General features: G+C 64.7%; 107 protein-coding genes, 1 tRNA gene and 1 pseudogene (2 of these 109 cut by a window edge). 49 read left to right on the top strand and 60 right to left on the bottom strand.

Annotated elements, in window-relative coordinates; genetic code table 11:
* A protein-coding gene (locus HU230_RS13575) for an SRPBCC family protein (RefSeq protein WP_176531230.1) crosses the window boundary here: on the top strand, window positions 1-396 show its 3' portion. 144 nt of this gene lie to the left of the window's left edge; the window shows 396 of its 540 coding nt (coding positions 145-540); its start codon lies beyond the left edge, outside the window; the stop codon is at window positions 394-396.
* 2 nt (window positions 397-398) lie between these two features.
* Window positions 399-1,337 (top strand): YVTN family beta-propeller repeat protein, encoded by a 939-nt coding sequence (locus HU230_RS13570; RefSeq protein ID WP_176531231.1) that lies wholly within the window; start codon window positions 399-401, stop codon window positions 1,335-1,337.
* A gap of 67 nt (window positions 1,338-1,404) precedes the next feature.
* On the opposite strand, the gene HU230_RS13565 is transcribed toward HU230_RS13570, so the two are convergent.
* Together HU230_RS13565 and HU230_RS13560 are read right to left on the bottom strand one after the other, a co-directional pair.
* On the bottom strand, window positions 1,405-1,800 hold the full coding sequence (locus HU230_RS13565) for a c-type cytochrome (RefSeq protein ID WP_176531232.1): 396 nt from the start codon (window positions 1,798-1,800) through the stop codon (window positions 1,405-1,407).
* Between the two features lie 85 nt (window positions 1,801-1,885).
* A complete protein-coding gene (locus HU230_RS13560) occupies window positions 1,886-2,449 on the bottom strand; it encodes a hemerythrin domain-containing protein (RefSeq protein ID WP_176531233.1) in 564 nt (187 codons plus the stop codon).
* A 275-nt stretch (window positions 2,450-2,724) separates the two neighbouring features.
* Between HU230_RS13560 and HU230_RS13555 the strand changes: the two genes are divergently transcribed.
* Together HU230_RS13555 and HU230_RS13550 are read left to right on the top strand one after the other, a co-directional pair.
* Window positions 2,725-3,057: a PRC-barrel domain-containing protein gene (locus HU230_RS13555; protein ID WP_176531234.1), complete on the top strand. Its 333-nt coding sequence runs from the start codon at window positions 2,725-2,727 to the stop codon at window positions 3,055-3,057.
* 181 nt (window positions 3,058-3,238) lie between these two features.
* Window positions 3,239-3,607 carry a VOC family protein gene (locus HU230_RS13550; protein ID WP_176531235.1) on the top strand — a complete coding sequence of 123 codons (369 nt, stop codon included), beginning with the start codon at window positions 3,239-3,241 and terminating at the stop codon, window positions 3,605-3,607.
* 153 nt (window positions 3,608-3,760) lie between these two features.
* Here HU230_RS13550 and HU230_RS13545 read toward each other — a convergent pair whose 3' ends face one another.
* From HU230_RS13545 to HU230_RS13525, 5 genes are all read right to left on the bottom strand, one after another.
* Window positions 3,761-3,979, bottom strand: a complete 219-nt coding sequence (locus tag HU230_RS13545) for a hypothetical protein (RefSeq protein ID WP_176531236.1) — start codon at window positions 3,977-3,979, stop codon at window positions 3,761-3,763.
* A gap of 53 nt (window positions 3,980-4,032) precedes the next feature.
* Window positions 4,033-7,008, bottom strand: a complete 2,976-nt coding sequence (gene uvrA / locus HU230_RS13540; RefSeq protein ID WP_176531237.1) for an excinuclease ABC subunit UvrA — start codon at window positions 7,006-7,008, stop codon at window positions 4,033-4,035.
* A 359-nt stretch (window positions 7,009-7,367) separates the two neighbouring features.
* Window positions 7,368-8,027 (bottom strand): outer membrane protein, encoded by a 660-nt coding sequence (locus tag HU230_RS13535; protein ID WP_176535031.1) that lies wholly within the window; start codon window positions 8,025-8,027, stop codon window positions 7,368-7,370.
* A gap of 54 nt (window positions 8,028-8,081) precedes the next feature.
* A complete protein-coding gene (locus tag HU230_RS43835; protein WP_338077412.1) occupies window positions 8,082-8,657 on the bottom strand; it encodes an outer membrane protein in 576 nt (191 codons plus the stop codon).
* A 304-nt stretch (window positions 8,658-8,961) separates the two neighbouring features.
* Window positions 8,962-9,708 carry an outer membrane protein gene (locus HU230_RS13525; RefSeq protein WP_176531238.1) on the bottom strand — a complete coding sequence of 249 codons (747 nt, stop codon included), beginning with the start codon at window positions 9,706-9,708 and terminating at the stop codon, window positions 8,962-8,964.
* A gap of 444 nt (window positions 9,709-10,152) precedes the next feature.
* Between HU230_RS13525 and HU230_RS13520 the strand changes: the two genes are divergently transcribed.
* From HU230_RS13520 to gyrA, 3 genes are all read left to right on the top strand, one after another.
* Window positions 10,153-10,647, top strand: a complete 495-nt coding sequence (locus HU230_RS13520) for a single-stranded DNA-binding protein (protein ID WP_097672149.1) — start codon at window positions 10,153-10,155, stop codon at window positions 10,645-10,647.
* A gap of 256 nt (window positions 10,648-10,903) precedes the next feature.
* Window positions 10,904-11,302, top strand: a complete 399-nt coding sequence (locus HU230_RS13515; protein WP_176531239.1) for a DUF2306 domain-containing protein — start codon at window positions 10,904-10,906, stop codon at window positions 11,300-11,302.
* A 214-nt stretch (window positions 11,303-11,516) separates the two neighbouring features.
* A complete protein-coding gene (gene gyrA, locus HU230_RS13510) occupies window positions 11,517-14,246 on the top strand; it encodes a DNA gyrase subunit A (protein ID WP_176531240.1) in 2,730 nt (909 codons plus the stop codon).
* Window positions 14,247-14,657: 411 nt separating this feature from the next.
* On the opposite strand, the gene HU230_RS13505 is transcribed toward gyrA, so the two are convergent.
* Complete coding sequence (locus HU230_RS13505; protein ID WP_092114072.1) at window positions 14,658-14,837, bottom strand: hypothetical protein; 180 nt, start codon at window positions 14,835-14,837, stop codon at window positions 14,658-14,660.
* 261 nt (window positions 14,838-15,098) lie between these two features.
* Here HU230_RS13505 and HU230_RS13500 point away from each other — a divergent pair, with 261 nt between their 5' ends.
* The 3 genes from HU230_RS13500 (at window position 15,099) to HU230_RS13490 (ending at window position 16,467) form a co-directional block, all read left to right on the top strand.
* The gene (locus HU230_RS13500) at window positions 15,099-15,908 is read left to right on the top strand and encodes a transglutaminase-like domain-containing protein (protein WP_176531241.1); all 810 of its coding nucleotides are present in this window, start codon (window positions 15,099-15,101) and stop codon (window positions 15,906-15,908) included.
* Window positions 15,905-16,096, top strand: coding sequence for a hypothetical protein (locus tag HU230_RS13495; RefSeq protein ID WP_106326168.1), 192 nt, complete (start codon window positions 15,905-15,907; stop codon window positions 16,094-16,096). Before HU230_RS13500 ends, HU230_RS13495 begins: the two co-directional genes overlap by 4 nt.
* A gap of 161 nt (window positions 16,097-16,257) precedes the next feature.
* Window positions 16,258-16,467, top strand: coding sequence for a hypothetical protein (locus HU230_RS13490; RefSeq protein WP_176531242.1), 210 nt, complete (start codon window positions 16,258-16,260; stop codon window positions 16,465-16,467).
* A 273-nt stretch (window positions 16,468-16,740) separates the two neighbouring features.
* On the opposite strand, the gene HU230_RS13485 is transcribed toward HU230_RS13490, so the two are convergent.
* Window positions 16,741-18,639 carry a potassium transporter Kup gene (locus tag HU230_RS13485; RefSeq protein ID WP_176535032.1) on the bottom strand — a complete coding sequence of 633 codons (1,899 nt, stop codon included), beginning with the start codon at window positions 18,637-18,639 and terminating at the stop codon, window positions 16,741-16,743.
* 236 nt (window positions 18,640-18,875) lie between these two features.
* Window positions 18,876-19,133, bottom strand: coding sequence for a hypothetical protein (locus HU230_RS13480; protein ID WP_176531243.1), 258 nt, complete (start codon window positions 19,131-19,133; stop codon window positions 18,876-18,878).
* 267 nt (window positions 19,134-19,400) lie between these two features.
* Between HU230_RS13480 and coaD the strand changes: the two genes are divergently transcribed.
* From coaD to queA, 5 genes are all read left to right on the top strand, one after another.
* A complete protein-coding gene (gene coaD / locus HU230_RS13475; protein WP_176531244.1) occupies window positions 19,401-19,898 on the top strand; it encodes a pantetheine-phosphate adenylyltransferase in 498 nt (165 codons plus the stop codon).
* Between the two features lie 46 nt (window positions 19,899-19,944).
* Window positions 19,945-20,508: a peptidylprolyl isomerase gene (locus tag HU230_RS13470; protein WP_176531245.1), complete on the top strand. Its 564-nt coding sequence runs from the start codon at window positions 19,945-19,947 to the stop codon at window positions 20,506-20,508.
* Window positions 20,509-20,514: 6 nt separating this feature from the next.
* Window positions 20,515-20,955: a hypothetical protein gene (locus HU230_RS13465; protein ID WP_176531246.1), complete on the top strand. Its 441-nt coding sequence runs from the start codon at window positions 20,515-20,517 to the stop codon at window positions 20,953-20,955.
* Window positions 20,931-21,395, top strand: a complete 465-nt coding sequence (locus tag HU230_RS13460) for a peptidylprolyl isomerase (protein ID WP_176531247.1) — start codon at window positions 20,931-20,933, stop codon at window positions 21,393-21,395. The genes HU230_RS13465 and HU230_RS13460 overlap by 25 nt, the downstream gene beginning before the upstream one ends.
* A 76-nt stretch (window positions 21,396-21,471) precedes the next feature.
* Complete coding sequence (queA, locus tag HU230_RS13455; protein ID WP_176531248.1) at window positions 21,472-22,548, top strand: tRNA preQ1(34) S-adenosylmethionine ribosyltransferase-isomerase QueA; 1,077 nt, start codon at window positions 21,472-21,474, stop codon at window positions 22,546-22,548.
* 172 nt (window positions 22,549-22,720) lie between these two features.
* Here the strand turns inward: queA and HU230_RS13450 are convergent, their stop codons facing one another.
* The 4 genes from HU230_RS13450 to HU230_RS13435 all read right to left on the bottom strand — a co-directional run bounded on the left by HU230_RS13450 (window position 22,721) and on the right by HU230_RS13435 (window position 26,882).
* Complete coding sequence (locus HU230_RS13450) at window positions 22,721-23,758, bottom strand: aspartate-semialdehyde dehydrogenase (RefSeq protein ID WP_176531249.1); 1,038 nt, start codon at window positions 23,756-23,758, stop codon at window positions 22,721-22,723.
* 249 nt (window positions 23,759-24,007) lie between these two features.
* On the bottom strand, window positions 24,008-24,610 hold the full coding sequence (locus tag HU230_RS13445; RefSeq protein ID WP_224924417.1) for a PepSY domain-containing protein: 603 nt from the start codon (window positions 24,608-24,610) through the stop codon (window positions 24,008-24,010).
* 305 nt (window positions 24,611-24,915) lie between these two features.
* The gene (locus HU230_RS13440; protein WP_176531251.1) at window positions 24,916-25,653 is read right to left on the bottom strand and encodes a TetR/AcrR family transcriptional regulator; all 738 of its coding nucleotides are present in this window, start codon (window positions 25,651-25,653) and stop codon (window positions 24,916-24,918) included.
* A gap of 95 nt (window positions 25,654-25,748) precedes the next feature.
* The gene (locus HU230_RS13435) at window positions 25,749-26,882 is read right to left on the bottom strand and encodes a patatin-like phospholipase family protein (RefSeq protein ID WP_176531252.1); all 1,134 of its coding nucleotides are present in this window, start codon (window positions 26,880-26,882) and stop codon (window positions 25,749-25,751) included.
* 254 nt (window positions 26,883-27,136) lie between these two features.
* Between HU230_RS13435 and tgt the strand changes: the two genes are divergently transcribed.
* Window positions 27,137-28,270: a tRNA guanosine(34) transglycosylase Tgt gene (tgt, locus tag HU230_RS13430; RefSeq protein WP_176531253.1), complete on the top strand. Its 1,134-nt coding sequence runs from the start codon at window positions 27,137-27,139 to the stop codon at window positions 28,268-28,270.
* Window positions 28,271-28,279: 9 nt separating this feature from the next.
* Here the strand turns inward: tgt and HU230_RS13425 are convergent, their stop codons facing one another.
* A complete protein-coding gene (locus HU230_RS13425) occupies window positions 28,280-28,495 on the bottom strand; it encodes a hypothetical protein (RefSeq protein ID WP_176531254.1) in 216 nt (71 codons plus the stop codon).
* 228 nt (window positions 28,496-28,723) lie between these two features.
* Here HU230_RS13425 and cysK point away from each other — a divergent pair, with 228 nt between their 5' ends.
* The gene (gene cysK / locus HU230_RS13420; RefSeq protein ID WP_176531255.1) at window positions 28,724-29,698 is read left to right on the top strand and encodes a cysteine synthase A; all 975 of its coding nucleotides are present in this window, start codon (window positions 28,724-28,726) and stop codon (window positions 29,696-29,698) included.
* 3 nt (window positions 29,699-29,701) lie between these two features.
* A complete protein-coding gene (locus HU230_RS13415) occupies window positions 29,702-29,947 on the top strand; it encodes a BrnA antitoxin family protein (protein ID WP_092114100.1) in 246 nt (81 codons plus the stop codon).
* 79 nt (window positions 29,948-30,026) lie between these two features.
* On the opposite strand, the gene HU230_RS13410 is transcribed toward HU230_RS13415, so the two are convergent.
* Complete coding sequence (locus HU230_RS13410; protein ID WP_176531256.1) at window positions 30,027-30,902, bottom strand: DMT family transporter; 876 nt, start codon at window positions 30,900-30,902, stop codon at window positions 30,027-30,029.
* A 143-nt stretch (window positions 30,903-31,045) separates the two neighbouring features.
* Here HU230_RS13410 and HU230_RS13405 point away from each other — a divergent pair, with 143 nt between their 5' ends.
* On the top strand, window positions 31,046-31,444 hold the full coding sequence (locus tag HU230_RS13405) for a RidA family protein (protein WP_176531257.1): 399 nt from the start codon (window positions 31,046-31,048) through the stop codon (window positions 31,442-31,444).
* Between the two features lie 92 nt (window positions 31,445-31,536).
* Here the strand turns inward: HU230_RS13405 and HU230_RS13400 are convergent, their stop codons facing one another.
* From HU230_RS13400 to HU230_RS13375, 6 genes are all read right to left on the bottom strand, one after another.
* A complete protein-coding gene (locus tag HU230_RS13400) occupies window positions 31,537-32,091 on the bottom strand; it encodes a hypothetical protein (RefSeq protein ID WP_176531258.1) in 555 nt (184 codons plus the stop codon).
* Window positions 32,036-32,395 (bottom strand): hypothetical protein, encoded by a 360-nt coding sequence (locus HU230_RS13395; RefSeq protein WP_224924418.1) that lies wholly within the window; start codon window positions 32,393-32,395, stop codon window positions 32,036-32,038. Before HU230_RS13395 ends, HU230_RS13400 begins: the two co-directional genes overlap by 56 nt.
* 203 nt (window positions 32,396-32,598) lie before the next feature.
* On the bottom strand, window positions 32,599-33,198 hold the full coding sequence (locus HU230_RS13390) for a formyltransferase family protein (protein ID WP_176531259.1): 600 nt from the start codon (window positions 33,196-33,198) through the stop codon (window positions 32,599-32,601).
* Window positions 33,199-33,317: 119 nt separating this feature from the next.
* Window positions 33,318-34,607, bottom strand: coding sequence for a hemolysin family protein (locus HU230_RS13385; protein WP_176531260.1), 1,290 nt, complete (start codon window positions 34,605-34,607; stop codon window positions 33,318-33,320).
* A gap of 202 nt (window positions 34,608-34,809) precedes the next feature.
* Complete coding sequence (locus HU230_RS13380) at window positions 34,810-35,067, bottom strand: hypothetical protein (RefSeq protein ID WP_176531261.1); 258 nt, start codon at window positions 35,065-35,067, stop codon at window positions 34,810-34,812.
* 128 nt (window positions 35,068-35,195) lie between these two features.
* On the bottom strand, window positions 35,196-35,411 hold the full coding sequence (locus tag HU230_RS13375; protein ID WP_176531262.1) for a hypothetical protein: 216 nt from the start codon (window positions 35,409-35,411) through the stop codon (window positions 35,196-35,198).
* 530 nt (window positions 35,412-35,941) lie between these two features.
* Between HU230_RS13375 and HU230_RS13370 the strand changes: the two genes are divergently transcribed.
* From HU230_RS13370 to HU230_RS13330, 9 genes are all read left to right on the top strand, one after another.
* Window positions 35,942-36,133, top strand: a complete 192-nt coding sequence (locus HU230_RS13370; RefSeq protein WP_176531263.1) for a hypothetical protein — start codon at window positions 35,942-35,944, stop codon at window positions 36,131-36,133.
* A gap of 142 nt (window positions 36,134-36,275) precedes the next feature.
* Window positions 36,276-37,127 carry a 3-hydroxybutyryl-CoA dehydrogenase gene (locus HU230_RS13365; protein WP_176531264.1) on the top strand — a complete coding sequence of 284 codons (852 nt, stop codon included), beginning with the start codon at window positions 36,276-36,278 and terminating at the stop codon, window positions 37,125-37,127.
* Between the two features lie 296 nt (window positions 37,128-37,423).
* Complete coding sequence (locus tag HU230_RS13360) at window positions 37,424-37,684, top strand: DUF3551 domain-containing protein (RefSeq protein WP_176531265.1); 261 nt, start codon at window positions 37,424-37,426, stop codon at window positions 37,682-37,684.
* Between the two features lie 87 nt (window positions 37,685-37,771).
* Window positions 37,772-37,936: a hypothetical protein gene (locus HU230_RS13355; protein WP_176531266.1), complete on the top strand. Its 165-nt coding sequence runs from the start codon at window positions 37,772-37,774 to the stop codon at window positions 37,934-37,936.
* Between the two features lie 36 nt (window positions 37,937-37,972).
* Window positions 37,973-38,467, top strand: a complete 495-nt coding sequence (locus HU230_RS13350; protein ID WP_224943260.1) for a hypothetical protein — start codon at window positions 37,973-37,975, stop codon at window positions 38,465-38,467.
* Between the two features lie 606 nt (window positions 38,468-39,073).
* Window positions 39,074-39,268, top strand: a complete 195-nt coding sequence (locus HU230_RS13345) for a hypothetical protein (RefSeq protein WP_092114120.1) — start codon at window positions 39,074-39,076, stop codon at window positions 39,266-39,268.
* Window positions 39,269-39,486: 218 nt separating this feature from the next.
* Window positions 39,487-40,392: an MBL fold metallo-hydrolase gene (locus HU230_RS13340; RefSeq protein WP_176531267.1), complete on the top strand. Its 906-nt coding sequence runs from the start codon at window positions 39,487-39,489 to the stop codon at window positions 40,390-40,392.
* A gap of 178 nt (window positions 40,393-40,570) precedes the next feature.
* On the top strand, window positions 40,571-40,816 hold the full coding sequence (locus tag HU230_RS13335; RefSeq protein WP_176531268.1) for a hypothetical protein: 246 nt from the start codon (window positions 40,571-40,573) through the stop codon (window positions 40,814-40,816).
* Between the two features lie 234 nt (window positions 40,817-41,050).
* Window positions 41,051-41,296, top strand: coding sequence for a hypothetical protein (locus HU230_RS13330; RefSeq protein ID WP_176531269.1), 246 nt, complete (start codon window positions 41,051-41,053; stop codon window positions 41,294-41,296).
* A gap of 924 nt (window positions 41,297-42,220) precedes the next feature.
* Here the strand turns inward: HU230_RS13330 and HU230_RS13325 are convergent.
* The 3 genes from HU230_RS13325 to HU230_RS13315 form a co-directional block, all read right to left on the bottom strand.
* Window positions 42,221-42,296 (bottom strand) — tRNA-Lys (locus HU230_RS13325).
* Window positions 42,297-42,474: 178 nt separating this feature from the next.
* Window positions 42,475-45,303 carry a glycosyltransferase gene (locus HU230_RS13320; RefSeq protein WP_176531270.1) on the bottom strand — a complete coding sequence of 943 codons (2,829 nt, stop codon included), beginning with the start codon at window positions 45,301-45,303 and terminating at the stop codon, window positions 42,475-42,477.
* A 192-nt stretch (window positions 45,304-45,495) separates the two neighbouring features.
* Complete coding sequence (locus tag HU230_RS13315; RefSeq protein ID WP_176531271.1) at window positions 45,496-46,104, bottom strand: beta-1-3, beta-1-6-glucan biosynthesis protein; 609 nt, start codon at window positions 46,102-46,104, stop codon at window positions 45,496-45,498.
* A gap of 244 nt (window positions 46,105-46,348) precedes the next feature.
* On the opposite strand from HU230_RS13315, the gene HU230_RS13310 reads away from it, so the two are divergent.
* The gene (locus HU230_RS13310; RefSeq protein WP_176531272.1) at window positions 46,349-47,977 is read left to right on the top strand and encodes a glycoside hydrolase family 17 protein; all 1,629 of its coding nucleotides are present in this window, start codon (window positions 46,349-46,351) and stop codon (window positions 47,975-47,977) included.
* Here the strand turns inward: HU230_RS13310 and HU230_RS13305 are convergent.
* Window positions 47,937-48,317 carry a hypothetical protein gene (locus HU230_RS13305; RefSeq protein ID WP_018271584.1) on the bottom strand — a complete coding sequence of 127 codons (381 nt, stop codon included), beginning with the start codon at window positions 48,315-48,317 and terminating at the stop codon, window positions 47,937-47,939. The two genes, HU230_RS13310 and HU230_RS13305, sit on opposite strands and share 41 nt — an antisense overlap.
* Window positions 48,318-48,412: 95 nt before the next feature.
* Window positions 48,413-49,792, bottom strand: a complete 1,380-nt coding sequence (locus HU230_RS13300; protein ID WP_176531273.1) for a hypothetical protein — start codon at window positions 49,790-49,792, stop codon at window positions 48,413-48,415.
* Between the two features lie 183 nt (window positions 49,793-49,975).
* Between HU230_RS13300 and glmU the strand changes: the two genes are divergently transcribed.
* Window positions 49,976-51,334, top strand: a complete 1,359-nt coding sequence (gene glmU / locus HU230_RS13295; protein ID WP_176531274.1) for a bifunctional UDP-N-acetylglucosamine diphosphorylase/glucosamine-1-phosphate N-acetyltransferase GlmU — start codon at window positions 49,976-49,978, stop codon at window positions 51,332-51,334.
* 443 nt (window positions 51,335-51,777) lie between these two features.
* Here the strand turns inward: glmU and HU230_RS13290 are convergent, their stop codons facing one another.
* The 7 genes and pseudogenes from HU230_RS13290 to HU230_RS13260 form a co-directional block, all read right to left on the bottom strand.
* Window positions 51,778-51,960 carry a hypothetical protein gene (locus HU230_RS13290; RefSeq protein ID WP_176531275.1) on the bottom strand — a complete coding sequence of 61 codons (183 nt, stop codon included), beginning with the start codon at window positions 51,958-51,960 and terminating at the stop codon, window positions 51,778-51,780.
* Entirely contained in the window at window positions 51,957-52,277 is a 321-nt protein-coding gene (locus HU230_RS13285; RefSeq protein WP_224943258.1) for a hypothetical protein, read from the bottom strand. The genes HU230_RS13290 and HU230_RS13285 overlap by 4 nt, the downstream gene beginning before the upstream one ends.
* A gap of 12 nt (window positions 52,278-52,289) precedes the next feature.
* Complete coding sequence (locus HU230_RS13280) at window positions 52,290-52,613, bottom strand: hypothetical protein (RefSeq protein WP_173643519.1); 324 nt, start codon at window positions 52,611-52,613, stop codon at window positions 52,290-52,292.
* A 72-nt stretch (window positions 52,614-52,685) separates the two neighbouring features.
* Window positions 52,686-53,141 (bottom strand): Hsp20 family protein, encoded by a 456-nt coding sequence (locus tag HU230_RS13275; protein WP_176531276.1) that lies wholly within the window; start codon window positions 53,139-53,141, stop codon window positions 52,686-52,688.
* Window positions 53,142-53,476: 335 nt separating this feature from the next.
* The gene (locus HU230_RS13270) at window positions 53,477-55,060 is read right to left on the bottom strand and encodes a solute symporter family protein (RefSeq protein ID WP_210284231.1); all 1,584 of its coding nucleotides are present in this window, start codon (window positions 55,058-55,060) and stop codon (window positions 53,477-53,479) included.
* 14 nt (window positions 55,061-55,074) lie between these two features.
* A complete protein-coding gene (locus HU230_RS13265; RefSeq protein ID WP_176531277.1) occupies window positions 55,075-55,365 on the bottom strand; it encodes a DUF485 domain-containing protein in 291 nt (96 codons plus the stop codon).
* 78 nt (window positions 55,366-55,443) lie between these two features.
* Window positions 55,444-56,393 (bottom strand): annotated as a pseudogene (locus tag HU230_RS13260) (LysR family transcriptional regulator).
* 161 nt (window positions 56,394-56,554) lie between these two features.
* Here HU230_RS13260 and HU230_RS13255 point away from each other — a divergent pair.
* Window positions 56,555-57,619, top strand: coding sequence for a carbon-nitrogen hydrolase family protein (locus HU230_RS13255; protein WP_176531278.1), 1,065 nt, complete (start codon window positions 56,555-56,557; stop codon window positions 57,617-57,619).
* Window positions 57,620-57,776: 157 nt separating this feature from the next.
* Window positions 57,777-58,571 carry an adenylate/guanylate cyclase domain-containing protein gene (locus HU230_RS13250; RefSeq protein WP_176531279.1) on the top strand — a complete coding sequence of 265 codons (795 nt, stop codon included), beginning with the start codon at window positions 57,777-57,779 and terminating at the stop codon, window positions 58,569-58,571.
* Window positions 58,572-58,640: 69 nt separating this feature from the next.
* On the opposite strand, the gene HU230_RS13245 is transcribed toward HU230_RS13250, so the two are convergent.
* The 4 genes from HU230_RS13245 to HU230_RS13230 form a co-directional block, all read right to left on the bottom strand.
* Window positions 58,641-60,608, bottom strand: coding sequence for an oleate hydratase (locus HU230_RS13245; RefSeq protein WP_176531280.1), 1,968 nt, complete (start codon window positions 60,606-60,608; stop codon window positions 58,641-58,643).
* Window positions 60,609-60,805: 197 nt separating this feature from the next.
* Window positions 60,806-61,060, bottom strand: coding sequence for a hypothetical protein (locus HU230_RS13240; protein ID WP_176531281.1), 255 nt, complete (start codon window positions 61,058-61,060; stop codon window positions 60,806-60,808).
* Window positions 61,061-61,103: 43 nt separating this feature from the next.
* Window positions 61,104-62,321: a GGDEF domain-containing protein gene (locus HU230_RS13235; protein WP_176531282.1), complete on the bottom strand. Its 1,218-nt coding sequence runs from the start codon at window positions 62,319-62,321 to the stop codon at window positions 61,104-61,106.
* 140 nt (window positions 62,322-62,461) lie between these two features.
* Entirely contained in the window at window positions 62,462-63,574 is a 1,113-nt protein-coding gene (locus HU230_RS13230; protein WP_176531283.1) for an acyltransferase family protein, read from the bottom strand.
* A 329-nt stretch (window positions 63,575-63,903) separates the two neighbouring features.
* On the opposite strand from HU230_RS13230, the gene glmS reads away from it, so the two are divergent.
* Window positions 63,904-65,730 carry a glutamine--fructose-6-phosphate transaminase (isomerizing) gene (gene glmS, locus HU230_RS13225; protein ID WP_176531284.1) on the top strand — a complete coding sequence of 609 codons (1,827 nt, stop codon included), beginning with the start codon at window positions 63,904-63,906 and terminating at the stop codon, window positions 65,728-65,730.
* Window positions 65,731-65,927: 197 nt separating this feature from the next.
* Entirely contained in the window at window positions 65,928-66,713 is a 786-nt protein-coding gene (locus HU230_RS13220; RefSeq protein ID WP_176531285.1) for a DUF502 domain-containing protein, read from the top strand.
* 6 nt (window positions 66,714-66,719) lie between these two features.
* On the opposite strand, the gene recG is transcribed toward HU230_RS13220, so the two are convergent.
* Entirely contained in the window at window positions 66,720-68,828 is a 2,109-nt protein-coding gene (gene recG / locus HU230_RS13215; RefSeq protein ID WP_176531286.1) for an ATP-dependent DNA helicase RecG, read from the bottom strand.
* Between the two features lie 220 nt (window positions 68,829-69,048).
* Here recG and HU230_RS13210 point away from each other — a divergent pair, with 220 nt between their 5' ends.
* The 3 genes from HU230_RS13210 (at window position 69,049) to HU230_RS13200 (ending at window position 79,564) form a co-directional block, all read left to right on the top strand.
* Window positions 69,049-69,339 (top strand): FAD assembly factor SdhE, encoded by a 291-nt coding sequence (locus HU230_RS13210; RefSeq protein WP_176531287.1) that lies wholly within the window; start codon window positions 69,049-69,051, stop codon window positions 69,337-69,339.
* On the top strand, window positions 69,336-72,854 hold the full coding sequence (gene mfd / locus HU230_RS13205) for a transcription-repair coupling factor (protein ID WP_176531288.1): 3,519 nt from the start codon (window positions 69,336-69,338) through the stop codon (window positions 72,852-72,854). Before HU230_RS13210 ends, mfd begins: the two co-directional genes overlap by 4 nt.
* Before the next feature lie 476 nt (window positions 72,855-73,330).
* Window positions 73,331-79,564, top strand: a complete 6,234-nt coding sequence (locus tag HU230_RS13200; RefSeq protein ID WP_176531289.1) for an AIDA repeat-containing protein — start codon at window positions 73,331-73,333, stop codon at window positions 79,562-79,564.
* A 111-nt stretch (window positions 79,565-79,675) separates the two neighbouring features.
* Here the strand turns inward: HU230_RS13200 and HU230_RS13195 are convergent, their stop codons facing one another.
* The 3 genes from HU230_RS13195 to HU230_RS13185 form a co-directional block, all read right to left on the bottom strand.
* The gene (locus tag HU230_RS13195) at window positions 79,676-80,902 is read right to left on the bottom strand and encodes a GGDEF domain-containing protein (protein ID WP_176531290.1); all 1,227 of its coding nucleotides are present in this window, start codon (window positions 80,900-80,902) and stop codon (window positions 79,676-79,678) included.
* A gap of 107 nt (window positions 80,903-81,009) precedes the next feature.
* Entirely contained in the window at window positions 81,010-82,518 is a 1,509-nt protein-coding gene (locus HU230_RS13190) for an AMP-binding protein (protein ID WP_176531291.1), read from the bottom strand.
* Window positions 82,519-82,590: 72 nt separating this feature from the next.
* Window positions 82,591-84,327, bottom strand: coding sequence for an extracellular solute-binding protein (locus HU230_RS13185; protein WP_176535037.1), 1,737 nt, complete (start codon window positions 84,325-84,327; stop codon window positions 82,591-82,593).
* Between the two features lie 384 nt (window positions 84,328-84,711).
* Between HU230_RS13185 and HU230_RS13180 the strand changes: the two genes are divergently transcribed.
* A complete protein-coding gene (locus HU230_RS13180) occupies window positions 84,712-85,545 on the top strand; it encodes an invasion associated locus B family protein (RefSeq protein WP_176531292.1) in 834 nt (277 codons plus the stop codon).
* 392 nt (window positions 85,546-85,937) lie between these two features.
* Window positions 85,938-87,212: an MFS transporter gene (locus HU230_RS13175; protein ID WP_176531293.1), complete on the top strand. Its 1,275-nt coding sequence runs from the start codon at window positions 85,938-85,940 to the stop codon at window positions 87,210-87,212.
* 46 nt (window positions 87,213-87,258) lie between these two features.
* On the opposite strand, the gene hspQ is transcribed toward HU230_RS13175, so the two are convergent.
* Window positions 87,259-87,591, bottom strand: a complete 333-nt coding sequence (gene hspQ / locus HU230_RS13170; protein WP_024584048.1) for a heat shock protein HspQ — start codon at window positions 87,589-87,591, stop codon at window positions 87,259-87,261.
* Window positions 87,592-87,711: 120 nt separating this feature from the next.
* Here hspQ and HU230_RS13165 point away from each other — a divergent pair, with 120 nt between their 5' ends.
* The gene (locus HU230_RS13165; protein WP_176531294.1) at window positions 87,712-88,665 is read left to right on the top strand and encodes an AEC family transporter; all 954 of its coding nucleotides are present in this window, start codon (window positions 87,712-87,714) and stop codon (window positions 88,663-88,665) included.
* A 108-nt stretch (window positions 88,666-88,773) separates the two neighbouring features.
* On the opposite strand, the gene HU230_RS13160 is transcribed toward HU230_RS13165, so the two are convergent.
* Window positions 88,774-89,958 (bottom strand): UbiH/UbiF family hydroxylase, encoded by a 1,185-nt coding sequence (locus tag HU230_RS13160; RefSeq protein WP_176531295.1) that lies wholly within the window; start codon window positions 89,956-89,958, stop codon window positions 88,774-88,776.
* A 133-nt stretch (window positions 89,959-90,091) separates the two neighbouring features.
* On the opposite strand from HU230_RS13160, the gene pcsA reads away from it, so the two are divergent.
* The 3 genes from pcsA to HU230_RS13145 all read left to right on the top strand — a co-directional run bounded on the left by pcsA (window position 90,092) and on the right by HU230_RS13145 (window position 92,599).
* Window positions 90,092-90,820 carry a phosphatidylcholine synthase gene (gene pcsA, locus HU230_RS13155; RefSeq protein WP_176531296.1) on the top strand — a complete coding sequence of 243 codons (729 nt, stop codon included), beginning with the start codon at window positions 90,092-90,094 and terminating at the stop codon, window positions 90,818-90,820.
* Entirely contained in the window at window positions 90,817-91,542 is a 726-nt protein-coding gene (locus tag HU230_RS13150) for a TerC family protein (protein WP_176531297.1), read from the top strand. The genes pcsA and HU230_RS13150 overlap by 4 nt, the downstream gene beginning before the upstream one ends.
* 82 nt (window positions 91,543-91,624) lie before the next feature.
* Window positions 91,625-92,599 (top strand): quinone oxidoreductase family protein, encoded by a 975-nt coding sequence (locus HU230_RS13145; protein WP_092114426.1) that lies wholly within the window; start codon window positions 91,625-91,627, stop codon window positions 92,597-92,599.
* Window positions 92,600-92,767: 168 nt separating this feature from the next.
* Here the strand turns inward: HU230_RS13145 and HU230_RS13140 are convergent, their stop codons facing one another.
* Both HU230_RS13140 and rimO read right to left on the bottom strand, forming a co-directional pair.
* The gene (locus HU230_RS13140; RefSeq protein ID WP_176531298.1) at window positions 92,768-93,964 is read right to left on the bottom strand and encodes an acetylornithine transaminase; all 1,197 of its coding nucleotides are present in this window, start codon (window positions 93,962-93,964) and stop codon (window positions 92,768-92,770) included.
* Between the two features lie 237 nt (window positions 93,965-94,201).
* Window positions 94,202-95,527: a 30S ribosomal protein S12 methylthiotransferase RimO gene (gene rimO, locus HU230_RS13135; protein WP_176531299.1), complete on the bottom strand. Its 1,326-nt coding sequence runs from the start codon at window positions 95,525-95,527 to the stop codon at window positions 94,202-94,204.
* Between the two features lie 118 nt (window positions 95,528-95,645).
* On the opposite strand from rimO, the gene HU230_RS13130 reads away from it, so the two are divergent.
* From HU230_RS13130 to HU230_RS13120, 3 genes are all read left to right on the top strand, one after another.
* Complete coding sequence (locus tag HU230_RS13130; protein ID WP_028332037.1) at window positions 95,646-96,236, top strand: ANTAR domain-containing response regulator; 591 nt, start codon at window positions 95,646-95,648, stop codon at window positions 96,234-96,236.
* Window positions 96,233-97,390: a CmpA/NrtA family ABC transporter substrate-binding protein gene (locus HU230_RS13125; RefSeq protein ID WP_176531300.1), complete on the top strand. Its 1,158-nt coding sequence runs from the start codon at window positions 96,233-96,235 to the stop codon at window positions 97,388-97,390. The genes HU230_RS13130 and HU230_RS13125 overlap by 4 nt, the downstream gene beginning before the upstream one ends.
* Window positions 97,391-97,641: 251 nt before the next feature.
* Window positions 97,642-97,794: a hypothetical protein gene (locus HU230_RS13120; RefSeq protein WP_176531301.1), complete on the top strand. Its 153-nt coding sequence runs from the start codon at window positions 97,642-97,644 to the stop codon at window positions 97,792-97,794.
* A 74-nt stretch (window positions 97,795-97,868) separates the two neighbouring features.
* On the opposite strand, the gene HU230_RS13115 is transcribed toward HU230_RS13120, so the two are convergent.
* From HU230_RS13115 to pxpB, 4 genes are all read right to left on the bottom strand, one after another.
* Complete coding sequence (locus tag HU230_RS13115; RefSeq protein WP_176531302.1) at window positions 97,869-98,291, bottom strand: hypothetical protein; 423 nt, start codon at window positions 98,289-98,291, stop codon at window positions 97,869-97,871.
* A gap of 151 nt (window positions 98,292-98,442) precedes the next feature.
* Window positions 98,443-99,216, bottom strand: coding sequence for a LamB/YcsF family protein (locus HU230_RS13110; RefSeq protein WP_176531303.1), 774 nt, complete (start codon window positions 99,214-99,216; stop codon window positions 98,443-98,445).
* A 32-nt stretch (window positions 99,217-99,248) separates the two neighbouring features.
* A complete protein-coding gene (locus HU230_RS13105; RefSeq protein ID WP_176531304.1) occupies window positions 99,249-100,283 on the bottom strand; it encodes a 5-oxoprolinase subunit C family protein in 1,035 nt (344 codons plus the stop codon).
* Window positions 100,280-101,011, bottom strand: coding sequence for a 5-oxoprolinase subunit PxpB (pxpB, locus tag HU230_RS13100; protein WP_176531305.1), 732 nt, complete (start codon window positions 101,009-101,011; stop codon window positions 100,280-100,282). Before pxpB ends, HU230_RS13105 begins: the two co-directional genes overlap by 4 nt.
* A gap of 213 nt (window positions 101,012-101,224) precedes the next feature.
* On the opposite strand from pxpB, the gene HU230_RS13095 reads away from it, so the two are divergent.
* Window positions 101,225-101,923 (top strand): ribonuclease activity regulator RraA, encoded by a 699-nt coding sequence (locus HU230_RS13095; RefSeq protein ID WP_176531306.1) that lies wholly within the window; start codon window positions 101,225-101,227, stop codon window positions 101,921-101,923.
* A 23-nt stretch (window positions 101,924-101,946) separates the two neighbouring features.
* Complete coding sequence (locus tag HU230_RS13090; RefSeq protein ID WP_146985948.1) at window positions 101,947-102,351, top strand: (R)-mandelonitrile lyase; 405 nt, start codon at window positions 101,947-101,949, stop codon at window positions 102,349-102,351.
* 81 nt (window positions 102,352-102,432) lie between these two features.
* Here the strand turns inward: HU230_RS13090 and HU230_RS13085 are convergent, their stop codons facing one another.
* From HU230_RS13085 to HU230_RS13045, 9 genes are all read right to left on the bottom strand, one after another.
* Window positions 102,433-103,236 carry a DUF2147 domain-containing protein gene (locus HU230_RS13085; RefSeq protein ID WP_176531307.1) on the bottom strand — a complete coding sequence of 268 codons (804 nt, stop codon included), beginning with the start codon at window positions 103,234-103,236 and terminating at the stop codon, window positions 102,433-102,435.
* Window positions 103,237-103,421: 185 nt separating this feature from the next.
* Entirely contained in the window at window positions 103,422-104,195 is a 774-nt protein-coding gene (locus tag HU230_RS13080) for a transporter substrate-binding domain-containing protein (protein WP_420840863.1), read from the bottom strand.
* A 51-nt stretch (window positions 104,196-104,246) separates the two neighbouring features.
* Window positions 104,247-104,906, bottom strand: a complete 660-nt coding sequence (locus HU230_RS13075; RefSeq protein ID WP_176531309.1) for a hypothetical protein — start codon at window positions 104,904-104,906, stop codon at window positions 104,247-104,249.
* A gap of 91 nt (window positions 104,907-104,997) precedes the next feature.
* Window positions 104,998-106,422: an amidase gene (locus HU230_RS13070; protein ID WP_176531310.1), complete on the bottom strand. Its 1,425-nt coding sequence runs from the start codon at window positions 106,420-106,422 to the stop codon at window positions 104,998-105,000.
* Between the two features lie 69 nt (window positions 106,423-106,491).
* On the bottom strand, window positions 106,492-107,481 hold the full coding sequence (locus HU230_RS13065; RefSeq protein WP_176531311.1) for a hydroxyacid dehydrogenase: 990 nt from the start codon (window positions 107,479-107,481) through the stop codon (window positions 106,492-106,494).
* A 28-nt stretch (window positions 107,482-107,509) separates the two neighbouring features.
* Window positions 107,510-108,610, bottom strand: a complete 1,101-nt coding sequence (locus tag HU230_RS13060) for an ABC transporter ATP-binding protein (protein ID WP_176531312.1) — start codon at window positions 108,608-108,610, stop codon at window positions 107,510-107,512.
* 20 nt (window positions 108,611-108,630) lie between these two features.
* Window positions 108,631-109,542: a carbohydrate ABC transporter permease gene (locus HU230_RS13055; RefSeq protein WP_176531313.1), complete on the bottom strand. Its 912-nt coding sequence runs from the start codon at window positions 109,540-109,542 to the stop codon at window positions 108,631-108,633.
* Window positions 109,542-110,480 (bottom strand): carbohydrate ABC transporter permease, encoded by a 939-nt coding sequence (locus HU230_RS13050; RefSeq protein ID WP_176531314.1) that lies wholly within the window; start codon window positions 110,478-110,480, stop codon window positions 109,542-109,544. Before HU230_RS13050 ends, HU230_RS13055 begins: the two co-directional genes overlap by 1 nt.
* 117 nt (window positions 110,481-110,597) lie before the next feature.
* Window positions 110,598-111,938, bottom strand: a complete 1,341-nt coding sequence (locus HU230_RS13045) for an ABC transporter substrate-binding protein (protein ID WP_176531315.1) — start codon at window positions 111,936-111,938, stop codon at window positions 110,598-110,600.
* A gap of 454 nt (window positions 111,939-112,392) precedes the next feature.
* On the opposite strand from HU230_RS13045, the gene HU230_RS13040 reads away from it, so the two are divergent.
* Window positions 112,393-113,145: a Spy/CpxP family protein refolding chaperone gene (locus tag HU230_RS13040; protein WP_420840862.1), complete on the top strand. Its 753-nt coding sequence runs from the start codon at window positions 112,393-112,395 to the stop codon at window positions 113,143-113,145.
* 262 nt (window positions 113,146-113,407) lie between these two features.
* On the opposite strand, the gene HU230_RS13035 is transcribed toward HU230_RS13040, so the two are convergent.
* A protein-coding gene (locus HU230_RS13035; protein WP_176531316.1) for a VOC family protein crosses the window boundary here: on the bottom strand, window positions 113,408-113,534 show its end. 275 nt of this gene lie beyond the right edge of the window; only the last 127 of its 402 coding nucleotides appear in the window; its start codon lies beyond the right edge, outside the window — the gene reads right to left on this strand; its stop codon occupies window positions 113,408-113,410.

The following is a 113,534-nucleotide window of genomic DNA, read 5'->3' as shown; positions in this document are numbered from 1 at the left end:
GGCAATTTCCAGGACATGAGCTGGCTTGCCGGTGTCGCCAAGACCGAGGGCGAGAAGGGCAACGAGATCGGCGCCACGCGGCGGCTGACCCTGGCGCCCGGCATTACCATCGACGAGGAGCTCTACAAATACGAGCCCGAGATGATGAGCTATTCGTACCGGATCACGGCTGTCGACGTGAAGGTGCTGCCCGTCACCAATTACTCCTCGACGCTGTCGGTGTCGCCGGCGCCGGGCGGCAAAGCGAAGCTGGAATGGGCCGGCGCGTTCTATCGCGGCTTTCCGAACAACGATCCGCCGCCGGAGCTGAACGACGAGGCCGCGGTGAAGGCGGTGAGCGAGCTCTACAGAGGCGGGCTGGCGGCGCTGAAGAAGAAGATCGAGAGCGGAAGCTGAGCATGCGCGCGATCGCGCTGCTGGCGCTGCTCGCCGGCTTCAGTGGCGCCCGCGCCGAGGAGGCGTTCGTCACCAACCAGCTCAGCGACGATCTCACGGTGGTCGATCTTGCGACCTCGAAGCCGGTTGCGACGATCCCGATCGGCGGCAAGCCCGCGGGCGTTGCCGTCAGCCATGACGGCCGCTTTGCCTATGTGACGAGCCCCGATGCCAAGGCGGTCACGATGGTCGATGCGTCGGCGCGCAAGGTGGTCGGCCGGATCGAGGTCGGCGGCGGGCCGCTCGGCATCGCGGTGGCACCCGACGGCGCGACCGTCTATGTCGCCGACTGGTTCGCCGCCGCGGTGCGGGTGATCGATGCCGGGGAGCGGCGGGTCGTCGCCAGTCTTGCGGTCGGCGCTTCGCCGTCCGGGCTTGCCGTGACGCCGGACGGGCGGCTGCTGCTCTCGGCCGATCGCGACGACGACAGCGTGTCGATAACAGACATTTCCGCGCACGAGCGGCGAGGGATCGTGAAGGTCGGGACCCGTCCGTTCGGCGTCATCATCGATGCCGAAGGCAAGCGCGCCTACACTGCCAATGTCGGCTCCAACGACGTCTCCGTGATCGACATCGCGACCGCGTGCGAGATCGGCCGCGTCCATGTCGGCCTGCGCCCCTATGCCGTGGCGCTGGCGCAGGGCCGCGGTTTCGTCACCGACCAGTATGACGGTAAGGTCAGCGTGTTCGACCTCGCGACCTTGCAGCCGGTGAAGCGGATCACGGTCGGCGACTATCCCGAGGGCATCGAGGCGACGGCCGACGGCAAGCGCATCGTGGTCGCGAACTGGGAGAGCAACACGCTGAGTGTGATCGATGCCGCCGAGATGAAGGTGATCGGCGAGGTGAAGGTCGGCGACGGCCCAAGGGCGTTCGGGGCGTTTCTCAGGCGGACGGAGTAGCTGCGGCCGGTAGCCCGCCTGAGCGAAGCGACATGCGGGCTCCTTCATCGCACACGCGCTGCGAGTTTCAGCGCGCTGTCTTCAGATAGGCAATGACGTCGGCGCGATCATGGGCGTCGGGCAGCCCCTTGAAGAACATCTTCGCACCGTGAACGTCCCCGCGGGGATCGGCGAGGTAGGTATCCAGCGCCGCCACGTCCCAGGGCGTCTTGGTGCCGCGCATGGCGTCCGAATAGTCGAAGCCCTGGACCGACGCCGGCTGGCGGCCAACGACGTGCCACAGGCTCGGGCCGACCTTGTTCACGCCGACATCGAGCGAATGGCAGTTCACACAAGTGCGCTGGAAGATGGCCTGGCCCGCGATCGGGTCACCGTCCATCGCCCGGACCGGCGCCGGAGATGTCGCGAGCAAGGCGGCGGCGAGCGCGACGCTGCCGACAGACCAGGCGGCGCCGAATTTCATTCCCATCATGAGAGTCTCCGGAAATGGATTGGCTTGTAATCGGTGAGATGTGGGTCGATGTGCCGGCAGCCGCCCGGCATGGTGGCTAATGCCGCTCGGCTTCCGCCTCCTTCTCCAGCTCCATGATGTGGTCGCGCAGGACGTCGAATCGCGCTTCGGTCACATCGCTGAACAACGGGTCTTTGTGCGGGGACAGGGCGGACGCGATTTCGGCCCAGTCCTGCGCCGTCAATGCCTTGACCGCGGTCGGGAAGAAATCGCGGTCTTCCATCATGATGTGCCGCCGCTCGTGCGCCAGGAAATCGCGGATGATGGCGTCGACATTCTCGCGCGGAATTTCGGCCCCGGCGCGCACATTGGCGACGGCATGCGCGACGCGGTGCAGGCGATCGGAGCCCTTTTGATGCTCGCGAGCAAGATCGCCGATTTTCGCGGCAGCGACCGGATCGCGGAGCTGGAGCTTGGCGAATATCAGATCTTCCTGGCGGTGATGATAGAGTTCTGTGTAGACCTCGAAATAGGCGATGACGCTGCCGATCACCTCGTAGTCCGGCCGGCCAGCGTGATCGAAGATGTCCAGCTCGTGCTCAAGAACGGTAAGTAGCCGCTCGATATTGCGGTGCTCCCGGGACAGAATGTCGATGACCATGGCAGTGATCCACGCAAAAGGTTCAAGGAATCAGTAGACGAAAAGACCGTCCCGGACTTTGCGCTGGATCAAGGCGCCGCCGAATTTGCTTGACGGCCCAAGGTCGGGAGTCGCCGCGAAGGCATCGGGGCGGCCGCTAACGGATTGGCTGCGGTGGGTGAAGTCGCGGCGGTGAGCAGGCGGGTTTGGCGCGCCGCGATGGATGCGATCTCTGCACATCCGGCGTGCTCTGGTGCTATAATGTCAGCTGAACCAGGGAAAATAGGGAGGATGCCATGCATCATACCTTGGTACCCAGCGACCGCGTCGAGCATGTCTGCGTGTTCGGGCGCGACGGCACGAAGCTCGGTTCGATCGAGCGGCTGATGCTCGACAAGGTGAGCGGAACGGTGGCCTACGCCGTGATCAAGACCGGTGGCGTGCTCAGCAGCCACCACCATTATCCGGTCAGGTGGACGGCCTTGAAATTCGATCCCGAGCGCCAGGCCTTCGAGGCCGAGGTGACGCTGGACGATCTGCGGACCGGCCCGTCCGAGTTCGACGGTGACGCGTTCGACTGGGGCGACCGCTCACACGCATACACGCACCCGAATTATTGGGCGGTGTAAGGCGCAGGCGTGACCGGTCGCGCACAGATTGGAGCTCCGTAGTCCGCGTGAGCGAAGCGATATGTGGGACGGTCGTCGACGACTACCGACGGTCCCGCATATCGCTTAGCTCATCCGGGCAACTTGCTTCCCGGTATCTTAGATCGACGATGCATCGTCGTTGTTTAGTCAAGGCTGACCCATGTCCCCATTCAAGCCCGTCGGCTGGCCTTCCGTCATACCGCGTATTGTCACGAGCGACCTCAGCGGCTTGACCGGATTCCTGAGAGACGTTTTCGGCGCGGATGGCGACGTCCGGTCCGGAGCGCCAACGGAAATGCGGATCGGAGACTCGATTATCCTGATCAGCGACGGTGGAGGCGTCCGCGAGGCCATGCCGGCCTTTCTCTATGTCTACGTTGAGAACGCGGACGAGACTTATCGGCGGGCGATTGCGGCGGGCGCTGAATCGATCGAGACGCCTGCGGATACGCCTTATGGCGACAGACGAGCGACAGTCCGGGATTCCTGGGCAAACGTCTGGCAGATGGCTACGTACCGTGGGAATTGAGATAGCGCGTAGGGCCGGTTAGTAGCCTTAGGCGTAACCCGCCGCAATTTCGCAAAGGGATCGGTGGATTACGCTTCGCTAATCCACCCTACGAACTCATCCGGGCTACTTGCTAACAATTCTCGTTGGGCGGAAGATAGGACGTGAGCTGGGCTAGGATTTAGTTTCGACCGCGTACACGATCATCTCGTGATCGCCCACCTTAAAGCTGATCCGCCACACCCGCGATAATTCCGGCACCTGCTCCCATTCGCCCCAAGCTTTGGCCAGGTCTTTTCGTATGGCTGGGGTTAGCCCTGGAAGCGCACCATCCGGAATCTGCGCAAGCGCCTGTGGTGCAAAGCCCTTGTAGTTGCTGTAGCTGCCCTGCACGGCACACGTCGCCCCTCTGTAGCTCGCGAAATATGTGTACAGAGGCACTCCTGCTACTCCGCCGCCTCGCTCGCTGAGCTCTTCCTCGGCTTGCTGTTCGCCTTCTTCAGCACCGGCGCCAGAAACTTGCCGGTGTAGCTGCGCGGCGCCTTGACAATGTCCTCGGGCGGACCCCAGGCGACGATCTCGCCGCCACCGTCGCCGCCTTCGGGGCCGAGGTCGATGACCCAGTCGGCGGTCTTGATGACTTCGAGATTGTGCTCGATCACCACCACCGTGTTGCCCTGGGCGACCAACTCGTGCAGCACCTCGAGCAGTTTTGCGACGTCGTGGAAGTGCAGGCCGGTGGTCGGCTCGTCCAGGATGTAGAGCGTGCGGCCGGTGGCGCGCTTTGACAGCTCCTTGGCCAGCTTGACGCGCTGGGCTTCGCCGCCGGACAGCGTGGTGGCCTGCTGGCCGACATGGATGTAGTCGAGGCCGACGCGGTGCAGGGTCTGGAACGTCTCGCGCACCCGCGGCACCGCCTTGAAGAACTCGGCGGCTTCCTCGACCGTCATGTCGAGCACGTCGGCGATGCTCTTGCCCTTGAACAGCACCTCCAGCGTCTCGCGGTTGTAGCGCTTGCCCTTGCAGGTGTCGCAGGTGACGTAGACGTCGGGCAGGAAGTGCATCTCGATCTTGATGACGCCGTCGCCCTGGCAGGCCTCGCAGCGGCCGCCCTTGACGTTGAAGGAGAAGCGCCCGGGCTCGTAGCCGCGCGCCTTGGCCTCGGGGAGGCCGGCGAACCATTCGCGGATCGGCGTGAAGGCGCCGGTATAGGTCGCCGGATTGGAGCGCGGGGTGCGGCCGATCGGCGACTGGTCGATGTCGATGATCTTGTCGATGTGCTCGAGGCCCTCGATGCGGTCGTGCGGGGCCGCGCCTTCGCTGGCATTGTTCAGCTTGCGCGCGATCGATTTGTAGAGCGTGTCGATCAGCAGGGTCGACTTGCCGCCGCCGGAGACGCCGGTGACGCAGGTGAACAGGCCGAGCGGGATCTCGGCCGAGACGTTCTTCAGATTGTTGCCGCGGGCGTTGATGACCTTGATGGTGCGCCGGTGGTTCGGCGGCCGCCGGTCGGGCACGGGGACCGATAGCTCGCCGGTGAGGTACTTGCCGGTCAGCGATTTCGGGTTGCGCATGATCTGGTCGGGCGTGCCCTCAGCGACGATGTGGCCGCCATGCATGCCGGCGCCGGGCCCGATATCGAGCACATAGTCGGCGAGCCGGATGGCGTCCTCGTCATGCTCGACCACGACCACGGTATTGCCCAGGTCGCGGAGCCGCTTCAGCGTGTCGAGCAGGCGGGCATTGTCGCGCTGGTGCAGGCCGATCGACGGCTCGTCCAGCACGTAGAGCACGCCGGTCAGTCCCGAGCCGATCTGCGAGGCCAGGCGGATGCGCTGGCTCTCGCCGCCGGACAGCGTGCCTGACGAGCGCGACAGCGTCAGATAGTTCAGGCCGACGTCGAGCAGGAAGGTCAGGCGCTCGCGGATCTCCTTCAGGATGCGCGTCGCGATCTCGTTCTGCTGCGCGTTGAGCGCTTCCGGCACCGTCTCGAACCATTCGCCGGCGCGCCTCACCGAGAGCTCCGAGATCTCGCCGATATGCTTGCCGCCGATCTTGACGCACAGCGCCTCCGGCTTCAGCCGGTAGCCGTTGCAGCCGGCGCAGGGCACGTCGGAGAAATACTTGCCGAGCTCCTCGCGCGCCCATTCGCTTTCGGTCTCGCGGTAGCGGCGGTTGATGTTGGTGACGACGCCCTCGAACGGCTTCTTGGTGTCGTAGGAGCGGACGCCGTCCTCATAGGAGAACTTGATCTCGTCGTCGCCCGAGCCGTGCAGCAGCGCGGCCTGCACCTTCTTGGTCAGGTCCTTCCACTTGGTGTCGAGCGTGAACTTGTAGTGCTTGCCGAGCGCGGTGAGGGTCTGGATGTAATAGGGCGAGGACGACTTCGCCCACGGCGCGATCGCGCCCTTGCGCAGGGTCAGCTCCTTGTCGGGGATGACCAGATCCTCGTCGATGTGCTGCTCGACGCCGAGGCCGCCGCAAGCCGGGCAGGCGCCGTAGGGGTTGTTGAACGAGAACAGCCGCGGCTCGATCTCGGGGATGGTGAAGCCGGAGACCGGGCAGGCGAATTTTTCCGAGAACAGGATGCGCTCGGGGCCGCTCTTATCGTGGATCTTTGCGGTTTTCTTCTTGTCCTCGGCCGGTGCCGCCGCCGGCGCATCGGCATACTCGATCACGGCGAGGCCCTCGGCGAGCTTCAGGGCGGTCTCGAAGCTTTCCGCGAGGCGCTGGGAGAGGTCGGGGCGCACCACGATGCGGTCGACCACGACGTCGATGTCGTGAGGGAATTTCTTGTCGAGCGCGGGCGCCTCCGACAACTCATGGAAGGTGCCGTCGATCTTGACACGCTGAAAGCCCTTCTTGAGGTACTCGGCGAGTTCCTTCTTGTACTCGCCCTTGCGGCCGCGCACGACCGGCGCCAGCAGATAGAGACGGGTGCCTTCCGGCAGCGCCAGCACGCGGTCGACCATCTGCGAGACGATCTGGCTCTCGATCGGTAGCCCCGTGGCCGGCGAATAGGGCACGCCGACGCGCGCCCAGAGCAGGCGCATGTAGTCGTAGATTTCGGTGACGGTGCCGACGGTGGAGCGCGGGTTCTTTGACGTGGTCTTCTGCTCGATCGAGATTGCCGGCGACAGGCCGTCGATCTGGTCGACATCCGGCTTCTGCATCATCTCGAGGAACTGGCGCGCGTAGGCCGACAGCGACTCGACGTAGCGGCGCTGGCCCTCGGCATAGATGGTGTCGAATGCGAGCGACGACTTGCCGGAGCCGGACAGGCCGGTGAACACCACGAGCTTGTCGCGCGGAATCTCGACGTCGATGTTCTTCAGATTGTGTTCGCGCGCGCCGCGGATCGTGATGGCGCGCGATGAGGAGCCGGCGTTCTGTTGGCGCTTCGCCTTGAGCACTTCATCCATAGCGACATTTCCGGGCGCATGATCGGGCGCCTTTTGGGCGCGCATCGCCGGTGCTGCCGGGACCTTGCGCCGATGGGTGAGAAGACTGGAACGTAGGAAGAACGGCCGACAATTTCCAGTGCTGAGTCGCGTCCATCAACGGATAGTTTGCCTGATGGCAGCAGCCGTCAGCAGGGCCCGGTTCCGCTAGAGCCTTTTCCCATTCCGATGGAATCGGAACGGGGCTCTGGATTTCTGTTTTGACGCGTTTTCCTGACGCGAACCGGGATCCACTTCGCTCGAACGCTCTGACGCAAAAAGGCCGGCGTGAGGCCGGCCTTTCCGTGCGATCTGATCGCAGATCGATCTCAGTGCTTGGCTTAGTACTTGGCGACGATCGGGCCGCCGAAGTGATAGTTCACGCCGAACTGGACGCTGTGCAGGTTGAGGTCGGGGGAGGGAACGCCGAAGTAGGTCTCGCTGCCGAGGCTGCGATACAGGTACTCGCCCTTGACCGACCACTGCGGCGCGATGAACGCCTCGATGCCGGCGCCGACGGTCCAGCCGGAGTGGAAGTTGCTCTGCGAAGCGGTCACGCCGAGCGCGCTGACGCTGATCTTGTTGTCGACCCAGGCGTAGCCGCCGGTGCCATAGAACAGCACCTTGTCGACGGCGAAGCCGATGCGGCCGCGCGCGGTGCCGAGCGCGTCGACCTTGCTCTTCACGGTGACGCCGAGCGTGCTCACCGAAGCGTCGACGTCAGCCCAGGCGCCGTCGGCCTCGAGGCCGTACACGATGTTACCGGCCTGCCAGTTGTAGCCGATGGTGCCGCCGGCGAAGCCGCCTTCCATCTTCGGGTTGCCGGATTCCTCGCTGGCATAGCCACCGAATCCGCCGATGTAGAAGCCGGTCCAGTTGTAGATCGCGGCCGGCGGCGGCGCCTTCACGTAAGGCGCGCGGGCCGCCATATCGGCGGCCATTGCCGGTGCAATTGCGCTGAGGGCAAACATGCCGGCCGATGCCAGCAAAACATTCCTGATTTTCAAAGTCCCAGTCCCATTTTCTTGTTGTCCCTTCAAATATTGAAGGGAACGTCACAGCAGTGTCGTGTGACGATCAGGTGTTTCTACATAGAAATCTTGGAAGTTGTGTATCCGTGAAACCACAATGCACGGAAAACGGCCCGCGCGAGGCGCGCCTTGCTCGCAACGAAAAAGCCGGCGCAGTGCCGGCTCTTGTGTTCGCTGTGCAGGTGCGGCGCGCGACTGCGGGTAGCTCAGCATTTTCGCTGATATGACCGGGCTCGTCGTGTTGAAGTGGTAATTGATGCCGAGCTTGACGGTGTGGAACGTGTCCTTCCACTCCGAGCGATCGTTGATCGCGGGCGTGTACTGGATCGGCGCGACCTTGCCGAGATCGATGTAGTTGTACTCGAGCTTGGCCGACCAGTTGGCGGCGAACATGTATTCGACACCGTCGCCGGCGGTCCAACCCCAGCGCGTGTCGCTGGCCAAGACCGAGGGCGGCGCGAGCCCGGCGTTGTAGCGGTGCAGGATGTCGCCGACCGCGGCGCCGCCGTTGACGAACCACAGCGTGGCGCCGTCGGCGTAGCCGAGCCGGCCCTTGATGTCGCCGAAGCTGCGCAACTCGGTGTAGTAGCTGTCGAGCACGCTCGGCGCTCCGACAAGCGGCCGGTGACGGCGGACCAATGATAGTCGCCCTCGACGCCGAACACGACGGGGCCGGTCTGGACATTGTAGCCGATCACGCCGCCGACAAAGCCGCCGCTGGTGTTGGAGGTTTGGGTGCCGATGAATGCCGCATCGTTCGGTGCGCCGAGATAGGTCTCGTTGCTGGTGCCCCAGCCGCCGCCGCCCTGGGAAGCGCACCGACCACGCAAACGAGCCGACCAGGCAAACAAAAAGGCCGGCGCGAGGCCGGCCCTTACGTTTGGATCAAATCAGTGTCGCTCGATCAGTAGCGCGGAACCACCGGGCCGCCCCACTTGTAGTTCACGCGGACGGTGACGAGGTCGACGTCCTGGCGATCGCGGATGCTGCTGAACAGCGCGCCGGTCGGGGTGGTGAGGTTGTAGGTCTTGTCCTGCATGAACAGGTGGTCGTATTCGACACCGGCGGTCCAGTTCGGCGCGAAGCCGACTTCGATGCCGGCGCCGATGGTGCCGCCCCAGCGGGTGTCGCTGGTGCTGCCGGCGAGGACGCCGGTCGGCGTGAAGTAGGTGCTGAAGCGGTTGTCGGTCAGCGCCGCACCGCCCTTGGCGTAGAGCAGCACGTTGTTGACGGCGTAGCCGATCTGGCCGGTGAACAGGCCGAACGCGTCGATCTTGCTCTGGTTGGTGAAGAGACCCGGGAAGATCGCGCTGTTGTTGCTGCCCTTCAGGTCAGCCCAGTCGCCCTGCGCTTCGAGGCCGAACACCCAGGCGCCGGCCTGCCAGCGATAGCCGATCTGGCCACCGGCAACGCCGCCAGTCGCATCATGGCAACCATCCGAGCCGAGCAGGATGCCGCCCGGGACCTGGTCCCAGCAATTGTGGCTCGAGCCCCAGCCGCCGTTGGCGCCGATGTAGAAGCCGCTCCAGTCATAGACGGCGGCAATCATCGGCGGCGGCGCCTTGGTGTAGGGGCGCGCAGCGAGGTCGGCGGCCGCGGCCGGCGCAGCGAACGCAATCAGGGCAACCGTAGCGAGCAAAAACTTCTTCATTATCAAACCCCCAGCTTCCCGATCGGCTTCCAAAGGTCCCGAAGCGCGATCTCAGACGCGAGCGCCCGTCTGATAACTGGTAGCTATACGCTGATTCAACCGGAAACGCCGTCTCCCAAATGCAACACTCGCGGAAGAAGTGTCGACAATGCAAGGCATTGATTTAACTTACATTTTCGTGAGGCGCCGGAGCCCGCCGGTGACCGGGACCGAAATCGGCGGCCGCGTCGTCGCCATCGGTCGCTTCTACGGCTGGTTGCGGCGAACAAAACTGGAACGGTGTCGGCTGCGGTGCTATATCTCGATAATCGTGGATAACCGCGCGACGGCGAAGGCGTCGAGCCGGCACCCGCCGTATAGGTCATTCGCGGCGCCTGCAAGTAAGTGGCGATGGTTGAGAGTGGCGGCCGATGCCCGGCGCCCGGTTTGAGTGGAGATGATGCGATGGCAGGAAGCGTGAACAAGGTGATCCTGGTTGGAAACCTCGGCAAGGATCCGGAGATCCGGCGGACGCAGGACGGTCGTCCGATCGCCAATCTTTCCATCGCCACCTCGGAAACCTGGCGCGACAAGGGCACCGGCGAGCGCAAGGAAAAGACCGAGTGGCACCGCGTCGTGATCTTCAACGAGGGCCTCTGCAAGGTCGCCGAGCAGTACCTGAAGAAGGGCGCCAAGGTGTACATCGAGGGTCAGTTGCAGACCCGCAAATGGACCGACCAGAGCGGCGTCGAGAAGTACTCGACCGAGGTCGTGCTGCAGGGCTTCAACTCCAACCTCACCATGCTCGACGGGCGGGGCGGCGGAGGCGGCAGCTTCGCCGATGATGGCGGCGGCAGCGATTTCGGTTCGTCCGGTCCGGTCAGCTCGGCGCCGCGCCGTGCGGTCGCCGCCGGCGGCGGCAGCCGCAACAGCGACATGGACGACGACATCCCGTTCTGACCGCATGTCGCGGTTTCCGCGATCTCGTCAGACGCCGTTCCGTGAAGATTCATTTCCCGGAGCGGCGGTATGACGCGCGAGGATAGGTCCTTGTGTGGATTATGAGGATAACTTCATATCCATCTGATCATATTCAACTAACATCCAGTGGATCGTGCAAGTTCCCTCGACTTTGACACAGGCTAATGTGAATGATATTTACATTGGCCTGCGGCGAGCGACGTCTGGCCGTGAGCTTCACTCGAGGGCTGCCATCATGAGCCTCGCGCCACTACTCGACGCTGCGCCTGCGATCCCGCTCCATGCCTTTGCCGCGATGGCTGCCTTCGTGCTCGGCTCCATCCAACTCGCCGCACCGAAGGGCACGCTGCCGCACCGGACGCTGGGCTGGATCTGGGTGATCCTGATGCTGGTGGTCGCCGGGAGCTCGTTCTGGATCCATCAGATCCAGATGGTGGGCCCGTGGAGCCCGATCCACCTGCTGTCGATCTTCTCGCTAGTCATGCTGGTGCTCGGCGTGACGGCCGCGCGGAGCCACAACGTCCGCCGCCACAAGTTCACGATGATCGGCATTTTCTTCGGCGCGCTGGTGATTGCCGGCCTGTTCACCTTCATGCCCGGGCGGATCATGCACGCAGTGGTGTTCGGGCACTGAGGGAAGCGAAATCGCGAAGGGGGAACCCGCGTTCCATTCGCAATTCGCCGCTCACAATTCGCTTCCCGGACCGGGCCGCGACCGAAGCCGCAAACAAACCCGTAAGTGCATGAAAAAACGAAGGGAAAAACGGCTTGCCGGAGCCGCGCAAGGGTGGTTATCAGGCCTCCGATGGTCTATATGATTCCCCAGCAGAACTGACCGGATTTCCCCTTTGTCCGAACCCGAAGACGACAAGCCCGGCGAGCCGCCGGTGCCCTCAGATATTCGTCCCGTTTCCATTCTCGACGAGATGAAGAAGTCCTACCTCGATTACGCGATGAGCGTGATCGTGTCGCGTGCGTTGCCCGACGCGCGCGACGGGCTCAAGCCGGTGCACCGGCGCATCCTCTATTCGATGCATGAGCAGGGACACACGCCGGACAAGAAATACGTCAAGTCCGCCCGCGTCGTCGGCGACGTGATCGGTAAATATCATCCGCATGGCGACCAGTCGATTTACGACGCGATGGTCCGCATGGCGCAAGACTTCTCGCTGCGGGTGCCGCTGATCGACGGCCAGGGCAATTTCGGCTCGGTCGACGGCGATCCGCCAGCGGCCTATCGATATACCGAGGCACGGCTGACGAAGGCGGCGCTTGCCGTTCTGGCCGACATCGACATGGACACCGTCGATTTCCAGCCGAACTACGACAACTCGGAGAAGGAGCCGTCGGTTCTGCCGGCCCGGTTCCCGAACCTCCTGGTCAATGGCGCCGGCGGCATCGCCGTCGGCATGGCGACCAACATCCCGCCGCACAATCTCGGCGAGGTCGTCGACGCCTGCGTGGCGCTGATCGATAATCCGGCGCTCACGATCGACGAGTTGATCGACATCATTCCCGGACCGGACTTCCCGACCGGCGGCGTCATCCTGGGCCGCCAGGGCATTCGCAGCGCCTACCATCTCGGCCGCGGCTCGATCGTGATGCGCGGCAAGGTGGCGATCGACACGATCAGGAAAGATCGCGAAGCGATCATCATCACCGAGATTCCCTATCAGGTGAACAAGGCGACGATGGTCGAGCGCATCGCCGATCTCGTGAAAGAGAAGAAGATCGAGGGCATCGGCGACCTGCGCGACGAGTCCGACCGTGACGGCTATCGCGTCGTCATCGAGCTGAAGCGCGAAGCGGTGCCCGACGTGGTGCTGAACCAGCTCTACCGGTTCACGCCGCTGCAGACGAATTTCCCGGCCAACATCCTGGCGCTGGATTCCGGCCGTCCGCAGACGATGAATCTGAAGGACCTGCTCACCATCTTCGTCGCGTTCCGCGAGCAGGTGGTGACCCGGCGGACCAAGTTCCTGCTCGGCAAGGCCCGTGATCGCGCCCACATTTTGGTCGGTCTTGCGATCGCGGTCGCCAACATCGATGAGATGATCCGTGTCATCCGAACCTCGCCTGATCCGAACACCGCGCGCGAGGCTCTAATGTCGCGCGACTGGCCGGCGCGCGACGTCGAGGCGATGATCACGCTGATCGACGATCCCCGCCATCGCATCAACGATGACGGCACGCTCCGGCTGTCGATGGAGCAGGCCAGGGCCATCCTCGATCTCCGGCTGCAGCGCCTGACCGCACTGGGGCGGGACGAGATATCCGAGGAGCTCGACAAGCTCGCGGCCGAGATTGCCGATTATCTCGACATCCTGCGCTCGCGTGCCCGCGTGCAGGGCATCGTCAAGACCGAGCTCGCCGAGGTGAAGCAGCAGTTCGCCACCCCGCGCAAGACCGTGATCATCGAGCAGGAAGGCGAGGTCGAGGACGAGGACCTGATCCAGCGCGAGGACATGGTCGTCACCGTATCGCATGCGGGCTACGTCAAGCGCGTGCCGCTGTCGACGTACCGGGCGCAGCGCCGCGGCGGCAAGGGCCGCGCCGGCATGCAGACCCGCGACGAAGATTTCGTCTCGCGCCTGTTCGTGGCCTCGACCCACACGCCGGTGCTGTTCTTCTCGTCGCGCGGCCAGGTCTACAAGGAGAAGGTCTGGCGGCTGCCGATGGCAGCTCCAAACGCGCGCGGCAAGGCGCTGATCAACATCCTGCCGCTGGAGCAGGGCGAGCGCATCACCACGATCATGCCGCTGCCGGAGGATGAATCCTCCTGGGGCAATCTCGACGTGATGTTCGCGACCACCAGCGGCACCGTTCGCCGCAACAAGCTGTCCGATTTCGTCGACGTCCGCCGTTCCGGCATCATCGCCATGAAGCTCGGAGAAGGTGAGGCGATCGTCGACGTGCAGATCTGCACCGAGCGCGACGACGTGCTGCTGACCGCCGCCGGCGGGCAATGCATCCGCTTCCCGGTCACCGATGTGCGCGTTTTCACCGGCCGTACCTCGATGGGCGTGCGCGGTATCGCGCTGGCCGAGGCCGACAAGCTGATCTCGCTCGCGATCCTGCGCCATGTCGAGACCACCTCGGACGAACGCTCAGCCTACCTGAAGATGCGCCGTGCGGTGGCCGGCGAGGCCGCAAGCGAAGAGCCGGCGGATGCCGAGGGCGAGGAGACGACGACGAACGCGATCCAGCTGTCGCAGGAGCGCTACGCCGAGCTGTCGGCGGCCGAGCAGGTGGTGCTCACCGTCTCCGTCAACGGCTTCGGCAAGCGGACCTCGTCCTACGAGTACCGCACCACCGGCCGCGGCGGCAAAGGCATCGTCGCGATGAGCGTCAACAACCGCAACGGCAACCTGGTGGCGTCGTTCCCGGTCGAGGACGCCGACCAGATCATGCTGGTCACCGACAAGGGGCAGCTGATCCGTTGCCCGGTGGCCGACATCCGCGTCGCCGGCCGCTCGACCCAGGGCGTGATCGTGTTCGATACCGCCGAGGAGGAGCATGTCGTCTCGGTCGAGCACATTCCGGAGGAAGAGAACGGCGCGAACGGGAACGGCGAGTAGAGCCGTTCCCGAACGTGGTTCGTTGCATGCGGCTCGAGGTTGGGCGCCACGCCCCGCCAGGTTGACTGGTGCCGGATTGCTCGGGCATGCAGGGCTGCGCCCCGGGGTCGTTTCGGCGGGCTTCGAGACCTTGCGTCGATGTTCGAAGGGCGACCCGTTCAGGGCGCCTGGGGGACAGACAGCATTGCGAACAGAACGCTATCGCCGTCCCGTTGCGCTGTTTCGCGTGACGTCGCGTAGCCGTGCACGAGCTCCAAACCGCCTTCGGAAACATGCCATTTCCAGCGAGTGGGCTCTTTCTGCGCACTCACGATAACCTCCAGGAGGCGAACGCGGGTTTGTTTGGCCATCTTGCCGATATGCGTCTTGGTTGGCCCGCTTGCGAGCGCGCCCAATCTGGTCGCGCAGGAGTTACTTCTTCTTCCTGGGCGGGGGAGGATTGATCTCGGCGATCTTGCGCAGGCAATCGGCTTCGGTGTCATGCGGGCCGGTCACGAATGTTCCGCTGACTTTTGTGGAATACCAACCGGAAGTCACGCCGAGGCGCACGGACTCTTCGGTCTTGACGTGACGAGGCGAGAGATTTTGCATGAAGGTCTTTCGGTGAGTGCGTTCGAAGCTGTCCTGAACGCACGGAGGAGGCATTCAACCATCCGACCGGAACATTGGTCGGGTTCGCTTCGCGCTGGCAAGCCGCGCCAGCCGGCAAGCGTCGTCGTTCCTGCGCGCGATTGCAGCGAATAGCCAGCACTTTCTCGCGCGATGCGGGTATTTGTCCGATCAGGCCGATCGTACCTTGTATTCGACCGCATCGTCGCCATGTCGGTAGCACAAACAGGGAATGTATTTCGAATGAAGCTTCGCGTCGGATTCGAAATGCACTACGAGTTCCCCCAGCCGACGCCCATGATCATGGTGCTCGGCACGCATTTCACGCGCGCGTCCGATATCATCGTCCCTGACCACCTGACCACCACCCCCGCGGTGCCGATCACGCCGTACCGTGACGGATTCGGCAATTGGTGCAGCCGTATCGTCGCGCCGGCCGGTCCGATGCGGCTGGCGGCCGATGGCGTCGTGCGCGACAGCGGCGAGCCTGATCCGGTGTTTGCTTCGGCCGGCCAGCACGCGGTCGAGGACTTGCCGGCGGACACGCTGGTCTATCTGCTGGGCAGCCGCTATTGCGAGACCGACCGGCTTTCAGAAATCGCATGGAAGCTGTTCGAGGGCACACCGCCGGGCTGGCCGCGGGTCCAGGCCATTTGCGACTTCGTCCATCGCCACATCGCTTTCGGCTACGAGCACGCCCGCGCCACCAAGACGGCGTGGGAGGTCTTCGACGAAGGCAAGGGCGTGTGCCGCGACTACGCGCATCTGGCTATTGCCTTCTGCCGCTGCATGAACATTCCGGCGCGCTATTGCACCGGCTATCTCAGCGACATCGGCACCCCGCTGCCTTGGGCGGCTGGTGATTTCGCCGGCTGGTTCGAGGCCTATATCGGCGGCCGCTGGCATATGTTCGATCCGCGCAACAACGTGCCAAGGATCGGCCGGGTTCTGATCGCACAGGGACGGGATGCCTCCGACGTTCCGATCACCCAGACGTTTGGGCCAAACACGCTGATTTCGTTCAAGGTCTGGACCGACGAGGCCGCGTCATGACGGATGATCCCCAAGCCCTCAGTTCGGACGAGTTCGCCTCCCTGGTCGAGGTCGGCAAGGGCGAAGCGCAACGGGAGATTCCCCAGTTGCACGGGGAGCGCTTGGTCGGTCTCGGCTACGCGGTCAGACGGCTCGGTGAACTCGGTCTGACCGCATCCGGCGTTCGTCGTCTCGCGGCGGGCGAATAGACTGTCCGAATCCCCGAGGTCTCTGGTGAGACCGCCAGCGCATCCGTTTTGCGGTGTCTTGCCGTAAGGGTGTCGCCTATCCCGGATTGCGCTTCGGTCCATCCGGGCTACAAGACTTGGGTCCGCATGCGCTCCGCCCGCTGTTGCCATGTTTGGTCCGAATGACCGTCGATGATTTGCGTTCGCACCTCCGACAGTTGATCGACACCTACGTGTCGGATCAAGCCGCGAAGGCTCACCTGTTTTCACTGGTTGCTACGAACAGTGTACCGGCCAAAGGCATCTTGGCTAAGCTGGAGGCCGCGCGGTCTCGATCGATGAGCGAGGTCGATACAAAAATCGTCAAAGAGATAGCGCGTTACTTTTGCTGAGTTTTCGTACTGAAGCATTGCGTGGAGAACCCGTCACCGTGCACGTGTTTGCGCGTGCCCGTTGGCATCATCCAGGCTAGACGCGGCTAACGATCGCCTGCGCCTGGTCGATCGAGACCGACAGCCCTGGCTTCAACTGGAGGGGCGGATCGTCTGACATTGTCGGATATCGTAGCCCGGATGCAGCGAAGCGAAATCCGGGGTTCTTGCGATATGGGGTTTCGTTTGTCCCGGATTACGCTTCGCTGCATCCGAGCTACGCAGATGGTGAGATCAAATCTCGATCTCGGTGCCGAACTCCACGACCTGACCGGTCGGCACGCCGAAGAACGCCGCCGACCGCTCGGCGTTGCGCTGCAGGAAGGCGAACAGCGATTCACGCCACACCCACATGCCCGGGACGTCCTCGCGCGGGATGATGGTTTCACGGCCGATGTAGTAGGTCACGTCGGAGAGATCGATGCCGGGCAGCTTGCCCTGCCGGCAGGCGAGCTGCAGCCCTTCGTAGATCGTCGGGTACTGCATGAAGCCGTAGTGCAGGATGATCCGGGTGATGCCCGGGCTGATCTCGTTGACGTCGGCGCGTTCCTCTTCGGGAATCCGCGGCCGCTCCTCGATCTGCACGGTGACCAACAGCACGCGCTGATGCAGCACGTGATTGTGCTTGACGAACTGGGTCAGCGCGAGCGGCACCCCGTTGGGGGCCGAGGCCAGGAACACGGCGGTGCCGGGCAGGCGGGCGCTGCACTTGTTGACCGCGGTCTCGATCAGATCCTCCTCGGGCTGGCGCAGCTTGCCGCGCGCCCTTTCGACCAGCTTGACGCCGCCGCGCCAGGTCATCATCAGGAACGCCACCGCGGCCGCAAGCAGCAGCGGGAACCAGCCGCCCTCGAGCAGTTTCTCGGTGTTCGCCGCAAAGAAGATCGCGTCGATGATGAAGAAGAAGCCGTTCACCGCGATCACGATGATCGGCGAATAGCCCCACTGGATCGCGACCAGCGCAGCGAGCAGCGTGGTGATCGCCATCAACAGCGACACGGCGATGCCGTAGGCGCCGGCGAGTGCGTCCGAGGTGCCGAAGGCGAGCACGGCGCCGAGCGTTGCGGCCGCGAGCAGCCAGTTCACCAGCGGCACATAGATCTGTCCGATCGCATCGCTCGTGGTGTGGTGGATATGCATCCGCGGCAGGAAGCCGAGCTGGATCGACTGCTGGGTCAGCGAGAACACACCGGAGATGATGGCCTGTGAGGCGATCACGGTCGCTACCGTCGCGAGCAGGACGAGCGGGTAATGCGCCCAGCCGGGGGCGAGCTGGAAGAACGGGTTGTCGATCGAGCTCGGGTCGTTGATCAGCTCGCCGGCCTGGCCGAAATAGTTCAGCACCAGCGCGGGCAGGCAGATGGCGAACCAGGCGAGCCTGATCGGAAAGCGGCCGAAATGCCCCATGTCGGCATACATCGCCTCACCGCCGGTGACGGCGAGGAACGCGGCACCGAGGATCGCGAAGCTGACGTGAAAATCCTGATGGATCAGGAAATCGAACGCATAGAACGGGCTCAGTGCGACCAGCACGCCGGGCGCCTTGACGATGCCGTGAATGCCCAGCGCCGCGAGCACGGCGAACCAGAACAGCATCACCGGGCCGAAGATCTTGCCGATGAAGCCGGTGCCCTGCTTCTGCATGAAGAACAGGCCGATCAGGATCACGACGGTGAGCGGCACCACCGCCGGCGCCAGCGAGGGCGCGTCGACCTTCAGGCCTTCGATCGCCGACAGCACGGAAATGGCCGGCGTGATCGCGCCGTCGCCATAGAGCAGGGCGGCGCCGACCAGGCCGACAACCAACAGATGCGCGCGCCAGGTGCCGGGCGCCGCGTTGCGTGCCGAGAGCAGCGCCAGCAGCGCGACGATGCCGCCTTCGCCGCGGTTGTCCGCGCGCAGGATCAGCATGGCGTATTTGACTGAAATGATGAGGATCAGCGCCCACAGGATCAGCGAGACCGTGCCCAGCACGGCAGTTTGGCTAAGTGGCCCGCCATGGGCGGCGGCCTTGGCGGCTTCCTTCAGGGCGTAGAGCGGGCTGGTGCCGATGTCGCCATAGACGACACCCAGGGCACCGAGCGTGACGGCAAACGGAATCGGGCTGGTTGGAGGATGGCCAGAAGAAACGATGGCGGGCGTACTGGTCACGGCAATCCCCCGATGGCTTGCGCCCGCCGGGTCATCCGGTCGGGCGCCTTAGACGATAGTCTGCGACGGGACGTCGCAAATTACCATTGGGTTTTGTGTGACGGCCCGAGCTTACACCGGGCTGACGAGGCATTTTCCGTTCGGATCGCGTCGGAGCGGCAAAGGTCTGGGGACGCGTGGTCCTCACATGGACGGGCGTCGAGGTGGCTTGAAAGCGCCTACGGCGTGCGGTCCGCGGTAACGAGGCGGGCTTCGCGAACCACCGTCTTGTTGCCGGCGCTGCGCAGGCACGAGGCCTCGAAATTCGGCCAGGCTTGCTGCGAGCAGTCCTTGCCGGCCGGGTGGATGTCGAGACGGTCGCTCTTGGCCAGCGGCTGCGGGGTGGAGGCCGCGACCTGCGGCGCAAAGCCCGGCAGAACGGTGAGCGCGGCGGCAATGAACGCGGCAACGGTGATAGCGGAAAGTGCCTTGATCATGACGGTCCCCATAGGATCGGGCCCCCCGGGCCCGTCGTTTCGTTGTCCAATGTCTACCGGCCGCACGTTTCCTGGTGTCTTCGCCAGGGTGGAAAATGGTTTCATCGCCGGCCGGCTTTGTTTCGTCCGCCAACGGCCGACGAAACATTCACCCACGTAGACGCTGGCATCCCAGGACTCGTTCACTGGACGAGGAGAGATATATTTCACGCGACGGGCGGAACCCGGGCGGCTTGCCGGGGAGAGCCGGGCGGGTTAGGAGGGACCATGTCCCGTATCGCGCTCTATCCCGGCTCCTTCGATCCCGTCACCAACGGCCATCTGGACGTGGTGAGACAGGCCGTCTTCCTCTGTGACCGCCTGATCGTCGCCATCGGCGTCCATCCCGGCAAGAAGCCGCTGTTCTCCACCGAGGAACGGCTGGCCATGGTCCATGAGGTGTTCGGCCCGATCGCCCAGAAGGCGGGCTGCGCCTTCGAAAGCGCGACCTATGACAACCTCACGGTCGCGGCGGCGCGCTCGGCCAAGGCCACGCTGATGATTCGAGGCCTCCGCGACGGCACCGATCTCGACTACGAGATGCAGCTGGCCGGCATGAACGAGGCGATGGCGCCCGAGGTGCATACCGTGTTCGTTCCGGCGTCGGTCGCGGTCCGCCCGATCACCGCCACACTGGTGCGCCAAATCGCCCAGATGGGCGGCGACTTCTCTGCATTCGTGCCGTCATCAGTCGCCGCTAGCCTGAAGGCCAAGTTCGCCGGCTGATGCCGGCGGCCTGCCACACCCAGAACATCAAAGGTCCGGAGTTTCCATGATCCGCATTCTTGCATTCGTTGCCGCGCTGCTCTGCGTCGTGCCTGCGGTCGCGCAGCCGCTGCCTGCCAATCTCGACAAGGCCAATGCGATCGTGATCGACACCACCAAGGGCCGCATCGTCATCAAGCTGCGCACCGACATCGCGCCCCAGCATGCCGAGCGCATCAAGCAGCTGGCGCGCGAGGGCTTCTACAACAACGTGCCATTCCATCGCGTGATGGATGGCTTCATGGCGCAGACTGGCGACGGCCAGAACTTCAACGGCACCGGTGGCTCGAAATATCCGAACCTGAGGCAGGAATTCTCGCAGGTCCCGTTCAAGCGCGGCATCGTCGGCATGGCCCGGCGCGGCGACAGCGTCGACAGCGCCAATTCGCAGTTCTTCATCATGTTCGCCGACGGATCGAGCCTCAACGGCCAGTACACCGTGGTCGGCGAGGTGGTGTCGGGCATGGACGTGGTCGACAAGCTGAAGAAGGCTCCCGCGGGCTCTCCCGGCGGCGCCGTCACCGATCCCGACAAGATGGTGAAGGTGCAGGTCGCATCCGACATCAAGTGATCGGCGATGGCGGCGCGCAGCAGACCACTTGTCTGGTTCGCCGCGCCGCTGGTGGCGTGGCTCGGGCTGACCGGACCGGTGGCGGCCGAGCCGGAGCAACTCAATACGATCAGGGACGTTGTTCTTGCCATCCATCGCTGCTGGCGGCCGCCGCCGGCGGACAAGGCCGGCCCGATCGACATTACCGTCATTGTCAGCTTCAACCGAGAGGGCGCGATCCTCGGGCATCCCAGGATCAGCTATGAATCGCAGGAGGCGACCGACAACGACCGGATCGCATACCGGGTCGCCGTGATGGATGCGCTGCAACGCTGCACGCCGATGCCATTTACCGAGAGCCTGGGCGGCGCGGTTGCGGGCCGTCCATTCGCGATCCCGTTCAGGAACAAGAAATATCCACCCCGAAGCCAGGAGAAGCGAGCATGGCTGCTACCGAAAATACTCTGATCCTCGAAACCACCCAGGGCCCGGTCACGATCGAGATGCGCCCGGATCTCGCTCCCGGTCACGTCGCGCGGATCAAGGAGCTGGTGCGCGAAGGCTTCTACGACGGCATCGCGTTCCATCGCGTGATCGACGGTTTCATGGCGCAGACCGGCTGCCCGCAGGGCACCGGCATGGGCGGCTCCGGCAAGAAGCTGAAGGCCGAGTTCAACAAGGAGCCGCATGTCCGCGGCACCGCCTCGATGGCCCGCGCCGCCAATCCGGATTCCGGCGACAGCCAGTTCTTCATCTGCTTCGACGACGCCTCCTTCCTCAACGGCCAGTACACGGTCTGGGGCAAGGTCACCGAGGGCATGGAGAACGTCGACAAGATCAAGCGCGGCGAGCCGGTGAAGGATCCGGACAAGATCGTCAAGGCGCGCATGGCCGCCGACGCGGCTTGAGCTGAACACTTTGTCATTCCGGGGCGTGGCGAAAGCGACGTACCCGGAATGACAACGTTGAAGTTACAATCGCGCCATGCGCACCGATCTCTTTGATTTCGAACTGCCGCCCGAGAGCATCGCACTTCGCCCCGCGAGCCCGCGCGATTCCGCGCGGATGCTGGTGGTGCATCCGGACGGCGTGCTGCGCGACGCCACGATCGCGGACCTGCCGCATTGGCTGGAGCCCGGCGATCAGATCGTCGTCAACGACACCAAGGTGATCGCAGCCCAGCTCAAGGGCCGCCGCATCGGGCGTGAGACCGAGCCGAAGATCGAGGCGACCTTGATCAAGCGGCTCGACGGCTCGCGCTGGCAGGCGCTGGTGAAGCCGGCGAAGAAGCTTGCGCCCGGCGACACCATCCGCTTCGGCAATGAGGGCAAGGTCTGCCTGCTCGGCAATCTCGATGCAGAGGTCGAGGCCAAGGGGCAGGAAGGCGAGGTGACGCTGTCATTCTCGTTCCATGGTCCGGTGCTCGACCAGGCCATCGCCGATGTCGGCGCCACGCCGCTGCCGCCCTACATCGCCTCCAAGCGCACGCCCGACGACCAGGACGTCAGCGACTACCAGACCATGTTCGCCGCCAATGAAGGCGCGGTCGCCGCGCCGACGGCGGGATTGCATTTCACGCCGGCGCTCGAGGCCACGCTGAAGAGCCGCGGCGTCGATCTGCATCGCCTGACGCTGCATGTCGGGGCAGGGACGTTCCTGCCGGTCAAAGTGGACGAAACCTCCGAGCATAGAATGCATGCCGAATGGGGATGCATCACCGCCGAGACTGCTGCTGCCTTGAACGCCGCGCGTGCAAAGGGCGGCCGGATCGTCGCGATCGGCACCACGTCGCTGCGGCTGCTGGAGAGCGCTGCCAATGCCGACGGCACCATCCAGCCGTTCGCGGCGGAAACCTCGATCTTCATCACGCCGGGCTATCGCTTCCGCGCGGTCGATATCCTGCTGACGAACTTCCACCTGCCGCGTTCAACGCTGTTCATGCTGGTCTCGGCCTTCTCCGGCCTCGAGACGATGCAGAACGCCTACGCGCACGCGATCAGCGACGGCTACCGGTTCTATTCATACGGCGATGCCTGTTTGCTGTTCCGCGCGGGCGGGTAGTTCAGCAAACTCAACTTTATCACCGTCACCCTGAGGTGGCCGCTCTTCAGCGGCCCTCGAAGGGCGACGGCCCGACTGGGGCCGTACATCCTTCGAGACTCGCTCCGCTCGCACCTCCACGACAATGGCTACGCCATTGTGCGGGGATGACGGGTTTGGTATCGCCGCGACCTCACGCCATTGCGCGTTCGGGCAACAGCTCGGCGATCTGCACCGCGTTCAGCGCGGCGCCCTTGAGCAGCTGATCGGCCGCGACGAACATCGAGATCGAGTGCCCGCTGGGGTCGCTGAGATCCTTGCGGATGCGGCCGACCAGCACGTCATCCTGACCGGACGCATCGATCGGCATCGGGAAATAGTTCTTCGCGCGGTCGTCGACGATCTTGACGCCCGGCGCCTGCGCCATGATCGCGCGCACTTGGTCCTCGGTGATCGGCTTCTCGCATTCGAAGGTGATCGTCTCGCAATGCGCGCGCAGCACCGGCACCCGCACGCAGGTGACGCCGACGGCGATCTTCTCGTCCTCGAAGATCTTGTGGGTCTCCTTGATGACCTTGGTCTCTTCGTCGTTGTAGCCGGTCTCCGGATCGATGGCCGTGTTGTGGTTGAACAGGTTGAAGGCGTAGGGGTGTGGCATCACCTTCGGGGTGTAGACCTGTCCATTGAGATTGGCGCGGGTGGATTCGACGAGCTCCTCCATTGCGGCTGCTCCCGCGCCGCTCGCGGCCTGGTAAGTCGAGATGATCACGCGCTTGATGCGGTTCTTCCGGTGGATCGGCCACAGCGGCACCAGCGCGGTGATGGCGGCGCAGTTCGGGTTGGCGATGATGCCCTTGTGGTCGCGGATGCGGTTGGCGTTGATCTCGGGGATCACCAGCGGCACGTTCGGATCCATCCGGAACGCCGACGAATTGTCGACCACGACGGCGCCGGACTTCACGGCAACAGGCGCGAACTTCTTCGAGATGCCGCTGCCGGCCGAGAACAGCGCGATGTCGACGCCCTCGAAGGCGCGCTCGGTCAACTCCTCGATCACGACCGGCTTGCCGCGGAAGCTGACGGTCTTGCCGGCCGAGCGGGCGCTCGCCAGCGCCTTCAGCTTGCCGACGCGGAAGCCGCGCTTGTCCATGGTGGCGATGAATTCGGCGCCGACTGCGCCGGTGACGCCGACAATCGCGACGACGGGATCGTTACTCACTTTGTCCTCCATTCGAATTTGAGCATGACGCGGGCAACAAAAAAGCCCCGGACCTTCATCAGGCGGGGCTTCGGGTAGAGATGATGCTGTACGACCGACTACGCGCGCACGCCTCCCGAGGCCCCAGAGGGCTTGGTGGTTTTGGTCGTGCGTTTGGTCGCGGTGATCATGGTGCGGACTTATGCGGCAGAGATCGGCGTCCGTCAACGGCTTTTGGGCGAAAACTTGGCAAGGGAGAACCTGGCAGAGCTTGCGCCGCTCTCAGCGCCGGCGCGCGCCGGGCGGCTCGAGGATCACTTCTTTCAGGTCGCTGCCCGTCAGCACCACGATGACGAAATTGAGCTTGCCGCGTTCGCGCATCAAGCCGCCGCTGATCGCCTTGCCCGAGGTCGTGTGCTCGGCGACGCGCACCGCATCGGCGAGCCGATGCCGCAGCGCCCTGAGCACGACGAGATTGTCGCGGTCTTCGGCGCCGAGGGAGGCCAGCGGCGAAGGCGGCTCGCCGCCGACCACCTGGCCGGTCGAGGCGTCGATCGCATGCTGCCAGATGCGGTTCTGCTGCATGGTCTTGACCCGGTAGACTGCGGGATCCGACGCGCCGTCGAAGCTGATGTCGGCGGTGATCGAGCCTGAGTGCAGCGCCTCCGCAATCGCCATCGCCTTGCGCAGCGAGATCTGGGCGGACTGGAAGCTGTCGAGCTCGCGGCGAACCGCATGTACGTCGAGCGCGCTGTCACTGTCCTGCGGGGTGAGCGCGGCGGCAGCCGAGCTCGTGATCGCATGGGCCGGCGACGCGAAGGGCAGCGCCAGCAGAGCGGTTGCAAGCAGCCGCGCTCCCAATGCCCAATGCCTCAGTGCGCGCAATCGTCCTGTCCTCATCGTCGAACCTGTATTGAACATGTGCACGCGCATGACCCGCGTTCGCAGAGCGAGGGGCGGGCCGAGAAAGGTGCGGCCGACCTCTGTTAGTCAGAGGTCGGCCGCCGAACGTTCAGGCGGAGCGATGGCGGCAGCTCCGTCGTGACGATCGAAGTTACAAGGTGACGCAGAACCCTTGGGGGGCGATCCGGGCTGAGCGTCTCTTTGCAACTAAACAATACGGTTTCGTTCTGTTTATTCAAGACTCATCACGGCAACGTGTAAGACGACGAAACGATCCTATAAAACGGTCAGCGCGCCGGCCGGCGACGGGCCTTGGCGGCGTCACGCAGCCGGTCCCGCGGTCCCACGGCACCGGCGAGGAACAGCCGGATCGAGACTTCCATCCGCGTCACCGCGGCCTTCATGTCGATCAGAATCCCGAATGTCGCCATCCGGTGGGTGTGGCCGACCACCATGTTGAGGAAGGTCTCGGCCGCGATCGTCGTGTCCTCGAGGTCGAGGGCGCCATTGTCGACCAGATGGTCGAAGAAATCCGCCGTCGTCGACACCGCCTTCGACCAGCCTTCGTCGACGGCAAGCTTGGCGACCTCGGGGAAATTGATCGCCTGCGCGGTCAGGATCCGGCTGAAGGCGATGGAGTCGGCGCTGCAGTTCAGCACCAGCAGCTGGCGCCCGAGCTCGATCAGCCGTTCCTCGACCGAACCATCGCAGCTACCGCCGGCCTGCGCTTCGGCCGCCGCGGCGGCGAGCGGGGCAAGCCAGCGGGCAATTTCGCGCCTGAGCACCGCGGTGAACAGGCCGCGCTTGTCGCCGTACTGTCCGTAGACGGTGGGCTTGCTGACGCGGGCGGCCTCGGCCACGGCGTCGATCGACGTCGCATCGAAGCCGCGCTCGAGGAACAGGCGCGTGGCGACCTCGATCAGCCGCTGGTCGCGCTCGATCGCAGCATCCCGGGTCGGCCGGCCGCCACGTGACTTGATCACGCCGCGCTTGGCCACCTTGGCCTTGGTTGCCGTCAATCCCATTGCCCATTCATCTCGTTTGCGTTCGGACGGGTCTGTCCGGTCTATAACCCGCGCGGTGCGGATTCGTCCATTCGGTGGTACCGGGGCTGGCACGCTCAGGGCGGCGTCGCGGTCCAGGCCTGCCCCGCGGCGGCCTTCTCGTAGCCGTGCTGGTAGAGCGCGCGCATATAGGCGGTGTCGAAGCCCTGGGTTTCCGGCGCCGGATAGTCGCGCTCGATGTAGGACAGATGGAAGCCCAGCCGGTTGCGCCGGGCGAAATCATAGGTCGAGAGAATGACCGAGCGCGTCTGCGCCTGGGTGATTGCGGAAATGCTGCGTGAAGCGACGTCGATCGTCGAGTTCGACACCAGCTCGAAGTTGCCCTCGAGCTTCTTGTTGACGAGGATGTAGATGTTCATGCGGCCATCGGCGGGCCAGGCACGGTCGCGAAACAGCAGTGCGTCTGGCAGCGTCAGGACCGGCGCAGTCACGCCGCCGTCGACATGCATCTCCTGGAAGCGGCGGCCCTGACCCTCGGCGTCGATCATGATCGGCGGAAATACCAGCGGGATGCTGGCGGAGGCCGCCATCACATCGCGAAACAGCTGTAGCGCCTCGGGCGTTCCGACGGCGGCGATCCGTCCCATGTCCCAGATCACCGTGCGCTGGGTGTCGAGATCGGTGGTGACGATCAGGAGCTTTCGGCCCTTGGCGTTTTCGCGCGCCACCTCGCTCAGGACGTCCTGGCCGACGTAACGCGCCACCAGCTCGCGGAGCCGCTTGTTGCCGAACAGGCCGGAGCCGAACAGCACCCGCATCAGGCTCGGGTCCTGCAGCAGGCTTTCGGCGATCCCTGACGTGTAGACCTCCCTCAGCGTATCGTCGTAGCGCGGGCCGAGGAATGCAAAGGGCGCGATCAGTCCGCCAGTGCTGACACCGGAGACGACCGAGAAGCTCGGGCGGTTGCCGGCCGCGGTCCAGCCGTTGAGGACGCCGACGCCATAGGCGCCGTCGGCGCCGCCGCCGGAGAGGGCGAGATAGGTCTTGATCGGGGCGCGGTCGCTCTTCTCGAGCCGGAATTTGGACGCCGGCTCGTCGGCGTAGCGGCGCAGCCCGTCGAGATCGAGCACCCGCGAATTGGCGGCGTCGGCAGCCGCGTAAGGCATCCGCGGCAGCGAGCTGCAGGCCGCCAGCGCGAAGGCGAGCCCGCACAGCAGCACCGCTTGCCGGATCGCATGAGCGGTAGTCATCCGATGACGGACGCCGTCAGGCCGGGCGCTGCAGGGTGGGAACATCTCGGCCAGTCAGGTTTCACGCGGATTGCAGTCGCGGCGGGAACGATCCGCCGCCTTATTCTCGACATAAAACGATACGGTTTCGTTTTGTTTAACGGAACGACCGTTCCGGGGCAAGCATCCGCCCGGCCGCTGCCGTTCACGAAGTCGCGTGGAGGCCGTTACCCGACGGGTTGATCGGGCACCGGCGACACGCAATAAGCAGCCGCATGAATCTTCCCAATCATTTCGAACTGCTGGCCACTGATGGCGCCGCCCGCACCGGGCGCCTGATCACGCCGCATGGCGTCGTCCGGACGCCCGCATTCATGCCGGTCGGTACCGCCGGGGCGATGAAGGGCATGCATTGGCGCGAGGTGCGCGATGCCGGTGCCGATATCGTGCTTGGCAACACCTATCACCTGATGCTGCGGCCGGGCGCCGAGCGGATCGCGGGGCTTGGCGGCCTGCAGCGCTTTACCGGCTGGGGCGGGCCGATGCTGACGGATTCCGGCGGCTTCCAGGTGATGTCGCTCTCGGAGCTGCGCAAGGTGACCGAGAAGGCCGTGACCTTCCGCTCGCATATCGACGGCGCCAAGGTCGAGCTGTCGCCGGAGCGCTCGATCGAGGTGCAGCGGCTGCTCGGCTCCGATATCGCGATGCAGATGGACGAGTGCGTGCGGCTGCCGGCCGAGCGCGCCGACATCGAGCGCGCGATGCAGCTGTCGCTGCGCTGGGCCGAGCGCTCCAAGCGTGCCTTCGAGAGCGCACCGGATGGTTACATGCTGTTCGGCATCGTCCAGGGCGGCGACATCCCCGATCTCCGCCACGTCAGCGCGCGCGGCCTGACGGGGATCGGCTTTCACGGCTACGCGATCGGCGGGCTGGCGGTCGGCGAGCCGCAGGCAGTGATGCTGTCGATGATCGAAGAGACCGCGCCGGCGCTGCCGTCCGATCGGCCGCGCTATCTGATGGGCGTCGGCACGCCGGAGGACATTCTGGAGGCGGTGGCGCGTGGCGTCGACATGTTCGACTGTGTGATGCCGACACGGAACGGGCGGCATGGCATGGCGTTCACCCGGTTCGGGCAGATCAACCTGCGCAACGCCCGGCACATCGAAGATCCGCGTCCGCTCGATGAAGAGAGCACGTGGCCGGGAGCGCGCAACACTTCGCGCGCCTATCTGCACCATCTGGTGCGTGCCGGCGAAACCCTTGGGGCAATGCTGCTGTCCGAAATCAACGTCACCTATTACCAGGAGCTGATGCAGGGCATCCGCGACGCGGTGGCAAACGGCACCTTCGAGGATTTTAAAACGAAAACGCGCGCCGGTTGGGCGCGCGGTGACATCGCTCCGAGGTGAGCTGTGTGATCAGTTGCACACGATCGGTTTCACCGTGTGCTTGGTCACGAACCCGTAACCGCAATTGTCGCAGGTCCAGAGATAGCTGATCAAATTGTCGAACAGGTAGGCGGACGCTTCGGCCGCCACCATGGAGTCAGCACACACCGGACAGGTCGGCAAATCGCTGCCGCGCGGATCGGGCCTGGACGTTACGGTCGACAGAGCTTCAGCAAGTGCCGGCATGCGCGCCTCCCTTTGCGTTCTGAGCTGCACCTGACGAAAGTATATAGACGCACTTGTTTGACCTTGTCGCAACACAAATGCGTAGGTTTTACGTTATTTGCGTAGGTTCTTATTTTGCGATGCAACGAATTGGCGCCTCGGCGGTTTCTCACTTGCGCGTCATGATGCGCTGCTTCTAATGAAAGAAGACCGCATATTTCCAGCATATCCCGCAACAGGAGCCGCTTGATGGACGCGCCGTCGACAACCAGTGCAGTGCAACCCGGACGCGGCCGCGTCTTTGACTCCATCGTCGATGCGATCGGCTCGACGCCGATCGTGCGGCTGCGCAGACTGCCGCAGGCAAGCGGCGTCAACGCGACGATCCTCGCCAAGCTGGAATACTTCAATCCGGCGGCCAGCGTGAAGGACCGCATCGGTGCGGCGATGATCGTGGCGATGGAGAAGGCCGGCATCATCAACGCCGACACCGTGCTGATCGAGCCGACCTCGGGCAATACCGGGATTGCGCTGGCCTACGTCGCGGCGTCGCGCGGCTATCGGCTGAAGCTCGTGATGCCGGAGTCGATGTCGATCGAGCGGCGGCGGATGCTCGCCTTTCTCGGTGCAGAGATCGTGCTGACCCCGGCGGCGCAGGGCATGAAGGGCTCGATCGCGACCGCGGAAGAACTCGTGCGCACGACCCCCAACGCCGTCATGCCGCAGCAGTTCAAGAACCTCGCCAACCCCCAAATCCATCGCCGCACCACGGCGGAGGAGATCTGGAACGACACCGGCGGCAACATCGATTATTTCGTCGCCGGCGTCGGCACCGGCGGCACCATCACCGGCGTCGGGCAGGTGCTGAAGCCGCGCAAGCCGTCATTGCGGATTGTCGCGGTGGAGCCGGAGGAGAGCCCGGTGCTGTCGGGCGGCCAACATACGCCGCACAAGATCCAGGGCATCGGCGCAGGCTTCATCCCTGACATCCTCGACCGCTCGGTGATCGACGAGATCGTCAAGGTCAACAGCGCGACCGCGATCGAGACCGCGCGCGCGCTGGCGCGCAACGAAGGCATCCCCGGCGGTATTTCGTCGGGGGCAGCGATCGCGGCCGCCTTGCAGATCGGCAAGCGGCCGGAGGCTGCGGGCAAGACCATCCTGGCGATTGTGCCGTCATTCTCAGAGCGCTATCTCTCGACGGTGCTGTTTGAAGGAATCTAGGACATGGCCGACCAGCCGAGACGACCGCGAACCCTGAACGATGCCCGCAGCGAAGCCGAGGCGGCGTTCAAACGGGCCACCACCAAGGTCGCGGATGCGCTGCCAAAGACTGCGGCCGTCCCGGTCCCCGGCGTCCGGGAGCAGGTCACGCTGCGGATCGATCAGGACGTGCTGGCATATTTCCAGGAGGGCGGCCCTGGCTGGCAGGACCGCATCAACGCGGCGCTGCGCAAGGCCGCCGGGAAGTAGCACGCTTTCGAAGCAGGGAAGCCCGGCATGATCCCCGGGCTTCGCGGTCGAGCCGCAGCAGTGTAGCGCTGCGCGGCCGTCATCTTGCGCGCGCGGACACCTTTGCAGCGGGCTTCAGGTTCAGGAGGTTGCCAGCCAGGATCATGGCGGCGCCGAGCACCGTATAGGCGTCGAGGTGCTCGGCATAAATCAGCCACCCGACGATCGCGGTCAGCGGGACCCGGACGAAATCCATCGGGATCACGACGGTCGCGTCGGCGTGGAGCAGGGCGCGCGCCATGCAGTAATGCGAGAAGGTGCCGCAGAATGCGATCACGGCAAGCCAGCCCCAGGTGGAGAGCGGCGGCCAGGTCCAGACATAGAGCGCAGGCCCGATGCTGGCGAGCGACTGCACCACCAGCATCCAGAAGATGATCGTCAGCGCCTGCTCGGTCCGCGTCAGCGATTTGACCACGGCGATCGAGATCCCGAAGCCCATGGCCGCGGCGAGCGCGATCAGCTGGCCCGGATTGATCGCACCGGTCGCCGGCCGCACGATCACGATGACGCCGATGAGGCCAAGCACGATCGCGACGATCTTCCAGGATGTCATCCGTTCGCCCAGGAAGCCCGCCGCGAGGATCGCGGTCCAGATCGGCATGGTGAACTCGATCGCGACCACTTGGCCGATCGGGATCAGTGTCAGCGCATAGAACCAGCCAAGCTGCGCGCAGAAATGGATCAGGTTGCGCGCGATGTGCAGGTGCACGCGAGCGGTTTTCACGATCGCAAACCCGCCATTGATGTGGACCAGCGGATACAGCATCACGAAGCCGAGCACGCCGCGCACGGCCATCAGCTGGAAGACGTTGACCTCGCGCGTCGCCTCGCGGCCGGCCACCGCCACGATCAGCATCAGCGCGAGCCAACCGGACATCCATAGTGCTGCGCGGGTCTTTGAGGGCGTGCGATCCATGATGGGAATGAGATGAGGAGGGCTTCCCGGTATCGGCGAGCTGGTATGAATTTGCAACGCGCAATTCTGCCGACGCGGTGGTGCGCCGACCACGCGATCTCTGCTAAGCAGAGCGCGAATAATCACATCAGGAGGATCTGCTCATGCGTGTCTTGCAACCGGCCGAATGGTCGAAACCCCGCGGCTTCTCGCACGGTGTCGCGTTCGATGCGCCCGGCAAATGGATCGTGCTGGCGGGGCAGACCGGCGGCGATGAGAAGGGCGAGTACGCGCCCGAGATGGCTGCCCAGGTCGGCATGGCTCTGAAGCGCATCATCAAGCTGTTGAACGAAGCCGGCGCCGGTCCCGAGCACATCGTCCGCCTGACCTGGTATCTGACCAGCCGCAGCGAATACGAGGCCGCGGGCGTTGGTATCGGCGCGGCGTGGAAGGAGACGCTCGGACGCAATTTCCCGCCGTCCACGCTGCTCTATATCGACGGGCTGGTCGATCAGCGCGCCAAGGTCGAGATCGAGGTCACCGCGTTCGTGCCTGCCGCATAGAACCGTCGAGACGCGCGCGCGGTGGTTGCCGCGCAGCCAGCAAAAAGCCCTCGGGATGACCCGAGGGCTTTTCTCGTCGGCGTATCGATTGGTTACTTCGACAGCGTGATATTGGCGCCGCGGAACTGGCTGTCGGCCCTGATCGTGACGGACTGCTTGTTGCCGGCGGTGCGCATCGCGATGTCGGCATTGAAGCCGGGCGCGCTGGCAACGATCTGGAAGTTGCCGCCGCCGCCGCGACCTCGCAGATCGCCGTTGACATTGCGGCTGGACTCGCTCCAGGAGCCCATGACCGCATTACCCTCGGCCTGCACATCCGCCGCTAGGTTGAACTTGTAGGCGTCGCTGGCGCAGGTGAGGCTCATGGTCATCCGGGGCCCGCCGACGCGGTAGGTCGCACGGCACCGGATGCGCTCGCTGGAACCGTCATCGAGGGTGACCGTGCCGGCGCCCGACCAGGTGCCCGCCATGCCGGCGAACGGGCTGGACTGGGCATGGCTCGCGGTGCTTGCCAATGCGGTCACGAAAAACGCGGCGGCTGCAAATGCTGGCCGCCGCGCGATGGCGAAGAAACTCGATACGCTGGTGATCTTACTGACGGGATGCTTCCCATCGGCCGCTGCACGGTACGCCAGCTGATGCCCCATTCCACTTCCCCGATCCGGAGTTGCCACTGAGTTGTCCGTTCGCATATGCACCATTGATCGAGACTCGCACAAGGCCCCCGCTGCCCACGGTTCCGGAGATCCCCGCACCCTGTGCTGAGATCTTTCCGTCGACGACATTCACCGTTGAACTGGACGACGGCTCGCAGCTGCCGGTCTTGGTGACCACAGTGACGCTCCAGAGGCCGTCATAGGGCTGCTGGGCGGACACCGGAGCAGCGGTGAGGGCAACGGCCGACGCGACCGAGGTGACCAAAATCAGGTCGCGAATGCGGATCGAACGCATGAATCAAATCCCTGTAATTTCGTGTGATGACGCGGCTTATCCTGTCACAATGTGTTCAAAATTTGCTGCGTCGCGGGAGCCCCTGAATGTTCCTGTGAACTCAAACACATCATAGTGAATCTGGTTCCGGGGCAGGAACGAAGGATTTGTTCCGTCGCTTGATTGCGTCAGGTATTTAGATACCGAGGTTGCGGATTTGCGGATTAGTGTTTGCCGGGGCTGAGGTTAGGCGCCTTGGTCGCAAACTGCTCGTCCTGGGGCTTGGCCGGCAGCGTCTTGAAGGCCTTCGCGTAGTCGATGACCTCCCCGAGCAGGCGCAGGCCGAGCGGTGCCAGCGCACGCTCCCACAATTCGCGTGCGGTCTCGCCCTTTTTGACGAACACCCAGTCCTGGGCGGCGATGGCGCCGGCGTCCATGCGGTCGGCGAGGTGATAGATGCTGCCGCCGGCGATCGGATCGCCTTCCTTGATGGTCCATTCCACCGCCGCGATGCCGCGGTGGCGGGGCAGCAGCGACGGGTGGTAGCCGACGCCACCAAACTTGGCCGCGGCGAGGGCCTCCTTGCTGACCCGGGCGTGGCTGTGGGCCGTGACGATCAGGTCGGTGCCCGGAGCGATCTCGGCGGCCGTCACCAGCTTGGGATCGGCCTGGACCACGACCTCGATGCCGGCTGCGCGGGCGGCGGCCGCCAGCCGGTCCTCGCCGTCATGGACGATCACCCGGGCGATCTCGACGGCGTGCTCGCGCAGCATGTTCAAGGTCGTCACGCCGAAATGGCGGGAACCGACGAGGGTAAGGCGCATGGGATCAATTCCGTGGGGGTTACGCGGGATTTGCTTGGGCGGCCGCCATGCCGATAGCACACCGCGGCCGCCTGTTTCGTTGTCCTGCCCGTTATCAACAGGTCGGCCGGCTGGCAACCTCAGGCCGCCGGCTGCTTGCTCGCCAGCACCTTGTCGATACGCCGGCCGTCCAGATCGACGATCTCGAAATCCCAGCCCTGCGCATTGGTTTTCGCACCGACATCGGGGATCGCGCCGAACGCATGCAGCAGGAAGCCGGCGGCGGTCTGGTAGGGCCGCGGCGAGGGCAGTGCGATGCCGAGCAGTTCGCTGAATTCTAGCGCCGGCATCCAGCCCGAGATCAAATAGGAGCCGTCGTCGCGCCTGACATAGGCGGACTCGGCCGGGCCTTCCTCGGTATGGAAGGCGCCGACGATGGCCTCGAGGATGTCGGCGCTGGTCACGACGCCCTGGAAAGTGCCGTATTCGTCGTGCACGAGGCCGATATGCACCGCGGAGTCGCGCAGGATCGCGACCACGTCGCGGGCGTCGACGGTCTCCGGAATGATCGGCGCATCGCGCGTCAGCGCGCGGATGTCGGGTGTCTGGCCGGCGAGGTAGACGTCGAGCACGTCCTTGGCCTGCACGATGCCGAGCGCATGATCGCGGTTGCCGTCGAACACCACGCAGCGCGAATGACTGCTCTTTTGCAGCGCCGCCAGGATCTCGGCCGTGGGGGCGGCGAGGTCGATCAGGCTGACCTCGTGGCGCGGCGTCATGACGGCGCCGACCGGCAGATCGCCAAGCCGCATCACGCCGGCGATCATCTCCTTTTCGCCGGGCTCCAGCACACCGGCGTTTTCGGCTTCCACCACCAGCGTCTTGATCTCGTCCTCGCTGACGCGGTCCTGCGCATCCTCGCGATGGCCCAATAGCCACAGCAGCGACTTGCCGGAGCGGTCGAGCAGCCACACCACCGGCAGCGACAATCTTGCCATCACCGTCATCGCAGGCGCGGCCCGCACCGCGATCGCCTCGGGATCGCGCAGCGCGATCTGCTTCGGCACAAGCTCGCCGACGATCAGCGAGGCATAGGTGATCCCGCCGACCACGATGCCGACACCGGCAGCGTCGGCGACGTTGGCCGGCACGCCAAGCTCGAACAGCCATTGCGAGAGGCGCTGGCCCAGCGTCGCGCCCGAGAAGGCGCCCGACAGCACACCGATCAGCGTGATGCCGATCTGCACCGTGGAGAGGAATTTGCCGGGATCGGAGGCCAGCGCGAGCGCGCGGCGCGAGCCGCTGACGCCGCGTTCGACCAGCGCGGCGAGGCGCGCCGGACGGGAGGAGACGATCGCGAGCTCCGACATCGACAACAGACCGTTGACGACGATCAAGACCGCCACGATCGCAAGTTCCAGATATAACACGGGAGTCCCTGAGGTTTGGCGGCATGGGCCGCTTTGCGACGCCCTATATAGGTATACCGGGGCCGTTTTGCTGTGCCTTGTCGGGCGCCTCTGCACAAGCAGAGGGTGCGTATGGCGCGCATGCAGCAGGAGATCGCGGCATTTTGGCGCGCTGGCGCTCGTGACACCGGCGCGTTTTCTTCACGCGAGCTGGAAACCGCTCCTAGGCGAGTATCCGCAGCTCAGGTCTGACGAACGTCTTGCCCGATGCAGAGGGCTGACTCAGCATTTGTTTGGAAGCGGCTTGCAGCTGCACGCGCAAATCGGCGTTGCATTGCTTCATCTGGTTGCGCAGTTCGCGTCGGGAGAAGGCGGTGAGCGAGGGGTCCGCAAGCTGTTGCCAGGCGGTGCGGAGCCATTCCTGCAGCTCGCGAATGTTCTGATCCAAAATCTTCTGATCCAGGACGCTGGGCTGGGTCATGCAGCCAAATCCCACGAAGTGATCAGTTGCAAAGTAACGCTGATTCGCGTCGCTTCACCTAGCGCTATGTTGCGCAGGCGTGTGTTCGGTAGGGGAGATCGGATGCGGTGGGCGCGCCGTTGCTCGGCTCAGCGCGCCTTGCCGGGACCGGTGCGCAGCAAATCCAGCGCGATCGGCAGCGCGAGGAACAGCGCGGCCATCATCGAAAGATGACGCGTTTGCGTGGCGGTCAGGCCGAGATCGTTTTGGGCCAGATAGGCGAGCATGATCGCTGTGTAGGCGGCGACGCAGATCGCGACGGCGATGCTCCCGAAATCGGTCTTGCTGTCGGTCTCATAGTTCAAGGCGGCACCACTTCGTTGCGGGAGTGGTGTAGCGCGGCTCACCTGCACCGACTATGAGCTGGATCACGGGCGCGAGACGGACGATCGGCTTCGCTCGTCGCGGCGATCGATCAGGCTGGCTCGCGGCACGAAGCCTAGCGGGGGGTCCTGCGTTCCGGCTGGCTTTCCTGCGGAAGCTTGACCGGGATGTGGGGCGATGTGCTCACCACACGCGGACTGCCGTCGGAATGGGTCTGGCCGTTGAGCAATGTCTCGAGAACCAAAAAGAACTTTTCAGAAAGCATGGGCGTAGCCCTCGTCGTCTAATGTCCTTATGTCGCGGCGCCCGGCGGAAAATTCGATCAACTAATAGGGAGGCGCGCCGCAATGGCGATGCTGCAGCGCGGGGGCTTCCCTGTGCAATCCGGGAGATTACCGGCGCCGAAGCCTTCAGACTGCGCGCCGATGGTTGCCAAATTCCTAACGGCGGCCGGCGCAGCCCGTGATTGCGTCACACCGTTCCTTCAAGGATCGGCGTTAACAAGAGCGGCATGGATCGGGACCAAGACATCGACGAGGGATTTGGGTCGGCGCTGCGCCGCAGCTACGGCCGGTTCGCCTGGTGGATCGTACGGCTCAACCGCGTGCTCGAGCCGTCGCGCGCGGGCGAGCCGCCGCGCACCCAATTGCCACCGCGCCCCGCCGTCCCGCCACGGCGATCTATCCCGCCGCGCCCGGAATAGACCTCACCAGAATACCGCCGTGTCCTATATCGGCCGTTCGGCCGGACTGCTATGCATGCGCTATCCGCGGACCCTAAGGGGGTTCGCCGTTTTTGACGATGCGGCCGCGCGGCGGCGCAAGCGACGAGAAGGGACGGACACAATGATCGAGACGGTTGGCATCATCGGCGCCGGAACCATGGGCAACGGTATCGCGCAAATCTGCGCGGCGGCAGGGCTTGCCGTAACCATGGTGGATATCTCGGACGCGGCGGTGCAACGCGGCCTGAAGACGGTCGGGTCCAGTCTCGATCGCCTGGTCGCGAAGGAGAAGATGTCGGCGGCCGATCGCGACGCGACCCTCGCGCGGATCAACGCGACCACCGACAAGTCCAAGCTTGCCGCCTGCGATCTCGTGATCGAAGCGGCCACCGAGAACGAGGAGCTGAAGGTCAAGATCCTCAGGGATCTCTGCGCCGGGCTGAAGCCGAGCGCGCTGGTCGCGACCAACACCTCGTCGATCTCGATCACCCGCCTTGCGGCCTCGACCGATCGTCCCGACCGCTTCATCGGGATGCACTTCTTCAATCCGGTCCCGGTGATGGCGCTGCTCGAACTGATCCGCGGCCTGCAGACCTCGGACGACACGGTCGCCAAGGCCGAAGCGTTTGCCAAGCGTGTCGGCAAGGTCGCGATCACCGCGAAGAACAGCCCGGGCTTTGCGGTGAACCGCATCCTGTGCCCGATGATCAACGAGGCGATCTTCGCGCTGCAGGAAGGCATTGCGACCGCGGAAGAGATCGATGCCGGCATGAAGCTCGGCTGCAACCATCCGATCGGCCCGCTCGCGCTTGCCGACCTGATCGGGCTCGACACCATGCTGTCGGTGATGGAGGTGTTCTACACCGGCTTCAACGATCCCAAATACCGGCCGGCGCCGCTGCTGAAGGAGATGGTCGATGCCGGCCATCTCGGCCGCAAGACCGGGCAGGGGTTCTACAGCTACAGCAAATGAAATCTGCGCGCCTGACCCCCGTAGTCATCCGGGATGGATCGCGCGGGCAAGCTCGCGTAACCACAACGCCTGATCCGCCACTGAGGCGGGGGACATCAGACACGAGGCCCGGGCTCCTAGGCACACCGGGCCTCGTGTTTTTTGTGTGGTCCCGCGCCCATCCGGAGCGCCCTGGCTTCCGATGCGCTCCCTCGCGCTCGGGTCACACCTTCTTGAGACGGTGAGCGGAAACCTCGCAGATCTTCCCGGCGTACCTAAATCAACGGCTGGGTGCCGATCGAGAAGGAAGCAGGATCATGCGCAGGTCGAATTGGGCAATTCTGGCGTTCGCGGCGCTCGGAACGAGCTGGATTGTCGGCTCCGCACAGCCGGCGGCGGCCGATCCCTACGATTATCCCTGGTGCATCCAGGGCAGGGATGAGGGATACCCCGGTTATTGCGGCTATCAGACCTACGAGCAGTGCCAGGCGTCGGCGTCAGGCCGCGATGCCTATTGCGGCATCAATCCCCGTGTTGCGTTCAGCCAGCAGCGGATATCGCCGCGGCGGATACGATAAACGCCGCGAGCATGTCGGCCGGGCGGCCATCAGGCATGATGGTTGCATTGCCGATGGTCGGAGAATTCCCCCTGCGTTGGAGAGCACATGGGCGAGATCATCAGGTTCATCTCGAAATCGGAACGCGAGCGTGCGCGTCTGATTCGCGAGGCCCGGGCCAACTACGAGCGCATCTTTCCATCGGCCGATTCGGCTGACGTGCAAGGCGCCGCGGTCGAGGGCAACGGCAGCGAGGCGTCGTCGAAGCCGTAGCGCCGATATTGCGCTCGAGAGGATGCGGACGCTGCGATGTGGAAACGGAACTGGCGGCAGCTGTGGCAGCCGTTGTGGCGGACCTTTTGGCAGACTTGGACGATCGACAAGCCGGCCGCGCTTGGCGACTGGCTCTGGCAGGTCCTGGTCGTTGAGCTCGCGGCCTTGCTGGATCGGCTGACGTTACGGAAGCTGATTGCCCTGATCCCGGTCGTCATCGTGATCGGTGCCTATCTGCACCGGATTCCGCTTCCTCCCGAATTGATGCTGGTCGGCGATGTGCTGGCCTATATCGACGTGTTCTCGATGATCTTCCTGATCGGCCTGTTCACGCGCGTGGCGACCGTGATGGCCGTCGTGAGACAGGCCATCGAGCTCGCTCAAAGCCTCGCGCGGCGTGTGCCGATGGCGCTACGCCGGTTTGAGACGCGTCATCGTCGCGCCAAGGACAGCCCGCGCCGCAGGCGTCTCACCGGTGCAAGGACCGACGATGATGATCCCGCTGTCGTCGCGGTGCTGGCGTGGGCTTAGATCGAGGCGATGCGGCGGTGAAGAACGCAATTGCGCCAGCTATCGCGGCTGTCGGGCCTGTTGGTCGCTGTCGTCGGCCGCGGGCCGGGCAGGGCTACTCGCGGAAGAGCCGTCCTGAGAGCCGGCCTGGCCACGCCGGTGCGAGCTGGAGAGATCGGTTGCACCCTGCCGGGAGCGATGAAACGCGATCCCCATCTGGAAACTCCAGACACCGAACAACATCGCGCCGGCCACACAGGCGGCCACAAAGGCCCAATCGCGTTTCTTCATCGGGTTCAACAATGCCAACTCAGGGACACGCCGGCCACGGGCCTGCGCCAACCACGCCACCAAATGCCTCGCCACCGCAATCCGCGCGAAGATGCCCCAACACCGCGGTCAAGACGTTGCTGCGTCCCAAACAAGACTCACGCATACTGAAACGATCGGGCGTGCTTGTCGATCCGCGCAGCGCGCACCGCACTGGTCACGGAGCAGTGATTATCAAATCGCGCATCCAGCAACACTCCGACCAGATCATCCCGCGTCCGCAACAATCTTGCCAAACTTTCACTAGGCCGTTGGCGCACTGAGTTCGAAGATGCAGATGAAATCGGACGAATCGCAATGACCGAACTTGAGGAGCTTCGCTACTTCGAGCACCAGTGCCTAGAGATGGCCAAGCAGTCCACGCTGCCGGATGCTCGACGCGCGCTCCAGATCCTGGCACGCAACTACGCCACGGCGGCCGAAATCCTCGAACGGCGCGCACAATCCGCCAACACGGCGCTGGCCCAACTGTTTCGATGCTTGAGGCTGTGATCCGATTGAGAGGCTGACAAGGGCGTGGTGCGACCGCCCATGCGAAGCAGCCGGCTTGCTCGGCCACGGCGGCGGTGAGATTGGTAAGGGCGCCGGCTTCGGGATGACCGTGGTCCCGCCGTTGTCGCCAACATCGAGCGCTTGAACACGCAGGACGAGGCTGCCATCAGAAGCTCCGTCTAGGGCATGGAGCCGTCGGCAGTCCAAGAGGTGTTGCGATGTTCGCGCTGACTTTTCTGGGAACGTCGGCAAGCGTGCCGTCGCCCGAACGCAACCACCCTGGCATTCTCGTCGAGGCAGTCGGCAGTCGTATCTTGGTCGATTGCGGCGAGGGAACGCAGCGTCAGCTGCTGCGGAGTGGCGCCGGCTTTCGAAGGCTTGATCACCTCCTGCTGACGCATGGGCATTTCGATCATGTGCTCGGCATTCCCGGGCTGTTTTCGACCCTGCGGTTGCGGCAAAGTTCGGATGCGATGACAATTCATGGCGGGCCCGGCACGCTCGATGTCGTCGTCCGCATGCTGGCAGGGCTTTGGGGCGAAGGCCGAGCGCCGATCCCACTTGACCTCGCGCCATTGTCCGAGGGACGAGTCCTCGACGCAGGCGAATTCACCATCGACTGTTTTCCGGTCCGGCACCAGGACACGGACAGTTTCGCCTTCTCGTTTCAAAGCGCGATCCGCCGGCATCTGCTCCCAGACCGGCTGCTAGCGCTGCGCGTTCCTGATGGGCCCGTTCGCAGGGAGCTCGCGGAGGGAAGGCAGGTGAGGTTGGACGACGGCCGGACCATCGATCCGGAGCAGGTGCTTGGTCCCGCCCATGGACGAAGGAAGCTCGTCATTGTCGGCGATACCGAAACCACCGAGGGGCTGGACGACCACGTTAGAGACGCCGACGTGTTGGTGATCGAAGCGACGTTTCTCGTGCGCGACGCGGCCACCGCGCACGACTACGGGCATTTGACGGCCACCGAAGCTGCCGCGCTTGCGGCGCGGAGCGCGGTCAAGCAGCTCGTCCTCACGCACATCTCGGGCCGCTACCCGGACGAGGACATTCTGGTGGAGGCGACGGGGACCTTCCCGAATAGCCGGCTAGCCAACGACTTCGACCGCATCACGATCTGAGCGCTGCCAGCCTCTACGGTCTCGGTGATTGGAACGCGTCGAGGTTCCCTCGACTTCGCACCGCGGATCACATCGAACTCACCATGATGTTGAACACGCGTTCAGGAAAGTTCCGAACGTGTTCCTGCAACATGTGCGGACGCCGGCCGTTAGCCCTGGTACTGGAAAGGAGGATGTCATGACGAAGCTTACTTACGCTCTTGCCGCAGCGGCGGCCCTCTCGATAGCGGCACCGACCATTGCCAGCGCGCAGGGTGTCGGCGTCTATTTCGGTAGCAGCCCCGGCTATTACGGCTATCGGTATGACGGTCCGCGCGTATACCGGGAGCACGATCGCGGCTGGCACCACGGCTGGTACCATCACCGCGATTACTACCGCGACCGTGGTATCGTGATCCGTGGTCGTGACTGGGACGACGACTAAACGGGAGCGGGACGCACCACGCGTAACCAAAGAGGACCTCGCTTCGGCGGGGCCCTTCTTTGCCGGCTTTGTCGGCGAGCTCCACGGAGGGATGCCGCCGCACGAACAACGTTTCATTAACGCGACTCATCCACGCTCATGTTGGGCCGTCTGGATGGGCCGCTACGCCGAAGGCCGCCACGACAAGCTCCGTGGCGGCCTTTTGCGTTCCGAGAGTGCTGAGGGAGACGACCGATGGACTACGGCGCCTTCACCGACGCCAGCTTGAGGATGATGTACGAAGCCGTCCGCGGCGCGCTCAAGGCCGACGATGATTTCGAGGCACACGGCGAAGAGCCAAAATTCCGGGTCCGCGCGACGCCCGAGTGGAAACGCCACGCCGGCAGCCTCGAGGCCGAGATGCTGAAGCGAGGGCTGCAGCTCGACATCATCGACTGGACGAACGGCCAGGGCGAGCTGCCGCTGACGGTGGGACCGTGAGCGGGTAGCGGTGACGGTATCTGTGATCGGCTTGGGAAGTGAGGGCACGGCTGCAACTTCGGCTCCGTCATCTTGAACAGCGTGAAATTCGGTCGACACTGAGCTAGTCGCAGCTGCGGGAGCATCCAGACTGTTGCGGGTCGCGGGGGCACTGAGAAATCAATCCCCAGACTATCCCTTGGGAATGGGTTTCCCTCCCGCAGGGCCTATTGGCTTGGGACCGGCCAAGGGCGGAGGGCTTATGGATGGAAATGGGATCTGATCTGCTTCGTTGGTTGATTTTTCCGGTCGCTTCTTGGGTCGAATCTCATCGTCCAATGATGGGCAAATCTTCTCCCAGCCTGGACCATATGCAGTTTCTAGAAAATCGATCTGGTCTGTCTCGAAGGTCTGAACAATCCGCTGCCTACTGCAAGCGGGGACGACTGCGCTTTTTGCATCTTTGCCCTGGGGACCTTTCAGCGAATAGCGCACTGTTACCGGTGCGCCGCAGTGATTGACGACAGTCCACGTCTGCAGCGAGCCATCCTTCGTTTTGATGGGGCCCGTGAGGCAGCTCTGTGCGTTGGCAGTTGCGGCAAGTACGCAGGGCACGACCCAAACTGCGACTGCCCTGGCAAGTTTCATGTGCTAGCTCCTGGTATCGCATTCTGCACATGGAAAGAGGGATGGCCAAGGTCAGCGACCGAAGCGCTGCTTGAACGGATGCTCGACAAGATTGGCGGCCTCTGTGCTCAGCGCGACCAACTCAAGCTGCCTAAGCCTAACGGGAAAGTTTCTCGGGGACCGTAGTTGATGAAACGCTACTTCCAGGATGAGTCCGAGCTATCGCCATCCCTCGCCGCGCCTAATGACGTGCGGCACCAACGGCAAATGGATATTGCTTCGGGGAGCCTCTGAAACAGCTCGGAGAGTCTGGGGAATTGGTGAGCGCGGAGGGACTCGAACCCTCGACCCCATGATTAAAAGTCACGTGCTCTACCGCCTGAGCTACGCGCTCACTCACCTTAACATCGGATCCGGACGCAGGCCTTGAGCCGCTCCGGATCATGCTCCAGCCCGCGCTGTGTAGGGGGCAGGGCCCATCGGGTCAATAGCCGAAGGGCGGTCAATTGTGCACCGTGGCGGCGGATTTGCCGTTCCGGCGCCTCGGGTTAGGCCGGTTTCTTGAAGTTGGCTCAGCTGTCGTGGCGGATTTCCGAGCCGACCGGCTGCGACGGGGCGGCGACCGAGGGCAGGCTGACCGGGCGGAGCCCGATCAGTTCCGCCGTCCGGATCGCGCTGTTGCGCCAGAACGCGAACTCGTTGATCCGCGAATTCTCCAGGATCGCGATGGCGACGGCGGAGAGGAACGGCAGGCTTTCAAGCACCAGCACCGCGGCGAAGATGTAGATCTCGCGCACCTGCTTGTAGCCGTTGGTGACGACAAGCACGATGGCGCCGACCAGCAGCAGCACGCCGATCACGGCTTCCCAGAACGCCTGGAATTCGATCGACATCCGCGACAGGCCGCCTTTCGAGGTGCGGGCGAAGGCGAGATGCTCGGTGATCAGGCCCTGCGCCACCGCGCGCGACACTGTCCACTGCACGCTCATCGCCGCGATCATGGCGCCCAGCATCTGGCCGGCCTTGATATTCACCCGCAGCCGGTAGAGCGCGACGAAATGCACCAGCGAGACGATGAAGGAGGCGACGATCGGCAGGGTCAGGATCTTGTCGGGGATCGCGATGTCGGCGAAGGCGACGATCGGCACCCAGATCAGATTGAGGATCGCGACCACGACGCCGAGGCTTTCGGCCCCTAACCAATTGAGCCAGCCGAGCGAGAACTCGCGGCGCTGGTCCGGCGTCAGCCGGCTCGCGCCGGGCAGGAAGCGCCGCCAATGCTTCTTGACGATCTGGAAGCCGCCATAGGCCCAGCGATGGCGCTGCTTCTTGAAGGCCTCATAGGTGTCGGGCAGCAGGCCTTCGCCGTAACGCACATTGGTGTAGTGCGTGAGCCAACCCTGTTGCTGGATCGAGAGACCGAGATCGGTGTCCTCGCAGATCGTGTCGCTGGACCAGCCGCCGGCCTTGTCCATCGCGGCGCGGCGGATCAGGCACATCGTGCCGTGCACGATGATGGCGTTGAACTCGTTGCGCTGGACCATGCCGATATCGAAGAACCCGGCATATTCGCCGTTCATGATGTAGTGCATCAGCGAGCGGTCGCCGTCGCGATGCTCCTGCGGCGCCTGCACCAGGCCGACGCGCGGATCGGCAAACGCCGGCACCAGATCCTTGAGCCAGTCCGGATGCACGACATAGTCGGCGTCGATGATGCCGATGATCTCGGCGTCCGCCGCCGTCCGCTCCATCGCGATGCGCAGCGCGCCGGCCTTGAAGCCCTGCACCTTCTCGGCATTGATGAACTTGAAGCGCTCGCCGAGCATCCGGCAGTGATCCTGGATCGGCCGCCAGAAGTCGGGATCGGGCGTGTTGTTGATGATGCAGACGCACTCGAAATTCGGATAATCGAGCCGCGACACCGCATCGAGCGTCTGCTTCAGCATCTCGACCGGTTCGAAATAGGCCGGAATGTGGATCGAGACTTTCGGGAACGTCACATTCTCGCCCATCGTGGCCGGTGCGAGGGTCGCGCTCCTGCCGATCAGCCGGCGCGGGCCGCGGCCGAATGCGACCGCTGCGATCTCCTCGATCCGCGCCATCGCGATCAGGACCAGCGGAACCAGCAGCACGAGGCCAAGGCTGAGCGCGAAGGCCGAACCCCAGACGAAGTAGTGCGTGGTCCAGTACGAGAACACGGTCGCAACCCAAGCGCCGACACCGTTGGCTGCGGCCGACAGCAGCAGCGCCTGCATCACGGTCGGCTGGTCCAGCCGCAGGATCGGCAGCGACATGAAGAGGCCGACCAGCACGGCGACCAGCGCGATCTTCCAGTAGTTCAGATCGGTGACCGGGCCGGTCCAGGCGAACTTCGCCTCGCGGTCGGCATTGAGGATGCCCCAGTAGGGACCGACGCCGCCTTCGAAGAACTTCCAGGGCTGATCGATGGCTTCGACGATGTTGTAGTCCATGCCGATGGCCTCAGCCCGCGCGACGAAGTTGCGCAGAACGGTGGCCTGCTGGAACGGACCGGGCTCGGCGCTGCGCAGATTGTAGCCCTGGCTCGGCCAGCCGAATTCGGCGATCAGGATGCGCTTGCCGGGGAACGAGTCGCGCAGGAGGTTGTAGCGGTCGACCGCTTGGTCCACCGCCTGCTTGTCGGTGAAGTTTTCCCAGTAAGGCAGCACGTGCGCGGCGATGAAGTCGGACGAATTGGCGAGCTGCGGATGGTCGCGCCAGATGTTCCAGATTTCACCGGTCGTCACGGGAACGCTGACCGACTTCTTGACCCGCTGGATCACCTTGATCAGCCGGTGCACGTTGCTTTCGGCGATCGCCCATTTGACGGCTTCGGCCCGCTTGTCCTCGGGCTGCGTTTCCGCGTCGTGCAGGCGCTGCGCCTCCTCGCGGAGGATCCGCTCGGACTCCTCCGGAGGCACTCCGGTCTCCGGAACCGAGCCGAGGTTTTCGAGCGGGACCTGCTCGCCGCGGAACACGGTTTCGTTGCCGACCACGATGCCGATGACGTTGCTGTTGCGCTTGGCAAGGTTGATCGCGGCTTCGATCTCGCGATTGTTGCGGTTGGCATCCTTGTCGATCCAGGCGCCGACCGTGACCTTCATGCCGAACTCGGCGGCGACCGGCGGCACCAGCTCGTTGCCTTCGGTCGACGAATAGAGGCGGACCGCTTTGGTGAGGGTCGAGAGCTTTCGCAGGTCGGTGCGCACCTTCTCGCTGTCGGCGGCAACGTCCGCGACGGAGTGGCCGGACTCGAACGGGGCGTAGGACAGGCTCGGCAACGTGCCACGGAAATCGGGCGCCGACTGTTTCTCCTGGAAGAGACCCCACAGGGCGGCGTGGGCGGCGGTGACAAGCAACAGGACGGCGACGACGGCGCGCATCGCGGTTAAACCATACGGGGCCTGAGATTGAGGACTAAGCGAACCCGTCCCCTGGGTTCGACCAACATAGCGGCGGAGGGAAAGATATCTCCGCCATCCGATTTAACAACTGGTGTGCCGCGATGGCGTTTTAAGGGCGCAAGCCGTTCCAGCCGCGAAAAAATCGCGGCCGGATCCGATCGCGCCATGCGGCTATTTCGATGCCGGCGCCGGTGTCGCCGATGGGGTCGGCGCAGGCGAGGGCGAAGCGGCTGGCGCAGGGGCGGCATTGCCGGCCGTCGACGGCGCCGGGGTGGGCGCGGCGGCTGCCGCGGCCTGCGGCTGGGCACCCGGGTTGATCCAGCAGGCGTGGATGCGGCCGTCGAGGCTGCCGCGCACCTTGTCGTCGATCTGGGCGCCGAACCGGGTCAGGCAGCGGAAGGCGGCCTGGACGTGACCGCCGGGGCAGCCGAACCGGTCGTAGAGGTCGAGATGGCGGAACGCGGTGTCGAGGTCGTCGTTCCACATCAGGCGGACCACGCGGCGGCCGAGCCAGACGCATTCGGGGTTGCCGGCCGGACCGTTGATGGCCTGCTGGGCCTCGACGAACTCCTCGACCTTGCGCTGGTTGGCTTCCCGCACGGCGTTGGCATTGGCGTCGGGCTGTCCAGGCTGCTGTTTGGCCTGATCAGGCGGATTCGGCGTGCCGCTCTGGGCGAACGCGCCGCCGGCTCCGTTCAAGAGCGCGAGCGCTGTGACGAGGCCCGTGACGGCAAGATGGCGCAAAGCAGTGTTCTTCAACTCAAGCAGCCGTCGACGCATGCATTCCCCGATATGTTCCAGCCCCTGCGGGATCATCCTAACGGCTCGCGTGATGCCGTCCAAATAGGTCTCCAGTGCGGCGGAGACTCTGGCGGAATCCCATGACTGGAATTTGGTATTTTGTCCAGCAAACTCACAACTTTATCGACCCAGCGCAAAACTGTCGCAGGACAACCATGGTATTGACCGATTCCTGGACTTGGCAGACGGGTCGTGACCGGCTAAGTCGACGGTCCCCCGGAGGATGGAACCGATTTCGCTTCGTACGCCGCTGGCGCTTCTCCTGATCTCGCTCGCCGTGATTGCATCTGTGTGGTGGTGGCTCGCCACGCCGATTACGCTCGCGCGCGCGCCGATCGATCCTGCCGCAAAGCTGCAATGCGTGTCGTACACGCCGTTCCGCGGCGCCCAGACGCCGCTCGATCCCACCACGCAGATTCCGGTCGAACAGATCGAGCAGGACCTCGCCGATCTCGCCAAGGTTACCGATTGCGTGCGGACCTATTCGATCGAGAACGGCCTCGACCAGGTGCCCGGCGTGGCGGCCAAGGTCGGGCTGAAGGTGATGCAGGGCATCTGGCTCAGCAGCAACCGCTTCAAGAATTTGCAGCAGATCGCGATCGCGGTCCGGCTCGCCAAGGAATATCCCGGCGTCGTCACCTCGCTGATCGTCGGCAACGAGGTGCTGCTGCGCGGCGAGATGACCGCCGCCGATCTTGCCGGCAACATCCGCGCGGTGAAGGCGGCGGCGGGCAATCTACCCGTCACCTATGCCGACGTCTGGGAATACTGGGTGAAGAACCGCGAGATCTATGACGCGGTCGATTTCGTCACCATTCACATCCTGCCATATTGGGAGGACATCCCGGTCAAGGCGAAGTACGCCGCGGCGCATGTCGACGATATCCGCAAGCGGATGGCGGTGACGTTCCCGGGCAAGGAAATCCTGATCGGCGAGACCGGCTGGCCGAGCGCGGGACGGATGCGGGAGGGCGCACTGCCGTCGCGCACCAACCAGGCGCGGGTGGTGTCCGAGATCCTCGACCTCGCCAAGCGCGAGGGCTTTCGGGTCAACCTGATCGAGGCCTATGACCAGCCCTGGAAGCGCAAGCTCGAGGGCACAGTCGGCGGCAATTGGGGCCTGTTCGATGCCGCCAAGCGGCAGGTGAAGTACCCGCCCGGCGTTGCGATCAGCAATTACCCCACCTGGAAGCTGCAGATGGCGGGTGGCATGGCGCTGTCCATCGCCACCTTCCTCGCGGCCTGGCTGACGCTGCGCCGCCGGCCCTGGACGCCGCGGCCATCGGCCTGGATCGCGGTCGCGATTTCGGCGACGACGGCGGGGACGCTGCTCGGGATCGCCGGCGACAAGATGTATTACGAGAGCTACGGCATCGGCGGCTGGCTGCATTGGGGCGTGCTGCTCGCGGCCGCCATTGCCTCGCCCCTGCTGACCGCGCATGCGCTGATCGCCGGGCGCTCGCTGCCGACCTTCCTGGAACTGGTCGGGCCGCGCGACTATCGCGGCAAGGGTGCGATCGGCGCATTGCTCGCGATCGTGCTGGTCATCACCACGGTGATCGCGGCCGAAACCGCGCTCGGCTTCGCCTTCGATCCGCGCTACCGCGATTTCCCCTACGCCTCGCTCACCATGGCGGTGGTGCCGTTCGCGCTGCTCACCATGTTCAATCGTCCGAAGGAGGGCATCCGGCCGCTCGCGGAATCCGTGTTCGCCGGCCTTCTGGCGATCGCCGCCCTCTTCACGATCTACAACGAGGGCACGATCAACTGGCAGTCGGACTGGACCTGCGTGATGTACCTCTTGCTCGCCGCTACGCTGTGGCGGGCGCGGGCCGCGCAAAACCCAGGATAAACAAGCCGATCGCGAGCCCCGACAGCACGACGTTGTAGAGCACGATCCCGAGCCCGGCTGCGATCAAGCCGACGGTGAGCAGCACGATCGACGGCCGTGTCAGGTTCAGCACCGCAATCACCAGCGCCGTGATCCCGAACACCGAGTTCTTGAACAGCACGGTCGACAGTGCGCGGGCCTTGCACAGCATGGTCTGCGTGCCGGCGTCGCAGGCCAGTGCAACCGGCGAGAATTCGATGGCGAGATAGCGCACATACAGCGCGTAGCCGACGGTGACGAAGCCCACGACCATCAGGAACTGGACCTGATAGGGGGAAAGGCGGAACGGAGGTTTTGTCATCGCGGCACTATGGTCGGGAACGGGGTTTCGGACAAGGCTCGGTCAGAGCAGCGAAATCGGTTGAGAATTTGGCCGCAATCCTTTACCGGACATGATTATTGGCTGTTCCGTCGGAACATCGAGGAGATTGTCGTCGGCTCCGGCTTCTTTTCCTCGGCAACCGGCTGCGGCGGTGCGACCGTGCGCCTCGGCGCGGCCCGCCGGTGCGGCAACGCCGGCTTGGCTCCGGCAGGCGGCTCGTTCAGGGCCAACCGCTGGCCGTCATAGATCGCCGTCTCGCAGGTCCGCTGGACCAGGCTGAGGCCGGCGCAAATCCTGGCGGCGGTCCCGGCGTCGTTCAGCGGCCCGGCAACCAGGCGCAACTGCATGCCGAGCCCGTTGCCGTTCTCCTTGATGACGATGATCGGCCGCAGCGCAGCCAGTGGCGCGTTGGCCTTCGACTTCAAGAGGCCGCGCCAGAGCGCGCGCAGTCCGTTGACCGAATTTGCCGTGCCGAGATCGACGCCGAACTCGGTGCGCTGGATCTGCGCCTTCGGCGCCTCGTCTTCGACGTCGGAGTCCGGATCCCGGGTGATCATCAGCGGCGGGATCGGCGCGGCGTTGACATCGCTCGAGGTCGGCGGTTTGGCCGCTTCGGTTGCCTTGCTCGGCGCAGGATCGCGCGATGCCATCAGCGGCTTGTCCGCAGCCGGCGTGGCCGCGGGCGCGGCCGCCTTTACTTCGTCGGTGCTGGCCGCGGCAGCCGCGGCGCTCATCGGACTGGCAACTGCTGGGGCGGAGGCAGAAACCGGCGGCAAGCTCTCGGGGGCCGACGGCTTCTCCGCAGCAACCTGCGGCCTGCTCGCGGCGGCCGCCGGCTTCTTGTCGGCCGCCATGGGTTTCTCGGCCGCAGCAACTGGCTTCTCGGCCGGTGCCGGCGCCTTGCTGTCGATGGACGCCACCACCTTGTCGGTCGCGACCGGCTTGTCTGATGCGGCAGGCGGTGTCGTTGCGACGGCGGCAACGGTTGGTGCCGCCACTGCCGGCGCCGAATTGGCTGATGCGGGCGGCGTAGCAGGCGACGCTGCCGGAGTTGGTGGTGCCGGTACGGCCGCCACCGGCTGTTTCGCGATCGTGCCGGTCACGGAGTCGAGTCCCTGTTCCAGCGTGGTGACGCGCGAATACAGCCGGTCGCGGTCGCTGTTGAGCGTATCGATCGCGGATGCCAGCCGGCGCGTCTCGTTGTGGCTCTCCTTCGCCAGCGTCTGCAGCTGCTGGGCCTGGCGCGCGATATCAGATGCGGCGACCTGGTCGCGCCGCAGCGTCAGCGCCGACTGGTTGGCCATCACGGCGACGGTGACGGCACCGACCGCAGCCACGCCCCACGAGCCGAGCCGCCACAGCATGCGGCGATCGAAAGCATCCTCCTCGGCCAAAAAGCCGGTGGTGCTTTCGGTGTCGAAATCCGCCGCCAGATTGTCGGGATCTTTGGCCAAAGCCCGCTTGGCCCTCCTCAAGGCCCGCCGAATCACGAGGCAAAGATTAACAGGAAATGGACCGGGAACTTGAATCTGAGGGGCCACGGAGGCGAATCGGTTTCTTCTGCCGGGGAAAACAATTAAAGACGGCCTCGAAGAAAGCGATGCGCAGCTGGCTGCGCGAACCGTCGAGGATGCTGAATGACTGCGCGTACGAGCCTGACAGTGGTGCTTGCGGCCGGCGAGGGCACGCGGATGCGCTCGTCGCTGCCGAAGGTGTTGCACCCGGTGGCCGGGCAGTCACTGCTGGCGCATGTGCTCGATGCCGCCGGCTCCGGCGAGGGATCGCAGCTCGCGGTCGTGATCGGTCCCGACCACGAGGCGGTCGCCGCCGAGGCGCGCCGGGTGCGGCCCGACGCGCACACCTTCGTGCAGCGTGAGCGGCTCGGCACGGCGCATGCGGTGCTGGCGGCACGCGAGGCGATTGCGCGCGGCGCCGATGACCTGCTGATCGCGTTCGGCGACACGCCGCTGATCTCGGCCGAGACCTTTGCGCGGATGCGCGCGCCGTTGCGCGACGGCGCTGCGCTTGCGGTGCTCGGCTTCCAGGCCGCTGACCCGACCGGCTACGGCCGCCTGGTGGTCGAGAACGGCAAGCTGGTTGCGATCCGCGAGCAGGCCGACGCCAGTCCCGAAGAGCGCAGGATCACGCTGTGCAATGCCGGCGTGATGGCGTTCGACGGCAGGAGGGCGCTCGCGATCATCGAGAAGATCGGCAACGCCAACGCCAAGGGCGAATATTATCTGACCGATGCCGTCGGCATCGTCAGGGAATTGGGACTGGAGGCCGTCGTGATCGAAACCAGCGAAGACGAAGTTCGCGGCATCAACACCAAGGCGCAGCTCGCCGAGGCGGAGGCCGTGATGCAGGCGCGGCTGCGCAAGCAGGCGCTCGAAGCCGGCGTGACCCTGATCGCGCCAGACACCGTCTATCTCGCCGCCGACACCAAATTCGGCAAGGACGTGGTGATCGAGCCGTTCGTCGTGATCGGACCGGGCGTTTCGATCGACGACGGCGCCGTGATCCATTCGTTCTCGCATATCGTCGAGGCCCGCATCGGCAAGAAGGTATCGGTCGGTCCCTATGCCCGGCTGCGGCCCGGCACCTCGCTCGGCGATGGCGCGCGGATCGGCAATTTCGTCGAGACCAAGGCCGCAACGCTCGAGGCCGGCGTCAAGGTCAACCATCTCTCCTATATCGGCGACGCCCATGTCGGCGCCAATTCCAACCTCGGCGCCGGCACCATCACCTGCAACTATGACGGTTTCCTCAAGCACAAGACGCTGATCGGCGAGGGCGCCTTCGTCGGTACCAACACGTCGCTGGTCGCACCGGTGACGATCGGCAAGGGCGCCTATATCGGCTCGGGCTCGGTGATCACCAAGGACGTCCCCGACGACGCGATGGCGCTCGAGCGCAGTGAACAATCGATCCGCGAAGGCGGCGCCGCCCGCTATCGCGCGGCGAAGCTGAAGGCGAAGGCCGCGAAGGGGAAGTGAGGCCGTTGCGTCGCTGGCATGCGCCTGCCTGACGATGTCGTTGCTACGCATCCCAATCCAAGGTGTCATCACCCGCGTCAGTGATCTGTCCGGTCTAAACAGCATGCGGGTGATCCAGTATTCCAGAGACGCCAGTGCCTGAGCCGAGAGGCCGCGGCGCACTGGATCGCCCGGTCCCGTCTCCGCCAAGGCTTCGACGAGGCAACGCGTCATAGGCGCGCCGAAGCTTTAACGGAGGCCGCGAGCCGGGTGATGACAGTGTGGGTGGGGACGCAACTGCGGATCTCGCGACATGATCCGCCCGAGCTTTGCTGTTCGTTTCGCCGCTCTGAGACACACCCGTGACAATGCGCAGCGCCCCTCGATCGGGTGAGACGGGACAATTCACGGCACTTGACAGGTTTTGGCTGAGTTGCCCGTCGGGTCAGTTTGTCGCAGATGCGTCAGGCGGCACGCGCAGACTGGTTCGAGCCTTGAAGCAGATTGTTCAGCATCTGACGTTCTTCCTTGATTCTTCGCTTGAATAGCTCCCGCTCGTGCTCCGACTTCGCAGTATCGAGCAGGAATTGATAATGGCCTATGATTTTTTCACTGCCACGTACGAGCAGACGCTGCAGTTCTGTCATGGCTGCGCCTCGCCAGATCGGCTGATAATTTCATCGTCCGGTGGTCGGTCAATGGCGAGAGGCGGTATGTCGGCCACCAATATCTGCATCGCCATCTTCTCTTCAGAAAGACGTCGTTCAATGAACTTGCGTTCCAAGTCGGAAAGCTCGGTATTGAGCAGCCGCCTATACCGGCCGATATTGTTCCGATGCGTGCGCAGCCGTTCGAGGCGCTCGTCAATCAATTCTGAAGTTCGCTGCTTCTCTTTGCTGAATCGTGCCCACCAACGCTCTTCAATCCTCTCGATGACTTGCTTCGGCAGTCTGATGCCGGTCATGGATCAGCACTCCTATGCAGCAGCGACGTTGCGCAGCGTGGAGCGCAGCCGAGCCGGCCTTCCTCCGGGTGGTTCACGCGGATCATCAAGGGCGCGCAGCGCGTCCAGGATATCGCTGACTGGAACGGGCGATCTGAGTTCTGCAGGAGCACGCAGCGCAGGATTGGACGCAACGGCGCAGGCATCCGAAGCCCAGGATGCCAGAATGGCTCTCTTCGTCGCCTTCGTCAGGTAGGGGTCGCGAACCAGATCGCGAGGATGCTCGTACTTTTGCCTGCCTCTCGTTGGCAGGCGAAATGCAAGGACGTTGTCAACAGGCGCGGTCGTCGGCCGCATGGGTGCCTCCATTCTCAGGACGAAATCGGAAATGAGGAGCCGCGCCCCAGCGGAGCGCGGCTATGCGGGTCGTCAGGCTGCAACACCTTCCAACTGGCGCGTTGCCTTGTTTGGAAGCGCATTGATCGCAATTCGCCTCGGCTTCATGGCCTCGGGGACTTCACGGGCGAGCTCGACCTTGAGCAGGCCGTTGTCAAAGGCAGCGCTCTTAACCTCGACATGATCGGCCAGACTGAATTGTCGCTTGAAGCGACGGGTCGAGATGCCCTGATAGATATATTCACGTTCGGCCTTTTCGACCTTCGTGCCCTCGATGGTCAGAACGTTCTGCTCTGCCGTTACCGAGATCTCGTCAGGTGCAAAGCCGGCAACCGCGAGCGCGATCTGGTACCGATCTTCCGCAAGCCGCTCGATGTTATAGGGGGGATAATTGTCCTCGCCGGCACGCTGGACGGTTTCAGCGAGGTCAAAGAGCCGGTCAAAGCCGATGGCTGACCGGAACAGGGGAGAGAAGTCGTATGTGCGCATAGCCAAATCCTCCATAGAGCAAGATGGATATGAACGGCACCGGACACGACCGGTGCCCGTCTCGCCTGAACCCGATTGGCGCTCAGGAGCTAAGCCCGTGGGGGCCTAGCGAGAAAAAAATTAGAAAACGGGTTTTCAAAGTCAAGAAGTGCGGCGAAAAAAATCTTGGCCTTGGCCGGCTGCTTTCGGCCGCGCCTGTTGGGGGTCCCGGGCGGGTTGGCGGCCGCTCGGGGAACCAGCCAGGTGCGCGGGCCGGGCCATAGCCGTCCCCGAACGAAGTTGAGGGAACCGATGCCCGCAAGAACGCGATTGTGTCGTCGATCGGTCGAGGCTGTTCAGGCCGCATTCCTCGTCTGGCCCTGCGCGTCGGTGCTCGGCTGAACCGGTCCGAGCAGGATGCGCCGCTGCATCTCGTCGAAGGCGAGATTGGCGTTCTTCTCCGTCGTGACCAGCGATAGCAGGATCGCGACCGCGAAGGACAACGGCATGCTGATAATCGCCGGATTGCGCAGCGACACGAACCACCATTGATGCTCGACCGCGGCCAGCGGCTTGCCGAGAATGTCGACTTGGATGGTCGGCGACAGATAGATCAGCACCAGCGAGCTCAGCGTGCCGACGAGGATGCTCGCCACGGCTGCAGGCGTCGTGAAGCGGCGCCAGGTGATGGCGAGCACCAGCGAGGGAAAGTTGGCGGCGCAGGCGATCGAGAACGCAAGGCCCGCCATGAAGGCGACGTTCTGGCCCTCGAACGCGATGCCGAGAAAGATGGCGAAGATCGAGATCATGACGGTCGCGACACGCGCGACCTTGAGCTGCTCGGCCTCCGAAGCGCTGCCGTTACGGATCACGTTGGTCCAGACGTCGTGGCAGAGCGTGGCGACGCCCGACAGTGTCAGCCCGGCGACGACGGCGAGCATGGTCGCGAATGCGACCGCACAGATGAAGCCGAAGAAGGCATTGCCGCCGACCGTAAGCGCCAGCAGCGGCGCTGCCATGTTGCCGCCGCCTCCGGCCTTTGCCACCGCGTCGGCGTCGACCAGCACCATGGCGCCGAAGCCGATGATGAACACCATGAGATGAAAGACGCCGATCAGGCCGGTGGCATACAGGATCGACAGCCGCGCGGCCTTGGCATCCTTCACCGTATAGGCCCGCATCAGCACATGCGGCATCGCGGCGGTCCCGAACATCAGGCCGAGCCCGAGCGAGATGGCATCCCACTGGCCCGAGACCACCTTGGATCCCGGCTGCAGGACCTTGGTGCCGTATTTCTCGGACGCCGCGGCGAACAGCTTGAGCGGGTTCATATCGAAATGGGTCAACACCAGAAAGGCGAGCAGGATGCCGCCGCCCATCAGCAGCGCAGCCTTCACCACCTGCACCCAGGTCGTCGCCAGCATGCCGCCGAACAGCACATAGACCAGCATGACGCTGCCGACCACGACGACCGACCAGGTGTAGGGCAGGCCGAACAGCAGCTTGATCAGCGATCCCGTCGCGACCATCTGGGCGATCAGGTAGAACAGGATGACGGCAAGCGTCCCGACGGCGCCGGCGAGGCGCACCGGGCGCTGGCGCAGCCGATAGGCCACGACGTCGGCAAAGGTAAAGCGGCCGACATTGCGCAGCGGTTCGACGATCAGGAACAGGATGATCGGCCAGCCGACCAGCCACCCGATCGAATAGATCATGCCGTCGAAGCCGTTTGAGGTGACGATGCCGGCAATGCCGAGCAGGGCGGCGGCGCTCAGGAAGTCACCTGCGAGTGCCCAGCCGTTCTGCCACGGCGTGACCTGGCCGCCGGCGGCGAAGAAGTGTTCGGTGGTGCGCGTGCGCCGTGCGGCCCAATAGGTGATCGCCAGCGTCAACGCCATGAAGGCGAAGAAGAACCCGATCGAAAGCGTGCTGCTGCCCATCTTGATCTGGCCCCTTAGCGAAGATTGCGGATGCCGGCATCGAACACCCGGTTCGCCCACAGCACGTAGACCAGGCAGAGCGCGAAGGAGGAGATGATGACGAGCGGGCCGAGCACAATGCAGAGCGACAGGCCGGGCACCAGGATGGTGCCGAGCAGCGGCTTGTCGAACGCGAACAGCCCCATGAAGCCGAAATAGATCACGATCATCGCGGCACTGAGCACGAGCGCGACGATCAGCCGCTTCTTGGCCAAGGCGCTGACGCTCGGCGCCGGATCGGTATTGCCGGGAATAACCACGTTCATGTTTGCCCCCTCAAAACTTCAGCGCGCGCTACCTTGCGCCAATCGGACGAGCTTCAGCCGGGCTCCGATGGAAGGGAACTATGGATTTTTGCAATCTGCCGTGCGCGGCTGCGGCAGGGCATCGGCTAGCGTGACCTGCATGTCGGGGTCCTGCTTCAGGGTATTTTTCAGAAACGCGCGGACGGCGCGGATGCGCGGGGCAAATTGCAGGTCGCTGTGGACGTTGAGCCAGACCTCGCGAACGGTGCCGGCGAGGGTGGGCAGCACGGGGATCAGGTCGGGCCGGTCGTTGGTGGCAAAGCTCGGCAGCATGACGATGCCGAGGCCGCCCGCCGCGGCGTTCATCTGTGCGATCATGCTGTTGGAGTGGAAGGCGATCTTCGGCTCCTCGATGACGTCGGCGAGCCAGCGCACCGAATCGACCTGGATCAGGTCCTCGATATAGGAGACGAACCAATGATCCCCGAGGTCGCGAGGCTTGCAGGCATGCCGTGATCGTCGAGATAGCTCTGGCTGGCGAATAGCCCGAGCCGAAACTTGCCGATGCGCTCGGAGATCAGGCCCGGACCGGGTGGCCGGAAGAACGACACGAACAGATCTGCTTCGCGCTTGTGCACATAGACCGTCTGCGCGGACGTGACGAGTTCGACGGAGAGTTGCGGCGCGGTGCGACGCAGTTTCGCGAAGCGTTGCGCCAGATAGAGCGAGGCGATCCCCTCCATGGTGGCGAGCCGCACGGTCCCGACGAGTTCCTGGGTGTCGCTGGCGCTGGCTTCCTCGCGAATGGCGATCACCGCGCTCTCGACCCGCTCGGCATGACGCAGCAACCGCTCGCCGACTTCGTTGAGCTTGAGCCCGGTGCGGTGGCGTTCGAACACCGCAATCCCGAGGGAAGCTTCCATCTGGGCGATCCGCCGGCTCACGGTGGAATGATCCAGCCGCAGCCGCTTTGCCGTCTGACTCAAATTTCCGGCACGCGCGGCGCAGAGAAAGACCCGCAAATCGTCCCAGTTGATCGTATCGAACATGACCTGCCTCCGGATTGCGGACCTTGCCAGCAAAGCAATTCCCGTTCCAACGCGCGGTCGGCTCCGATCCTTCGCAACCGACCTTGCGACAATTCCCATGCATGCCGCGAAGGCAGGGATGATACCGCTTCGCCTCCCTAGTCCTAGCCGGGATTTTCGTCATGCTCCCTCGTTTCAAGGCTGCTGCCGTCCACGCCGCGCCCGTCTTCCTCGACAGCCGGGCGACCATCGAAAAGGCGATCGCCATCATGCGCGAGGCAGCCAGGGCCGGCGCCGAGCTGATCGCATTTCCCGAAACCTACATTCCCGCTTTTCCGGTCTGGGCCGCGCTGTGGCCGCCGATCGACAATCACGATCTGTTCGTGCGGATGGCGGAGCAGTCCGTGCTGGTGGACGGACCGGAAGTGGCGCGGCTGTGCGCCGAGGTGCGCGGCCTCGGCGTCACCGTCTCGATCGGCATCAGCGAGCGCTCGGCCGTCAGCGTTGGGGGGCTGTGGAACTCGAACCTGTTGATCGGCGAGACCGGCGAAATTCTGGTTCATCACCGCAAGCTGGTTCCGACCTTTTATGAGAAGCTGGTGTGGTCGTCGGGGGACGGTGCGGGCCTCAAGGTCGCCGAGACACGGCAGGGCCGGATCGGTGGGTTGATCTGTGGCGAGAACACCAATCCATTGGCCCGCTTCGCACTGATGGCGCAGGGTGAACAGGTGCACATCTCGAGCTGGCCGCCGATGTGGCCGACGCGGCGCCCGGCAGGCGGCGGCAATTTCGACAACGTCGCCGCCAACCGCATCCGGGCCAGCGCCCATTGCTTCGAAGCCAAGGTATTCGGGATCGTCACCGCCGGCTACATGGACCAGCCGATGCGGGCCTTCCTGGTTGAACGCGACAGAACCATCGCCGACGTGATCGACCAGACGCCACGTGCGGCTAGCTTCTTCGTCGATCCGACGGGCGGGGTCTTTGGCGATGAATTGCAGGACCAGGAAGGGATCGCCTACGCGGAGATCGATCTCAATCGCTGCGTCGAGCCGAAGCAGTTTCACGACGTCGTCGGCTACTACAACCGATTCGACATCTTTGGCATCACGGTCGACCGCAGCCGGCTGACCCCGGCACGATTTCGCGACGAAGAACAGCCGATGGCAAAAGCGCAGGACGAAGCAATTCTGTCCATCGATGCTGACGCCGTATCGAATGGGCAGAGGCGCGATGCCAGGAGTTGACTAAAAGGCCAGATCTCATTTGGGTCGCATGCGGACATCGCAGAGCCCGGCGCTTTTGATCAGTGCGGAAACGAGCACCGTTGCCAATGCGGAAATGTATGGCTACGCTTTACCCTAGGTTAGCCCCCAAAGCGCTCGTTCGATCGGCCGGACGCTCATGCCCAAATTCCTTCGCATCGGAGTGCATCAGTCGAACGTGTCCGGATACACGTCAAAGGCATGGTGCATCCGACGGGCTGGCTCGACGGTCTTCCTTAAATGGGGCGCCGTTGAGGTTCAGGGCGCCGGAGCCGGGCGAAAGGTCTACTGGACGTTTCCACCGCAGGAAAAAACCATTCGCTGCCGCACGGTGCAGCGTGCCCAGGACTATGCCAAGGCCGCAATCGCGCGGCGGCGCAGCCATCGCTATGAACCGCTGACGGGAAATATAGCGAACCGGCGTCGCACCGCCGATCGAGGCTCGGAGCTCAAACAGGCGCTCGCCACCATCCTGTTCGTCGATATCGTCCGATCCACCGAAAAAGCCGCGCGGCTCGGCGACTCGCGCTGGGCAACGGTGATGAATCACTACTACGCCGCCGTTCGCCGGGAACTAAAGGCCTTGCGCGGCAAGGAGGTCGTGACGACGGGAGACGGTGTGCTGGCGACGTTCCGCGCGCCCGCTGCCGGGATCGGTTGCGCGACCGCGATCGTCAAGGCCGTGCGCACGCTGGGGCTCGAGATCAGGGTGGGATTACATGCCGGCGAATACAAGGTGAGCGGCGCGGAGGTCATCGGTCTCGCGTTTCACATCGGTGCGCGTGTCGCTGCCAAGGCACGGGCCGGCGAGGTGCTGGTCTCGAGCGCGGTCAAGGACCTGATGCGCGAGTCCGATATCCGTTTCAAGGATCGCGGCGCGCACCAGCTCAAAGGCGTGCCGGAGCGATGGCGGCTCTACCGGGTTGAACCTTAAGGCGTCCGGCAGGAACTGGACGCCGGTGTTGCGATCAACGCGGACGTGACACGCTTGTGACTGCATGCGCTAACCCTTGCGGGTCGAGATGCTCTCTCGAATTCGTTCCAGCCAGCCGATGACGGCGCCGAGCGCCTGATCGCCCTTGCCGAGAAGTCCCGCCAGTTCGCGCTCCGCACTGCCGCGTCGCGTGGAGTCGGGTTCGGGCAATGGCGGAAGAATGTGGGCGTAGTACGTCTTGTCGAGCAGCCGGTGCAGCAGGCGTTCACCCGGGAATGGTTCGTTGTTGTTCAGGGCACGCGCCCCTTTCAGGATGGTGCGGATATCATATTGCGTGGGGCTGATGTCGGGCACCTGCTTGGGGAGTTTGAGCAGCGTGTACACCGCGACCCGCGCGGTGCGGACCGAGCTGTCCATTGTGAAGATGATGTCGTTCGACGTTTCCACGAACTGGCCCATCAGCCCCAAATTGGTGCAGCCCGCGGGGACCGGATGCGGCCGGTCGCCCGCCGCGCGGGGCATGAACATCGCGGTGATGTAGGGCATCAAGGCGAGGCGGGCCTTGGTGTTCGCCACCACGGCGTCCAGCTTGTCCTCGATGCCGAGGTGATAGCAAAGCTCCGCCAGGATTTCGCGGCCGGTGCAGGCCGGCATCGGCTTCTTGACGTAGTTGCCCTCCTTGTCCATCAGCAACGCATAGACCCAGACGACCAGGACGTCCTTGGGCTGGGTCGGAAAGTGCGGCTGCCGGTTGCAGGTGAAGCTGAGCACCCAATTGGAGTCGGTGAAGGTGACGATCCCGCCGGTCACTGTCTTGCCGGAATAGGGATCGTTGACCGAAAGCTCCTTCAGCCGGTCGACGAAGGGCGACGGCTTGCAGGTGAGGGTGACCGACTCCCACATCGACTTGTCGACATTGCCGTAGAATTTTTCGGGCTTGCCAAAGATCGGCGATTTCTTCGCCAGGTTCGTCCACAGCGTCCAGTCGCTGGCTTCGCCCGGATCATGCTTGCCGCGCGCAAGAACCGGGGCGTGGTCCATATCGCCATAGGCGGTGCCCTCGGTCATCGATCCCGTGAGTGCAAAGACCAGGTCTTTCGGACCAATCGGAATCCTTGTGTCGGCGCCGCCCACCTTGGCGTGGATCGCGGTCACCGTGCGGGCATCGCCCTCGACCTTGATGTCGAGATCGTGGACGCGCGCATCGAACTGCACCTTGACGCCGCGTTGGCGCAGATGGGTCACCAGCGGACGGACGAAGCTGTCGAACTGGTTGTACTTCGGAAAGATCAGCGCCGACATGTCGGTCAGCCCGTCGATCGCATCGAGGAAGCGATGCATGTAGAGCTTCATTTCGAGTAGGCTCTGCCAGTTCTCGAAGGCAAACATCGAGCGCCAGAGGAACCAGAAATTGGTCTCGAGGAAGCCCGGGCTGAAATATTGCTCGATGGTGATGTCGTCGAGATCCTCCTTGCGCTTCAGAAGCAGGCGGATCAGTTCCCATTGCTGCGGCTTCGACAAGCCGAGCGTTGAGGAGTCGCGGATCTGGCCGCGCTTGTGCATCAGCCGCGCCTTGGAGAAGTTCGGATCGTTGTCGTTGACGAGCCGGTATTCGTCGAGAACGCTGTATCCTTCGGGCAATTCGAGCGCCTGCACGTCCTGGAACATGTCCCAGAGATTGTCGTAGTTCCAGTTCATCTCGCGGCCGCCGCGGATGATGTAACCGTTCTCGGGATCGCCGGCGCCGTCGAGCGAACCGCCCTCGATGTGCATCGTGTCGAGGATGGTGATGTCCTCGCCCTTCATGCCGCCGTCGCGGATCATGTAGAAGGCCGCAGCCAGTCCCGCGATGCCGCTGCCGATGATCCAGGCCTTGCGGGCTTCGACCGGCCCCCGTGGCACCGGACGGTTGCGCATGTAGGCGCCCATCATGTCCGGCGGCGGCAGCGTGTTGTGGCTGCTGTTGTGCCAGTAGCGCCTGGACGCGTCGGTTTCGACCTCGAAGGTGGGCGTGCCGGAAGCTGCGACATCAGTCATTGGCGACCTTTCTGGGTGATTGGCTTTCGCGATCTCCGTGGACCTGATGCTGGCAGGTCGCCGTGTCATTTTCTGGCCCAAGCCCGGTTACGGCGAAGATGTCGCGCCACGACCGGCGATGCTCCGTTAAGGGAGCGTGCCGCGGAGCCGGCAAATTTTCTTTGATTTGGGGACGTCGGCCGCAATGCGGTGCAACGCTACCGCGCGCCGAGGATACGCTGCCACAGCGTGCCGCCGACCACCTTCCAGCCGAGATAGAAATACAGCACGATCAGCGCGAACAGCAGCAGCGCGGGGCCGCCAGTCAGGTTGAAGCCGTCCTTCGTGGTCTGGCCGGTGGCGGCGCCGATGGCGTAGCCGCCGCCGAAGAACACGGTGATGAAATCGAGGACGCCGGCGAGGCCGCGGCGCCAGAACGGTTTTGCGAGGGGCGGCGGCTGTTCGCTCGACATGGAGGTTTCTCATTATCCGCGACAGGCTATCTCGCTTGGCCGGTCAGGTGAAGGCGACCTCGATCCGGTTGTCGGCCTTCGCGGTGATGCGGCAGGCCCGCGACAGCGCGTCGGCGGCAATCGCGAGCTTGAACTGATCGGGGATGCCCGAGGTGGACAGCACCTCAATCGTCGCGGTGTCGCGCGACAGGCCGCGCACCGTGCAGTCGATCGCGGAATGGCCGGCATTGAAGCTGATCGTGCCGGCCTTGAACACGCGCCGCGCGGTCGGCGCAATCGACGGCGCCCGGTCGACCCAGGCCAGCGCCTGGTTGCGGCCGGCCTGCTTGGCGCCGTACATCGCGAGGTCGGCGTTGCGCAGCATGTCGTCGAAGCAGTTGCCGGGCGAGAGCGCAGCGCCGCCAAGGCTGCAGGTGACCCCGATCGTACCGGCCGGTGTCTCGATCCGGGTTGCCGCGACGGCGGCGCGCACTTTCTCGAGCACGCCCATCGCCTGGTCGAGCCTGGTGTGCGGCAGCAGGATGCCGAATTCTTCGCCGCCGAGCCGGCCGATCACGTCGGAGCCGCGCAGCGCGCAGCGCGCGGAGTCCGCGACCGCCGCCAGCACCATGTCGCCCACGGCGTGCCCATAGGTGTCATTGACCTGCTTGAAGTGATCGACATCGAGCACGGCGCAGGCAAGCGGACTGAGATGCCGCGCGGCCAGCGCGGTCAGCCGTTCGCCTTCGCCGCGGAAGGCGCGCCGCGACGAGCAGCCGGTGAGGCCGTCCTGCATCGACAGGTTCCGCAGCATCAGTTCGTCGACGGCGATGGCGGCAAGATCGACCAGCATGCTGGTCGCCTCGGCGTCGAAGTCAGACCGAGGGCGAGTGTCGATGGCGCACAGGCTGCCGATCACGACGCCGGACACCTTGAGCTGTGCGCCTGCATAGAAACGCACGAACGGCGCCCCGCGCACGAAGAGGTTGTCGGCAAAGCGCGCGTCGTGGAGCATGTCGGGGACGACCAGAGGCTCGTCCTGCGCGATCGTCAAATTGCACGGCGCCGGCCGCCGATCGGTTTCGCGCAAGTCCAGCCCGTCGGAGGCCTTGAACCATTGCCGATGGCCGTCGATGAAGGTCAGCGTCGACATCGGGACGCGGAACATCTTGCGGCACAGCGAGGTCAAGCGGTCAAAGGCGAGTTCACGCGGCGTGTCGAGGATGTCGAGTTCCGCGAGCGTATCGAGGCGACGTGCCTCGCGATCATGCGCAGTGTGCATCGGGCCACCTCCGGCGCCGGCAGCCTCGCCGAAAGGCGTTAACGGTGCGTTGATGTTTGGCACACGTGGTGGTTGCCGGACATGCCAGCTTCACCCGCCTGGACGCGTGCCGCATCGGTTCCCGCGCGGCCGGCAGGCGATCAGCCGGCGCGGCACGCCGGGCTTTCCAATCCGTCGGCGCGGCCGTCTTCGGCGGAGTTCGAAGGCCTGCGGGCCGGACGGATCTTGAAGCGCAGCGCCGGTCGCTCGATGACGCGCCAGGTCGCGGCCGCCGCGATGGTCGTCGCAACGATCAGGAGGACTGCGGCCGGGAAGCCTTGCCATCCGAAGGCGTGCAGCAGCATCACGATCGGCACGTGATGCAGATAGATGCCGTATGACAGGTCGGTGCCCGCGAGCAGCTTTGACAGATTGGTCCAGCTGAAGGCTGCCGACATCACGCAGCAGGCAAGAAGGATCGTCAGCACGGTCGATCGCAGTGTCGGGTGGTCATACACGATGCCGTGCTGGTCGCCGAAGAAGGCAATCGCCTCGGCATAGAGCAGGGCCCACAGGATGAACTTGTCGCGGAACAGCCGGTCGATTCGGCTCCAAAGCAGCGAAAAAAGCGAGCCGATGCCGAAGACCCAGAAATAGAACAGCGGATTTATGCCTCGAGTGACCTCGTCGGTCGCGGTCACGCTGGTCAGACGATGCGAATAGATGGTGAGGGCGAGAACCACGGCCACTGAGGCCCATCGGTAGCGCAGGACCGGCGGCAGGAAAATCACCGGAACGATCAGATAGAATCCCAATTCGAGCGCAATGGTCCACAGCGCGACAACGGGCAGGAATGGCAGCGCGTCATTCCAGGCGAAGGGGTATGGCGGCAGCAGCCAGTTGGCGAGCGCGTCGGACCCGGTCGCAAGGATCACCGTCCAGTATCGAAGGAAGTCCGGGTTGAGCAGTGCGCCGAGCGGCAATGCGCCGAATGCGACCAGCAGCGCGAGAACGATCGCGAGATTGAGCCAGAGTGCCGGATAGATGCGCAGGCATCGATTGCGGAGAAAGGTGACGACGTCCCCATCACTGCGAAGGAAGGTGCCGGTGATGAGGAATCCGCTGATGATGAAGAAGATTGGAACGCCGGACGTGTAAGCGACCAGCAGAGGTATCGGCCTGGGCCACGGAACCTGCAGAAAGGCCGCATGCTGCAGCAGGACGTTGCAGGCTGCGAACAGCCGCAACGTGTCGAAATTATTCCTGTGGCCCACATTGCCCCCAGCCAGAGCAAACGCACTCTTGGCATGCTGCGCGAACTGTGTTTGATCGTGTTGGATTGTTTCGCGCCGTGTCCGAAGTTGCCGTGGAGGGATTAACACACCCTTAACGTGTGTATTCGAGCTCCGGGCATCGGGTCGCGCGAGGCGATTTTGTCGGGCCGTAGTTTGCCCCGATTAACCAGCCTTTCGCATCCACCTTGCCGTTTAAGACTGTCGCAATCGGCAATAATTATTGAGTATCTTGCGGCCGGCGATTCCCGTTAAGGGACCGTGTCGCCGCTTTGGCAAATTTTCGGCGATTATTGGGGACATTGAACCGCATGTGCGGCATCGTCGGCATTCTTGGACGCGCTCCGGTCGCGGAGCAACTGGTGGATTCGCTCAAGCGGCTGGAGTACCGCGGCTATGATTCCGCGGGTGTCGCCACGTTGGAGAACGGCTCCCTGGCGCGGCGCCGCGCCGAGGGCAAGCTGAAGAATCTCGAGGCCCTGCTGGAGGCAAAGCCGCTCGGCGGCCACACCGGCATCGGCCACACCCGCTGGGCCACCCACGGCAGGCCGACCGAGAACAACGCGCATCCGCACGCCACCGAACGCGTCGCCGTGGTGCATAACGGCATTATCGAGAATTTCCGCGAGCTGCGCGAGGAACTCGAGCACAAGGGCGCGGTGTTTTCGACCGAGACCGACACCGAGGTCGTGGTGCATCTGGTCGACAATCTGCTCAAGGGCGGCGTCGCGCCGGTCGAGGCGGTGAGGGCGGTGCTGTCGCAGCTGCGCGGCGCCTTCGCGCTCGGATTCATCTTCGCCGGCGAGGACGACCTGATGATCGGCGCCCGCAACGGCCCGCCGCTCGCGGTCGGCCATGGCGAGGGCGAGATGTATCTCGGCTCCGACGCGATCGCGCTCGGGCCGTTGACCGATACGATTAGCTATCTCGAGGACGGCGACTGGGTGGTGCTGAACCGCAAGGGCGCGACGATCTTCGACAAGGACAACGCGATCGTCCACCGCGAAGCGATCAAGCACACCACCGCGACGGCTTTGGTCGACAAGGCGAACTATCGCCACTTCATGGCGAAGGAGATCCACGAACAGCCCGAAGTGGTAGGGCACACGCTCGCGCGTTATGTCGACATGGCGACCGAGCGCGTCGCCCTGCCGGTCAAGCTGCCGTTCGATTTCAAGGAAATCCAGCGCATCTCGATCACGGCCTGCGGCACCGCGAGCTATGCCGGCTTTGTCGCAAAATACTGGCTCGAGCGGCTGGCGCGCGTTCCGGTCGAGCTCGATGTCGCGTCCGAATTCCGCTACCGCGAAGCGCCGCTCCGCAAGGGCGACCTTGCGATCTTCATCTCGCAGTCCGGCGAGACCGCCGACACGCTGGCGGCGCTGCGCTACGCCAAGGCGCAGGGCGCGCATACGCTGTCCGTCGTCAACGTGCCGACCTCGACGATCGCGCGCGAAAGCGAGACCGTGCTGCAGACGCTTGCCGGTCCCGAGATCGGCGTCGCCTCGACCAAGGCGTTCACCTGCCAGCTGATGGTGCTGGCCGCGCTCGCGGTTGCCGCAGGCAAGGCGCGCGGCGAGCTGTCCGATGCCGACGAGGCCAAGCTGGTGCATGGCCTGGTCGAGATTCCGCGTCTGATGTCGGAAGCGCTCACGTCAGAGCCGCAGATCGAAAAGCTGGCGCGCGAGATCTCGAAGTCGCGCGACGTGCTTTATCTCGGCCGCGGCACCAGCTATCCGCTGGCGCTGGAAGGCGCGCTGAAGCTGAAGGAAATCTCCTACATCCATGCCGAGGGCTATGCCGCCGGCGAGCTCAAGCACGGTCCGATCGCGCTGATCGACGAGCACATGCCGGTCGTGGTGATCGCGCCCTATGACAAGGTGTTCGAGAAGACCGTCTCCAACATGCAGGAGGTCGCCGCCCGCGGTGGCAAGATCATCCTGATGACCGACGCCAAGGGCGCCGCGGAGGCGACCATCCAGTCGCTGGTGACGATCGTGATGCCGGACATGGGGTCGACCTTCGCGCCGATGGTCTATGCCGTTCCGGTGCAGCTGCTCGCCTATCATACTGCCGTGGTGATGGGCACCGACGTCGATCAGCCCCGCAATCTGGCCAAATCGGTCACGGTCGAATAGCCGCAAGTGACGCTGTCACGCAGCCCTTCAAAAACCTGCTAGAATGGCTTAGCTCAGGGGGGCTGCGCGCCGAAGTTCGGGGCAGGATCATCATCTCGCGCTAGCCTTTTGTTTATGCACGATCTTTTCGGAAATCCGCGGCGCACTTTTCCGGATCATGCTGGTGAGGACGGCCGCTTCGACGATCTGGAACAGCAATGACGTCCAACAAAGTGCCTCCCCCCGCGCCAGGTGAACTGCCCCCGGACACTCCCCGCGGGCTGATGGCGCGGTTCCGCAACTATTTCCTGACCGGCCTGGTGGTGGCCGGGCCGATCGCGATCACCTTCTATCTGACCTGGTGGTTCGTGAACTGGGTCGACAATCTGGTCCGCCCGTTCGTGCCCACGGCCTATCGGCCGGAAACCTATCTGCCGTTCGGATTGCCGGGTTCCGGCCTGATCGTCGCCGTCATCGCGCTCACGCTGCTCGGCTTCCTCACCGCCAATCTGATCGGGCGAACCCTTGTCGATCTCGGCGAGCGGTTGCTCGGACGGATTCCCGCGGTGCGTGCGATCTATCGCGGCCTGAAGCAGGTGTTCGAGACGCTGTTCTCCGGCAACGGCTCGAGCTTCCGCCGCGTCGGCCTGGTCGAGTTTCCCTCGCCCGGGATGTGGTCGATCGTGCTGATCTCGCAGGCGCCGAGCGCCGAGCTCGCGGCCAGCCTGCCCGGCGAGGAGGAGCACATCTCGGTGTTCCTGCCGTGCGCGCCGAACCCGACCACCGGCTTCTTCTTCTACGTGCCGAGGAGCAAGATCATCGAGATCGAGATGAGCACCGAGGACGCCGCGACCCTGATCATGTCGGCCGGCGTGGTGCAGCCCGGCGCCAACGACCAGAAGCAGCGCGCCGCAGCGCTCGCCGGCATGGCCAACGCCGCGCGCGTCGCCAACCAGGCCTCGTTGCAGCCGGCCACTCAGCCGGCGCCGGCGAAGGTGGAGTAGGGGCAGCTACCCTGCGCCGATCAGCGGCACCGCCTCGTCGCGTTCGTAGAGATAGAGCAGGCAGCGCAGCGCTTCGCCGCGTTCGCCCTTCAGCTTCGGATCGTCTTTCATGATCCGCAGCGCCTCGTCGCGCGCCTGCGTGATGAGCTGGCCGTGCACCTCGGAGCGCGCGATGCGATAGCCGGGCAGGCCGCTCTGGCGGATGCCGAGCACGTCGCCTTCGCCGCGCAACTTCAGATCTTCTTCCGCGATCCGGAAGCCATCGGTGGTCTCGCGGATCACTTTCAGCCGCGCCTTCGACATCTCGCCGAGCGGCTCCTTGTACAGCAAAAGGCAGGTCGAGGCTTCCGAGCCGCGGCCGATGCGGCCTCGCAGCTGGTGCAGTTGCGCGAGGCCAAAGCGTTCGGCGTTCTCGATCACCATGATGGTCGCCGCCGGGACGTCGACGCCGACCTCGACCACCGTGGTTGCGACCAGGAGCCCGATCTCGTGCGCGGCAAATTGCGCCATCACGCGATCCTTCTCGGTGCCCTTCATCTGGCCGTGCACCAGGCCGACGCGATCGCCGAACCGCTTCTGTAGCGACTCGAAACGCTCGGTCGCGTTGGTGAGGTGCTCGGTACCCTCGGCCTCGGATTCATCGACCAGCGGGCAGATCCAGTAGACCAGCTTGCCCGCGCCGAGCGCGCGGCCGACGCCGTCCATGACGTCCTCGATCCGGCTCATCGGCACCGCGCGGGTGTCGATCGGCTGGCGGCCGGCGGGCTTTTCGCGCAGCTCCGAGACGTCCATGTCGCCAAAGTAAGTCAGCACCAGCGTGCGCGGGATCGGCGTGGCGCTCAGCACCAGCACGTCGACGGCCTCGCCCTTCGAGGTCAGTGCGAGACGTTCGCGTACGCCGAAGCGATGCTGCTCGTCGACCACGGCGAGCGCCAGCGCCTTGTAGATCGCGTCGTCCTGGATCAGCGCGTGGGTGCCGACCAAAAGGTCGATCTCGCCGGCCTCGAGCCGCGCCAGGAGCTCGCGGCGCTCTTTGCCCTTCTCGCGGCCGGTGAGGATGGCGACGCGCATGCCGGCGCTCTCGGCGAGCGGCGCGATGGTCTTGATGTGCTGGCGCGCCAGAATTTCAGTCGGCGCCATCAACGCGGCCTGCTTGCCGGCTTCGGCGACGGCGGCGGCCGCCAGCAGCGCCACCACGGTCTTGCCGGAGCCGACATCGCCCTGCAGGAGGCGCAGCATCCGCACCGGCTGTTGCAGGTCCGCGATGATCGCCGCGACCGCGTGTTGCTGCGATTTGGTCAGCGCATAGGGCAGGGCGTCGATGATCCGGTTGCGCAGATGGCCGTCACCGGCATTGCGGACGCCGGCGGGGCGGCGCAGCGTGGCGCGGATCAGCGCCAGCGCGAGCTGGCCGGCGAGCAGTTCGTCGAACGCGAGCCGCGACCAGAACGGACCATCGGGCAGGATGTCGGTCAGCTCGACCGGAACATGGACGCGGGTCAGCGCCTCCCTGATCGGCGGGAAGTTGCAGCGGCGCAGCACCTCCGGACTGATCCACTCCGGCAGATCCGGCAGCTTGGTCAGCGCCTGCGCAATCGCACGGCGGAGCGAGCCGATCGCAAGCCCCTCGGTCAGCGGATAGACCGGATCGATGCCGGAGAGCTTGGCAAAGCCGGCCTCATCGACGACGCGGTCGGGATGCACGATCTGCGGGATGCCGTCATACATCGCGAGCGTGCCTGAGACGTAGCGCTTCTCGCCGACCGGCAGCAGCTTCTCGACATAGCCGGGCTGGGCGCGGAAGAAGGTCAGCACCACGTCGCCGGTGTCGTCGCTGGCATAGACGAGGTAGGGCGCGCGCGAATTGCGCGGTGGCGGCGGACGATGGCGGTCGACGGTGACCTCGAGCGTCACCATGGTTCCGACCGCGGCATCGCGGATCTTCGGCCGTGCGCGCCGATCGATCACGCTCGCCGGTAGGTGCAGCAGCAGATCGACCAGTCGCGGTGTCTCGCTGCGGTCGAGCAGATAGCGCAGCAGCTTGTCCTGCTTCGGGCCGACACCCTGCAGGGTCGTGACCTGGGCAAACAGCGGATTGAGCAGGCTGGGGCGCATCAGGAGAATCTAGGTCCGTTTTGACACGTCATGCCCGGCCTTGTGCCGGGCATCCACGTCTTTTTTTGGAGCCGGCATGGGTGGCCGGTCCTGTCTGCAGGTTCGGCCGTGGCGGCATGCCACTCAGGCGACGAAAGAGGGCTGACATCGGCCGTCCCCATCGCTATATCAAGCCCCGCCCGGCACGTCCGGGCTTTTGGCGTTCGATGGATTTTGGGACATGACGGGATCGACACGATCGAGCCACGGGCTCGATGACCGCCGCAAGCGGCTTTTGTTTCGTTGCTGGCATCGCGGCACCCGGGAGATGGACCTGATCCTCGGCCGCTTTGCCGATGCGACCATCGCGGACCTTTCCGACCAGGAGATCGGCGAGCTCGAGCATCTGATCGAGGTGCCGGATCCCGACCTCTATGCCGCGCTGACCGGCGACAAGGTGCTGGCGGCCGAATATGCCACCGCGCTGTTTGCCCGTATCAAGGCGTTCCAGGTCGCGGATCCCAGCGCATGAAGCAGCCGATGAAATCGCCGGCCGCGATGCTCGCGCCCGGCCGGGTGCTGACCATCGCCAACGTCGCCGAGGGCGCCGAAGGGCTGGTCATCTCCGATCTGGCGCGCGCCATTGCCGCGCAGCCGAAGCGGGCGGCGGTCAGCCTCGCCGTGGTGTGCCGCGACGGCGCGCGGATGCAGCAGCTCGCCCGCGCGCTGGAATTCTTTGCACCCGATATCGCTGTCATGCAGGTTCCGGCCTGGGACTGCCAGCCCTATGACCGCGTCTCGCCGCATTCCGGCATTCTGGCGCAGCGGCTGACGGCGCTCGCCAAGCTGTCGCGGCTGGTCGGCAGCGACAAGCCGCTGATCGTGCTCACGACCGTGAACGCCGCCGTGCAACGCGTACCGGCGCGCGATCAGGTCGCGGCGCAGGCGCTGTCGGTTGCGCCCGGCAATGTCGTGCCGATGGACTCCGTCGTCGCCTGGCTCGAACACAATGGCTACACCCGCTCGTCCACGGTGCGCGAGCCCGGCGAATATGCCGTCCGTGGCGGCATCCTCGATCTGTTTCCGGCCGGCCTCGACCAGCCGGTGCGGTTCGACTTCTTCGGCGACTCTTTGGAATCGATCCGCACTTTCGATGCCGAGACCCAGCGCACGCTGCTCGACATGCGCGGGCTCGACCTCGTGCCGGTGTCCGAATTCCAGCTCACGACCGAAACCATCCGCCGCTTCCGCATGGGCTATGTCGCCGCGTTCGGCGCGCCGGGACGCGACGACCAGCTCTATGAGGCGGTCTCCGAGGGACGGCGCCATCCCGGCATGGAGCACTGGCTGCCGCTGTTCCAGGAGCGGATGGACACGCTGTTCGACTATCTCGACGGTGCGACGATCGCGATCGAGCCGCAGGGCGAGGACGCCGCGCGCGAGCGCTTCACGCAGATTGCCGACTACTATGACGCGCGGCGCGAGGCGCTGGAGCATCCGGGCAGCGGCGCGATCTACAAGCCGCTGCCGCCGGACAAGCTCTACCTGTCCGAGGCCGAATGGACCAGGCTGCTCGGCGAGGCACCGCTGGCGCGGCTGACGCCGTTCGCGGTGCCGGAAGGCTCGCCCGACGTGTTCGACGCCGGCGCGCGGCAGGGCCGCAATTTCGCGCCGGAGCGAGCCGACGGCAACGTCAACGTATTCGAGGCCGTGGTCGGCCATATCGGTGCGTTGCAGTCGCAGCGCAAGAAGGTGATCGTCGCGCTGTGGAGCGAGGGCTCGCGCGACCGCATGGGCGCGATGCTGCGCGACCACAAGCTGCTCAACACGACCAGCGTCAACACCTGGCGGATCGTGCAGGCGACCCCGCGCAACGAGACCATGCTGGCTGTGGTGGGCATGGAGTCCGGCTTCGAGACCGACGAATTCGCCGTCATCAGCGAGCAGGACATTCTCGGCGACCGCCTGGTGCGTCCGCGCAAGGCGAGCCGCAAGCTCGACAATTTCATCTCCGAGGTGACGAGCCTTGCGACCGGCGATCTCGTGGTCCATGTCGAGCACGGCATCGGCCGCTTCGTCGGGCTGCAGACGCTGGAAGTCTCCGGCGCGCCGCATGACTGTCTCGAGCTGCATTATGCCGCGGAGACCAAGCTATTCCTGCCGGTCGAGAACATCGAGCTGCTGTCGCGCTACGGCTCCGACAGCGCCAATGTCGAGCTCGACCGTTTGGGTGGCGGCGGCTGGCAGGCGCGCAAGGCGAAGCTCAAGAACCGCATCCGCGAGATCGCCGGCGAATTGATCAAGATCGCGGCCGAGCGGCAGCTGCACGAGGCGCCGAAATTCCCGCTGCAGCCGCATGTCTATGACGAGTTCTGCGCGCGCTTCCCCTATGAGGAGACCGAGGATCAGTTAGGGGCCATCAACTCGACCTTGAAGGACCTCGAAATCGGCCGCCCGATGGACCGCCTGATCTGCGGCGACGTCGGCTTTGGCAAGACCGAGGTGGCGCTGCGCGCGGCGTTCGCCGTCGCGCTTGAAGGCCGGCAGGTCGCGGTCGTGGTCCCGACCACGCTGCTGGCGCGGCAGCACTCGCGCACCTTCACCGAGCGCTTCCGCGGCTTCCCGGTCAACGTGGCGCAGGCGTCGCGGCTGGTGTCGACCAAGGAGTTGAACCAGGTCAAGAAGGGGCTCACGGACGGCAATGTCGACATCGTGGTCGGCACCCACGCGCTGCTCGGCAAGGCCATCAAGTTCAAGGACCTCGGCCTCCTGATCGTCGACGAGGAGCAGCACTTCGGCGTCAGCCACAAGGAGCGGCTGAAGCAGCTGCGCGCCCAGGTCCATGTGCTGACGCTGTCGGCAACCCCGATCCCGCGCACGCTGCAACTGGCGCTGACCGGCGTGCGCGAGCTCTCGATCATTGCATCTCCGCCGGTCGATCGCCTCGCGGTGCGCACCTTCGTGGCGCCGCATGATCCCCTGATGATCCGCGAGGCGCTGCTGCGCGAGCGCTACCGCGGCGGGCAGGCGTTCTACGTCGTGCCGCGGATCGAGGATCTCGCCGGCGTCAAGGATTTCCTCGACAAGAACGTGCCGGAGATGAAGGTCGCGGTTGCCCACGGCCAGATGCCGCCGACCGTGATCGAGGACATCATGTCCGCGTTCTACGACGGCAAATACGACATCCTGCTCTCGACCACGATCGTTGAATCCGGTCTCGACATCCCGAACGCCAACACGCTGATCGTGCACCGCGCCGACATGTTTGGTCTCGCCCAGCTCTACCAGCTGCGTGGCCGCGTCGGGCGGTCGAAGCTGCGCGCCTATGCGCTGTTCACGCTGCCGGCACAGCAGAAGATCACGGCGCAGGCGGAGCGGCGGCTGAAGGTGCTGCAGTCGCTGGAGACGCTGGGCGCGGGCTTCCAGCTCGCCTCGCACGATCTCGACATCCGCGGCGCCGGCAATTTGCTCGGCGAGGAGCAGTCCGGCCACATCAAGGAAGTCGGCTTCGAGCTGTACCAGTCGATGCTGGAGGAGGCGATCATCAACCTCAAGGCCGGCGTCGCCGAGCCCGCCGCCGACCGCTGGTCGCCGCAGATCACGATCGGCATGCCGGTCCTGATTCCCGAGGACTACGTCAACGATCTCAGCGTGCGGCTGTCGCTCTATCGCCGCCTCGCCGATCTCGAGACCGACGACGAGATCGACGCCTTCGCCGCCGAGATGCGCGATCGCTTCGGCGTGCTGCCGGACGAGGTGCGCTACCTGTTCAAGGTCGCCGCGATCAAGGCCTACTGCCGCAGGGCCAATGTCGGGAAGGTCGATGCCGGCCCGAAGGGTGCCGTGATCGCGTTCCGCGACAACAGCTTCGCGCATCCGGAGCGGCTCGTGATGTTCATCCGCCAGCACGGCCAGGCCGCCAAGGTGCGGCCGGACATGAAGGTGGTGTTCTTCCAGGACTGGGATACGCCCGAAGAGCGGCTCGCCGGCACCACCGAGATCCTGCGCCAGCTCGCCAATCTCGCCGAGAGCAAGAAGGCTGCATAAGGCTCATCCTCCCGGGTGGCCTGTTGCATCTGCGGCTTGAGGCGATCGGCGCTCCCGCCGACTCGTCATGCCCGGGCTTGTCCTGGCCACGACGGTTTTGAAACATCAGTTCATATTCAGAAACAATTCTGAGGCGGGCGCGACCGCTCCACAATGTGAACAACCGGCGAGAAACATTGAACTTTCGCGACCCGGACCTTGACGGCTTTTGGGCGAATTGTATGCTGATCGTGTTTTTAGTTCAGATCGGCGATTTGTAATTTTGGATGACGTAGCAACTTGAATCTGGTTCGCGTCCCGCCAGCATTTCAACTGCTCTCCAAAACTCGGTGATTAAGACCCCGCGCCAAGTGAGTTGGTGAGGGCTGGCGGGCGTTTGCTTCAACTGTCGGGCAATCGGCCAGACTCGGTCGTGGGGGCGAGTTGCCGGACAGATTTATTGGATTTCGAGATCAGTTTTTTCGGGGGAGGGGTTGATGGGTGTGAACGTTGCCAGCGGCAGCACCGTTTCTGTGTCCGACACACAGACTAGCAACACAGTCCAGTACGGCGGCACGCTCTACGTGCTGAACGGCGGCTATATCAGCGACACCGTAAATGCCGGGAGCGTCGTTGTTTCCTCCGGCGCTACGGATATCGGCGACACGACTTCCAGTGGTTCTTCCAATAGTGCCGGGCAGATTTATGTTCTTGGCACACTCGTCAACGCCGTGGTCAACGGTGGTGGAGGTGTGGTCCTCGGCACCACTCCGTCAAACGCAACCGGAACTGGAACGGCGATTGGAACGACCATCAACAGCGGCATAATGGCCGTTTACAGTGGCTCGACCGCAAGCAACACCACGGTCGGCAGCGGCGGGATTAGACTATTCAACGGCACAACCATCAACACCACCCTCAGTGGCGGCAGCGAACAAATGTGGGGCGGCACCACGATCAGCACCTTGATCGAGAACGGAGGATACGAATACGTCTCCGACACATACAACAACAACTTCGTAGGCAGCGCCCTCGCGTCCAACACCACGATCCAAAGCAGTTCCGAACAGATCGTCGGATTTCTTGGGGGCGGCGTTGCAACCAACACGACAATCGCGGGCGGAACGCAGTGGATCGGCTATGCCGCCTTCGGAAGCGCCGGTCATGGTGTCGCAAGCAATACCACCATCACCAGCGGTGGAATCCAGCTTGTTGCGCCATATAATTATATTGCAACAGGCACAGCCGTCAACACGACGGTCACCGGCAGCGGCAGTATCCAATACGTCGGCAGTGGCCAATACAGCGGAAGCGCAACGGCGATCTCCACCACGCTGATCGCGGGCGGTGAACAGATCGTGTGGGGCGGCGGCCCGTACAGCCCCATTGCCAGCAGTACGGTGATCAGTTCCGGCGGAGCCGAAATCGTTTCGTCCGGCGGCATCGCCAGGATCACGATGATTAGCGCCGGCGGCACCGAGACCGTCATGGCGGGCGGTATCGCCAGCAGCACAGTGATCAGCTCCGGTGGCACGGAAGTGGTTTCGTCCGGCGGCACCGCGAGCGGCATCGTCGTCAATAGCGGCGGCACCTTGGTTATCGTTGCCGGCGCCAACGTCACGGGCGTGACCAGCAATGGCGGTACGGTCGTTATCGAAAGCGCCCCCGTGACCGTGAGCAGCGGATCGTCCTACACCGTGTCGAGCGGCCAGACCGACACCGGTGACACCGTGCTCAATGGCGGTTCGATGTTCGTTGCCTCGGGCGGGTCGGCGGTCAGCACCACCGTCAGCAGCGGCGGGCTTCTGACCATCAGCAAGGGCGGCAGCGATACGGGCACGACCGTCTCTTCCGGCGGTACCGATACGGTTGCGGGCAGCGATACGAATGCCGTCGTTGCAAGCGGCGCGACGATGTATGTCAGCAGCGGCGGCAGGGCCAGTGGAACGCTCGTCTCCGGTGGAACGCTTGACGTGCTGGCTGGCGGGTTTGCCACCGGCACGACGGTTTCGGCAGGCGGCATGCTCAACGTGACGGGGACTACGTCCAATACGGTTCTGGTGTCGAGCGGCGGCGTCGAGAACGTCTCGTCCGGTGGCGTCATCCAGGGCACCATCAGTGGCACGGTCGGCACCGGAACGTCCGTCGCAGCCGGCGCGACGCTCAACGTGCTGGCCGGAGGTTCGGCCAGCATGATCAACGTGTCCGGCACGCTCAACGTGCAGGGCAAGATCACCAGCAATGTCACCATCCAGGGCGGCGGCCACGAAATCGTCTCTGCGGGCGGCTCGGTCACCGGCGTCACCGGTTCGGGGACCGCAATTTCCGGGTTGGTCGACGTTCTCTCCGGAGCTTCCTTCGAATATGCGACCGTCTTCAGTGGCGGCGACCTGAATGTCTCGTCCGGCGCGACGGTGGACCATATTTCCGTCTCTAGCGGCGGCATCTTCAACGTCGGCGGCACGGTTCTGAGCAACGTCGCGGTGTTTGCCGGCGGCATCGAGAACGTGTTCTCCGGAGGCGTGGTCACCGGCGTGACCGGCTCGGGAACCGGGATTTCGGGCGGCATGGTCAACGTGTCGTCGGGAGGCGCGATCGACCACACGACCGTCAGCAGTGGCGGCGTATTGAACGTTATGTCCGGCGCGACTGCCCACCATGTTGCCGTCTCCAGCGGCGGCACGTTCAACGTGGCCGGGGCCGCCACCAGCAATGTGGCCGTGTTTGCCGGTGGCAGGGAGGTCGTTTCGTCAGGCGGGTCGGCTGGTCCGGTGACGATTTCGGGCGGCCAGGTCGAATTGCAGGCGGGCAGCGTCGCGAGCGGCGACATCACCTTCAGCGGGTCCGGCGGGCAGCTCAAGATCGATGGCACCTCATTGGCCGGCACGACCATCAGCAGTCTGGTGCTGGGCGACAGCATCGATCTGGCGGGCCTCAACTTCGTATCGGGTGGGGCGGCGACCTTGCTTGCGGGCAATGTCCTGCACGTCACGGAGGGGGCTTCCTCCTTCGATCTGCAACTCGATCAGACGCCTGGCGTGCGGTTCAGCATCGGCGCGGATTCCGGCACCGGCACGCTGCTCACGACGCGTGCCGATATCGCACCGGTGACATCCGCATCCAACATGCAGGCAACCCTGGGTGAGAGCGCTGCGCTGGCTTCCAGCCTTTTCACCGCCGCGGACGCCGATGGCGATCCCATCACCGCATACGCGTTCTGGGATACCCAAGGTAACGGACACTGGGTCGTCAACGGCACCGTCCAGCCCACCAACGCCGAGATCGATGTCACGGCGGCGAACCTGTCGCAGGTGAGCTACGTGTTCGGTCCAAGCGGTTCGACCGATACGCTTTTCGTGCGGGCCAATGACGGCACGCTCTGGGGCGGATGGACTCAATTCACGGCAAAGGCGTTCGTCGATACCCCGCCGACCGTGATAGCCGCCAACGTCACTGCGACGCACGGCCAAACGTCGGTTGCCGCGTCAAGCCTGTTCACAGTGAGCGATCCGGATCCCGATACGATGACCCAGTACGCGCTCTGGGACACCGGCGGCAGTGGCCACTGGGTTGTGAATGGTGTCGCCCAGGCCGCCAACACCGAGATCGACATTACCGCGTCGCAGCTGTCGCAGGTGAGCTACGTCTTCGGTCCGGTCGGGTCGACGCCTGATACGTTGTACATCAGGGCGAACGACGGAACGCTGTGGGGCGGCTGGACCGCGTTCACGGCAGCACCAGGGCCCGATCGGGCTCCGGTCGTGACGGCAGCAAACCTCATAGGACAGCACCTGCAGCTTTCGGTTCCGGCTACGAGTATCTTCTCGGCGACGGATCCCGACGGCGATCCAATCACACAATATGCTTTGTGGGATTCCGGCGGCAACGGTCACTGGGTGGTCAATGGTGTCACCCAGGCCGCCAACACCGAGATCGACGTTTCGGCGGCGAACCTGTCCCAGGTGAGCTACGTGTTCGGTCCGAGCGGCTCGGCGCCCGACATGCTGTACGTGCGGGCAAGCGACGGGATGTTGTGGGGAGGCTGGACTGCATTCTCGACAATGTCGGGAGGCGACACCGCTCCGGTGGTGACGGCGCCGGACGTGACCGCGACGCACGGGGAGGTGTCGGCCCTTGCCTCCAGCCTGTTCTCGGTCACCGATGCCGACAACGATACGATGACCCAGTACGCGTTCTGGGACACCGGAGGCAGCGGCCACTGGGTGGTCAATGGTGTCGCCCAGGCGGCCAACACCGAGATCGATGTTACGGCGGCGAACCTGTCGCAGGTGAGCTACGTGTTCGGGCTCGGCGGCTCGACGCCCGATACGCTCTACGTGCGGGCCAATGATGGATTGAAGTGGAGTGCCTGGACCGCATTCACGGCAACACCGGGGATCGATGATCCGCCGGTCGTGGCGGCAGCGAACGTAACCGCCAATCACGGGGAGTTCTCGGCGCTCGCCTCGAGCCTGTTCTCGGTCACGGATCCCGAGAGCGATCCGATCACCCAGTACGCGTTCTGGGACACCGGCGGCAACGGCCACTGGGTCGTGAATGGCGTCGCTCAGGCGGCCAATGTCGAGATCGATGTTGCCGCGGCGAACCTGTCGCAGGTGAGCTACGTGTTCGGCCCCGGCGGCTCGGCGTCCGATACGCTTTACGTGCGGGCGAAGGACGCCGGATCGCCGTGGAGCAGCTGGGCTGCGTTCACGGCATCACCGGGCCCCGATACCGCCCCGGTGGTGACGGCGCCGAACGTGACCGCCAATCACGGACAGTTCTCGGCGCTCGCCTCGAGCCTGTTCTCGGTGACGGATGCCGACAACGATACGATGACCCAGTACGCGTTCTGGGACACCGGAGGCAGCGGTCACTGGGTGGTGAATGGCGTCGCTCAGGCAGCCAATGTCGAGATCGATGTTGCCGCGGCGAACCTGTCGCAGGTGAGCTACGTGTTCGGTCCCGGCGGTTCGGCGCCCGATACGCTCTACGTGCGGGCAAATGACGGATCGATGTGGAGTAGCTGGACCGCGTTCACCGCAGCGCCGGGGGTCGATACGGCCCCGGTGGTGACGGCAGCGAACGTGACCGCCAGTCACGGCCAGCTCTCGGTGCTCGCCTTGAGCCTGTTCTCGGTCAGCGATGCCGAGAACGATGCGATCACCCAGTACGCGTTCTGGGACACCGGCGGCAACGGCCATTGGGTGGTCAACGGTGTCGCCCAGGCCGCCAATGTCGAGATCGATGTCTCGGCGGCGAACCTGTCGCAGGTCAGCTACGTGTTCGGTCCCGGCGGCTCGACACCGGATACGCTCTACGTGCGGGCCAACGACGGATCGAAGTGGAGCAGCTGGGCTGCGTTCACGGCAACACCAGGGGTCGATAAGGCTCCGGTGGTGACGGCAGCGAACGTCGCCGCCAATCACGGCCAGTTCTCGGTGCTCGCCTCGAGCCTGTTCTCGGTCAGCGATGCCGAGAACGATGCGATCACCCAATACGCGTTCTGGGACACCGGCGGCAACGGCCATTGGGTGGTCAATGGCGTCGCCCAGGCCGCCAATGTCGAGATCGATGTCTCGGCGGCGAACCTGTCGCAGGTCAGCTACGTGCTCGGTCCCGGCGGCTCGCCGTCGGACACGCTCTACGTGCGGGCCAACGACGGATCGAAGTGGAGCAGCTGGGCTGCGTTCACGGCAACACCGGGGCCTGACCATGCTCCGGTCGTGACGGCGGCGAATGTCAGCGGAATTCACGGCCATTCGATCGCAGCGACCGGCCTGTTCTCGGTCACTGACGCCGACAGCGATACGATGACCCAGTACGCGTTCTGGGACACCGGCGACAACGGCCACTTCGTGGTCAACGGCGTCGTCCAGGCCGCCAACACCGAGATCGATGTTGCGGCGGCGAACCTGTCACAGGTCAGCTACGTGTTCGGTCCGGGCGGCTCGCCGTCGGATACGCTCTACGTGCGGGCCAACGATGGCAGCGAGTGGAGCAGCTGGACGGCCTTCACGGCCACCGCGACGAACCAGGCGCCGACGGTCGCGGTCGCGAACGTCGTGACGGTCTCGGGGCAGACCTTTGCTGCCGCGAACCTCGTCACGGCGACGGACGCCGACGGCGATCCCATCACGAAGTATGCGCTGTGGGATTCCAACACCAATGGACGTTGGAACGTCGGCGGCATCAACGAGCCGGCGAATACCGAGATCGACGTCACCGCGGCACAGCTTTCCCAGGCGACCTATCAGGCTGGTTCGGGCTCCGACCAGCTCTGGATCCGGGCCTATGACGGCACTGCGTGGGGGGCCTGGCAGTCCTTCAACGTAACGGGGGAGAGCCCGAGCAGCGCCAGCATCGCAACGGGCGCTACCTTGGAATTGCCGGGGGCTTCGAGTGCCACCGTGGCGTTCCAGGGCTCGACGGGGACGCTGAAGCTCGACAATTCCGCGAGCTTTAGCGGAACCGTCGCCGGGATGACCGGTTCGGACGCGATCGATTTCGCGAACATCAATTTCGCGAACGTTCAGACTCCGAGCTTCAGCGGAGACTCATCGCACGGAACGCTCACGGTGACGGACGGCACCGTCGCGGCGAGTATTGCGCTGCTCGGCAACTACATGGCCTCGACCTTCACGACCTCGAGTGATGGCCATGGCGGTACCCTGGTTGTCGATCCGCCGGCGATGCAGGTCAGCCAGCTTGCGCAGCCACAGCATGCGTGAGGCTTGACGATGAGGGGCATGCGGAGCCACCGCCGAGAAAAAGGTGGCTTCGCCTGCTGCCGACGCTGCCTGCACAGCGATCGCGGCAACTGACAAGCGGCATAGAGCTTGCTACGACGCCGCGCGTTCCGGCGTGCCGAACAGGCGCCCGAGCAGCGAGAGGGCGGAATCGCCCGGCAGCAGCGTTGCGATGCTGACGGCCGGCTCGGCCCTGGTGTCGCGGCGGCCGTTCTGGGTGTGGCGCATCACGCTTGCCAATCGCCGCGTGATCGCCTGGGCGTTGCGCAGGTCGGTCCCGGCGAATGCCACGACGAGCGACCGGTCGTCGTGCACGGCGCCGAAATCGGCCTGGCGCATCAGCCGGCTGATGATCCGCGCGCCGTCGAATTGCGCACGCGGCTGCGTGTTGTCGAAGGTGAACCGCGCCACCGAGAGCGCGCCGCCGCGCTCGGCGGTCTGGTAGACGGCGGTCGCGAAGTCGCGCTCGAACGCGGCCTTGGTGAGCAGGCCGGTGCGCGGATCGATCAGGCCCTTGGCGTCGATCGCCTTGAGCATGCGGCCGAGCCGCGCCTCGAAGGCATGCTGCCGGATCATCGGCAACACCATGTCGCCGACGCGCGTCGGCCCGGCCGTGACGATCTCGAGATTGGGCAGCTCGTAACGCGGCGTCAGCTCACCGGAGGCGACGATCACGGGCAACGGGCGGAAGCGAACATCCTCGGTCAGCACCGTCAGGAACGCATCCATCACGCGCGGGGTGAAGCCTTCGGCCAGCACGATGCCGTCGATGTCACGGTTGGAGAGATGCTTTGCGGCCGCCTCGATGCTCAGCGCGCCGACCACGCCGGCGCGTTCGCCGAGCGCGACCGACAGGGCCGGGTAGGCGCCGCCGCGACCGATCAGGAGCGCGGTGGCCTCTCCGACCGGATCGATATCGGATAATGCGATCGGTGTGGGCGGCACCAGGCGGCGCATCACGGTCGCATGCAAGGCGCGAACGCGTAAGGACGCGTTGAGCCGGGCGACCAAGCGATCCGGCATGCCCTTGTGCTGGAAGAACGCGATGACGGTGTCGGGCAGGGTGGTCGCGGGATCGACCGCGATCAGCGGCAGATAGGGCGCGCGGGCGGCGGCGCGTTTGGCCAGGCCCGACAGGGTGACGAAGTCGACGCGCTCGGCGGCCGCGATGATCGCGGCCGGCTTGACCTGCTCGATGGCGCGTCCGACCTCGTGCCAGTCGGTGACCACGACCGGAAACAGTTTCGTCTCATCGAGGACCGCGGCAAACGGCGGCTTTGCCGACGCCGATACGATGAGGACCGGACCTTGTTGAGACATTCGAACGCTCGAAACCAATCCTTAAGATCAGCAAACGGTTACGATGCTAATTGGCATGGCTTAATGCGGCGTCAACACAATGCTAAGACTAACGCAATGATAAGATTTTAAGGCATTCCGGTGCCGCGGCGGTCGCGAAATGCTTCGACCATCAACGGGTTAAGCCCAAGTTCTGTCAGGGCGTCGCGAGCCCGCGCATTGTCCTGAGCCCGTCCGGCCAGCCGGTGGCCACTCAGGCGGTCGGGCAGTGCCGTCAACAATGCGCCCTGGCCGAGCCGGCGCGCCCACTCCTGCAACTCCTGGGCAAGGAAGCGGTAGCCGCCGACCGTCATGACCCCCGACGGCGGGGCGGTGATGTTGACGGCGCCGGTCGCGCGGTCGACCCGCGCGGCATATTCAGTGTCGACGTAATCACGCGGCGGCGGCGCAATCAGGTTGTCGCCCGGGGGCGGCGGCGCATAGGCGGCGACCGGCACCATGGGGCCGCGCAGGCCCAGCGTGCCCTTCGGGGTCAGCAGGATCTCGCCGGCGATCGATGCGCCGGGCGCCTCACGCGGCGCGCTGTGCGGACCGGGTTTGATCAGGGCGGGCGATCCATCCTCGGCGCTGCGGCGGGCGCCGAACAGCCCGGCCTCGCCGAACAGATAGACGTCGGTCATGGTCACCCGCCGCGACGTCCAGTGCGCACTGGAGGCAACCTGCTCCGGCGTCCGCCAGAGGCCGATCGCGTTGCGCAGGGTGGGCAGGCGCTCCGACAGGCCGCACTCGTCGAGCCGCAGCGCGAGCTGCGCCGGCGCGATCAGCGTGTCGCAGGCATGCTCGTTGAATTGGGTTTCGAACGCTTCCTCGTCGAACGGGTGATGCATGACGAGCGTTCCGCCCGACAGCAGCCAGGTCACCAGCGACGAACAGATGCCGGCAAACGACATCGGCGCGAATGCCGACATGATGGTCGCGCCCTGTGCCAGGTCGCTCTCCAGCGACATCGCGAGCCCGCCGGCGATCAGGCCGAAATGCGCGCGCGGCACCAGACGAAAACCCTCGCTGGTGACGTCGAAGGAGATCAGCGCCGGCTTGCGTCCGTCCTGGATCATCGGGCGCGAGGTCCGGGAGTCCTGCAGGATCGCGTCATCGAGCGACGCCATGCCTTCGGGCAGATCGGTGCCGAACCCGCAGACATGGCGGATCGAAAAAGCTTCCGCCGCGGCGTTCATGGCGATGTCGGCGTAGGAGACGCCGTCGATCCTGCCGCAGGTGACGATCGCCCGCGCCGCGGTGCGGTTGAGCACGGAGGTCAGCTCGGCCTGCCGCCACAATAGCGGCAACGGCGCCACGACCAGGCCAACGCGATAGGCGGCGAGCACGGTCAGGGCGAATTCGATCGTCGAGGGAAGCTGAACCGCGATCACGGTATTGGCCGGCAATCCGCTCTCGACGAAGTGGGCGGCGATCGCCGAGATCGCGCGGTCGGCCTGAGCATAGGTCAGGCGCTTGCGGGTCTGTCCGGTGACGCGCTGCTTGTTGATCGGGTCGACCAGCGCCAGCGCCTCGGGTTGCCGCGCCAAGCTGCGCTTGAACAGCGTATCGAGCGTGGGCGAGGTGATCGACTGGTTCACAGGTTCAATGTCGGTTGCATCGCTTCGATCAGGTCGGACCATGCCGCGTCGGGTCGCAGCTCACTTGGCAGCTCACCTGGATTGCGCGCCGGGCTTCTGCCACCAGGTCTCCGGCAGGTAGCCCGTCAACGCGGTGGCCGAAGGCCGTTCTATCCGATTCCAGCGCGCGATCCATTGCTCTCCCGAGTTAAATAGGGGGATAGCGTAGAAGCCGGACATCAGGGCCCGGTCCAGCGCCCGCACCGCCGAGACGAAGGCCGGCCGCTCCCGCGCCGCGAGCAGCGCGGCGATCGTGGCGTCGATGGCCGGATCCCTGGCGCCCATGTAGTTGCGGGTGCCCGGCACGTCGGCGGCCTGGCTGCCCCAGTAGAACCACTGCTCGTTGCCCGGCGACAGCGACTGGTCCCAGCGAATGGGGATCATGTCGAAGTCATAGGCGACCCGGCGTTGCTCGAACTGCACCGCGTCGACCACCCGGACCGCGGCGTCGATGCCGGCTCGCTTCAGGTCGCGCTGATAGGCGAGGGCGATCCGTTCATGCTCGCGTGTCGTCACCAGGATTTCGATCCGGAGCGGCGTCCCGGTCGAGCGCTGCTTCAACAGCGTGCCGTCGAGCGCGTAACCCGCCTCCGACAGCAGCGCGAGCGCGTTGCGCAGAACGGTGCGGTCGCGGCCTGAGCCGTCGGTGTCGGGAAGGCGATAGCGGCCCTCGAGAATGTCGGGCGCAATATGCGACAGATACGGCTTGAGCAGATCGCGTTCGCGGTCATCGGCCGGGCGGCCATAGGCCGACAAATCCGAGCCGGCGAAATAGCCGCCGGCGCGCGAATAGAGTCCAAAATAGTAATTGCGGTTGATCCATTCGAAGTCGAACAGCATCAGCAGCGCCTGGCGCACCCTGACGTCGGCAAACTTCGGCCGCCGGGTGTTGAACACCAGGAATTCAGACGGATCGGGCGTGCCGATCTTGATGGTGTCGCGGATCACTTCGCCGCTTTTCGCGGCGGGGAAGTCGTAGCCGTCATGCCAGCGCAGCGGCTCGGGCTCGGTCCTGAAGTCATAGAGGCCGCGCTTGAACGCCTCGAACTGGCCGTTGGCGTCGCGGTAGTAATCGAGCCTGATCTCGTCGAAATTCCAGAGGCCGCGGTTCACCGGCAGGTCGCGCCCCCAGTAATCCGGATTGCGGGTGAAGGTCACGCTGCTGCCGGGCTTGACCGCCGTCACGCGGTACGGGCCGGAGCCGATCGGCGGCGCCAATGTAGTCTCCTCGAATTTGGAGACGTCGGTGGCGTGGCGCGGCAGGATCGGCATCAGGCCGAGGATCAGCGGCAATTCGCGGTCCGCAATGCCGCCAAAATCGAACCGCACCGTGCGCGGATCGAGCACCTCGGCCTTTGCGACTTTCGAATAATACTGGTGATGCAGCGGACGGCCGTGATCGCGCAGCAGTTCGAGCGAGAACACGACGTCGTCCGCCGTGACCTCGTGCCCGTCGGAGAAGCGCGCGCGTGGATCGATGTGGAATGTCACATAGCTTCTGGCATCGTCGGTCTCGACGCTGCGGGCGAGCAGGCCGTACAGCGTGAAGGGCTCGTCATTGTTCCGCACCATCAGGCTTTCGTAGACATAGCCGCGCTCGTAGGCGTAGCCCCGGAGCTGCTGCACCGCGAGACCCCTGACAATCAGGGGATTGAGGCTATCGAAGGTGCCGTCCCGGGGGCTCAGGACCAGACGGCCGCCCTTGGGGGCGTCAGGATTGGCGTAGGGCAGGTGAGTAAAGTCGGCCGGGAGCGCGGGCGCGCCATGCATCGCGATGGCGTGGCTCTCGGTGGCGGCCGCAGGGGCAAGCGCGCTCGTCAGGAATGCCGGGATGGATGCCAGGACAAGCCAGACGACGGCCAATGCGGCGCGCCAAACGTGCCCGGGAACACGTGCGTGAGGCGCCGGATTTGATTCGCGAAACGTCACGCCTGAAGGTTTATCACAGGGCGCTGAAACTCGCCGTCACATGGGCGCAAATGCGCTTGTCGGCATTGATCTTTCCGCGCGCCGCTGTATTGAAGGCGTGCAATTGGAGGGCGGGAACGCCTGTCACGTATCCGCCTCAATTGACTAGGAGACAGCCGCCCAAACGGCTATGTGTCGGCGCCTGCAGCGGTTTCGGGCGCTGCCGTTCAGAAAGGGTCTTCCGCAATGAATTTCCGTATCTTGGCCGCCCCGGTCCGGCCGCATGGGCGAATTGTTGCCCTGATGGCGGCGACGGCATTCTCTGCAGCGCTCCTGGTTCCTGCCGCTTGGGCCCAGCAGCCGGCAGCGCCGGCGCCTGCGGCACCGAAGGCAGCGCCCAAGGCGGCACCGAAGGCAGCTCCGAAGGCGCCGGCACCCGCAGCCCAGGCACCAGCCGCACAAGCACCGGCCGCAGGTCAGGCGCCCGCCGCCGCCGCCCAGCAGCCGCCCCAGGATCAGCAGATCCAGCTCATCTACGCTCCCTGGACCAAGTTCTGCCTGAAGGGCCAGGAAGCCAACGCCAAGCAGGTTTGCTTCACCGGCAAGGACGGCCGCATCGAGTCCGGCCAGCCGGTGATTGCCGCCGTGATCATCGAGCCGGAAGGCGAGCCGAAGAAGATCCTGCGCGTCACGCTGCCGCTCGGCATGCAGCTGGTTCACGGCACCCGCATCATCGTCGACGGCAACCCGCCGCAGCAGGCGCCCTATGTGATCTGTTTCCAGAACGGTTGCATGTCCGACTATGAAGCAACCCCCGAGCTGATCGCCAACATGAAGAAGGGCCAGAACCTCGTGGTTCAGGCGATCAATTCGAATGGCGCGCCGCTGACGCTGCCGCTGCCGCTCAACACCGAATTCGCCAAGGCCTATGACGGCCCGCCGACCGATCCGAAGGTGTTCGAGGAAAACTCGAAGAAGCTGCAGGAAGAGTTGCAGAAGCGCGCCGAAGAACAGCGCAAGAAGCTGGAGGGCGCGGGCGGTGCCGCTGCGCCGGCTCCGGCCAATCCGGCAGCCAAGTAACAACGTCGATCACGCGTTCAAGAAAGCGCGAGACCGTCGCAAGCAAAAGGCGCCCGCAAGGGCGCCTTTTTTGTCATGCGAAACAGACTGGCTGATGGCAGCCTGCCGCGCTGGTGATCGCGCGGGTCGTGTGCGATGGTCGCCTCAAGGCAAATCGATCGCGCCGAGCCGCGTCGTCGTTGCCTTGTCCGGACAAGTCCGGCGTCGAAGCCCAATCATAAATCCGTCACGGGAGGCCAGACGAAAGCGCGGCACGCGCGCCTTCGATGCGCAAATCTGCGCGTGGTTCTGCGCGAACCCTGGCCGCCGTGCGGAAGCGTGATGGCGCGATGCGACTGGACTTTGCTCGGGTCGCAAGCCCGTCCGCCGTTCGCAATCATGGAAATCTCCCAATGTCCCAGCGAGTCAACACGCAGCGGCGGGAACCGCTCTCCCGGCCTTCGGAGCCGCCGACCGGGCGTGCTCCGGCCGATGCCGGCGGGCGCCTCAACCAGGACAACGCCCCCGGGAGCGTTCATCCGGGCATCGTTCATCTCGCGCTGGCGATGGGCGGGTTCGCGATCGGCATCGCCGAATTCGCGACCATGAGCCTGCTGCCGTTCTTCGCCCATGATCTGCACATCAGTGAGCCCCAGGCCGGTCACGCGATCAGCGCCTACGCGCTCGGCGTCGTGGTGGGCGCGCCTGTGATCGCTGTGCTGTCGGCGAGCATGGCGCGGCGGACGCTGCTGATCGCGCTGATGGGCTTCTTTGCGCTGATGAACGGCCTGTCCGGGCTCGCGCCCGACTACCACACCATGCTGGTGCTGCGCTTCCTCGCCGGGCTGCCGCACGGCGCCTATTTCGGCATCGCCATGCTGGTCGCGGCTTCGCTGGTCCCGATCGACAAGCGCACGGCGGCCGTCGGCCGCGTGCTGCTCGGCCTCACCATCGCGACGACGATCGGCGTGCCGCTCGCAAATGGCGTGGGGCAGGCGATCGGCTGGCGCTGGGCCTTCGCGATCGTTGCCGGTCTCGCGCTCCTGACCGCCATCCTGGTCCTGATCTTCGCCCCGCGTGACGTCGCCAACAGCAACGCGAGCCCGTTGCGTGAACTCTCGGCGCTCAGGCGCAAGCACGTCTGGCTGACGCTTGGGATCGGCGCCATCGGTTTCGGCGGACTGTTCTCGGTCTACACTTATCTGGCGTCGACCATGCTGGCGGTGACGCACACGTCGCCCGCGCTGGTGCCCGTCACGCTATGCGTGTTCGGGGCTGGCCTCACCGCCGGCAACATCATCGTGCCGCGCTTTGCCGACCGCGCGCTGATGGCAACCGCGGGCGGGCTGCTGCTGTGGTCGGCGGCGACGCTGGCGTTGTATCCGCTGGCGGCGGCGAATTTCTGGACGCTGAGCGCCGACGTGTTCCTGATCGGGCTGGGCGGAGCGCTTGCCACCGTGTTGCAGACCCGGCTGATGGATGTCGCGGGCGAAGCCCAAAGCCTCGCCGCGGCGCTCAACCATTCCGCCTTCAACGTCGCCAATGCGCTGGGGCCGTGGCTCGGCGGAATGGCCGTCGCAGCCGGTTACGGCTGGACCTCGACCGGTCTCGTCGGCGCCGGACTTGCGCTGGCGGGTTTTGCGGTCTGGGCGATCGCGGCGGCGCTGGCCGCGCGTGAGGGGGTATGAGCAGGAAGCAGCACCGCCGCGTCCGTCGCCGGACAGGCGCCGCGCGTCAGTTCAGCGACGGGTTGCGCGGACGGTAGCCGCCCGACTTGTCCTTCACGAAGATCTCCGCCACCTGCGAGTGCCGGATCGGCTCGCCGGAATCGTCGGGCAGCAGGTTCTGCTCGGACACATAGGCGACGTACTCGGTCTCCGAGTTTTCCGCGAGCAGATGATAGAACGGCTGGTCCTTGTGCGGCCGCATGTCCTCGGGGATCGACAGCCACCATTCCTCGGTGTTGTTGAACTCCGGGTCGATATCAAAAATCACGCCCCGGAAGGAGAACACCCGGTGACGGACGATCTGCCCGATCTGGAATTTGGCGGTGCGCGCTTTGATCATGGTTCGTCGATAGACCAACATTGTGGCCGATGCTAGGGGCTAAGCCTCGAATTAACCCCGGTTTACCGATTCCAGCCGGGCCGAAACGACCCGAAATCCGGCCGAGAAACTACTTTCAGAATGATCGATATCCTCAATCTGGCGTTGCCGTATTTCGGCTTGATCTTCATCGGCTACGCGTGCGGAAAAGCCAAGGGTTTGCCCGAGAGTGGGCTCGCCTGGATGAATTTCTTCCTGCTTTACGTTTCGTTGCCGGCGCTGCTGTTCGGGATCATGTCGAAGACACCGTTCGCCGAGCTGAACAACCCGCCATTCCTGATCGCCACCACGCTTGGAACCGTGATCGCGTTCTTCCTGGCGATGATCGCGGGCAAGCTGATCGGAGGGCTGTCGCTGCGCGAGGCGACGCTTGCGGGCCTGTCGGGCGCCTACGGCAATATCGGCTACATGGGCCCTGGGCTCGCGCTCGCCGTGCTCGGCACCAAGGCAGCGGCGCCGACCGCGCTGATCTTCTGCTGCGACAGCATCTTCCTGTTCTCGATCGTGCCGCTCCTGATCGAGCTCACCGACCGCGACCATCCCTCGCTGCTGCACGCCTTCGGCGTGGTGCTGCGGCAGATCGTGCAGAACCCGCTGATCATGTCCGCGGTGTTCGGCGCGCTGGTCGCCGCGTTTCACATCCCGATTCCGGTCGCGCTCGACCGCACCATCCAGTTCCTGCAGAACGCCGCCGCGCCGACGGCGCTGTTCGTGCTCGGCATCACCGTGGCGCTGCGGCCGTTCGAGCGGGTGCCGTGGGAGGTGCCGGGCGTGGTCGCGATCAAGCTTCTGATCCATCCGCTGCTGGCCTTCGGACTGATGCTGCTGTTCGGTCCGTTCGCGCAGCCGTGGGCTGCGACCGCGGTGCTGATGGCTTCGCTGCCGCCGGCGCTCAACGTGTTCGTGATTGCACGGCAGAACGACACCTGGATCGAGCCAGCGTCGGTTGCGGTGCTGATCGGCACCTTCGCCTCGGTGGTCACGCTGACCAGCGTGATGTGGTTCATCCAGAGCGGACGGCTGGTGTTTCCGTAAAGCATCATCCGGAAAAGTGCGAAGCGGTTTTCCGAAAAGATCATGCTCAAACAAGGAGCTAAAGCGCGATGACGATTCAAGCTGATCTCGTCGCGCTTTAGACGAACGCTACCGCCGCCATGACGGCGCGAGGCCCTCGCGCATCGCGAGCCGCCGCAGCGGGCCGAAGGCGCCGATCAGATGCAGGCCGGCGGCACGCGCCGTCTGCACGCCCAGGAAATCGCTGAGCAGCGACCGGTTGGCGATGTCGATCGCCCAGGTCCGGCTGGCGACATCGGGTCGCCGCGCCGCCTGGTAGCGCGACAGCACATTTGGCGCGCCGGGATCCTCGCCGCGGCCGATCGCTTCGCCTGCGATCTCGGCGATATCGGCGGCGTCGCGCAGCCCCATGTTGAGGCCCTGCGCGCCGATCGGCGGCAGCACATGGGCGGATTCGCCGACCAGCGCGATCCGGTCCTTGGCGAATTGCCGGGGCCGCTCGATGGCGAGGGGAAACACGTGGCGGCCGCCCTGGACCTCGACGCGCCCGAGAATCGAATGCGACTGCCGCTCGGCCGCTTCGGATAATTCGTCATCGCCAAGCGCCTTCAGCCGTTCGGCCTCCTTGGGCGCCGAGACCCAGACCACGCTACTGCGGTTGCCGCTGAGCGGCACGAACACGCAGGGGCCGTGCTCGGTGTGAAACTCGGTCGAGATGTTCCGGTGCGGCCGGCTGTGGGCGATGTTGAAGGTGAGGGCGGATTGGCCGAGTTCGCGGCTGACCACCTCGATGCCCGCGGCCTCGCGCGAGAGTGAATTGCGTCCGTCGGCGCCGACCACGAGCCGGGCCGATAACGTCTGGCCCTGCCGCGTCACCACGGTGACCGCAGCATCATCCGGTTGCACCGAGGCGGCCTCGTCGTCGAACCGCGTCAGCGCGGCCATCTCGCCGGCACGCTCCTCGAGCGCTGCGACCAGCGAGCGATTGTCGATGTTGAAGCCGAACTGCTCGCGGCCGATCTCGTCGGAGGAGAACCGCACTTCCGGGGCGCGGATCAGGCGGCCGGTGTCGTCGACGAGGCGCATGGTCTTGAGCGCGGCGGCCTTGTCGCTGCAGCGCCGCCAGACGTCGAGCCGCTCCAGGATCTCGGTCGAGGCGCCGAGCAGCGCGGTGGTCCGATTGTCGGCATAGGGAGCGCGGCGCGCCAACAGCGCGGTCCGCGCGCCGGCGTCGGCGAGGGCAATCGCAGCCGTCAATCCGGCCGGGCCGCCGCCTATTACGATAACGTCATAATCCAGGGAGCTGTCGGTCATATCAGGACATTTGACATGCCTGGCCCGATTTTCAAGCCATCGGCAACCACCAAGAGTTTCCAACGATCTGCGCGGCGGAACGCCGCAAGACTGCATATGCAAAGCTGGCCGATTCCTGATAGCACTTCGGCCGATGGAGCACTCGAGCCAGCCGGATGCGTTGCCAGAACGGATGCGGACCGCCGCATTCTCCGTTCATATCTTCACGGCGCTCGGCGCCGGGATTGCACTGCTGGCGATGCTGGAGGCGGTGCGCGAGCACTGGGCCAACATGTTCGCGTGGCTCGGGGTCGCACTGATCATCGACGGGATCGACGGCCCGCTGGCGCGCCGGCTCGATGTGATGCGGCTGCAGCCGAACTGGTCGGGCGAGGTGCTCGACCTGGTGGTTGATTTCGTCACCTATGTGTTCGTGCCGGCCTATGCGATCACCGCGAGCGGCATGCTGCTGCCGCTGGCCGCGCCTATCCTCGGCATCGGCATCGTGGTTTCCAGTGCGCTGTATTTCGCCGACCGCCGCATGAAGGCCGACGACAATCACTTCCGCGGCTTCCCGGCGCTGTGGAATGCGGCGGCGTTCTATCTGTTCCTGCTGCATTTGCCGCCGGTGCTCTCGACGATCGTGGTCGCGCTCCTGATCGTGCTGACCTTTGCGCCGTTCCATGTGCTGCACCCGTTCCGCGTCGTGCGGCTGCGCTGGCTCACGCTGTGGCTGCTTGGCGTCTGGGCGCTGCTCGGCATGTACACGCTCGCCAACGATTTCATGGTCGGAGCCCCGATCACCTTCGGTCTCTGCGCCATCGCCGTCTACATCGTCGGCAGCGATACCCTGATCCGCCGGATGAAAGCCTTCAGAGCATGATGCAATTGATCACCAGCCCGGAAGCCTGGGCGGCGCTGCTGACCCTGACTGCGCTCGAGATCGTGCTCGGCATCGACAACGTCATCTTCCTGTCGGTGCTCGTCTCGCGGATTCCGCAGCCGCAGGCCAACCGCGCGCGGCAGATCGGCCTGCTGCTGGCGCTGGTGTTCCGCATCATCCTGCTCAGCGTCCTGGTCTGGCTGATCGGGCTGACGCAGCCTGTGATCACCATCGAGAGTGTAGCGCTGTCGTGGCGCGACATCATCCTGATCGGCGGCGGCCTGTTCCTGATCGCGAAAGCGACCCACGAGATCCACGGCGAGGTCGAGGCGCGTGACGCCGAGGAGAATGGCACGCCGAGCCCCAACGCGTTCTTCTGGGTGATCGTGCAGATCATCATCATCGACCTGGTGTTCTCGCTGGATTCGATCATCACCGCGATCGGCATGGCGCAAGACATCGAGATCATGATCGCGGCGGTCGTGATCGCCTGCGCGATCATGTACATCTCGTCGGGACCGGTGGCGCGGTTTGTCGCGGAGCATCCGACCACCAAGATGCTGGCGCTGGCGTTCCTGGTGCTGATCGGCGTGGCGCTGGTGGCCGACGGATTCAAATTCCACATTCCGCGCGGCTACATCTATTTCGCGATCGCATTCTCGGCGGCAGTCGAGATGTTCAACGTGCTCGCCAGGCGCAACCGCAAGAAGCCGGCGCGCTAGCCCCGGTTCCAGGCCGCTTGGTTGACAAGCCGGCGCCGATGGCATTCGCTCGTTTGACGCTGAGATCTGAGGGAGCGACGACATGACCAAGGCTGTGCGGGTGCACAAGGTGGGGGGCCCTGAGGTCCTGACCTATGAGGATGTCGAGGTGGGGGCGCCGGGGACCGGCGAGGTCCGCATCCGCCAGCATGCGGTCGGGCTGAACTTCATCGACGTCTATTTCCGCACCGGCCTCTACAAGGCGCCCGGCCTGCCGTTCATCGCCGGCAACGAGGCCGCGGGCGAAGTCGTGGCCGTCGGTCCGGGGGTGACCAATTTCCACCCCGGCGATCGCGTCGCCTACTACTACAACCTCGGCGGTTACGCCTCCGAGCGCGTCATCCCGGCCGACAAGCTGGTCAAACTGCCCGACCATATCACCTATGAACAGGGCGCCGTGCTGATGCTCAAGGGGCTCACGGTCTGGTACCTCCTGCACAAGACCTTCAAGGTCGAGCAGGGCCATCGGGTGCTGATCCACGCCGCAGCCGGCGGCATTGGGCTGCTGGCCTGCCAGTGGGCGCATGCGCTCGGCGCGCATGTCATCGGCACCGTCGGCTCGAAGGCGAAGGCCGATATCGCGCTCGCCAATGGTTGCGACCACGTCATCCTCTACAACGAGGAGAACTTCGTCGAACGCGTCAAGCAGATCAGCCGCGGCGAGCTCTGCGACGTCGTCTATGACGGCGTCGGCAAGACCACGTTTCCGGGGTCGCTGTCGTGCCTGCGGCCACGCGGCCTGTTCGTCTCGTTCGGCAACGCCTCAGGTCCGGTGCCGCCGTTCCCGCTCGCCGAGCTCAACAACCACGGTTCGCTGTTCGCGACGCGGCCGAAGCTCAACGACTATGTCGGCACCCGCAAGGAATTGCTCGAAGGCGCAGACACGCTGTTTGCCGCCGTGATCAACGGCAAGCTGCACGTGCCGATCAACCACGCCTATGCGCTCAAGGACGTCGCCAAGGCGCATATCGATCTGGAGAGTCGGGCGACCACGGGCGCGGCGATTTTGCGGCCGTAGTCTCGCCGTCATTGCGAGGAGCTCGCGACAAAATTGCAAAGCAATTTTTGCGCTGAAGCGACGAAGCAATCCATTCTCGAGGAGAAAGGTGGATTGCTTCGCGGAGCCTGTTAATCCGGCGGCGCTTCGCGCCGGCCGGGTGGCTCGTAATGACGTTTGCAGTCGCCATCACGCCACCCGCCGCGCCGCGCCGACTTTCGTCAGCACGGTATCGAGGCAATCGATGACCGCGGAAATCTCCTCACGCGTCACGTTGAGTGCCGGCATGAAGCGCAGCGTGTCCGGTTGCGGCGAGTTGACCAGCACGCCGGCCGCGAACGCCTCGGCGACGACGGCCGCGCCGATCGGCATCTTGAGATCGAGCGCGAGCAGCAGGCCGCGGCCTCTGATCTCGCCGAGCCCGTGCCGCGCCGACAGCCGCTGCAATTCGCGCTCGAGCAACAGCCCGGCGTCGGTGACCGATTTCAGGAAATCGGGCCGGCCGATCTGATCGAGCACGACAAGCCCCGCGGCGCACATCAGGGGGTTGCCGTTGAAGGTGCCGCCCTGATCGCCGTGATCGAAGCAGGAGGCATGTTCGGTCGCAAGCAGCGCCGCGAGCGGCACGCCGCCGCCGATGCCCTTGCCGAGCGTCATGATGTCGGGCTCGATGCCCGCATGTTCGTAACCGAACAGCTTTCCGGTCCGGCCCATGCCGGTCTGGATCTCGTCGACGATCAAGAGCAGGCCGCGCTGCTGGGTCAGCGCCCGCAACTCTCTGAGGAACGCGTCGGTCGCCGGCCACACGCCGGCTTCGCCCTGGATCGGCTCCAGCATGACCGCGACCGTCGACGACGTGATCAGCTGGCGTACCGACTCGATGTCGTTCAGCCGCGCTTTCCGGAAGCCCGAGACTTTCGGCTCGAACAGCGGCTCGAACGCCTTCTTGCCCGAGGCCGACATGGTCGCGAGCGTCCGGCCGTGGAAGCCACCTTCGAAGGTGATGATCTCGTGCGCGCCGTTCTTGTACTTGGCGCCGAATTTCCGTGCGAGCTTGATCGCGCCCTCGTTGGCTTCGGCGCCGGAATTGGCGAAGAACACCTGATCGAAGCAACTCTTATCGACCAGCATCTTCGCCAGCTTCAGGCTCTGCTCGTTGTAGAATGCCGGGCTCGGCGTCAATAGCCGCCTGGCCTGCGCGGCCAGTGCATCGGCAACGATGACCGGCGAGTGGCCGAGCGGATTCACGGCCCAACCCTGCACGAAATCGAGATAGCGGTTGCGGTTGGAGTCCCACAAATACGAGCCTGCGCCGCGCACGAAGACGACCTCGGGGCGAGCGGTGATGTCCATCAGCGCATCGAACGGATGGGGTGCGTTGGTCATGTCGATCTCCTCTGGGGTCGGTGTGGGAAAGGGCAGGCCGAAAAAGCGAGAAGGCCGCGCTTTGCGGGCGCGGCCTTCTCGAAAACCTTGGCTGATCTAGCTAATCAGCGGTGGCGTCGGACACGGCGCAGCCCAGCATCGTCGCGGGTGCGACGACGGTTGATGGCGCGGCGGTGGGTCCGGTTCAGCTTCATGGCGCAGGGCCATACAGCCGAAGGGCCGGTGGTGTCAAGCGTGTCAGAATCCCGCGACGCTGCCGTGCAGGTCGTATTGGTCGGCACGCTCGATATTGGCGGTGACGATCTCGCCGACCTTGAGCGGGCGGCGGCTGGTGAGGTAGACGGCGCCGTCGATCTCGGGCGCGTCGGCCTTCGACCGACCTTTCGCGACCGTCGGGCCGACCTCGTCGATGATCACCTGCTGGCGGGTGCCGACCTTGCGCTTGAGGCGCCGTGTCGAAATCTTCTGCTGCCGCGCCATCAGCGCATTCCAGCGCTCCTGCTTGACCTCGTCGGGCACCGCGTTGCCGATCGCATTCGAGGAGGCGCCGGCGACCGGCTCGTATTTGAAGCAGCCGAGGCGATCGATCCCGGCTTCATCGAGCCAGTCGAGCAGGTAGGCGAAATCGGAATCGGTCTCGCCGGGGAAGCCGACGATGAAGGTCGAGCGCAGCGTCAGCTCGGGGCACTGCTCGCGCCACTTCTGGATCCGCGCCAGCGTCTTCTCCTGGGCCGCCGGGCGCTTCATCGCACGCAGCACGTCGGGGCTCGCATGCTGGAATGGGATGTCGAGATAGGGCAGCACCTTGCCCTCGGTCATCAGGCCGATCACCTCGTCGACATGCGGGTAGGGGTAGACATATTGCAGCCGCACCCAGGCGCCGAGCTCGCCGAGCTCCCTGGCGAGATCGAAGAATTTTGCGCGCACGCTGCGATCCTGCCACGGGCTCGCGGCGTATTTCAGGTCGACGCCATAGGCCGAGGTGTCCTGCGAGATCACAAGCAATTCCTTGACACCGGCCTTCACCAGTCTCTCGGCCTCGCGCAGCACATCGTTGGCCGGCCGCGACACCAGATCGCCGCGCAGCTTCGGAATGATGCAGAAGCTGCAGCGGTTGTTGCAGCCTTCGGAAATCTTCAAGTACGCGTAGTGCCGGGGCGTCAGCTTGACGCCCTGCGGCGGCACCAGGTCGATGTGCGGGTTGTGCGCCGGCGGCAGCGCGCGGTGCACGGCGTCCAGCACGCTTTCATATTGCTGCGGTCCCGTGATCGAGAGCACGCCGGGGTAGGCGGCCTCGATCTGCTCGGGCTCGGCGCCCATGCAGCCGGTGACGATGACCTTGCCGTTCTCGGCCATGGCCTCGCCGATCGCCGCCAGCGATTCCTGCTTGGCGCTGTCGAGGAAGCCGCATGTGTTGACGATGACGATGTCGGCGCCATCATGCTTGCGCGCCAGCTCATAGCCTTCCGCGCGCAGCCGGGTGATGATGCGCTCGGAATCGACCAGCGCCTTGGGGCACCCCAAGGACACAAAGCTCACTTTCGGCGTGGCGGCCTCTTGCATATCTCTGAATCTGCCTGATTGATGGGCAGGAGCTAGTCCCAATTGCCGAGAATTACAACCCTTTCCGCACCGCCCCGGCGTGATATGGATGGTTCTTGCCGGGCTTTAAGAGTGGTCGATGAGCGCTGAATCGTCTCCCAAGATCGTCATAGTCGACGAGAGCCCGATCCGTGCGGCCATCCTCGAGGAGGGACTGCGGGAGGCCGGCTATACGGACGTGGTCCATATCAGCGAGATGCAGAGCCTGCTGTCGCGGATCTATGCGCTCGATCCCGAGATCATCGTCATCGACCTCGAGAACCCGAGCCGCGACGTGCTGGAACAAATGTTCCAGGTCAGCCGTGCCGTCCGCCGGCCGATCGCGATGTTCGTCGACCAGAGCGACGCCGCCTCGATCCAGGCCTCGGTGGAGGCCGGCGTCTCCGCCTATATCGTCGACGGCCTCAAGAAGGAGCGGATGAAGCCGATCCTCGATCTCTGCGTCTCCCGCTTCAATGCCTTCGCCAAGCTGCAGGACGAACTCGACCGCACCAAGCATGCGCTGGAGGAGCGCAAGGTGATCGACCGCGCCAAGGGCATTCTCATGAAGGTGAAGGGGCTGACCGAGGAAGAGGCCTACGTGCTGATGCGCTCGACCGCGATGCGCGAGAAGAAGAAGATCGGCGAGATCGCGCAATCGATCCTGACGGCGTCGGAGCTCTTGAAATGACCACACCCCTGCACATCGGGTTCATTCCGCTGGTTGACGCTGCCGCCCTGATCGTCGCGGTCGACAAGGGGTTTGCGGCGACGGAAGGCCTCGATGTTACGCTGGTACGAGAAGTGTCGTGGTCGAACGTCCGCGACAAGCTCAATATCGGCCTGTTCGACGCGGCTCATCTGCTGGCGCCGGTGGCGATCGCATCACACCTCGGGCTCGGCCACGTCAAGGTGCCGATCGCAGCGCCCTTCAATCTCGGGCTCAACGGCAACGCCATCACGGTATCGCCGGCGCTGCACGCCGCGCTGATGGAAGAGATCGACGGCGACCGCTTCGATCCGATGGCGACCTCGCGCGCGCTTGCCCGCGTCGTGGCCAAGCGGCGCAAGAGCGGGGCCGAGCCGTTGACGTTCGGCATGACCTTCCCGTTCTCGACCCACAATTATCAATTGCGGTTCTGGATGGCCGCCGGCGGCGTCGATCCCGACGAGGACGTCCAGCTCGTGGTGCTGCCGCCGCCCTACATGGTCGACAGTCTCGCCAACGGCCAGGTCGACGCGTTCTGCGTCGGCGCGCCCTGGAATTCGATCGCGGTCGATCTCGGCGTCGGCCACATCCTGCATTTCGTCTCGGACATCCTGCTCAGCGCGGTGGAGAAGGTGCTGGCGGTGCGCCAGAGCTGGTCGGAGAAGAACGCCGACGTCGTGGCCGCGCTGGTGCGCGCGCATCTGCGCGCCGCGGAGTTCATCGAGCAGCCGGAAAACCGGCCCGAGGTCGCTCGCATCCTCAGCTCACCCGAGCGGCTCGGCGTCGACGCCGGCGTCATCCAGCGCACGCTCGACGGCCGGCTGAAGATCTCGCCCGACGGCACCATGCGCGAAAGCAGTCGCTATTTGCTGGTCGGGCGCGAGGCGGCGGCGCGGCCGGATCCGGGGCAGGCGGCCTGGCTCTACGCGCAGATGGTTCGCTGGGGCCAGACGCCGTACCGGCCGGAGGCACTGGAGGCTGCCATGGCGGTGTTCAGGCCGGACCTCTACGACGCCGCAGCCGGGCGCCCGGCTGGCACCTCCAACGCCATCGGTGCGTTCGCCGGCCCGCCGTTCGATCCGAGCGACGTTCCGGGCCACCTGTCGGCGTTCAAGATCGGGCGCTGGAAGCCCTGAGCGCCGCAGCGGCCACCACCTCCGGCCTTTGCATGGGGTTGTTTTCGAAATTTTCGGTTATTGCGGGCTGGCGTGGGTTCCCGACGCCTCGAATTTGCGACGAATAAGATTCTCGGGCGAACTCGCGAGGCAGAATAATCCTCTCGGAACCGTGTTCCCGAAGGCGGCGGCATCGCTATTTTTGCCACCCGCTTGCATCCGGGCGCGAACGCTATTCCATATGCCCGACAATGGGGCGTTGGAGATCGACCATGCGCGAGCTATCGGCGGAAGCCCGCCTGCATCATTACGCGCGACAAGTTTCGAGGAAGTCGGAGACCGGAATTCACACTGCGGCGCTCTACAGCGCGTTCGCCGTGATCGCGGCCATCGTGTTCGGCACGCTGTCCGTCCACCCGTTCTGAGCCCTTCTGAAAATTCAAAAGCCGCCGTCTGATGTCCCCAGGCGGCGGCTTTGTGTTGTCTGGATGCTGACGGCTCAGTAGCCGTAGCCCGGTCCATATCCGTAGCCGTAGCCATATCCACCGCCGCAAGTGTTGCAGGTCGGCTGGACCGGCGCGTAGTAGGAATAGCCCGGCGAGACCATCTGGGTGCGTTCCTGGGTGGCGTATTGCGGCGCGATGCGCTCATAGGCGACGCCTTCGGGCGCGACCATCACGGTCTTCGGCACCATCACGGTACGATACTGCGCCGGCGTGCGATGCGCGATGACGCGGCCCGGCGACACCATCACGGTCTCCTGCACGGTGCGATACTGCGGCGGCACGGTCTGCACCTGATAGCAGGTCGTGCAGGGCTGGGGCGGCGGCGCATAGCAGCTGTAGCAGCCGGCGGAGGCTGCGCTGGTGAAGGCGGCCGTGGCAACCGCCGCAATTGCGAGGGAGAGGCTGGTGCGGAACATGCTTTCGTACCCAATTTCCTGAGAGGACAATCAAAGGCTCGGAAGCTGCACCTAGCAATCAAACCGGCAAGTTTGGGTTTAAGAAGACTCTTAACGGAATCTAAAAGGGTCGGCGCGACGGCCGGCCCTTTTCAATCGATGCGTTGGCGGCTCAGTGCGCGGTCTTGAACGGCGCAACCGTGATGCCGGCCTTGCTCAACGCCTCGCGCAGGCCGCGCGCAATCTCGACGGCGCCATGCGTGTCGCCATGGATGCAGACGGTATCGGTCTGCATCTTGATCACCTTGCCGGTGACCGAGACGACCGCGCCATCCTGCACCATCCGCACCACGCGCTCGGCGATCGCCTTGGGATCGTGCAGCACCGCGCCGGGCTTCTTGCGCGACACCAGATTGCCATCGTCCTCATAGGCGCGGTCGGCAAACACTTCGCGCGCCATCCGCAGATTGGCGGCTTCGCCCGCGCGCACCAGCTTCGAGTTGGCGAGCACCACGAAGATGAGATTGCGGTCGACCGCCTTGATCGCATTGGCGATCGCCCGTGCGGTCATGTCGTCCTCGCAGGCGACGTTGGAAATCGCGCCATGTGCCTTCACATGCGTGACCTTGTGACCGGCCGCGGTTGCGATCGCCTGCAGCGCACCGATCTGATAGGCGATCAGGTTCTCGATCTCGGACGATGTCAGCCCCGGCATCGGGCGGCGGCCAAAGCCATGCAGGTCGCGATAGCCGGGATGGGCACCGACGCTGACGCCGCGCGCCTTCGCGAGCTCGACGGTCTTGCGCATGATGTCGGCGTCGCCGGCGTGGAAGCCACAGGCGACGTTGACCGAGGTCGCAAGCTCGATCATCGCGGCATCATTGCCCATTTCCCAGGGGCCGAAACTTTCGCCGAGATCGCAATTGAGGTCGATGGTTGCAGTCATGACGATCGATCCGTTCGTTGTTCGTATTTGATTCAGGGTAGCGCAACTTGCCAGGTCGACACATCGACGGCGCTGACGGCCTGACCCGCGACATTCGCATCCCGCAGCGCCTCGATGTTGAGACCGAAATCGTCGATGCCGCGGAGGCGATCGGGCAGGGAATGCAGCAGCGCGTGGAACTTGATCGCCTCGGCCTGCGCTTCCGCCATGGTTACGGCCTTGAAGCGGAACGGCCGGCCGGCCGAGGTCTGCGCGAAGCGGCCAAGATCGGCCGTGATCACGGTCGCGATCTTTGGATAACCACCGCTGGTGCCGCGGTCCGGCATAAGCACGATCGGCTGGCCGTTGCCAGGCACCTGGATGCTGCCGTTGACGGTGCCGTCGGAGACGATGTTGTGGCCGTCGCGGTGCTTGATGACGGCCCCTTCGAGCCGGTAGCCCATGCGGTCGCTGGTGGCCGAGATTTTCCACTCGCTGTCGAGGAACAGCTGCTTGTTTTCCACGGTGAACTCGTCGCCCTGCGGGCCGAACACGATGCGGATCGGCGCATCGGTGGCGGCCGGCAATTCGATGCGGCGCTCGGCGGCGCCGCTCGCAGCTTTCGTCTTCAACTCGTCGCCGCTTTGCAGCGGCCGCGGGTAGGGGCTGCCGAGCCCGGCCCGGGCGTTGACGGCGAGGCTGCCGAACATCGGCTCGCCCTCGATGCCGTGCTCGATCGCGAGATAGCTGAACGAGCCGCCGCGCGCAAAACCGAGATTGAGCGTCTCACCGTCGGCGAGCGTTGCCGAACTGTCGAAGGCGATCGGCCGGCCACCGATCTCCGCATTGCGCGATGCGCCGGCGAGCCCGACGCGCACGGCGCCGCCGCGTGCGGTGAAGGTGGCGCCGAACGGGCCGATCTCGACCGCAGCGGCGAACGGTTCATTGCCGACCAGCGTATTGGCGGCCGCCAGCGAAAGCCTATCCATCGCGCCGCTCGGCGTCAGGCCGTAGCGCTGCGAGCCCGGGCGGCCGCCGTCCTGTACCGAGCTGGCCGGGCCGATCGAGGTGACGACGAGCTTGCTCATGGTGCCACCAGTTCTGCGATGAACTCACCGGCCTCGGCGGCGCGGTCCTGTTCGGCAAAGGTCTTGGCATCCACTGCCGTGAAGCTGACGGCATCGCCCGGCTCCAGCAGGAAGGTCGGATCGCGATGCAATTGGTAGGTTCGCACCGGAGTGCGGCCGAGCAGGTGCCAGCCGCTCGGGCCGGCCAGGCACTGTACGCCGGTCTGGATGCCGCCGATCGAGATGGTGCCGGCCGGGGTCACGAGCCGGGGCTCCTTGCGCCTGGGTATATGCAGGAACTTGTCCAGCCCGCTGAGATAGGACCAGCCGGGCGTGAAGCCAATCATGGCGACGCGGTAGTCGCCGGCGGCGTGGCGCGCGACGATCTCATCGGGCGTGGTCTGAAGTGCCTTCGCCACATCCTCGAGATCGATGCCGTGCTCGCCGCCATAGGTGATGGGGATCCGCCAGCGCCGCGTTCCGCCTTCGGTCGGCGGTGCCTTGGCGGCGCGCGCAAGCAGCTGCTCGCCGAGCGCATCGAAGGTGATCTGCACGGGATCGTAATGCACCAGCAGCGACCGGTAGGTCGGCACGGTCTCGGTGATCCCGGCGATCGGCTCGGCTGCGATCACGCGGTCGAGCGCGAGCACCCGCCGGTTAGCGGTGTCATCGATGGTGCGGCTGAATTCCACCGTGATGGCGCTGTCGCCACTCGGCAAAAGGCGGGGAAGACTTAAAGGTTCGGCCATCGGCTCAAGCAGATTGGGTCGGCCATCAAGCTAGCGTGTTTCGACTCAAAACGGAATTCGCTTCGTGCAAAATGGTGTAGCAACTTCAATAAATTAATCGGCGTGCTGGCGATAAATTCAGGTGATCGCAGCTTTTTCGCGCAGCCCTTGACGCAGGGCCTTCGCCCGGCAACATGCGTCAGTCTTTTCCTCCCATCGGAGCAAGCTTTCCAGATGTCACTGTCCGCCGAAGCGATCGCGACGCTGTCGCACGTGTCCACCGCCACCATCACCACGGTCCTGCTCAAGAAGGGCCTGCGCAACATCTGGATGCGCGGCACCAAGCCCTTGAAGCCTGGGCAGAAGCGGCTGGTCGGACCGGCCTTCACGCTGCGCTTCGTGCCGGCCCGCGAGGATCTGGCGACGCCGGAATCCTGGTCGTCGCCGATCTCGACCCGTACCGCGATCGAGGCGATGCCAGCGGGCTGCATTGCCGTGGTCGATGCCATGGGCATCGCCGATGCCGGCATTTTCGGCGACATCCTCTGCGCGCGCATGGTCAAGCGCGGGGTGACGGCGCTGATCACCGATGGCGTGGTGCGTGACGTCGAGGGTGTGCTCGGCACCGGCCTGCCGGTCTGGTGCGACGGCTACGCGGCGCCGCCGTCGGTTGCAGGTCTGACCTTCGTCGGCTGGGGCGAACCGATCGGCTGCGGCGGCGTTGCCGTGTTTCCGAACGACGTGGTGGTGGCCGACCAGGACGGCGCGGTGCTGATCCCGCAGGCGTTCCTTGACCAGGTGCTGGCCGAAGGACCCGAGCAGGAGCGGATGGAAGCCTGGATCGTCAACGAGGTGAACAATGGCGCCCAGCTGCCCGGCCTGTATCCGATGAATGCCGAGACCAAGGCGCGCTACGCCGCAACCAAGAAATAACGTCAAGAGAGGGAGGTAACCCCATGGATATCCACGTTTCCGGCTCGCGGCCGACCCGCCGCGCGCCGAAGGAGAACTTCACCGGCAGCGTGCTGCAGGACCCGATCAACATGGCGCCGGCGCCGGCCCGGCTGAATGCCTCGCGCGTGTCGTTCGAGCCCGGTGCGCGCACCGCCTGGCACACCCATCCGCTCGGACAGACGCTGTACGTGATCTCGGGCATCGGCCGCGTGCAGGCCAAGGGCGGGCCGATCCGGGAAATCCGCCCCGGCGACGTCGTCTGGATCCCGCCGAACGAGAAGCATTGGCATGGCGCTTCGCCCGACAACAGCATGACCCACATCGCCATGCAGGAGGCGCTCGACGGCGTCTATTCGACCTGGATGGAGCACGTCACCGACGAGGAATACAACGGCAAGGTCGGCTGAGCCGGCGTTGCTGAGCCACAAGAAAAAAAGCCCCGCTGATCGAGCGGGGCTTTTTGATTCCGGACCGCGATTTCGCGTCGCTCAGTTCACCCGCGTCCATATCTGGCCGCCACAGAACATGCCGCCGAACGCGCAGCCCTGGACACGCAGCGTGTCGGGGCTCTTCAGGGCGATGGTGGAATCGTAGGTGCTGCCGCTATTGGGATCGAAGATGCGGCCGCTCCATTTGTCCTTGCCCGGCTTCATGTTGATCAGCACCTGCTCGCCGTTGGCGTTCGATGCCTTGTCGACCGAATAGCCGCAGAGATTGGCGCCGCATTGCTCGATGCGGACCTTGCCTTCCTTCTCTTCGGTCAGCCAGACGCCGAGCGGCGAGTTGGCTGCTTGTACGGGGTTCGCCGCTGGCTTGGGCGCGGGCGATGCGGCGCCGACCGTCGGCGCTGGGACCGGCTTTGCCGACGCTGGCGCGGCGCTTTGTTGCACAGCTGGCGACGCGGGTGGTGGTGGCGGTGTGGTTGCTACCGTAGCCGGAGGTGGCGCAACGCTCGTGTTTGCAGGCTCTGTCGTTGTTGCTGGCGACGCTGGCGCCGCGGCCTGATCAACGGCAGTCGAAGAGGGTGAGGCAGCGGCCGCGGGTGGCGTGACAGGCATGGACGGAGAATCCGTTTTGGCGTCCTTCGGAGCCGTCTCGTGCTTCTGCTCGGCGTCCCTGTGCTTGGCGCGCTTGGTGCTGCGGCCGGTATTGTCATAGACGCCGGGGATCGAAACCGTTCCGCGATCGGGATCGATGCGAATGGTGCGGCCGCCGTAATCGAACGTGTATTGCGCCTGCGCTGTCGCCGTGCTGGCCAGCACGAGCGTGGCGATCGCCAGAAGCTTTCTCATCTCGACCTCCAGTGCAGGGAATCCCGTTCGCGAGGCTATTTAGTAGGCGCCTCGCTGAACGTGCCCCAAATCACGGTCAGAACATGAGTCGTGCCCTCGCACCCTAGGTTCAAATCACTGGATTGCGATCGGATTCAGGCCGTGCGCATCAATTTGCGGCCGGCGAGCAGTGAACCTGACGCAGCCTATTCAAACCACACGGCATAGATCTTCGCGTAGCTGCCGTCTTCGTGCGCGATATGGAGCCACTGGTCGACAAACGCCTTCAACGCGACGTCGCGCTGCATCCAGTAGGCCTTTTCCGCGAAGTCGAACGGCTTGTCGGGATGCACGGCGCAGAGCACGCCGGGATGCAGCTTCTGCTGATAGCGCGTCTCGGACGCGTCGGTCATCATCAGGTCGGCGTCACCCTTGGCGATCTCGTCGAAGATTTTAGTGTTGTCGTTGAAGACACGGATGTCCGCGGCCTTCACGTTGGCGCGCGCAAAACGCTCGTTGGTGCCGCCGGGATTGACGATGACACGGGTGCCGGGCTTGTCGATCTCGGCGATCGTCTCAAACTTGCCCTTGTCGGCGCAGCGCGCGATCGGCGTCTTGCCCTCGCGCATGATCGGCGTCGAGAACAGGCCCTTCTTCTGCCGGTCGAAGGTAATGGAGACGCCGCCCATCGCGATGTCGAAATTGTCGGCCTCGAAATCCTTCATCATCTGCGGCCACGATGTCGGCACGAACTCGACCTTGACGCCGAGCGCCTTGCCGAGCGATTGCGCCATGTCGACGTCGAAGCCGCGAAACGCGTTCGTCTCCTTGTCGAGCGCCGTGAAGGGCAGGTAGTCGCCGGTCATGCCGACGCGCAGCGTGCCGCGCTTGACGATCTCATCGAGCCGGGACGGCGCCGGCTGCGCTTGCGCGGCAGAAATGAGCAAAGCGAGAGCGAGGCCGGCCAGCGCGCGAAACATCAAGTTTTCTCCATCCGCCTTTTTGCGATGCCCGTGAGCACGTATCGCGTGTCAGGCCTCGTGGCGGTCCTTGCTCGCCTGAAGGGCGGCCGCCGTACGGCTGACGATCTCGTGCTTGAAATGCTCGAAGCGGCGCCGCGCTTCGGCCTCGCGATCGTCGACGAATTTGATCGCGGCGTCCCTGTCCATCGGGCCGTTGACCAGCGGGGTCGATCCTTCGCCGACGGTCTCGTCGACATAGTATTGGGCGCCGTCCTCGCGCACTGTCCAGCGGAAGCGCAGCGCGGCCATCGGGCCTGGGCCGGACTTGTAATAGCCATTGGCCTCGATCGGTTGGGGCGGCTGGATCGGCTCTGGCTCTGGCACGCTCGGCTCGGGTTCACTCAGCTCGGTCTCACTCGGCTCAGACTGTTCGACCAGTAGCTCGGGTTCCTCGATCGGCGGTTGCTCGACTGTCGTCGGCTCGGCAGGCGCGCTCTCGACGGACACAGTCTTGATGGACACCGCTTCGACGGTGACGACCTCGACGGACGATGGCAGGGGCGGTGGCATCGCTATCGAGACCGGCGGCTCCTCGGCAGGCTCGGATGCCTTGTCCGCGGCCTTGTCGGACGACTTGGTGTCGGACGACTTGGACTTGTCGGGAGGCGTCGTCGTCTGATCGAGAATGCTCGCGATTGCGGCGAGCGCATTGTCGGTCGGGTCACTCACGGTTCGGTCTCCCAAGCATGACGCCGGCGGAATCGTGCCGGCGCCCTTCCTATCTACCTGATTGGACTACCCTTTGTCCCGCCCGATTGAGCTAGGCGCAGACCGGCGGATGCCGGTCCTTCCAGGGACGAGCCTGTTCGAGCTGGCCGGCCAGGCGGAACAGCAGTCCTTCCTCGCCAAGCTTGGCCGCGAACATCATGCCGAGCGGCAGGCCAGCCTTGTTCCAGGCCAGCGGCACCGACATTGCCGGCTGCCCGGACATGTTGAACATCGAGGTGCCAGGCATGTAGCGGCGCAGCACCGGCGCGATGTGCGTCAGGTCCTCGGACATCGTGTTCAACTCGCCAATGCGGAGCGGCGGCGCGCACAAGGTTGGGCTGAGGAAGATGTCGCAGCCCTCGAAGAAGGTCGCAAGCCCGCGCGAGATCTGGAACGCCGCAAGCTGCGCAGCGACGTAGTCGGCGGGGGTCATCTTGACCGAGTTCTGACCGCTGGCGAGCGTCAGCCGCTCGACATCGTCCGACGTCAGCGTGCGCCCGACGCGCTGTTCGAGCACGCGGATCGTCAGCGCCGTGTTGCCGCCGACGATCGTCGTCATGACCGCGGCGGGATCGGCGGCAAGTGGCGGCGCACGCTCCTCGACATGATGGCCGAGGCCCGCCAGCAGCTTGGCAATGTCGCGGACCGCTGCGGCGATCTCGGGATCGATCGCATCGCCATAGGGCGACTTGTCGGTAAAGCTGATGCGCAGATGGCCGGGATCGCGGCCGACCTCCTGGGAAAACGGCCGCTCCGGCGGCGGCGCGACGTAGAGGCTCGACGGCTCAGGACCATGGATCGCATCCATCATGACCGCGCTGTCGCGGACGCTGATGCTCAGCACATGGCCGACGGAGAAGCCGCCCCAGCCCTCGCCGCGATCGGGACCGCACGGGTTGCGGGCGCGCGTCGGCTTCATGCCGAATACGCCGGAGGCGGAGGCGGGGATCCGGATCGAGCCGCCGCCGTCGCTGGCATGCGCAACGGGCAGGATGCGCGCGGCGACAGCAGCCCCCGCGCCGCCGGACGAGCCGCCGGAGGAATGATCGAGATTCCAGGGATTGCGGGTCGGGCCGAACAGGCGGGATTCCGTCGTCGGCATCAGCCCGAATTCCGGGCTCGCGCTCTTGCCGAAGATCGCAAGACCCGCATCGAGGAAACGCTGGGTCAGCGTACCGTTGTGATCGGCGACGAAGTCCTTCAGCAGGCTGGCGCCCGACGTGGTGCGGGTGCTCTCGAGCAGGTCGAGATCCTTCAGCAGGAACGGTACGCCGGTGAAGGGGCCGTCAGGCAACCCTTTGGCGATCTGGCGCTCGGCGTAGTCGTAATGCTTGACGACAACTGCGTTGATCTTCGGATCGACGGCGGTCGTGCGCGCAATCGCCTCGTCGAGCAGTTCCTTTGCCGTGACGTCCTTGTTGCGGACGAGCTCGGCGAGACCGACCGCGTCGTAGTTGCCGAATTCCTTGAAAGCCATGTGCGTGCTCCGCATCGCCGGGCCGACCTCGGGGGATCGGCCGCGGTGCAAACGAGAAGGGCTGAAAGCTCAGCCGAGGACGTCCTGATTGATCACGTTCTGGCGCAGCGGATTGCCGTCCAGCACGCTCAGGATATTGCGCGCGGTCTGCTCGCTCATGCGATCGACAGCCTCTACCGTCACGCCCGCGACGTGCGGTGCCATGATCACATTCGGCAGGGCGTGCAGGGGCTGGCCGACCGACGGAGGCTCGACCTCGAACACGTCGAGGCCGGCGCCGGCCAGCTTGCCCGACGCCAGCGCGTCGTGCAGCGCCTTCTCGTCCACGATGCCGCCGCGGGCGGTGTTGATGAGATAGGCGGTTGGCTTCATCAGCCTGATCCGTGCGGCGTTGAACAGGCCGACCGTCTCGGGCGACTTCGGGCAATGGATCGTGACGAAATCCGCCCGCGGCAGCGCTGCTTCGAGGCTCGGCACCGCCTCACAGCCGGCCGCGGTGATCTCGCCGGCCGCCTTGTAGGGATCGTAGACCAGCACGTTCATTTCCATCGCAAGGCAGCGCTTGGCGGTGCGGGTGCCGATGCGGCCGAAGCCGACGATCAGGACCGTCTTGCCGTAGAGGTCGAACGGCAGCACGCCGAGCCGGCTCGCCCAGGTGCCTTCCTTGACCATCGCGTGCATTTCCTGCGCGCGCTTGGCCAGCGTCAGCATCATGAACAGGGCGTGCTCTGCGACCGACGGCGAGTTCGCGGTACCTGCGACCATCAGCGGCACCTTGCGGCGGGACAGTGCCGGCACGTCGACTGCGTCGTAACCGACGCCGATCCGGGTCACCACCAGCATGCCCTTGGACGCCTCCAGCTCCGCCTCGCCGAAGCGGGTCGCGCCGAGCGCCACGCCATGGACCGGCGCATGCTGCTCCAGCATCGCCTGGAAGTCCTTGGCCGAGATCAGGTTGGGAAATTCGACGAGTTCTACATCATCCCGTTCATTGAGGAGGGCCCGTGCCCCCGGAGACAGAGTCTGGGTGATGAAAATCTTCTTCTTGTTGGTAGCCATTTCCTGCCCTTGAGGTTCTTGTGCGCCGTCAAAGCACGGCGCCGGTCACCTCGTTTAGCAAATGCATATTGTTGAGGTCCACAGCCAATCGGAGCGGGCTGCCATCCCGCGCGCCGGCATTGGGATTGACCCGGCCGCAGAGCTGGGAGCCCTCGAGCGTGAAGTAGACCAGCGTCTCCATGCCCATCGGCTCCGTGACGTCGAGCATCGCATCGAACGGCTCGATGCCGGGCTCGGCGTGCGGCCGCGCCTCCATGATATGCTCGGGTCGCAGACCCAGCAGCAGCTTGTCGGTGCGGGAAAGGGCCTGGTAGCGGGCGGCGCGCGCCGGCGGCAGCGGGAAGGAGAGCCGATCGGTCAGCCGCACGTTGAGCTTGCCGCCGACGTCCTCGAGCCGGCACGGAACGAAATTCATCGCGGGCGAGCCGATGAAGCTCGCGACGAAGCGGGTCGCCGGCTTGTGATACAGCTCGTTGGGCGTGCCGATCTGCTCGATCCTGCCGTGGTTCATCACCACCACGCGGTCGGCCAGCGTCATCGCCTCGACCTGGTCATGGGTGACGTAGACGGTAGTGGTGCGGACCTTCTGGTGCACCTTCTTGATCTCGATCCGCATCTGCACGCGCAGCTTGGCGTCGAGGTTGGACAGCGGCTCGTCGAACAGGAACACCTTCGGGTTGCGCACGATCGCGCGTCCCATCGCGACGCGCTGGCGCTGGCCGCCGGAGAGCTGCTTCGGCTTGCGGTCGATCAGGTCGGTGATGTCGAGCATGCGGGCGGCTTCCGTCACCCGGCTCTTGATCTCGGCCTTGGGGTAGTGCTTGAGCCGCAGCCCGAACGACATGTTCTCGGCGACGGTCATGTGTGGATACAGCGCATAGTTCTGGAACACCATTGCGATGTCACGGTCCTTCGGCGGCACGTCGTTGACGACATCGCCGCCGATCATGATATCGCCGTCGGAAATGTCCTCGAGGCCGGCGATCATCCGCAGCGTCGTCGACTTGCCGCAGCCGCTCGGCCCGACCAGCACCACGAACTCATGGTCGGCGATATCGAGGTCGATGCCGCGCACCGCCTCGACCTCGTCGTAACGTTTCACCACCTTGCGCAAACTGACGTCGGCCATGAATCCTACCTTTGTCGCGTTCAACCTTTTGTCGCACCGGCGGTCAGGCCGGCAATGTAGTAGTCCATCAGGAAGGCGTAGATGATCAGCGGCGGCGCGGCGCCGAGCAGGGCGCCGGTCATGATCTGCCCCCAGTTGAAGACGTCGCCCTTGATCAGGGTCGTGATGATGCCGACCGGCAGCACAAGCTGATCGGTCGAGGTGGTGAACACCAGGGGATAGAGGAACTGGGCCCAGGAGACGGTGAAGGCAAAGATCGTCGCCGCGATCAGGCCGGGCAGGGCGACCGGGATGAAGATCCGGGTCAGCGTCTGGAACCAGCTCGCGCCGTCGATGATCGCGGCCTCATCGAGCTCCTTCGGGATCGAGGCGAAATAGCCGATCATGATCCAGGTGCAGAACGGCACCGTCAGCGTCGGGTAAATGAACAGCAGCACATACCAGCGGTTGATGAGCTGAATGCCGGTCCAGTCGCCGATTACCGCGAACATCTTGAACAGCGGGATGAACAGCAGGCTGTCCGGAATGAGATAGGTGAGGAACACCCCGGTCGCGAGCGTCGCCGAGCCCCAGAACTTCATCCGCGCCAGCGCAAAGGCAGCCGGCACGCTGATCAGCATCGTGATGGTGACCACGATGATCGAGACCCAGGCCGAATTCCAAAAGAAGCGCAGGAACTGGTTCGACGTCAGGAGCTGAACGTAGTTCTCGAGTGTCGGGTGGTAGACCCACCACGGATTGGTCGCCGCCGAGATCTCCGCGCTGCCTTTCAGGGAGGTGATCAGCATGTAGAGCGGCGGCACCAGCGAGAAGATCGCAAACAGCGTCAGGAAGAAATAGGACCAGCGTAGCGCCCAGGTCCGGTCGCGGCTCATGCTGCCGTATTTGACCTTGCGGGTCGGTCCCGACTTGTCGATCGTCACCGTGCTCATCAGGATTCATTCCCGCGTTTGGTGATGTCGCGCAGGATGAAGATCGCCGCGACCGCGAGGATCGGCACCATGAACAGCGAGACGCTGGCGCCGAGCGGAATGTCGCTGCCCTCGATGCCGACGCGGAACGCCCAGGTGGCGAAGATGTGAGTGTGGTCGAGCGGCCCGCCCGCGGTCAGGATGCGCACGATGTCGAAATTGGCGAAGGTTACGATCAGCGAGAACAGCGTCGTGATCGCGATGATGTTGCGCATCATCGGCAAGGTCACGTACCAGATCCGCTGCCACCAATTGGCGCCGTCGATCGCGGCCGCCTCATAGAGCTGCTCGGGCACCGATTTCAGCGCCGCCAGATACATGATCATGAAGAACGGCGCGCCGTACCAGACATTGACCAGGATCACCGAGAAGCGCGCCCACATCGCGTCGCCGGTCCACGGGATTGGCCCGAGGCCGAAGAACGCAAGCGTGTAGTTGAAGGCGCTGTAGGACGGGTCGAACAGCCACAGCCAAGCCAGCGTGCTCATCGCCGGCGGGATCACCCATGGCACCAGCAGCATGCCGCGCCATTTGCGCTGCTTGTTGGCGGGAACATTGTGCACGAAATGCGCGACGATGAAACCGATCAGCGCTTTGAAGACCACCGCCGATATCGCAAAGATGCAGGATTGCTTGACCACCAGCCAGAAGGTTTCGCGCTTGAACAGGAACTCGAAATTGCCGAAGCCGACGAACTTCGTCATCGCCTTGTTCAGCGTCGCCAGATGCAGGGAATAGAGGGCCGGATAGATCACGAGCACGGCGATCAGGAGGATCAGCGGCAGCGTCATCAGGAATGCTGACATCGACTTGCGCCGCAGCGCGTTGCGCAGGCCGGCGCGCCTTCGCCCTGTCGGGGCCGCAGCTGTGCGGTTGGATTGGAATGCGACATCAACCATTACGCAGGTTCCTCGCGCGGGTTGGTTGCACGGCTCGCCGGTCCGGCGGTTGGTCTATAAAGACGAGACCACGCGCGGCCAGCACGATCGGCGGCCGCGCGCGAACTCGTCCGTTCGTCAGCTTCGCATGAAGCCTTCGCACTCGCCTTCGGCCCAGGCGAGCGTCTTTTCCAGGCCTTCACCCTGGTAGTAGCGCAGGCACATCTTGGTCAGGGTGGCCTGGAAGTAGATCTGCTGCGCGACCTTGGGCGGCGCGGGCGATGCCGCGATCGACAGCGTCTGATGATGGTAGGGATTCGGATAGTGGTAGAGCGTGCCCTTTGGCGGCGCTTCCTCAGCCCAAACCTTCAACGTTGTGAGCTTTTCGTAGGCCGGCAGGTCATATCCGCCGCTCGCGACCACCATCTTTTCGATCGATGCGGGTTGCGACAGGAAGGACAGCAGGCTCTTCGCCGCTTCCTTGTTCTTCGAGAACGACCAGATCGACCAGAAGAACGGCAAATAGGGCGCGAAGCGTCCCTTCGGCCCGGCCGGGAACCCATGTGTCCAGCATTGCTCTGCGACCTGCGGAGCATCGCGCTTGGCGACCGCCCAGGCGCTCGGCGGGTTCATGATCATCGCACCCCTGCCCGAGACCAGCCACTTGTTGTTGGAGGCATCGTCCCATGCGGAAACATCGGGCGGCAGGAAAGCGAGAAGTTTCTTGTAGAATTCGAGCGACTGGCGCACCGCGTCGGTCTTTACGGTGAGGTTGCCCTTGGCGTCGACCAGTTGCGCACCGAACGACTGAAAGATCGCGCCGGCAGTATCGACGCTGTCGCTGGTTTCGCCGAGACCGATGCCGAACGGGAAGCCGGCCTTGTGGCAGGCTTCAGCCGCCTTGAGGAACGTATCGAGGGTCCAGTTGTCCGCTTTCGGGGGGCTTCCGGCCGGATACATTTCCTGCACGTCGATATTGGCATACTTCTTCATCAGGTCGATGCGCGAGCAGGGACCCTTGATCTGGCTGCCGACGCTGGCGGGAACGCCGAGCCATTTGCCGTCGGCCTGGCCGAGATACTTCACTGTACCGTTGACGTCGCCGTTCAGCTTGATGAGCGGGTCCATGATGTCGTTGACCGGCTCAAGCAGTTCGGCATTGGACTGGGGCCACCACGTCGGCATCTGGAAGATATCGTGACCGGACTTCGCCTGCGCCTCGGCGGCGATGGTGACGATGTTCTTGTTGCCCTGGCTGGTGATGTAGTCGATCTCGACCTCGACTTTTTCCTTGGCGCCCCATTCCTTGACGAGTTCGGTGGACGCACTGTTCGCGCCCGGCACCCAATGATCCCAGAAGCCCATCGTGAGCTTTCCGGCTGCGTAGGCGCCACGTACGTAGGGGGCTGTAATGAGCGCCGCCGATGACAGCGCTGTCGCTGCAACGAATTCTCGGCGCGAAAGCTTCTTCCGTGACATGGCATTCCCTCCCTGGTAGCCGACGGACAAAAGACTTCTTGAATCCCGTTGTTGTTTTTGTGCGTCGCGTTCGCGCGACGTCGCGGGATTTCGTTCACAGTGATCAGAACAGAATTGCCGGCTGCTGTCGAGAAACGAGATGCCCGTGCCACGTAGTACTAACGTTGTGGTCAAATCGCAGGCAGTGTCATCGGCATCACTGCAGTTGCCCCTGGTTTGCCGCGCGTCCGGTGATCATGCTGCGACGCACGCGGAGGTCGGCGCGGCGATGCTTGTAGACGATGCGCGGTTGAGCCGCAGGTTTCCGACCAAGCCCTGACCGAGCCGTGTTCCGCCATGTTGATGGCCGGCGCGACCGATAGACTTGCCGAAGCCGGAAACGATAAACTCCGGATTCGTCGACCCTGCCCGCCGCGTCAGTCCAATTCACACAATCGATCACGGAGACCCGATCATGCTCATCCCGGTAGCGAAGCTGCGAGCGCAATGGAAATTGTGCGCCGCGGTTGGGGCCGCCGCCGTCACGCTGCTTGCAGTGCCTCACATGGTCGATGCGCAGATCGTGCAGGGCGTCGAAAACGGCGCGCGCGAAGGCAACAAGGCCGCCGGACCGGTTGGCGGCGTTCTGGGCGGAGCAATCGGCGGCGTCGTCGGGGTGGTGACCGGCGTGACCGGGGTCTTGACCGGTAACAACAACGCCAACCCCAATGCCGGCAACGGCAAGAATGCACAGGCTCCGGCGTCCGGTGACAAGCAGGGCGCCAAGGCCGCCAAATCGGCCAAGGCCGCCGCCAAGGACAAGGGTGCGAAGCAAGCGCCGACCGTGCTGACCCAGGCCGGCGCACCGCAGCTCACGGCCGAACAGATCGTCGCGAACAGCGACGCCAACATCGAGCGGATCAAGAAGGAGCTCAACCTGACGCCGGAGCAGGAGAAGAATTGGGCCGGCTTCAACAGTGCGATGCACTATCTCGGGCACAATGGCGCCGATCGCCTCAACCTGCGCATTGCCCGCGCGCAGCGCGATCCGCCTGACGACATCATCGAGCAGATGCGCAATGAGGCCCAGTTCCTCAATGACCGCGCCGTCGATCAGCGCGGCGTCGCCGACGCCGCCGAGCCGCTCTATGCGAGCCTCGACGACAAGCAGAAACAAATCTTCATCAACGAAATGGTCCGCCTCAGCCACGAACGCGGGCTGGACTAGGGTCATTTCCGACAGCGAAGTGGGGACGAATAGCCGGGCCACCAAGCCCTGGGGTAGGTTAAAGGCGCAGCACCCCGGCTATTCTGCCGCAGCGGCGCGGCCTGGCTAATTCGTCATTCAATGTTGAAGAAAAACGGACCGGATCACGCCCGAGTGATGGCCGAGTCAGGGCCTTGTCGGGAACCGTCTTGCTGACATGAAGATTTGGCCGGCACATGCGCCGGCCAATTGTTGAGCAGCGGAATAATCCGGCGAAGGCTGTTCAGCCCTTCGGGAAGTTCAGCTCCACGCCGACGCCGTCGGGATCGTAGAGGAATATCTGAGTGTCGCCGGTGCGCGGCACGATCTGCTCGCGGAAGCTGACGTTCTTCGCCTGCAGGCGTTTGCGC

The sequence above is a fragment of the Bradyrhizobium quebecense genome (assembly GCF_013373795.3).
In the GTDB taxonomy this organism is placed as follows: Bacteria; Pseudomonadota; Alphaproteobacteria; order Rhizobiales; family Xanthobacteraceae; genus Bradyrhizobium; species Bradyrhizobium quebecense.
Note: the sequence above shows the minus strand (reverse complement) of the source record. Positions and strands in the feature narration are given on the sequence as shown.

Coding starts and splice junctions, on each gene's coding strand:
- HU230_RS13570 (WP_176531231.1), top strand. CDS start 399: ATGCGCGCGATCGCGCTGCTGGCGCTGCTCGCCGGCTTCAGTGGCGCC.
- HU230_RS13565 (WP_176531232.1), bottom strand. CDS start 1,800: ATGAAATTCGGCGCCGCCTGGTCTGTCGGCAGCGTCGCGCTCGCCGCC.
- HU230_RS13560 (WP_176531233.1), bottom strand. CDS start 2,449: ATGGTCATCGACATTCTGTCCCGGGAGCACCGCAATATCGAGCGGCTA.
- HU230_RS13555 (WP_176531234.1), top strand. CDS start 2,725: ATGCATCATACCTTGGTACCCAGCGACCGCGTCGAGCATGTCTGCGTG.
- HU230_RS13550 (WP_176531235.1), top strand. CDS start 3,239: ATGTCCCCATTCAAGCCCGTCGGCTGGCCTTCCGTCATACCGCGTATT.
- uvrA (WP_176531237.1), bottom strand. CDS start 7,008: ATGGATGAAGTGCTCAAGGCGAAGCGCCAACAGAACGCCGGCTCCTCA.
- HU230_RS13525 (WP_176531238.1), bottom strand. CDS start 9,708: ATGAAGAAGTTTTTGCTCGCTACGGTTGCCCTGATTGCGTTCGCTGCG.
- HU230_RS13520 (WP_097672149.1), top strand. CDS start 10,153: ATGGCAGGAAGCGTGAACAAGGTGATCCTGGTTGGAAACCTCGGCAAG.
- HU230_RS13515 (WP_176531239.1), top strand. CDS start 10,904: ATGAGCCTCGCGCCACTACTCGACGCTGCGCCTGCGATCCCGCTCCAT.
- HU230_RS13505 (WP_092114072.1), bottom strand. CDS start 14,837: ATGCAAAATCTCTCGCCTCGTCACGTCAAGACCGAAGAGTCCGTGCGC.
- HU230_RS13500 (WP_176531241.1), top strand. CDS start 15,099: ATGAAGCTTCGCGTCGGATTCGAAATGCACTACGAGTTCCCCCAGCCG.
- HU230_RS13495 (WP_106326168.1), top strand. CDS start 15,905: ATGACGGATGATCCCCAAGCCCTCAGTTCGGACGAGTTCGCCTCCCTG.
- HU230_RS13490 (WP_176531242.1), top strand. CDS start 16,258: ATGACCGTCGATGATTTGCGTTCGCACCTCCGACAGTTGATCGACACC.
- HU230_RS13480 (WP_176531243.1), bottom strand. CDS start 19,133: ATGATCAAGGCACTTTCCGCTATCACCGTTGCCGCGTTCATTGCCGCC.
- coaD (WP_176531244.1), top strand. CDS start 19,401: ATGTCCCGTATCGCGCTCTATCCCGGCTCCTTCGATCCCGTCACCAAC.
- HU230_RS13470 (WP_176531245.1), top strand. CDS start 19,945: ATGATCCGCATTCTTGCATTCGTTGCCGCGCTGCTCTGCGTCGTGCCT.
- HU230_RS13465 (WP_176531246.1), top strand. CDS start 20,515: ATGGCGGCGCGCAGCAGACCACTTGTCTGGTTCGCCGCGCCGCTGGTG.
- HU230_RS13460 (WP_176531247.1), top strand. CDS start 20,931: ATGGCTGCTACCGAAAATACTCTGATCCTCGAAACCACCCAGGGCCCG.
- queA (WP_176531248.1), top strand. CDS start 21,472: ATGCGCACCGATCTCTTTGATTTCGAACTGCCGCCCGAGAGCATCGCA.
- HU230_RS13450 (WP_176531249.1), bottom strand. CDS start 23,758: ATGGAGGACAAAGTGAGTAACGATCCCGTCGTCGCGATTGTCGGCGTC.
- HU230_RS13440 (WP_176531251.1), bottom strand. CDS start 25,653: ATGGGATTGACGGCAACCAAGGCCAAGGTGGCCAAGCGCGGCGTGATC.
- HU230_RS13435 (WP_176531252.1), bottom strand. CDS start 26,882: ATGACTACCGCTCATGCGATCCGGCAAGCGGTGCTGCTGTGCGGGCTC.
- tgt (WP_176531253.1), top strand. CDS start 27,137: ATGAATCTTCCCAATCATTTCGAACTGCTGGCCACTGATGGCGCCGCC.
- HU230_RS13425 (WP_176531254.1), bottom strand. CDS start 28,495: ATGCCGGCACTTGCTGAAGCTCTGTCGACCGTAACGTCCAGGCCCGAT.
- cysK (WP_176531255.1), top strand. CDS start 28,724: ATGGACGCGCCGTCGACAACCAGTGCAGTGCAACCCGGACGCGGCCGC.
- HU230_RS13415 (WP_092114100.1), top strand. CDS start 29,702: ATGGCCGACCAGCCGAGACGACCGCGAACCCTGAACGATGCCCGCAGC.
- HU230_RS13410 (WP_176531256.1), bottom strand. CDS start 30,902: ATGGATCGCACGCCCTCAAAGACCCGCGCAGCACTATGGATGTCCGGT.
- HU230_RS13405 (WP_176531257.1), top strand. CDS start 31,046: ATGCGTGTCTTGCAACCGGCCGAATGGTCGAAACCCCGCGGCTTCTCG.
- HU230_RS13400 (WP_176531258.1), bottom strand. CDS start 32,091: ATGGGGCATCAGCTGGCGTACCGTGCAGCGGCCGATGGGAAGCATCCC.
- HU230_RS13395 (WP_224924418.1), bottom strand. CDS start 32,395: ATGCGTTCGATCCGCATTCGCGACCTGATTTTGGTCACCTCGGTCGCG.
- HU230_RS13390 (WP_176531259.1), bottom strand. CDS start 33,198: ATGCGCCTTACCCTCGTCGGTTCCCGCCATTTCGGCGTGACGACCTTG.
- HU230_RS13380 (WP_176531261.1), bottom strand. CDS start 35,067: ATGACCCAGCCCAGCGTCCTGGATCAGAAGATTTTGGATCAGAACATT.
- HU230_RS13370 (WP_176531263.1), top strand. CDS start 35,942: ATGGATCGGGACCAAGACATCGACGAGGGATTTGGGTCGGCGCTGCGC.
- HU230_RS13365 (WP_176531264.1), top strand. CDS start 36,276: ATGATCGAGACGGTTGGCATCATCGGCGCCGGAACCATGGGCAACGGT.
- HU230_RS13360 (WP_176531265.1), top strand. CDS start 37,424: ATGCGCAGGTCGAATTGGGCAATTCTGGCGTTCGCGGCGCTCGGAACG.
- HU230_RS13355 (WP_176531266.1), top strand. CDS start 37,772: ATGGGCGAGATCATCAGGTTCATCTCGAAATCGGAACGCGAGCGTGCG.
- HU230_RS13350 (WP_224943260.1), top strand. CDS start 37,973: ATGTGGAAACGGAACTGGCGGCAGCTGTGGCAGCCGTTGTGGCGGACC.
- HU230_RS13345 (WP_092114120.1), top strand. CDS start 39,074: ATGACCGAACTTGAGGAGCTTCGCTACTTCGAGCACCAGTGCCTAGAG.
- HU230_RS13340 (WP_176531267.1), top strand. CDS start 39,487: ATGTTCGCGCTGACTTTTCTGGGAACGTCGGCAAGCGTGCCGTCGCCC.
- HU230_RS13335 (WP_176531268.1), top strand. CDS start 40,571: ATGACGAAGCTTACTTACGCTCTTGCCGCAGCGGCGGCCCTCTCGATA.
- HU230_RS13330 (WP_176531269.1), top strand. CDS start 41,051: ATGGACTACGGCGCCTTCACCGACGCCAGCTTGAGGATGATGTACGAA.
- HU230_RS13320 (WP_176531270.1), bottom strand. CDS start 45,303: ATGCGCGCCGTCGTCGCCGTCCTGTTGCTTGTCACCGCCGCCCACGCC.
- HU230_RS13315 (WP_176531271.1), bottom strand. CDS start 46,104: ATGCGTCGACGGCTGCTTGAGTTGAAGAACACTGCTTTGCGCCATCTT.
- HU230_RS13310 (WP_176531272.1), top strand. CDS start 46,349: ATGGAACCGATTTCGCTTCGTACGCCGCTGGCGCTTCTCCTGATCTCG.
- HU230_RS13305 (WP_018271584.1), bottom strand. CDS start 48,317: ATGACAAAACCTCCGTTCCGCCTTTCCCCCTATCAGGTCCAGTTCCTG.
- glmU (WP_176531274.1), top strand. CDS start 49,976: ATGACTGCGCGTACGAGCCTGACAGTGGTGCTTGCGGCCGGCGAGGGC.
- HU230_RS13290 (WP_176531275.1), bottom strand. CDS start 51,960: ATGACAGAACTGCAGCGTCTGCTCGTACGTGGCAGTGAAAAAATCATA.
- HU230_RS13285 (WP_224943258.1), bottom strand. CDS start 52,277: ATGACCGGCATCAGACTGCCGAAGCAAGTCATCGAGAGGATTGAAGAG.
- HU230_RS13280 (WP_173643519.1), bottom strand. CDS start 52,613: ATGCGGCCGACGACCGCGCCTGTTGACAACGTCCTTGCATTTCGCCTG.
- HU230_RS13275 (WP_176531276.1), bottom strand. CDS start 53,141: ATGCGCACATACGACTTCTCTCCCCTGTTCCGGTCAGCCATCGGCTTT.
- HU230_RS13270 (WP_210284231.1), bottom strand. CDS start 55,060: ATGGGCAGCAGCACGCTTTCGATCGGGTTCTTCTTCGCCTTCATGGCG.
- HU230_RS13265 (WP_176531277.1), bottom strand. CDS start 55,365: ATGAACGTGGTTATTCCCGGCAATACCGATCCGGCGCCGAGCGTCAGC.
- HU230_RS13255 (WP_176531278.1), top strand. CDS start 56,555: ATGCTCCCTCGTTTCAAGGCTGCTGCCGTCCACGCCGCGCCCGTCTTC.
- HU230_RS13250 (WP_176531279.1), top strand. CDS start 57,777: ATGCCCAAATTCCTTCGCATCGGAGTGCATCAGTCGAACGTGTCCGGA.
- HU230_RS13245 (WP_176531280.1), bottom strand. CDS start 60,608: ATGACTGATGTCGCAGCTTCCGGCACGCCCACCTTCGAGGTCGAAACC.
- HU230_RS13240 (WP_176531281.1), bottom strand. CDS start 61,060: ATGTCGAGCGAACAGCCGCCGCCCCTCGCAAAACCGTTCTGGCGCCGC.
- HU230_RS13235 (WP_176531282.1), bottom strand. CDS start 62,321: ATGCACACTGCGCATGATCGCGAGGCACGTCGCCTCGATACGCTCGCG.
- glmS (WP_176531284.1), top strand. CDS start 63,904: ATGTGCGGCATCGTCGGCATTCTTGGACGCGCTCCGGTCGCGGAGCAA.
- HU230_RS13220 (WP_176531285.1), top strand. CDS start 65,928: ATGACGTCCAACAAAGTGCCTCCCCCCGCGCCAGGTGAACTGCCCCCG.
- recG (WP_176531286.1), bottom strand. CDS start 68,828: ATGCGCCCCAGCCTGCTCAATCCGCTGTTTGCCCAGGTCACGACCCTG.
- HU230_RS13210 (WP_176531287.1), top strand. CDS start 69,049: ATGACGGGATCGACACGATCGAGCCACGGGCTCGATGACCGCCGCAAG.
- mfd (WP_176531288.1), top strand. CDS start 69,336: ATGAAGCAGCCGATGAAATCGCCGGCCGCGATGCTCGCGCCCGGCCGG.
- HU230_RS13200 (WP_176531289.1), top strand. CDS start 73,331: ATGGGTGTGAACGTTGCCAGCGGCAGCACCGTTTCTGTGTCCGACACA.
- HU230_RS13195 (WP_176531290.1), bottom strand. CDS start 80,902: ATGTCTCAACAAGGTCCGGTCCTCATCGTATCGGCGTCGGCAAAGCCG.
- HU230_RS13185 (WP_176535037.1), bottom strand. CDS start 84,327: ATGCATGGCGCGCCCGCGCTCCCGGCCGACTTTACTCACCTGCCCTAC.
- HU230_RS13180 (WP_176531292.1), top strand. CDS start 84,712: ATGAATTTCCGTATCTTGGCCGCCCCGGTCCGGCCGCATGGGCGAATT.
- HU230_RS13175 (WP_176531293.1), top strand. CDS start 85,938: ATGTCCCAGCGAGTCAACACGCAGCGGCGGGAACCGCTCTCCCGGCCT.
- hspQ (WP_024584048.1), bottom strand. CDS start 87,591: ATGATCAAAGCGCGCACCGCCAAATTCCAGATCGGGCAGATCGTCCGT.
- HU230_RS13165 (WP_176531294.1), top strand. CDS start 87,712: ATGATCGATATCCTCAATCTGGCGTTGCCGTATTTCGGCTTGATCTTC.
- HU230_RS13160 (WP_176531295.1), bottom strand. CDS start 89,958: ATGACCGACAGCTCCCTGGATTATGACGTTATCGTAATAGGCGGCGGC.
- pcsA (WP_176531296.1), top strand. CDS start 90,092: ATGGAGCACTCGAGCCAGCCGGATGCGTTGCCAGAACGGATGCGGACC.
- HU230_RS13150 (WP_176531297.1), top strand. CDS start 90,817: ATGATGCAATTGATCACCAGCCCGGAAGCCTGGGCGGCGCTGCTGACC.
- HU230_RS13145 (WP_092114426.1), top strand. CDS start 91,625: ATGACCAAGGCTGTGCGGGTGCACAAGGTGGGGGGCCCTGAGGTCCTG.
- HU230_RS13140 (WP_176531298.1), bottom strand. CDS start 93,964: ATGACCAACGCACCCCATCCGTTCGATGCGCTGATGGACATCACCGCT.
- rimO (WP_176531299.1), bottom strand. CDS start 95,527: ATGCAAGAGGCCGCCACGCCGAAAGTGAGCTTTGTGTCCTTGGGGTGC.
- HU230_RS13130 (WP_028332037.1), top strand. CDS start 95,646: ATGAGCGCTGAATCGTCTCCCAAGATCGTCATAGTCGACGAGAGCCCG.
- HU230_RS13125 (WP_176531300.1), top strand. CDS start 96,233: ATGACCACACCCCTGCACATCGGGTTCATTCCGCTGGTTGACGCTGCC.
- HU230_RS13120 (WP_176531301.1), top strand. CDS start 97,642: ATGCGCGAGCTATCGGCGGAAGCCCGCCTGCATCATTACGCGCGACAA.
- HU230_RS13115 (WP_176531302.1), bottom strand. CDS start 98,291: ATGTTCCGCACCAGCCTCTCCCTCGCAATTGCGGCGGTTGCCACGGCC.
- HU230_RS13110 (WP_176531303.1), bottom strand. CDS start 99,216: ATGACTGCAACCATCGACCTCAATTGCGATCTCGGCGAAAGTTTCGGC.
- HU230_RS13105 (WP_176531304.1), bottom strand. CDS start 100,283: ATGAGCAAGCTCGTCGTCACCTCGATCGGCCCGGCCAGCTCGGTACAG.
- pxpB (WP_176531305.1), bottom strand. CDS start 101,011: ATGGCCGAACCTTTAAGTCTTCCCCGCCTTTTGCCGAGTGGCGACAGC.
- HU230_RS13095 (WP_176531306.1), top strand. CDS start 101,225: ATGTCACTGTCCGCCGAAGCGATCGCGACGCTGTCGCACGTGTCCACC.
- HU230_RS13090 (WP_146985948.1), top strand. CDS start 101,947: ATGGATATCCACGTTTCCGGCTCGCGGCCGACCCGCCGCGCGCCGAAG.
- HU230_RS13085 (WP_176531307.1), bottom strand. CDS start 103,236: ATGAGAAAGCTTCTGGCGATCGCCACGCTCGTGCTGGCCAGCACGGCG.
- HU230_RS13080 (WP_420840863.1), bottom strand. CDS start 104,195: ATGTTTCGCGCGCTGGCCGGCCTCGCTCTCGCTTTGCTCATTTCTGCC.
- HU230_RS13070 (WP_176531310.1), bottom strand. CDS start 106,422: ATGGCTTTCAAGGAATTCGGCAACTACGACGCGGTCGGTCTCGCCGAG.
- HU230_RS13065 (WP_176531311.1), bottom strand. CDS start 107,481: ATGGCTACCAACAAGAAGAAGATTTTCATCACCCAGACTCTGTCTCCG.
- HU230_RS13060 (WP_176531312.1), bottom strand. CDS start 108,610: ATGGCCGACGTCAGTTTGCGCAAGGTGGTGAAACGTTACGACGAGGTC.
- HU230_RS13055 (WP_176531313.1), bottom strand. CDS start 109,542: ATGAGCACGGTGACGATCGACAAGTCGGGACCGACCCGCAAGGTCAAA.
- HU230_RS13050 (WP_176531314.1), bottom strand. CDS start 110,480: ATGGTTGATGTCGCATTCCAATCCAACCGCACAGCTGCGGCCCCGACA.
- HU230_RS13045 (WP_176531315.1), bottom strand. CDS start 111,938: ATGTCACGGAAGAAGCTTTCGCGCCGAGAATTCGTTGCAGCGACAGCG.
- HU230_RS13040 (WP_420840862.1), top strand. CDS start 112,393: ATGCTCATCCCGGTAGCGAAGCTGCGAGCGCAATGGAAATTGTGCGCC.